General features: G+C 52.5%; 103 protein-coding genes, 1 tRNA gene and 2 pseudogenes (2 of these 106 cut by a window edge). 54 read left to right on the top strand and 52 right to left on the bottom strand.

Annotation, left to right across the window (positions count from 1 at the left end):
* Together rplI and HVZ39_RS22250 are read left to right on the top strand one after the other, a co-directional pair.
* Positions 1-258, top strand: partial view of a 50S ribosomal protein L9 gene (rplI, locus tag HVZ39_RS22255; protein ID WP_003025676.1) — the 3' portion only. The gene continues 192 nt to the left of window position 1, outside the view; only the last 258 of its 450 coding nucleotides appear in the window; its start codon lies off the left edge, out of view; the stop codon is at positions 256-258.
* Positions 259-401: 143 nt separating this feature from the next.
* The gene (locus HVZ39_RS22250) at positions 402-1,325 is read left to right on the top strand and encodes a DMT family transporter (RefSeq protein ID WP_016151434.1); all 924 of its coding nucleotides are present in this window, start codon (positions 402-404) and stop codon (positions 1,323-1,325) included.
* Positions 1,326-1,379: 54 nt separating this feature from the next.
* Here HVZ39_RS22250 and HVZ39_RS22245 read toward each other — a convergent pair whose 3' ends face one another.
* A complete protein-coding gene (locus tag HVZ39_RS22245) occupies positions 1,380-2,030 on the bottom strand; it encodes an OapA family protein (RefSeq protein WP_019078213.1) in 651 nt (216 codons plus the stop codon).
* A 219-nt stretch (positions 2,031-2,249) separates the two neighbouring features.
* On the opposite strand from HVZ39_RS22245, the gene fklB reads away from it, so the two are divergent.
* Positions 2,250-2,870, top strand: coding sequence for an FKBP-type peptidyl-prolyl cis-trans isomerase (gene fklB / locus HVZ39_RS22240; protein ID WP_029139741.1), 621 nt, complete (start codon positions 2,250-2,252; stop codon positions 2,868-2,870).
* 309 nt (positions 2,871-3,179) lie between these two features.
* Positions 3,180-4,589, top strand: a complete 1,410-nt coding sequence (gene cycA / locus HVZ39_RS22235) for a D-serine/D-alanine/glycine transporter (protein WP_016151437.1) — start codon at positions 3,180-3,182, stop codon at positions 4,587-4,589.
* Between the two features lie 80 nt (positions 4,590-4,669).
* Here the strand turns inward: cycA and ytfE are convergent, their stop codons facing one another.
* Positions 4,670-5,332 (bottom strand): iron-sulfur cluster repair protein YtfE, encoded by a 663-nt coding sequence (gene ytfE / locus HVZ39_RS22230; protein WP_181632988.1) that lies wholly within the window; start codon positions 5,330-5,332, stop codon positions 4,670-4,672.
* A 244-nt stretch (positions 5,333-5,576) separates the two neighbouring features.
* On the opposite strand from ytfE, the gene HVZ39_RS22225 reads away from it, so the two are divergent.
* Positions 5,577-7,130 carry a methyl-accepting chemotaxis protein gene (locus tag HVZ39_RS22225; protein ID WP_046275835.1) on the top strand — a complete coding sequence of 518 codons (1,554 nt, stop codon included), beginning with the start codon at positions 5,577-5,579 and terminating at the stop codon, positions 7,128-7,130.
* 63 nt (positions 7,131-7,193) lie between these two features.
* On the opposite strand, the gene HVZ39_RS22220 is transcribed toward HVZ39_RS22225, so the two are convergent.
* The 3 genes from HVZ39_RS22220 to HVZ39_RS22210 all read right to left on the bottom strand — a co-directional run bounded on the left by HVZ39_RS22220 (position 7,194) and on the right by HVZ39_RS22210 (position 9,990).
* Positions 7,194-8,159, bottom strand: a complete 966-nt coding sequence (locus HVZ39_RS22220; protein ID WP_016151440.1) for a DMT family transporter — start codon at positions 8,157-8,159, stop codon at positions 7,194-7,196.
* A 76-nt stretch (positions 8,160-8,235) separates the two neighbouring features.
* Entirely contained in the window at positions 8,236-9,060 is an 825-nt protein-coding gene (locus HVZ39_RS22215; RefSeq protein WP_181632987.1) for an AraC family transcriptional regulator, read from the bottom strand.
* A gap of 81 nt (positions 9,061-9,141) precedes the next feature.
* On the bottom strand, positions 9,142-9,990 hold the full coding sequence (locus HVZ39_RS22210; RefSeq protein ID WP_181632986.1) for an SDR family oxidoreductase: 849 nt from the start codon (positions 9,988-9,990) through the stop codon (positions 9,142-9,144).
* A gap of 85 nt (positions 9,991-10,075) precedes the next feature.
* On the opposite strand from HVZ39_RS22210, the gene HVZ39_RS22205 reads away from it, so the two are divergent.
* Positions 10,076-10,480 (top strand): helix-turn-helix domain-containing protein, encoded by a 405-nt coding sequence (locus HVZ39_RS22205; RefSeq protein WP_016151443.1) that lies wholly within the window; start codon positions 10,076-10,078, stop codon positions 10,478-10,480.
* A 48-nt stretch (positions 10,481-10,528) separates the two neighbouring features.
* Here HVZ39_RS22205 and cpdB read toward each other — a convergent pair whose 3' ends face one another.
* Entirely contained in the window at positions 10,529-12,472 is a 1,944-nt protein-coding gene (cpdB, locus tag HVZ39_RS22200; protein ID WP_181632985.1) for a 2',3'-cyclic-nucleotide 2'-phosphodiesterase, read from the bottom strand.
* 187 nt (positions 12,473-12,659) lie between these two features.
* On the opposite strand from cpdB, the gene cysQ reads away from it, so the two are divergent.
* Positions 12,660-13,400: a 3'(2'),5'-bisphosphate nucleotidase CysQ gene (gene cysQ, locus HVZ39_RS22195; RefSeq protein WP_016151445.1), complete on the top strand. Its 741-nt coding sequence runs from the start codon at positions 12,660-12,662 to the stop codon at positions 13,398-13,400.
* Here cysQ and HVZ39_RS22190 read toward each other — a convergent pair.
* On the bottom strand, positions 13,390-13,947 hold the full coding sequence (locus HVZ39_RS22190) for a YtfJ family protein (protein WP_181632984.1): 558 nt from the start codon (positions 13,945-13,947) through the stop codon (positions 13,390-13,392). The genes cysQ and HVZ39_RS22190 overlap by 11 nt on opposite strands.
* Before the next feature lie 327 nt (positions 13,948-14,274).
* Here HVZ39_RS22190 and HVZ39_RS22185 point away from each other — a divergent pair, with 327 nt between their 5' ends.
* On the top strand, positions 14,275-14,481 hold the full coding sequence (locus HVZ39_RS22185) for a DUF1107 domain-containing protein (protein ID WP_003025710.1): 207 nt from the start codon (positions 14,275-14,277) through the stop codon (positions 14,479-14,481).
* Between the two features lie 67 nt (positions 14,482-14,548).
* On the opposite strand, the gene HVZ39_RS22180 is transcribed toward HVZ39_RS22185, so the two are convergent.
* Both HVZ39_RS22180 and msrA read right to left on the bottom strand, forming a co-directional pair.
* A complete protein-coding gene (locus HVZ39_RS22180; RefSeq protein WP_003830418.1) occupies positions 14,549-15,889 on the bottom strand; it encodes a hemolysin family protein in 1,341 nt (446 codons plus the stop codon).
* 152 nt (positions 15,890-16,041) lie between these two features.
* A complete protein-coding gene (gene msrA / locus HVZ39_RS22175) occupies positions 16,042-16,680 on the bottom strand; it encodes a peptide-methionine (S)-S-oxide reductase MsrA (protein ID WP_181632983.1) in 639 nt (212 codons plus the stop codon).
* A gap of 212 nt (positions 16,681-16,892) precedes the next feature.
* Between msrA and tamA the strand changes: the two genes are divergently transcribed.
* From tamA to HVZ39_RS22160, 3 genes are read left to right on the top strand one after another with little or no spacing between them, the layout of a single operon-like run.
* On the top strand, positions 16,893-18,626 hold the full coding sequence (gene tamA / locus HVZ39_RS22170; RefSeq protein ID WP_016155528.1) for an autotransporter assembly complex protein TamA: 1,734 nt from the start codon (positions 16,893-16,895) through the stop codon (positions 18,624-18,626).
* A complete protein-coding gene (gene tamB, locus HVZ39_RS22165) occupies positions 18,623-22,399 on the top strand; it encodes an autotransporter assembly complex protein TamB (RefSeq protein ID WP_181632982.1) in 3,777 nt (1,258 codons plus the stop codon). Before tamA ends, tamB begins: the two co-directional genes overlap by 4 nt.
* Before the next feature lie 2 nt (positions 22,400-22,401).
* Positions 22,402-22,746 carry a gamma-glutamylcyclotransferase gene (locus tag HVZ39_RS22160; protein WP_016151451.1) on the top strand — a complete coding sequence of 115 codons (345 nt, stop codon included), beginning with the start codon at positions 22,402-22,404 and terminating at the stop codon, positions 22,744-22,746.
* Between the two features lie 42 nt (positions 22,747-22,788).
* On the opposite strand, the gene HVZ39_RS22155 is transcribed toward HVZ39_RS22160, so the two are convergent.
* The 3 genes from HVZ39_RS22155 to ppa form a co-directional block, all read right to left on the bottom strand.
* Complete coding sequence (locus HVZ39_RS22155; RefSeq protein ID WP_016155530.1) at positions 22,789-24,798, bottom strand: TonB-dependent receptor; 2,010 nt, start codon at positions 24,796-24,798, stop codon at positions 22,789-22,791.
* Between the two features lie 83 nt (positions 24,799-24,881).
* Positions 24,882-25,952, bottom strand: coding sequence for a YncE family protein (locus tag HVZ39_RS22150; protein ID WP_181632981.1), 1,071 nt, complete (start codon positions 25,950-25,952; stop codon positions 24,882-24,884).
* 199 nt (positions 25,953-26,151) lie between these two features.
* Positions 26,152-26,679 carry an inorganic diphosphatase gene (ppa, locus tag HVZ39_RS22145; RefSeq protein ID WP_003025726.1) on the bottom strand — a complete coding sequence of 176 codons (528 nt, stop codon included), beginning with the start codon at positions 26,677-26,679 and terminating at the stop codon, positions 26,152-26,154.
* Between the two features lie 309 nt (positions 26,680-26,988).
* Here ppa and ytfQ point away from each other — a divergent pair, with 309 nt between their 5' ends.
* From ytfQ to HVZ39_RS22120, 5 genes are all read left to right on the top strand, one after another.
* Positions 26,989-27,945: a galactofuranose ABC transporter substrate-binding protein YtfQ gene (ytfQ, locus tag HVZ39_RS22140; protein ID WP_016151454.1), complete on the top strand. Its 957-nt coding sequence runs from the start codon at positions 26,989-26,991 to the stop codon at positions 27,943-27,945.
* An 85-nt stretch (positions 27,946-28,030) separates the two neighbouring features.
* Positions 28,031-29,533, top strand: coding sequence for a galactofuranose ABC transporter, ATP-binding protein YtfR (ytfR, locus tag HVZ39_RS22135; protein WP_046275826.1), 1,503 nt, complete (start codon positions 28,031-28,033; stop codon positions 29,531-29,533).
* 13 nt (positions 29,534-29,546) lie between these two features.
* Positions 29,547-30,569, top strand: a complete 1,023-nt coding sequence (gene ytfT, locus HVZ39_RS22130) for a galactofuranose ABC transporter, ATP-binding protein YtfT (protein WP_016155534.1) — start codon at positions 29,547-29,549, stop codon at positions 30,567-30,569.
* Positions 30,556-31,557, top strand: a complete 1,002-nt coding sequence (gene yjfF, locus HVZ39_RS22125) for a galactofuranose ABC transporter, permease protein YjfF (RefSeq protein WP_016151457.1) — start codon at positions 30,556-30,558, stop codon at positions 31,555-31,557. Before ytfT ends, yjfF begins: the two co-directional genes overlap by 14 nt.
* 103 nt (positions 31,558-31,660) lie before the next feature.
* Positions 31,661-32,773 (top strand): methyl-accepting chemotaxis protein, encoded by a 1,113-nt coding sequence (locus tag HVZ39_RS22120; RefSeq protein ID WP_016155535.1) that lies wholly within the window; start codon positions 31,661-31,663, stop codon positions 32,771-32,773.
* Between the two features lie 52 nt (positions 32,774-32,825).
* Here the strand turns inward: HVZ39_RS22120 and fbp are convergent, their stop codons facing one another.
* Positions 32,826-33,824, bottom strand: coding sequence for a class 1 fructose-bisphosphatase (gene fbp / locus HVZ39_RS22115; protein ID WP_016151459.1), 999 nt, complete (start codon positions 33,822-33,824; stop codon positions 32,826-32,828).
* 175 nt (positions 33,825-33,999) lie between these two features.
* Between fbp and mpl the strand changes: the two genes are divergently transcribed.
* From mpl to HVZ39_RS22090, 5 genes are all read left to right on the top strand, one after another.
* Positions 34,000-35,376 carry a UDP-N-acetylmuramate:L-alanyl-gamma-D-glutamyl-meso-diaminopimelate ligase gene (gene mpl / locus HVZ39_RS22110; RefSeq protein WP_169330418.1) on the top strand — a complete coding sequence of 459 codons (1,377 nt, stop codon included), beginning with the start codon at positions 34,000-34,002 and terminating at the stop codon, positions 35,374-35,376.
* 287 nt (positions 35,377-35,663) lie between these two features.
* On the top strand, positions 35,664-36,416 hold the full coding sequence (locus HVZ39_RS22105; protein ID WP_016151461.1) for a MurR/RpiR family transcriptional regulator: 753 nt from the start codon (positions 35,664-35,666) through the stop codon (positions 36,414-36,416).
* Positions 36,416-37,738: a 6-phospho-beta-glucosidase gene (locus HVZ39_RS22100; protein ID WP_181632980.1), complete on the top strand. Its 1,323-nt coding sequence runs from the start codon at positions 36,416-36,418 to the stop codon at positions 37,736-37,738. The genes HVZ39_RS22105 and HVZ39_RS22100 overlap by 1 nt, the downstream gene beginning before the upstream one ends.
* A 16-nt stretch (positions 37,739-37,754) precedes the next feature.
* On the top strand, positions 37,755-38,444 hold the full coding sequence (locus HVZ39_RS22095; RefSeq protein WP_181632979.1) for a 6-phosphogluconolactonase: 690 nt from the start codon (positions 37,755-37,757) through the stop codon (positions 38,442-38,444).
* Positions 38,445-38,450: 6 nt separating this feature from the next.
* Positions 38,451-39,767 (top strand): PTS transporter subunit EIIC, encoded by a 1,317-nt coding sequence (locus tag HVZ39_RS22090; protein WP_181632978.1) that lies wholly within the window; start codon positions 38,451-38,453, stop codon positions 39,765-39,767.
* A gap of 63 nt (positions 39,768-39,830) precedes the next feature.
* Here the strand turns inward: HVZ39_RS22090 and yjgA are convergent, their stop codons facing one another.
* On the bottom strand, positions 39,831-40,382 hold the full coding sequence (yjgA, locus tag HVZ39_RS22085) for a ribosome biogenesis factor YjgA (protein ID WP_181632977.1): 552 nt from the start codon (positions 40,380-40,382) through the stop codon (positions 39,831-39,833).
* Between the two features lie 95 nt (positions 40,383-40,477).
* Between yjgA and pmbA the strand changes: the two genes are divergently transcribed.
* The 14 genes from pmbA (at position 40,478) to HVZ39_RS22015 (ending at position 51,582) form a co-directional block, all read left to right on the top strand.
* Positions 40,478-41,830, top strand: a complete 1,353-nt coding sequence (gene pmbA, locus HVZ39_RS22080) for a metalloprotease PmbA (protein ID WP_003830385.1) — start codon at positions 40,478-40,480, stop codon at positions 41,828-41,830.
* Between the two features lie 47 nt (positions 41,831-41,877).
* On the top strand, positions 41,878-42,264 hold the full coding sequence (gene cybC, locus HVZ39_RS22075) for a cytochrome b562 (RefSeq protein WP_016155540.1): 387 nt from the start codon (positions 41,878-41,880) through the stop codon (positions 42,262-42,264).
* Between the two features lie 330 nt (positions 42,265-42,594).
* The gene (locus tag HVZ39_RS22070; protein WP_016151467.1) at positions 42,595-42,903 is read left to right on the top strand and encodes a PRD domain-containing protein; all 309 of its coding nucleotides are present in this window, start codon (positions 42,595-42,597) and stop codon (positions 42,901-42,903) included.
* Positions 42,904-42,913: 10 nt separating this feature from the next.
* Entirely contained in the window at positions 42,914-43,276 is a 363-nt protein-coding gene (locus tag HVZ39_RS22065; protein ID WP_003830384.1) for an SFCGS family glycine-rich protein, read from the top strand.
* A gap of 2 nt (positions 43,277-43,278) precedes the next feature.
* Positions 43,279-43,578: a DUF4312 family protein gene (locus HVZ39_RS22060; RefSeq protein WP_016151468.1), complete on the top strand. Its 300-nt coding sequence runs from the start codon at positions 43,279-43,281 to the stop codon at positions 43,576-43,578.
* A gap of 22 nt (positions 43,579-43,600) precedes the next feature.
* The gene (locus HVZ39_RS22055) at positions 43,601-44,377 is read left to right on the top strand and encodes a DUF4311 domain-containing protein (RefSeq protein ID WP_005134210.1); all 777 of its coding nucleotides are present in this window, start codon (positions 43,601-43,603) and stop codon (positions 44,375-44,377) included.
* 11 nt (positions 44,378-44,388) lie between these two features.
* On the top strand, positions 44,389-45,033 hold the full coding sequence (locus tag HVZ39_RS22050; RefSeq protein WP_003830379.1) for a DUF4310 family protein: 645 nt from the start codon (positions 44,389-44,391) through the stop codon (positions 45,031-45,033).
* 58 nt (positions 45,034-45,091) lie between these two features.
* Positions 45,092-46,225: an amidohydrolase/deacetylase family metallohydrolase gene (locus tag HVZ39_RS22045; protein WP_181632976.1), complete on the top strand. Its 1,134-nt coding sequence runs from the start codon at positions 45,092-45,094 to the stop codon at positions 46,223-46,225.
* Positions 46,209-47,327, top strand: a complete 1,119-nt coding sequence (locus tag HVZ39_RS22040; RefSeq protein ID WP_104651653.1) for a DgaE family pyridoxal phosphate-dependent ammonia lyase — start codon at positions 46,209-46,211, stop codon at positions 47,325-47,327. The genes HVZ39_RS22045 and HVZ39_RS22040 overlap by 17 nt, the downstream gene beginning before the upstream one ends.
* Positions 47,324-48,064 carry a KDGP aldolase family protein gene (locus tag HVZ39_RS22035; protein ID WP_016151471.1) on the top strand — a complete coding sequence of 247 codons (741 nt, stop codon included), beginning with the start codon at positions 47,324-47,326 and terminating at the stop codon, positions 48,062-48,064. The genes HVZ39_RS22040 and HVZ39_RS22035 overlap by 4 nt, the downstream gene beginning before the upstream one ends.
* Before the next feature lie 21 nt (positions 48,065-48,085).
* Positions 48,086-49,999 (top strand): PRD domain-containing protein, encoded by a 1,914-nt coding sequence (locus HVZ39_RS22030; protein ID WP_094761005.1) that lies wholly within the window; start codon positions 48,086-48,088, stop codon positions 49,997-49,999.
* A gap of 364 nt (positions 50,000-50,363) precedes the next feature.
* Positions 50,364-50,846 (top strand): Hcp family type VI secretion system effector, encoded by a 483-nt coding sequence (locus HVZ39_RS22025; protein WP_047499923.1) that lies wholly within the window; start codon positions 50,364-50,366, stop codon positions 50,844-50,846.
* Entirely contained in the window at positions 50,843-51,328 is a 486-nt protein-coding gene (locus HVZ39_RS22020) for a DUF2778 domain-containing protein (protein ID WP_016151474.1), read from the top strand. The genes HVZ39_RS22025 and HVZ39_RS22020 overlap by 4 nt, the downstream gene beginning before the upstream one ends.
* A complete protein-coding gene (locus tag HVZ39_RS22015) occupies positions 51,328-51,582 on the top strand; it encodes a hypothetical protein (RefSeq protein ID WP_181632975.1) in 255 nt (84 codons plus the stop codon). Before HVZ39_RS22020 ends, HVZ39_RS22015 begins: the two co-directional genes overlap by 1 nt.
* 18 nt (positions 51,583-51,600) lie before the next feature.
* Here the strand turns inward: HVZ39_RS22015 and nrdG are convergent, their stop codons facing one another.
* The 5 genes from nrdG to treR all read right to left on the bottom strand — a co-directional run bounded on the left by nrdG (position 51,601) and on the right by treR (position 58,967).
* A complete protein-coding gene (gene nrdG, locus HVZ39_RS22010; protein WP_065554560.1) occupies positions 51,601-52,065 on the bottom strand; it encodes an anaerobic ribonucleoside-triphosphate reductase-activating protein in 465 nt (154 codons plus the stop codon).
* Positions 52,066-52,240: 175 nt separating this feature from the next.
* Positions 52,241-54,379, bottom strand: coding sequence for an anaerobic ribonucleoside-triphosphate reductase (nrdD, locus tag HVZ39_RS22005; protein ID WP_016151477.1), 2,139 nt, complete (start codon positions 54,377-54,379; stop codon positions 52,241-52,243).
* 409 nt (positions 54,380-54,788) lie between these two features.
* On the bottom strand, positions 54,789-56,441 hold the full coding sequence (gene treC, locus HVZ39_RS22000; RefSeq protein ID WP_181632974.1) for an alpha,alpha-phosphotrehalase: 1,653 nt from the start codon (positions 56,439-56,441) through the stop codon (positions 54,789-54,791).
* Positions 56,442-56,490: 49 nt separating this feature from the next.
* Positions 56,491-57,909, bottom strand: coding sequence for a PTS trehalose transporter subunit IIBC (gene treB / locus HVZ39_RS21995; protein WP_049283018.1), 1,419 nt, complete (start codon positions 57,907-57,909; stop codon positions 56,491-56,493).
* Positions 57,910-58,019: 110 nt separating this feature from the next.
* Positions 58,020-58,967: a trehalose operon repressor TreR gene (gene treR, locus HVZ39_RS21990; RefSeq protein ID WP_016155565.1), complete on the bottom strand. Its 948-nt coding sequence runs from the start codon at positions 58,965-58,967 to the stop codon at positions 58,020-58,022.
* Positions 58,968-59,356: 389 nt separating this feature from the next.
* Here treR and mgtA point away from each other — a divergent pair, with 389 nt between their 5' ends.
* Both mgtA and HVZ39_RS21980 read left to right on the top strand, forming a co-directional pair.
* The gene (mgtA, locus tag HVZ39_RS21985; RefSeq protein ID WP_181632973.1) at positions 59,357-62,065 is read left to right on the top strand and encodes a magnesium-translocating P-type ATPase; all 2,709 of its coding nucleotides are present in this window, start codon (positions 59,357-59,359) and stop codon (positions 62,063-62,065) included.
* A 558-nt stretch (positions 62,066-62,623) separates the two neighbouring features.
* Positions 62,624-69,448: a hypothetical protein gene (locus HVZ39_RS21980; RefSeq protein WP_181632972.1), complete on the top strand. Its 6,825-nt coding sequence runs from the start codon at positions 62,624-62,626 to the stop codon at positions 69,446-69,448.
* Between the two features lie 61 nt (positions 69,449-69,509).
* On the opposite strand, the gene ridA is transcribed toward HVZ39_RS21980, so the two are convergent.
* The 4 genes from ridA to pyrL all read right to left on the bottom strand — a co-directional run bounded on the left by ridA (position 69,510) and on the right by pyrL (position 71,521).
* A complete protein-coding gene (gene ridA / locus HVZ39_RS21975; RefSeq protein WP_016151491.1) occupies positions 69,510-69,896 on the bottom strand; it encodes a 2-iminobutanoate/2-iminopropanoate deaminase in 387 nt (128 codons plus the stop codon).
* A gap of 76 nt (positions 69,897-69,972) precedes the next feature.
* On the bottom strand, positions 69,973-70,434 hold the full coding sequence (gene pyrI / locus HVZ39_RS21970) for an aspartate carbamoyltransferase regulatory subunit (protein WP_016151492.1): 462 nt from the start codon (positions 70,432-70,434) through the stop codon (positions 69,973-69,975).
* Positions 70,435-70,447: 13 nt separating this feature from the next.
* The gene (gene pyrB / locus HVZ39_RS21965) at positions 70,448-71,383 is read right to left on the bottom strand and encodes an aspartate carbamoyltransferase (protein ID WP_016151493.1); all 936 of its coding nucleotides are present in this window, start codon (positions 71,381-71,383) and stop codon (positions 70,448-70,450) included.
* Between the two features lie 36 nt (positions 71,384-71,419).
* Positions 71,420-71,521, bottom strand: a complete 102-nt coding sequence (pyrL, locus tag HVZ39_RS21955; protein WP_003025819.1) for a pyr operon leader peptide — start codon at positions 71,519-71,521, stop codon at positions 71,420-71,422.
* Between pyrL and HVZ39_RS21950 the strand changes: the two genes are divergently transcribed.
* Positions 71,501-71,623: a hypothetical protein gene (locus HVZ39_RS21950; RefSeq protein ID WP_085951096.1), complete on the top strand. Its 123-nt coding sequence runs from the start codon at positions 71,501-71,503 to the stop codon at positions 71,621-71,623. The genes pyrL and HVZ39_RS21950 overlap by 21 nt on opposite strands.
* Here HVZ39_RS21950 and HVZ39_RS21945 read toward each other — a convergent pair.
* The 5 genes from HVZ39_RS21945 to arcA all read right to left on the bottom strand — a co-directional run bounded on the left by HVZ39_RS21945 (position 71,620) and on the right by arcA (position 76,925).
* Entirely contained in the window at positions 71,620-72,099 is a 480-nt protein-coding gene (locus HVZ39_RS21945; protein WP_003839609.1) for an arginine repressor, read from the bottom strand. The two genes, HVZ39_RS21950 and HVZ39_RS21945, sit on opposite strands and share 4 nt — an antisense overlap.
* 144 nt (positions 72,100-72,243) lie before the next feature.
* Entirely contained in the window at positions 72,244-73,647 is a 1,404-nt protein-coding gene (locus HVZ39_RS21940; protein ID WP_047499900.1) for a YfcC family protein, read from the bottom strand.
* A gap of 55 nt (positions 73,648-73,702) precedes the next feature.
* Positions 73,703-74,707, bottom strand: a complete 1,005-nt coding sequence (gene argF / locus HVZ39_RS21935) for an ornithine carbamoyltransferase (protein ID WP_016155572.1) — start codon at positions 74,705-74,707, stop codon at positions 73,703-73,705.
* A gap of 55 nt (positions 74,708-74,762) precedes the next feature.
* Entirely contained in the window at positions 74,763-75,695 is a 933-nt protein-coding gene (gene arcC / locus HVZ39_RS21930) for a carbamate kinase (RefSeq protein WP_181632971.1), read from the bottom strand.
* A 9-nt stretch (positions 75,696-75,704) separates the two neighbouring features.
* The gene (arcA, locus tag HVZ39_RS21925; RefSeq protein WP_019078252.1) at positions 75,705-76,925 is read right to left on the bottom strand and encodes an arginine deiminase; all 1,221 of its coding nucleotides are present in this window, start codon (positions 76,923-76,925) and stop codon (positions 75,705-75,707) included.
* A gap of 673 nt (positions 76,926-77,598) precedes the next feature.
* Here arcA and HVZ39_RS21920 point away from each other — a divergent pair.
* Complete coding sequence (locus HVZ39_RS21920; RefSeq protein ID WP_016151499.1) at positions 77,599-78,051, top strand: YhcH/YjgK/YiaL family protein; 453 nt, start codon at positions 77,599-77,601, stop codon at positions 78,049-78,051.
* 99 nt (positions 78,052-78,150) lie between these two features.
* Here the strand turns inward: HVZ39_RS21920 and argF (HVZ39_RS21915) are convergent, their stop codons facing one another.
* Entirely contained in the window at positions 78,151-79,158 is a 1,008-nt protein-coding gene (argF, locus tag HVZ39_RS21915; protein WP_181632970.1) for an ornithine carbamoyltransferase, read from the bottom strand.
* A gap of 163 nt (positions 79,159-79,321) precedes the next feature.
* Here argF (HVZ39_RS21915) and rraB point away from each other — a divergent pair, with 163 nt between their 5' ends.
* The 3 genes from rraB to HVZ39_RS21900 all read left to right on the top strand — a co-directional run bounded on the left by rraB (position 79,322) and on the right by HVZ39_RS21900 (position 81,553).
* Positions 79,322-79,747: a ribonuclease E inhibitor RraB gene (rraB, locus tag HVZ39_RS21910; protein WP_016151501.1), complete on the top strand. Its 426-nt coding sequence runs from the start codon at positions 79,322-79,324 to the stop codon at positions 79,745-79,747.
* 51 nt (positions 79,748-79,798) lie between these two features.
* Positions 79,799-80,557, top strand: a complete 759-nt coding sequence (gene miaE, locus HVZ39_RS21905) for a tRNA isopentenyl-2-thiomethyl-A-37 hydroxylase MiaE (RefSeq protein WP_019078254.1) — start codon at positions 79,799-79,801, stop codon at positions 80,555-80,557.
* A gap of 165 nt (positions 80,558-80,722) precedes the next feature.
* Entirely contained in the window at positions 80,723-81,553 is an 831-nt protein-coding gene (locus HVZ39_RS21900) for a topoisomerase II (protein WP_109017739.1), read from the top strand.
* 26 nt (positions 81,554-81,579) lie between these two features.
* Here HVZ39_RS21900 and HVZ39_RS21895 read toward each other — a convergent pair whose 3' ends face one another.
* The 4 genes from HVZ39_RS21895 to pepA all read right to left on the bottom strand — a co-directional run bounded on the left by HVZ39_RS21895 (position 81,580) and on the right by pepA (position 87,164).
* Positions 81,580-82,083, bottom strand: a complete 504-nt coding sequence (locus HVZ39_RS21895) for a GNAT family N-acetyltransferase (protein ID WP_046275807.1) — start codon at positions 82,081-82,083, stop codon at positions 81,580-81,582.
* A gap of 160 nt (positions 82,084-82,243) precedes the next feature.
* A complete protein-coding gene (locus HVZ39_RS21890; RefSeq protein ID WP_181632969.1) occupies positions 82,244-85,099 on the bottom strand; it encodes a valine--tRNA ligase in 2,856 nt (951 codons plus the stop codon).
* Complete coding sequence (holC, locus tag HVZ39_RS21885; RefSeq protein ID WP_016151505.1) at positions 85,099-85,542, bottom strand: DNA polymerase III subunit chi; 444 nt, start codon at positions 85,540-85,542, stop codon at positions 85,099-85,101. The genes HVZ39_RS21890 and holC overlap by 1 nt, the downstream gene beginning before the upstream one ends.
* A gap of 110 nt (positions 85,543-85,652) precedes the next feature.
* Positions 85,653-87,164 (bottom strand): leucyl aminopeptidase, encoded by a 1,512-nt coding sequence (gene pepA / locus HVZ39_RS21880; protein ID WP_003025870.1) that lies wholly within the window; start codon positions 87,162-87,164, stop codon positions 85,653-85,655.
* Positions 87,165-87,317: 153 nt separating this feature from the next.
* On the opposite strand from pepA, the gene HVZ39_RS26475 reads away from it, so the two are divergent.
* The 3 genes from HVZ39_RS26475 (at position 87,318) to lptG (ending at position 89,613) form a co-directional block, all read left to right on the top strand.
* On the top strand, positions 87,318-87,368 hold the full coding sequence (locus tag HVZ39_RS26475) for a hypothetical protein (RefSeq protein ID WP_212723231.1): 51 nt from the start codon (positions 87,318-87,320) through the stop codon (positions 87,366-87,368).
* A gap of 62 nt (positions 87,369-87,430) precedes the next feature.
* Complete coding sequence (gene lptF / locus HVZ39_RS21875; RefSeq protein WP_016151506.1) at positions 87,431-88,531, top strand: LPS export ABC transporter permease LptF; 1,101 nt, start codon at positions 87,431-87,433, stop codon at positions 88,529-88,531.
* Positions 88,531-89,613 (top strand): LPS export ABC transporter permease LptG, encoded by a 1,083-nt coding sequence (gene lptG / locus HVZ39_RS21870; RefSeq protein WP_008786067.1) that lies wholly within the window; start codon positions 88,531-88,533, stop codon positions 89,611-89,613. Before lptF ends, lptG begins: the two co-directional genes overlap by 1 nt.
* A gap of 39 nt (positions 89,614-89,652) precedes the next feature.
* Here the strand turns inward: lptG and HVZ39_RS21865 are convergent, their stop codons facing one another.
* The 5 genes from HVZ39_RS21865 to idnD all read right to left on the bottom strand — a co-directional run bounded on the left by HVZ39_RS21865 (position 89,653) and on the right by idnD (position 95,612).
* Positions 89,653-91,155 carry a helicase HerA-like C-terminal domain-containing protein gene (locus HVZ39_RS21865; RefSeq protein WP_046275851.1) on the bottom strand — a complete coding sequence of 501 codons (1,503 nt, stop codon included), beginning with the start codon at positions 91,153-91,155 and terminating at the stop codon, positions 89,653-89,655.
* A 79-nt stretch (positions 91,156-91,234) separates the two neighbouring features.
* Positions 91,235-92,233, bottom strand: coding sequence for a LacI family DNA-binding transcriptional regulator (locus HVZ39_RS21860; protein ID WP_181632968.1), 999 nt, complete (start codon positions 92,231-92,233; stop codon positions 91,235-91,237).
* 52 nt (positions 92,234-92,285) lie between these two features.
* Positions 92,286-93,605, bottom strand: a complete 1,320-nt coding sequence (gene idnT / locus HVZ39_RS21855; protein WP_016155581.1) for a gnt-II system L-idonate transporter — start codon at positions 93,603-93,605, stop codon at positions 92,286-92,288.
* Positions 93,606-93,792: 187 nt separating this feature from the next.
* Positions 93,793-94,557, bottom strand: coding sequence for a gluconate 5-dehydrogenase (idnO, locus tag HVZ39_RS21850; protein ID WP_109017741.1), 765 nt, complete (start codon positions 94,555-94,557; stop codon positions 93,793-93,795).
* 11 nt (positions 94,558-94,568) lie between these two features.
* Complete coding sequence (gene idnD / locus HVZ39_RS21845) at positions 94,569-95,612, bottom strand: L-idonate 5-dehydrogenase (RefSeq protein ID WP_181632967.1); 1,044 nt, start codon at positions 95,610-95,612, stop codon at positions 94,569-94,571.
* A 217-nt stretch (positions 95,613-95,829) separates the two neighbouring features.
* Here idnD and idnK point away from each other — a divergent pair, with 217 nt between their 5' ends.
* Positions 95,830-96,351, top strand: coding sequence for a gluconokinase (gene idnK, locus HVZ39_RS21840; protein WP_047358547.1), 522 nt, complete (start codon positions 95,830-95,832; stop codon positions 96,349-96,351).
* A 30-nt stretch (positions 96,352-96,381) separates the two neighbouring features.
* On the opposite strand, the gene HVZ39_RS21835 is transcribed toward idnK, so the two are convergent.
* The gene (locus HVZ39_RS21835) at positions 96,382-97,401 is read right to left on the bottom strand and encodes an NAD(P)-dependent alcohol dehydrogenase (protein WP_181632966.1); all 1,020 of its coding nucleotides are present in this window, start codon (positions 97,399-97,401) and stop codon (positions 96,382-96,384) included.
* Between the two features lie 220 nt (positions 97,402-97,621).
* Here HVZ39_RS21835 and HVZ39_RS21830 point away from each other — a divergent pair.
* From HVZ39_RS21830 to HVZ39_RS21810, 5 genes are all read left to right on the top strand, one after another.
* Positions 97,622-97,706, top strand: a tRNA-Leu gene (locus HVZ39_RS21830).
* 163 nt (positions 97,707-97,869) lie between these two features.
* Entirely contained in the window at positions 97,870-99,129 is a 1,260-nt protein-coding gene (locus HVZ39_RS21825) for an integrase arm-type DNA-binding domain-containing protein (RefSeq protein WP_181632965.1), read from the top strand.
* Positions 99,130-99,274: 145 nt separating this feature from the next.
* Positions 99,275-99,958 carry an N-acetyltransferase gene (locus HVZ39_RS21820; protein WP_181632964.1) on the top strand — a complete coding sequence of 228 codons (684 nt, stop codon included), beginning with the start codon at positions 99,275-99,277 and terminating at the stop codon, positions 99,956-99,958.
* Positions 99,955-100,818, top strand: coding sequence for an ImmA/IrrE family metallo-endopeptidase (locus HVZ39_RS21815; RefSeq protein WP_181632963.1), 864 nt, complete (start codon positions 99,955-99,957; stop codon positions 100,816-100,818). Before HVZ39_RS21820 ends, HVZ39_RS21815 begins: the two co-directional genes overlap by 4 nt.
* Positions 100,815-101,918 carry a hypothetical protein gene (locus HVZ39_RS21810; RefSeq protein ID WP_181632962.1) on the top strand — a complete coding sequence of 368 codons (1,104 nt, stop codon included), beginning with the start codon at positions 100,815-100,817 and terminating at the stop codon, positions 101,916-101,918. The genes HVZ39_RS21815 and HVZ39_RS21810 overlap by 4 nt, the downstream gene beginning before the upstream one ends.
* On the opposite strand, the gene HVZ39_RS21805 is transcribed toward HVZ39_RS21810, so the two are convergent.
* The 8 genes and pseudogenes from HVZ39_RS21805 to HVZ39_RS21770 form a co-directional block, all read right to left on the bottom strand.
* Positions 101,889-102,470 carry a sce7726 family protein gene (locus HVZ39_RS21805; RefSeq protein ID WP_181632961.1) on the bottom strand — a complete coding sequence of 194 codons (582 nt, stop codon included), beginning with the start codon at positions 102,468-102,470 and terminating at the stop codon, positions 101,889-101,891. The two genes, HVZ39_RS21810 and HVZ39_RS21805, sit on opposite strands and share 30 nt — an antisense overlap.
* Positions 102,471-103,001: 531 nt before the next feature.
* Entirely contained in the window at positions 103,002-103,274 is a 273-nt protein-coding gene (locus tag HVZ39_RS21800; RefSeq protein ID WP_181632960.1) for an ogr/Delta-like zinc finger family protein, read from the bottom strand.
* Positions 103,274-103,810 (bottom strand): annotated as a pseudogene (locus HVZ39_RS21795) (septation initiation protein); the annotation flags it as partial. The gene HVZ39_RS21800 and the pseudogene HVZ39_RS21795, both read right to left, overlap by 1 nt.
* A gap of 16 nt (positions 103,811-103,826) precedes the next feature.
* A protein-coding gene (locus tag HVZ39_RS21790) for an IS3 family transposase (protein WP_181632868.1) occupies positions 103,827-104,938 on the bottom strand; the annotation gives its coding sequence in 2 pieces (ribosomal slippage) (positions 103,827-104,677 and positions 104,677-104,938; 1,113 coding nt in all).
* Positions 104,939-105,017: 79 nt separating this feature from the next.
* Positions 105,018-105,269 (bottom strand): annotated as a pseudogene (locus HVZ39_RS21785) (SAM-dependent methyltransferase); the annotation flags it as partial.
* Positions 105,270-105,319: 50 nt separating this feature from the next.
* A complete protein-coding gene (locus HVZ39_RS21780) occupies positions 105,320-105,706 on the bottom strand; it encodes a hypothetical protein (RefSeq protein WP_181632959.1) in 387 nt (128 codons plus the stop codon).
* Positions 105,703-107,046 carry an McrC family protein gene (locus HVZ39_RS21775; protein WP_181632958.1) on the bottom strand — a complete coding sequence of 448 codons (1,344 nt, stop codon included), beginning with the start codon at positions 107,044-107,046 and terminating at the stop codon, positions 105,703-105,705. Before HVZ39_RS21775 ends, HVZ39_RS21780 begins: the two co-directional genes overlap by 4 nt.
* Entirely contained in the window at positions 107,039-109,114 is a 2,076-nt protein-coding gene (locus HVZ39_RS21770; RefSeq protein ID WP_181632957.1) for an AAA family ATPase, read from the bottom strand. The genes HVZ39_RS21775 and HVZ39_RS21770 overlap by 8 nt, the downstream gene beginning before the upstream one ends.
* A 568-nt stretch (positions 109,115-109,682) precedes the next feature.
* Here HVZ39_RS21770 and HVZ39_RS21765 point away from each other — a divergent pair.
* Positions 109,683-110,380, top strand: a protein-coding gene (locus HVZ39_RS21765; RefSeq protein WP_223335778.1) for an IS1 family transposase whose coding sequence is annotated in 2 segments (ribosomal slippage) — positions 109,683-109,932 and positions 109,932-110,380 — 699 coding nt in all. Because the reading frame shifts where the segments join, the coding sequence is not laid out codon by codon here.
* Here HVZ39_RS21765 and HVZ39_RS21760 read toward each other — a convergent pair.
* The 5 genes from HVZ39_RS21760 to HVZ39_RS21740 form a co-directional block, all read right to left on the bottom strand.
* Complete coding sequence (locus tag HVZ39_RS21760) at positions 110,377-110,790, bottom strand: hypothetical protein (protein ID WP_249419264.1); 414 nt, start codon at positions 110,788-110,790, stop codon at positions 110,377-110,379. The two genes, HVZ39_RS21765 and HVZ39_RS21760, sit on opposite strands and share 4 nt — an antisense overlap.
* Positions 110,791-111,146: 356 nt before the next feature.
* Positions 111,147-112,403, bottom strand: coding sequence for an FAD/NAD(P)-binding oxidoreductase (locus tag HVZ39_RS21755; protein WP_181632956.1), 1,257 nt, complete (start codon positions 112,401-112,403; stop codon positions 111,147-111,149).
* Positions 112,390-112,644, bottom strand: coding sequence for a (2Fe-2S)-binding protein (locus HVZ39_RS21750; RefSeq protein WP_181632955.1), 255 nt, complete (start codon positions 112,642-112,644; stop codon positions 112,390-112,392). Before HVZ39_RS21750 ends, HVZ39_RS21755 begins: the two co-directional genes overlap by 14 nt.
* Positions 112,641-113,744, bottom strand: a complete 1,104-nt coding sequence (locus tag HVZ39_RS21745) for an FAD-dependent oxidoreductase (protein ID WP_181632954.1) — start codon at positions 113,742-113,744, stop codon at positions 112,641-112,643. The genes HVZ39_RS21750 and HVZ39_RS21745 overlap by 4 nt, the downstream gene beginning before the upstream one ends.
* The gene (locus tag HVZ39_RS21740; protein WP_181632953.1) at positions 113,741-114,682 is read right to left on the bottom strand and encodes a 4-hydroxyproline epimerase; all 942 of its coding nucleotides are present in this window, start codon (positions 114,680-114,682) and stop codon (positions 113,741-113,743) included. Before HVZ39_RS21740 ends, HVZ39_RS21745 begins: the two co-directional genes overlap by 4 nt.
* A 33-nt stretch (positions 114,683-114,715) precedes the next feature.
* Between HVZ39_RS21740 and HVZ39_RS26470 the strand changes: the two genes are divergently transcribed.
* Together HVZ39_RS26470 and HVZ39_RS21735 are read left to right on the top strand one after the other, a co-directional pair.
* On the top strand, positions 114,716-114,898 hold the full coding sequence (locus HVZ39_RS26470) for a hypothetical protein (protein WP_220137862.1): 183 nt from the start codon (positions 114,716-114,718) through the stop codon (positions 114,896-114,898).
* 92 nt (positions 114,899-114,990) lie between these two features.
* Positions 114,991-115,343, top strand: the start of a protein-coding gene (locus tag HVZ39_RS21735) for an AraC family transcriptional regulator (protein ID WP_181632952.1). It continues 463 nt past the right edge of the window; 353 of the gene's 816 nt are visible here — the first part of the coding sequence; its start codon is at positions 114,991-114,993; its stop codon lies off the right edge, out of view.

Here is a 115,343-nt window from a genome sequence, read left to right as displayed (position 1 = left end):
GCTGAAGCTCGTGCTGAGAAAATCAACGCACTGGAAACCGTAACCATCGCGTCTAAAGCTGGCGACGAAGGTAAACTGTTCGGTTCCATCGGTACTCGCGACATCGCTGACGCTGTAACTGCAGCTGGCGTTGAAGTAGCTAAGAGCGAAGTTCGTCTGCCGAACGGCGTTCTGCGTACCACTGGTGAGCACGAAGTGAGCTTCCAGGTTCACAGCGAAGTGTTTGCTAAGCTGACTGTAAACGTAGTTGCAGAATAAGTTTTTATTCTGATTACCGCGTAAAAGCGCCGGCCTTGTGTCGGCGTTTTGCTTTTCTGTTCCCTCCGCTTTTCGCTCTGGCTATTCTTTATCCTTTTCGGGATAATCATAAAAATAAAACATTATTTCAAAGTGGTGATGGAATGGAACCAACGCACCAACCTCTGTTTGCGCGTAAAAATGTTGTCTACCTGAGCGCAGCGTTCTGCTGTCTGCTGTGGGGGAGCGCCTATCCGGCGATCAAAAGCGGATATGAGATCTTCCAGATTGCCACGGATGACATTCCTTCAAAAATTGTCTTTGCCGGCTATCGCTTCCTGTTTGCTGGATTATTGCTGCTATTGCTGGCGGTGGCGCAGCGTAAACCGATTGGCCGGTTAAGCCCGCGTCAGTACGGTCAGCTCACGCTGTTGGGACTGACGCAAACCTCGCTGCAATACATCTTCTTCTATATTGGCCTGGCGTTCACTACGGGGGTGAAAGGGTCGATCATGAACGCGACCGGCACCTTCTTCAGCGTGCTGCTGGCCCATTTTATCTATCAGAACGACAAGCTGAGCTACAACAAAGTGCTGGGCTGTATCCTGGGTTTTACCGGCGTAATGGTGGTGAACTTTAGCAGCGGACTGGATTTTAACTTCAGCCTGTTAGGGGACGGTTCAGTGGTGATGGCGGCCTTTATTCTTTCTGCCGCCACGTTATACGGTAAACGCATTTCTCAGACGGTAGACCCGACGGTAATGACAGGATATCAGTTGGGTGTCGGCGGTCTGGCGCTGGTTATCGGCGGCTACGCTTTTGGCGGCACGCTGACCGTACATGGCGCGTCATCGGTGGCGATTCTGGGCTACCTGACGTTACTCTCTTCGGTCGCTTTTGCGTTGTGGAGTATTCTGCTCAAGCATAACCGCGTGGGGATGATTGCGCCGTTTAACTTCCTGATCCCGGTTTCGGGGGCGGTTCTGTCGGCGATATTCCTCGGCGAAAACATTCTCGAATGGAAATATGCGCTGGCGCTGGTGCTGGTCTGTTCCGGGATCTGGTGGGTGAACAAGGTGAAGCGCTGACGCTTCACCTTGATGTCTGATGCGCTGTGTTTATCAGGTCTACAGGTGTGCCGGTTAACGGGCGCGAATAAAACTGCCGTTAGGTTGTCGAGTAAACAGTACCTGCTGACCATTACCGGTATCAATGGTTAATCCCGTTACCACGCCGTTGGCATTCTGCCTGATTTGTATCATCTGGCCGTCTTTCAGGTTGCTCAACGGTTTTCCGGCACCTTCAACCTGCGCCATTGCGTATACATCGGTTGGCGGGAGGTTATGGTCACGGAATACCTGCGCCAGCGTTTTGCCCGAGTCTACGCGATAGGAGCGCCACTGCTGCTCAATTCCACTATCCTGTTGGAAAGGTTGCGTCTGCGGCTGAGATTGCTGAGCCTGCGGCTGCGCGTCTGGTTCTCCTTCCTGGATTGGCTCTGGGGCAAGCGGAGCGACCTGGCCCGGATCGTTTTGCGGGGCGACCAACTGTGCCTGCAGTTGAGCTTCGGTCGGTGGCTGCGACTGTGACTGTAAATCCAGCTGGGCAGTACGCGTAACCACAGGGGCATCGCTGGTGTCACTGGAGGGCAGCAGGAAGCCTATCACCAGCACGATAGCAGCAATTATAATGCCGCGTCGGTGCATAGGCGGTAGCGGATCCATAATGCGAAAATTGTCCGGTGCATGCCAGATTTTCGCCAGGGTTGGTTTTAATTCAAAGCGCCCGGGCATGGCTTTCCTCCTGCTCCGCGTCTCGTTCCTCGATCATAGAGTATAGATGGCTAATGCTATGATGTTCGTCATATTACCCGCTTTCGTGACGTCAACGCGGGGTATTCCTATTGTTTATGTTTCCTCGCGATTTGTCATCTGTTCCCGAGACAAAGTTTTACCGGATGCGGCATGGCTGATATGCTGCCCGCTACTTTACATCCGATGAAAGGAAATATGATGGCTAACCCGACTTTTGACACTATCGAAGCGCAAGCAAGCTACGGCATTGGTTTGCAGGTAGGACAACAGCTGAGTGAATCCGGACTGGAAGGACTGTTGCCTGAAGCGCTGGTAGCGGGTATCGCTGACGCGCTGGAAGGTAAGCACCCGGCAGTGCCGGTTGATGTTGTGCATCGCGCACTGCGTGAAATCCACGAACGCGCTGATGCAGTTCGTCGCGAGCGTTTCCAGGCTATGGCGGCTGATGGCGTCAAATATCTGGAAGAAAACCGTGAGAAAGACGGTGTGAACAGCACTGAATCCGGTTTGCAGTTCCGTGTTCTGACTCAGGGCGAAGGTGCTATTCCTGCGCGTACTGACCGCGTTCGCGTGCACTACACCGGTAAACTGATCGACGGTACCGTGTTTGACAGCTCTGTCGCACGCGGCGAACCGGCTGAATTCCCGGTTAACGGCGTGATCCCTGGCTGGATTGAAGCGCTGACTCTGATGCCGGTAGGTTCCAAATGGGAACTGACTATTCCTCAGGAACTGGCTTACGGCGAGCGTGGCGCTGGCGCGTCCATTCCTCCGTTCAGCACGCTGGTGTTTGACGTTGAGCTGCTTGAGATCCTGTAAGCAGTGACTTCTGTTCCCTCCGAGGCCGGGGGGAACAAAAAAATAGCGTGAAAAGCTATAGTTACGTGGTTGTCGATATTTTATTTTGCAAATGCCTCGTTAACGTGTATTTTTGTGAGCTGATTCGCGCTATCAGAGTGATATGACACTCACTTTAAACATTAAATTAACATTATATCTAAATCTTAGTATTCATCCCGCCAATTCTTACCTAATATCGATAAGTCCTGATAATCAGGAACGTCGTATCATAGACACACTAAAGGCCGTAGAGCCTGAACAACACAGACAGGTACAGGAAGAAAAAACATGGTAGATCAGGTAAAAGTCGACGCCGCTGAAGAGGCTTCGTCTGAACAGTCGCTACGGCGCAATCTCACAAACCGTCATATTCAACTTATTGCCATTGGTGGTGCTATTGGTACCGGCCTGTTTATGGGCTCTGGTAAAACCATCAGCCTCGCCGGACCGTCGATCATCTTTGTGTATATGATCATCGGTTTTATGCTGTTTTTCGTGATGCGTGCAATGGGTGAATTGCTGCTCTCGAATCTGGAGTACAAATCTTTTAGTGATTTCGCCTCTGATCTGCTCGGGCCATGGGCCGGGTATTTTACCGGCTGGACTTACTGGTTCTGCTGGGTTGTTACCGGGATGGCAGACGTTGTCGCCATTACGGCGTATGCGCAATTCTGGTTCCCCGAACTTTCAGACTGGGTCGCCTCGCTGGCGGTGATCGTGCTGCTGCTGAGCCTCAACCTTGCCACTGTAAAAATGTTCGGTGAGATGGAGTTCTGGTTTGCGATGATCAAAATCGTCGCCATCATCGGCCTGATTGTCGTTGGTCTGGTGATGGTGCTGACGCACTTCCAGTCGCCAACCGGCGTTCAGGCATCGTTCACGCATCTGTGGAATGACGGTGGCTGGTTCCCGAAAGGTCTGAGCGGCTTCTTTGCTGGCTTCCAGATAGCCGTGTTCGCGTTTGTGGGTATTGAGCTGGTGGGAACGACCGCTGCAGAAACCAAGGACCCGGAGAAATCTCTGCCGCGCGCCATTAACTCGATTCCGATCCGTATCATCATGTTCTACGTTTTTGCGCTGATCGTGATTATGTCCGTAACACCGTGGAGCTCGGTAGTGCCAACCAAGAGCCCATTCGTTGAACTGTTTGTGCTGGTCGGTCTGCCTGCCGCGGCGAGCCTGATCAACTTTGTGGTGCTGACTTCAGCAGCCTCTTCCGCAAACAGTGGCGTGTTCTCTACCAGCCGTATGCTGTTCGGCCTGGCACAGGAAGGCGTAGCGCCTAAAGCGTTTGCCAAACTGTCTAAACGCGCAGTTCCGGCGAAAGGTTTAACCTTCTCCTGTATCTGTCTGCTGGGCGGCGTGGTGATGCTTTACGTGAACCCGAGCGTGATTGGCGCGTTCACCATGATCACTACCGTGTCGGCGATTCTGTTCATGTTCGTCTGGACCATCATTCTTTGCTCGTACCTGGTGTACCGCAAGCAGCGTCCGCACCTGCATGAAAAATCAATCTACAAGATGCCGCTAGGCAAGCTGATGTGCTGGGTATGTATGGCGTTCTTCGTCTTCGTACTGGTACTGCTGACGCTGGAAGATGATACCCGCCAGGCGCTGATCGTGACGCCGCTGTGGTTCATCGCGCTGGGTCTGGGTTGGTTGTTTATCGGTAAGAAACGTATGGCAGGTATGCGTTAATTTTAGTGCCCGGTGGCGCGATGCTTACCGGGCCTGAATTCCTTAGGCCGGATACGCGTTAGCGCTATCCGGCGATATCTTTACTCCCCGGTGAGAGCTCGCGGGAACAACACATTATTTTCCAGACTGATGTGTTCCATCAAGTCGTCGATCATCTCGTTAATGCCGTTATACATGGCTTTCCAGGTGGTGCAGGCTTCTGGCGGCGGCGTCACGTTATGGGTGATGTGTTTGATCACTTCGACCAGTTCACCGGCATCGTCATGTTCGCTTTCCATCACGCTGATTGGTCCCATCGCCTGGCTACCCATGCCCTGTTTGATCATCGGGAACAGGATCTGCTCTTCTTTCATCATGTGGCTGGACAGCTCTTCATGCAGCATGGTCAGGTTTTTCGCCAGACCGCGTGGTACGTTCGGTTTATCTGCGTGAACGCGTTCAACTTTCGTGGCCTGCAGAATCAGTTCCGGCAGCTGTTCGCGGTGTCTGTCGTGATAACGCACGATGATATGATCGATGATTTCAGCCAGTGCCACGGTACGCCAGTCTTTCTCCAGCGGCTGTTCAGCCAACTGCGCGAGCTGTGCCTCAATAACGTCTAAATCCAGCTCTTTACGCGCAGCAGCGCGTGCCAGCGTTTGCTTACCGCCGCAGCAGTAATCCATATCGTATTTACGAAACAGGGCCGAAGCGCGAGGAATAGAGAGCGCCAGTTCACCTAAAGGTTGATCGCGATAAGACATTGCCGTTACCTCATTCTCAATAATATAAGATGCATTTTAAATGCAACTTATGGCGAAGGATATAACCCTTTCGGGGTGGGGTGTTTTGTGAGGAATGTCACGAAAATTTCTTGTTTCGTTAAGGTGCTGAATCTTATTAGAAAGGAGAGGGGCGGCGAAAAAAGCCGCGCGACAGGATTAAATAAGCGCACGCCGCTGCCGATAGTTAGACCTCAGACAATACCTGCATAATAAAAGGCTACAGATGTTTAAACGAATCAAAGTGATAACCCTACTTATCACCGTGTTACTCGCCCTTGGCGCGATGCAGCTCATCTCCGCGGGCGTCTTTATTGGCGCGCTCAATAACGATAAGCAAAACTTTAACGTCTCTCAGCTTTCCAGCCAGAACGTGGCCGAGTTTACCGATGCGTGGATTAGCCTGAACCAGGCTCGCGTCACGCTCAACCGGGGCATGTTGCGTTTACAGGGAACGATGGCCAGCGAGATTAACGGCGGTCAGTTGAAGGAACTGGTGAACACGGCAAATCGCCTGTTGGCCGAATCGAAAGAGCATTACGATAAATACTACGCCCTGCCGGAAACGCCGGGGCTTGATGAACATCTGGCCGATCGACTGGAAGAGCAGTACGGCATCTATTCTGCGACGCTGGCTAAAATGAACGCGCTGCTGGCTGAAGGTAAGCTGGAAGAGATGTTCAAGCAGAATGCCGAGCAAAAGCAAACGGCCATGCAGGAAGTCTATCGGGAATGGCGTAGCGCGCAAACGGCGCTGGCCACTGCCGGGGTGCAGGACAATGAGAGTGATTACCAGAAGATAATCTGGCTGCTGTCTGCCGTGATGCTGATTGTCGTCACCGTGATTATCGCCAGCTGGCTGGCGATGCAGCGAGTGCTGCTCAAGCCTCTCCACGAAGTGATGGGGCATATTCGCCACATTGCTGCGGGTGATTTGACGCACAGCATCAACGCAGATGGCAGCAATGAGATGGCGCTGCTGGCAGTCAACGTTCGCGACATGCAGCAGGCGCTGGCGAACACAGTCAGCGTGGTGCGTGACGGGGCTGACACCATCTATACCGGTGCAGGTGAAATTGCCGCCGGCAGTAACGATCTCTCTTCACGTACCGAGCAGCAGGCCGCCTCTCTGGAAGAGACTGCTGCCAGCATGGAACAACTCACCGCTACCGTGAAACAGAATGCGGATAACGCGCGTCAGGCGACCAGTCTGGCAAAAAATGCCTCACAGACGGCGCAGAAAGGCGGAACCGTGGTTGATGGCGTGGTGCGTACGATGGATGAAATCGCCACCAGTTCCAGCAAAATCGCGCAAATTACCAATGTTATCGACGGCATTGCCTTCCAGACTAATATTCTGGCGCTGAACGCGGCAGTAGAAGCGGCGCGTGCGGGCGAGCAGGGGCGCGGGTTTGCCGTGGTCGCTGGCGAGGTCCGTACACTAGCGCAGCGTAGCGCTCAGGCGGCGAAAGAGATTAAGGCGCTGATTGATGACTCGGGGAATCGGGTAAATGCTGGTACGGCGCTGGTGCATGAAGCGGGTGAAACGATGGCGGAAATTGTGAGCGCCGTGACCCGTGTGACCGACATCATGGGCGAGATAGCCTCGGCCTCTGATGAACAGAGCCGGGGTATCGATCAGGTAGGTCAGGCGGTTGCCGAGATGGATCGCGTGACGCAGCAAAACGCCTCGCTGGTGGAGGAGTCCGCTTCCGCCGCCGCTGCGCTCGAAGAGCAGGCAGCACGACTGAATCAGACCGTAGCGGTGTTTAAAGTTTAACGTCTACTCCGGCCTACAAAATAATATCTTGTAGGTCGGATTAGCGCAGCGCCGTCCGGGCCATTATGATTGTGGAACCACGACGACGCTTGGTTTCTGTGGTTTGGCTCTGACGGCTATCACCACCCCAACAATCAGCAGCGCAATGCCGCTTACCGTCAGCAGCGGCGGGAATTCCTGGCGCAGGATAAAGGTGTACACCAGGCCAGCCAGCGTTTCGAAGACAATCAGCGGGCCGAGGATCACCGTCGGCAATTTTTGGCTGGCGACGTTCCAGCACAGTGCGCCAACCCACGAACACAATACCGCAATCGCTATCATCAGGCCGATAAACACGCCCGGACGCGGGCCGAAGGGCAGGGCAAAGTCCGGCGTTTGCCCATTCAGCCACAGGCAGGCTGCAATATAACCGAGCAGAGAAACAGGCAACGTTACCAGTGCCTGGGCCGTCGCCCACATCATCGGGTGCTTATCTGGATTCTCGCGCAGCCAGCGGGCATTACGCAGCGCATACCACGCCCAACACACTACCGAGATCAGCGCCAGCGCGATTCCAGAACCATAACGCCAGCCGCTAAAGTCGGGTAAGCCTTGATTCAGCTCCGAGATATTCACGCACAGCAGACCGATACCAATCAGCACCAGCGCAGGCGACAGACGCCACCATGATAATTTGCCGTCGCGCTGGCTGTAGAGCAGGTTAGCGAAGACCGGGATCACAACCGGCAATGTACCAATAATCATCGTTGAAACCGGCGCGCCAGTGCGCTGGATGGCGCTTGCCAGGCAAACGTAATAAATCAGATTACCCATCATCGTTAGCGCCAGCGCAGTGACCCAGTCTTTGCGCGTCAACTGACGCAAGCGCACACGTCCCAGCCAGGCAATCGGCAACGCTATCAGCCCCAGCGCCAGATAGCGCCCCATCGACTGCAATACCGCCGGATATTCCGGTACGATCAGCGGCCCAACAAAAATTAATCCCCACATCAGCCCAGCCAGCAGGGCATACAACACGCCGCTAATCATTTTTGACATCCACATCGCTTAACAATAAGTCGAGTGTAGGCAGGAAAAATGCAGCCGTATTGTATGAGATTGCTGTTCAACGCCGGACGACTTGTTTCTGATAACGTACCGGCGTAATACCGTAGCGATGGGTAAACGCGCGGGTGAGATGCGACTGGTCGGTGAGGCCGGTTGCGGCAGCGACCTCCGCGGCGGGCATTCCGTGAGTGAGAAAACCTTTGGCTCGCCACAGGCGGATCGCCATCAGCATCTGGTGCGGCGTGACGTGGAAATGAGATTTAAACTGGCGCTGAAAATGCCAGGGGCTCAGCGCTGCAACCCGCGCCAGTTCGTCGAGCGTGACCGGGTGCATATAATTATCGTGCAAATACTCGCGTACCTGTTCAAAGCGATGCGCTCCCTCCGGTAATACCGGCGCATGGCGGGCCAGCGGCTGGAACGTGTCGATCAGATCGAGTAATAGCCCTTTTTGCGCCAGCGGATCCTCAGTGTTCCACAGGCCATGGATCAGCGAGCAGATCTGGCGCGAGCGTAGCGGATCGTGACGCGTTACGTCATGAAACCACCAGTGGCGGATCCCGGTGACTTCTTCCAGAAGCTCGGGCTCAAGATAGATCATCCGATAGCGCCAGCCGTCGGCGGTTTCCGCTTCGCCGGTATGTAGCTCATCGGGATTCATGGTGACGACGGAATGGGCGTGGGCCACGTACTGCGTGCCGCGATAGCGAAAACGTTCGGCTCCGGCTTCTATCGCGCCAATACCAAACGCTTCATGGGTGTGGGGTTCAAAGGCGTAACGCGAGATGTGCGCATGATACAGCTCAACGCCCGGCACCTGTGCCAGATGGCGAAAGCGGGCGCTGTCTTTCTCATCAATAAACTGCTCAGGTACACCTTGCACGTCTTCTCTCCCCACGCATCATCATGTCATTATCAGAGAGGATGCGCGGGGATGCCACCACAATTAACTAATTTTTAACACTTACACGATGCCTTTGACGCTGTCTGCCAGCGACGTTGTTGGGCGACCAATCAGTTTGCTCAGCGTATGGCTGTCGTCGAAGAGGCCACCTTTAAAGGCACCAACGTCTGAGTCAGCCAGCATGTCCGCCAGTCCGGCAGGCAGACCTACACTTTTCAGCGCGGCCGCAAAATCAGCTTCGCTCAGATTTTGATACACCACTTTTTTACCGCTCTGTTTTGCCAGTTCGGCCGCCAGCTGGCTCAGGGTCCAGCCTGCGTCGCCCGCCAGTTCATAGATTTTACCGGCATGACCGTCTTCACTGATGACGCGCGCGGCGGCAGCGGCATAGTCGGTACGGGTCGCCGAGGCAATTTTGCCTTCTCCCGCCGCCCCAATAAACACGCCGTGTTCCAGCGCGGCTGGTGCGCTGGCGAGATAGTTTTCGGTGTACCAACCGTTACGCAGCAGCGCGTACGCGATACCGGATTCAGCCAGCATCTTCTCGGTTGCGACATGCTCATCAGCCAGCCCCAGCGGGGAGCGATCGGCGTGCAGCAGGCTGGTGTAGGCGATAAATTTCACGTGGGCCGCTTTCGCCGCGTTAATCACGTTGCGATGCTGCGGGGCACGTTGTCCCACTTCGCTGGAGGAGATTAGCAGTAACTTGTCTGTCCCCTGTAAGGCCGTGGTAAAGGCAGCTTCATCGCTGTAATCCGCCTGACGAACGGTAATGCCCTGCTGGCTAAGCGCCGTCGCTTTAGCAGGATTACGCACAATAGCCACAATCTGGCTGGCAGGAACGGTTTTCAGTAGCGTTTCAATAACGTGTTGGCCCAGTTGGCCAGTGGCACCAGTAATCGCGATCATAGGATAACTCCTTTGGTATTGGTCTTGTGTTTAATCACATTAACACCTAAACTTACTTTTAGTAAGTACGTACAAAAAGGTTAGTATGAAAATGACAGCTTTGACGCTCTCCCAGCAATTACGTGATGGCAATTTGTTTGCCGAGCAGTGTCCCTCCCGCGAGGTGTTAAAACACGTCACCAGCCGCTGGGGTGTATTGATTCTGGTGGCGCTGCGCGACGGTACGCACCGCTTCAGCGATTTGCGCCGTAAGATGGGCGGCGTCAGTGAAAAAATGCTGGCGCAATCCCTGCAGGCGTTAGAACAGGACGGGTTTATCAATCGGGTGTCATATCCGGTGGTACCGCCGCATGTGGAGTATAGCCTGACACCGTTGGGTGAGCAGGTGAGCGAAAAAGTCGCAGCGCTGGCGGACTGGATAGAGGTGAATTTGCCGCAGGTTTTGGCAAATCATACCGTTAAGAACGAAGACGTCCCGGCATCAGCGTAAACGACCCGGTCGGGCTTGCCGGATGGCGCAGTGCCACCCGGCGTGGTCTTACTTACTCAAATCCAACTGATAAATGGCGAAGCCGATGTCATCGGTAGCGACTTTCTTCAGTGGATACTGGCCTTTCTCTTTGATAAACGCAGCGGCTTTATCAGACGGTGATGTTTCAAAGCGAATATCCAGTTGTGTCTCGCTGTGAATCGGCGCCAGACGCCAGTTGTTATCTGCCGCCGGATGAATTTCGCCTGCGCTCTTTGTCTGGGAACCTATCCATGCTGCCAGCACCGAGCGGTTTTCATCTGGTGATGCAAACGCGATGTGGCTGTCGCCGGTCCCGGCAAACTTACCGCCGTAGGCGCGGTAGTTGTTGGTCGCGACGAGGAAGGTTGCGTTCGGATCGATCGGTTTGCCGTTAAAGGTCAGATTTTTAATACGCTCCGCTTGCGGGTTAATCGTCTGGCATTCACCGTCATAGCGAGCAGGTTGTGAAACATCAATCTGATAATTCACGCCGTCAATCACGTCGAAGTTATAGGTACGGAAGCCATCCCAGTTAATTAACGACTGTGGTTTGCTGCTGTGGATATCAATCTGATTAAACTGCCCGGCGGAACATTCCAGCCACTCTTTCACCTCTTTACCGCTGGCTTTCACCACGACCAGGGTATTGGGATAGAGATACAAATCAGCGGCGTTACGGAAGGTAAGCTGACCTTTTTCGACTTCGACAAAGCTGGCCGGATCGTTCTTGCGTCCACCGACTTTAAACGGTGCAGCGGCGGAAAGTACCGGTAGTTTCGCCAGGTCCGGATCGCCCTGGATAAAATGTTCCACATAGGCTTTCTGCGCATTATTCACCACCTGCACGGTCGGGTCGTCCTGAACCAGCGCCAGATAGCTGTACATGTTGTCGGCAGATTTACCGATTGGCTTGCTGACAAATTCACGCGTGGCATCGTGATCGGCTTTTAGGATCTCAACGATTTTTTGGTCTTCGCCAGCCAGTGATTTTTTGGCCGCGGCGTCATAAATCGGGCGCGCCTGCGCTTTCCCCTGCGTAACCTGCCATTTACCGCTGTCGTTATTCAGCACTAAATCCACCACGCCCAGGTGATCGCCCCACATGCCCGGCATCACCGCAGGAACGCCATTGAGCGTACCTGTTGTGATATCTGCGCCTTTGATGTTGGCAAAGTCTTTCCCCGGGAAAACGGCGTGAGCGTGACCAAACATAATGGCATCCACGCCCGGAACTTCACTGAGGTAGTAAACGGAGTTTTCCGCCATCGCCTGGTATGGGTCGGCAGAAAGCCCGGAGTGAGCAACCACCACCACGACATCGGCACCTTTGGCTCGCATTTCCGGCACGTATTTACGTGCGGTTTCCGTAATGTCATTCACCGTCACTTTGCCGCTGAGGTTGGCTTTATCCCAGGTCATGATCTGCGGCGGCACAAAACCGATATAGCCAATTTTCAGCGTCTGCTTGTTTCCTTCCTGATCGACAACCTCAGTCTCTTTGATCAGATAAGGATTAAACAGCGGCTTTTTGGTCTTAACGTCGATGATATTGGCGTTAACGTAAGGGAACTTCGCCCCGGCTAGCGCGTTGTGCAGATACTCAAGACCGTAGTTAAATTCATGGTTGCCAAGGTTACCCACTGCGTAATCCAGCGTATTCAGTGCCTTATATACCGGATGCGTTTCGCCCGCTTGCAGCCCCTTGGCCGCCATATAATCCCCGAGCGGGCTGCCCTGAATCAGATCACCGTTATCAACCAGCACGCTGTTTTTGACTTCACCACGTGCTGTGTTGATCAGGCTTGCCGTACGAACCAGGCCAAATTTTTCAGTCGGCGTATCTTTGTAATAATCGAAATCCATCATATTGCTATGTAAATCAGTGGTTTCCATTATACGCAGATCGACGGTCGCGGCATTGACGCTGGCTGCAATCAGCGTGGCCAGAAACGTTGCACTAAACTTAATCATCAGGGGCATCCTTTTAAGATCTAAGCCACAAAAGAAAATGTATATAAATCTTCTTGCTTACAGAACTGTGAATCATGACATGAATATAGCGTTTAAAACCGCAGACGCTATCACAGTTGGCGGATCCTTTGGCGATCGGGTATAAGTAAAACAACGAGTTAACACCACGACAGAAACGAGGTGGAGAATGTTAGAACATGTATGCCAGCTTGCACGGAATGCGGGCGATGCCATTATGCAGGTCTACGATGGAATCAAACCGATGGAGATTACCAGCAAGCAGGACGATTCTCCGGTCACGGCGGCGGATATCGCCGCGCATACGGTGATCCTCGAAGGATTACTGGCGCTGACGCCGGATATTCCGGTCCTGTCTGAAGAAGCGCCGCCTGGCTGGGATGTTCGCCAGCACTGGCAGCGCTACTGGCTGGTAGACCCGCTGGACGGTACCAAAGAGTTCATTAAGCGTAACGGTGAATTCACCGTCAATATTGCGCTTATCGAGCAAGGAAAGCCGGTACTGGGCGTGGTTTACGCGCCGGTGATGAAAGTGATGTACAGCGCGGCAGAAGGTAAAGCGTGGAAAGAAGAGTGCGGCGTGCGCAAACAAATCCATGTTCGTGACGCGCGTCCGCCGTTGGTGGTGATTAGCCGCTCGCATGCTGACAATGAGTTAAAAGAGTATCTGCAACAGTTGGGTGAGCACCAGACCACGTCGATTGGCTCATCGCTGAAGTTCTGCCTGGTGGCGGAAGGGCAGGCACAGCTGTACCCACGTTTTGGGCCAACTAACGTATGGGACACTGCCGCTGGCCACGCCGTTGCTGCCGCAGCCGGGGCGCACGTTCACGACTGGCAGGGGAAATCTCTGGATTACACCCCACGTGAATCATTCCTCAACCCCGGCTTCCGCGTTGCTATTTACTGAGTAATTTGTGCAGCAGGGCAATAACCTGCTGCACCTCTTCCTGCGTCAACGCACCATCTTTTGCCCACTGAACGCGTCCGTCCTTATCAAGTACGGCGATAGCGGAGCTCTCTTCATCCAGTTGCCAGGCTTTACGCGCAATGCCATTGCTGTCGACAATAAATTGTGACCACGGGTAGAGCTTCTTATTGCTCTCCAGACTGCTGCGCACAAACATACCTGAGCCAGGAATGGCGTCATCGGTGTTGACGATCGTGGTGGTCTGGTATTTGTCGTGCGGCAGGTTGGCCGCTTTGATTGCCTCGATCAGCGTAGCATTTTTCTCTTTGGCGGAGGTGCGTCCGGCAATGTGTTGCACAATTCGCACTTTCCCTGGCAGCTGCGCGCTATTCCAGCTTTTGTAGCTAAACTTATCGTTATCGAGAATCAGTTCGCCACGATCGGCGATCCCCACCGGCGGTACGCGCTGGTTAGTCTCAAACGAATGCGCGGAGGCAATCATCGGCAGCAGCAGGCACGACAGCGCCAGCAGTTTTTGTAAGGTCATAGGTTTTCCTTCTTTCTTTATTTTGCAGGTGATCCGACCACTTGGGCCTGGAATTTAATCATATGTGCGATTGATGCTTTTTCCCGCAAGCGCGATGCCAGTTTGCGGACGGGCGCACAAATCCTGCGAAAAATGAAGGCTTATACTGAAGACAGCGAAGCGTTGAAAAGATAATTCTGAATATTTGTAACCTGAAGGTAAATAAACTTATACACGCTGGAAACATGAGCGAGATAGTCTATAGTCATAGGGCATTAAAATTTGCGCCTGAGGATTGTCGGACCGATTGTGGTACCGCAAAGGCGTAATGCTCAGCAGGAGACAACAATGAAAATTTTCCAACGATACAACCCGCTGCAGGTGGCGAAGTACGTGAAGATCCTGTTTCGTGGACGGTTATATATCAAGGATGTAGGCGCTTTTGAATTTGATAAGGGTAAGATTCTTATCCCAAAAGTGAAGGACAAACTGCATTTTTCCGTGATGTCCGAAGTTAACCGTCAGGTCTTGCGTCTGCAAACTGAGATGGCTTGATCAAAGTGCTATGCGGTAGTTAAAAAAACGGCTCCTGGATGGGAGCCGTTGATGTTTCTGCAGGACGTTAAGACGCCTTTGCCTCTTCTTTTGCATCCGGCAGTTTCGGTACCAGTACGGTAGGTTTACTGTCCAGACGCGTCACCAGCAGCTGATCGATCTTGTAGTTATCGATATCCACCACTTCAAATTTGTAGCCTGAATACTTCACCGAGTCGGTGCGTTTCGGGATTTTACGCAGCATGAACATCATAAAGCCGCCGATGGTTTCATAGTTGCCGGACTGCGGGAACTCATCGATATCCAGGACGCGCATAACGTCATCAATCGGCGTACCGCCATCGACTAACCATGAGTTTTCATCGCGCGCCACGATCTGCTCTTCCAGACCCTGACCGACTAAATCGCCCATCAGCGTAGTCATAACGTCGTTGAGCGTGATAATCCCCACCACCAGCGCGTACTCGTTCATGATGACGGCAAAGTCTTCGCCTGCGGTTTTGAAGCTTTCCAGCGCTTCAGAGAGCGTCAGCGTATCCGGCACAATCAGCGTATTGCGGATCTGTACGCCACTGTTCAACGCCATGCTTTGGTTCGCCAGTACGCGGTTGAGGAGATCCTTTGAATCGACATAGCCAATGATGTGGTCGATATCTTCGTTACACACCAGGAATTTGGAGTGTGGGTGTTCCGCCACCTTGTTCTTCAGGCTTTGCTCATCTTCGTGGAGATCGAACCAGATAATATTCTCGCGCGAGGTCATGGAAGACGGTACGGTACGGGATTCCAGTTCGAACACATTTTCTATCAGCTCATGTTCCTGCTTACGCAGAACCCCTGCTAACGCACCCGCTTCGACCACGGCGTAAATATCGTCCGAGGTGATGTCGTCTTTACGCACCATCGGGATCTTAAACAGACGGAAGATGTTATTTGCCAGACCGTTAAAGAACCACACCAGCGGGCGGAAGACGAGCAGGCAGAAGCGCATCGGGTTGATGATACGCAAAGCCACAGCTTCTGGCGCAATCATACCGATGCGTTTCGGAGTTAAATCCGCGAACAGGATGAACAGGCCAGTAACCAGCGAGAACGACAGAATAAAGCTTAACTGTTCGGACAGCTCTGGAGTGAAGTACTTCGAGAAAAGGCTGTAAAACGCCGGGGAGAATGCCGCATCACCGACAATACCACCGAGAATAGCGACCGCGTTAAGGCCAATTTGCACGACGGTAAAAAACATGCCGGGGTTTTCCTGCATCTTCAAAACACGTTGTGCGTTTACGTTGCCTTCATCGGCAAGCAGTTTAAGTTTTATTTTGCGTGATGCAGCAAGCGAGATCTCGGATATCGAGAAAAACGCACTCACGGCGATCAGGCAGAGAATGACTAAAATACTGTTTAACATATCTTATCCGACCGTTAAGGCCAGATCCTCGGAAGGGATAAATTGATAAATCCGTGTGAAATACACATTGAAAACCGGTCCGAAGGGAGTGGACCGGCAATTTCAGGAGCTAGTATAGCGTAAGGTACTGTAAAGCCGCCAGAGGGTGGCGATTATCCTTGTGGCGGCAGACAAACGCCAATCCCACCAATGCCACAGTACCCATAAGGATTTTTATGCAGATACTGCTGGTGATCGTCCTCGGCATAGTAAAACGGGGTTGCGGTAGTGATTTCCGTTGTAATGGTGCGCTCGTCGCCAGCGGCGGTCATTGCTGCCTGAAAACGCTCAAGGCTTGCCTGTGCCGCGACGGTTTGCTCCGGCGTTAACGGGTAAATGGCGGAGCGATACTGCGTCCCCTGGTCGTTCCCCTGACGCATGCCCTGCGCCGGGTCGTGATTTTCCCAGAACACCTGCAGCAGTTGCTCGTAGCTGATAACATGCGGGTCATAGACGACGCGCACCGCTTCGGCGTGTCCGGTACCGCCGGAACACACTTCCCGATAGGTTGGGTTAGGGGTGTAGCCGCCGGTATATCCGGCCGCTGTGCTGTATACCCCGGGTAATGACCAGAATAAACGTTCAACGCCCCAGAAACATCCCATGGCGAAAAAGGCTATCTCCATACCGTCGGGCACGTTGGTCATCGAATGTTGGTTAACCGCATGCAGCGTTGCCACTGGCATCGGGGTGTTGCGTCCAGGTAGGGCATCTGCTTGAGTAACAAGATGCTTTCTATCAAATAAACTCATGGCCGTTCTCCCGAAATCAGTCATTTGGGTTAAGGTTGTAACGAGACGCGTCTTTGCCCACAATAAACGGCGTGAATACGTCTAGAGTTAAACATAAGAAATATTTGGGTTGTCGTCTGTTTTTCAACTCTTATTGTTGATTTTTTGTTAAGCCGAGGAACGGCATAGTATTTTTTTCCAGGGGTGGGAAAAAAGGATATTCAGGAGAAAATGTGCCACATATCCGTCAGTTATGTTGGGTGGGATTACTGTGCTTAAGTGGCTCCGCCGCCGCAGCGAATGTTCGCTTACAGGTCGAAGGATTATCAGGACCGCTGGAGAAAAACGTCCGTGCGCAGCTATCCACGATTCAAAGTGATGAAGTCACTCCAGACCGACGCTTTCGTGCGCGCGTTGATGATGCCATCCGCGAAGGGCTAAAAGCGCTGGGCTACTTTGAGCCCACCATTGATTTTGAGCTGCGTCCGCCGCCGGCGAAAGGACGCCAGGTGTTGATTGCCAAAGTGACCCCTGGTGAGCCGGTGCTGATTGGCGGCACCGAAGTGATTCTGCGCGGTGGCGCACGTACGGATAAAGATTACCTGGATCTGCTGAAAACGCGACCGGCAATCGGCACCGTGCTGAATCAGGGGGACTATGATAACTTCAAAAAATCACTCACCAGCGTGGCGCTGCGCAAAGGCTATTTCGACAGTGAATTTAATAAAAGCCAGCTTGGGATAGCGCTCGAACGCCGCCAGGCATTCTGGGATATCGATTACAACAGCGGTGAACGCTATCGCTTTGGCCATGTCACTTTTGAAGGCTCGCAAATTCGCGATGAGTACCTGCAAAATCTGGTGCCCTTTAAAGAGGGTGAAGAGTACGAGTCGAAAGATCTGGGCGAACTGAACCGTCGTCTGTCGGCGACCGGATGGTTTAATTCCGTGGTCGTCGCACCGGAATTTGATAAAGCCCGTGAAACCAAAGTGCTGCCGCTGAAAGGCGTGGTGTCGCCGCGAACTGAAAATACCATCGAAACCGGGGTCGGTTACTCAACTGACGTCGGTCCACGGGTGAAGACCTCGTGGAAAAAGCCGTGGATGAACTCCTATGGCCACAGCCTGACCACCAGCGCCAGCATCTCTGCGCCAGAGCAGGTTCTTGATTTCAGTTATAAAATGCCGCTATTAAAGAACCCGCTGGAGCAGTATTACCTGGTGCAGGGGGGCTTTAAGCGTACCGATTTAAACGATACCGAGCAGGACTCCACTACGCTTGCGGTTTCCCGCTACTGGGATCTCTCCAGCGGCTGGCAGCGCGCGATTAACCTGCGCTGGAGCCTCGACCACTTTACCCAGGGTAACGTCACTAACACCACCATGCTGCTCTATCCGGGCGTGATGATCAGCCGGACGCGCTCGCGCGGCGGTCTGATGCCAGTCTGGGGCGACTCCCAACGTTATTCCATCGATTACTCCAACACGGCCTGGGGTTCAGACGTTGATTTCTCCGTCTTCCAGGCACAAAACGTCTGGATCCGCACGCTGTACGATCGTCATCGCTTTGTGATGCGCGGCAACCTCGGCTGGATCGAAACCGGGGACTTCGACAAAGTACCGCCGGATCTGCGTTTCTTCGCCGGGGGCGATCGCAGCATTCGCGGCTACAAATACAAATCTATTTCGCCTGAAGGCAGCGACGGCAAGTTGAAAGGGGCCTCGAAGCTGGCGACCGGCTCGCTGGAATATCAGTACAACGTGACCGGAAAATGGTGGGGCGCGATGTTTGTCGATAGCGGCGAAGCGGTCAGCGATATCCGCAGAAGCGATTTCAAAACCGGTGCCGGGGTAGGCGTACGCTGGCAATCGCCAGTGGGACCCATCAAGCTCGACTTTGCTGTCCCTGTGGGCGACAAAGATGAACATGGTTTACAGTTTTACATCGGTCTGGGGCCTGAATTATGAGTTTATGGAAGAAGATAAGCCTCGGCGTGCTGATTTTTATCCTGCTGTTGTTAGGCACGGTGGCGTTCCTCGTCGGCACCACTTCGGGCCTGCATCTGATCTTCAAAGCGGCGAATCGTTGGGTTCCGGGGCTGGAGATTGGTCAGGTTACCGGCGGCTGGCGGGATTTATCGCTCAAAAATATTCGTTATGACCAACCAGGCGTGGCGGTGAATGCTGGCGAAGTGCATCTGGCCGTGGGGCTTAACTGCCTGTGGGACAGCAGCCTGTGCGTCAACGATCTGTCGCTGAAAAATATCAACGTGGCGATCGACAGCAAAAAGATGCCGCCATCAGCGCCGGTTGAAGAGGAAGAGAGCGGTCCGCTTAACCTTTCCACACCTTACCCAATCACGCTTTCGCGCGTGGCGCTGAACAACATCAATATCAAAATCGATGACACCACGGTTTCGGTGCTGGAATTTACCTCCGGCCTGAACTGGCAAGAAAAAACGCTAACCCTGAAGCCAACGTCATTACAGGGGCTGCTGATTGCCCTGCCTAAAGTGGCGGAAGTGGCGCAGGAAGAGGTTGTCGAACCAAAGATTCAAAATCCGCAACCGGATGAAAAACCGCTCGGCGAAACGCTAAAAGAGCTGTTCTCAAAGCCGGTGCTGCCGGAAATGACCGATGTCCATCTGCCGCTCAATCTCAACATTGAAGCGTTTCGCGGCGAGCAGCTGCGCGTGATCGGGGATACGGATTTAACGGTGCATAACATGCTGCTGAAAGTGAGCAGCATTGACGGCAACATGAAACTCGATGCACTGGATATCGACTCGAATCAGGGGACGGTAAAAGCCAGCGGCACGGCGCAACTGACCGACACGTGGCCGGTCGATATTACGTTAAACAGCACGCTCAACGTCGACCCGTTAAAAGGCGAAAAGGTGAAGCTGAAGGTCGGCGGCGCGCTGCGTGAACAGCTGGAAGTCGGCGTAAATCTGTCTGGTCCGGTGGATATGGACCTGCGGGCGCAGGTGCGTCTGGCGGAAGCCGGATTGCCGCTCAACCTTGAGGTGGTGAGTAAGCAGGTTTACTGGCCGTTTACTGGCGACAAGCAGTTCCAGGCTGATGACATCAAGCTCAAACTGACCGGTAAGATGACCGACTATACGCTGTCGATGCGTACCGCTGTGAAAGGGCAGGATATTCCTCCGGCTACCATCACGCTGGACGCCAAAGGCAACGAACAGCAGATCAATCTCGACAAACTCAGCGTTGCGGCGCTGGAAGGGAAAACTGAGCTGAAAGCGCTGGTGGACTGGCAGCAGGCGATCAGCTGGCGCGGGGAGCTAACGCTGGATGGCATCAACACGGCGAAAGCGATCCCGGAGTGGCCATCAAAACTGAATGGCCTGGTGAAAACTCGCGGCAGTCTGTACGGCGGAAGCTGGCAGATGGAGGTGCCCGAGCTGAAGCTGACCGGCAACGTGAAGCAGAACAAGGTTAATGTGCACGGCTCGCTGAAGGGTAACAGCTACCTGCAGTGGACGATCCCGGGCCTGCATCTGGAACTGGGACGCAACAGCGCGGATGTGAAAGGGGAACTGGGGGTCAAAGACCTCAATCTCGACGCGACGATTGATGCCCCGAGCCTGGATAACGCGCTGCCGGGACTGGGCGGTACGGCGAAAGGGCTGGTAAAAGTTCGCGGTACGGTTGAAGCGCCACAGCTGCTGGCGGATATCACCGCCCGTGGTCTGCGCTGGCAGGAGCTGTCCGTCGCTCAGGTGCGTGTCGAAGGCGACGTGAAATCGGCAGAGCAAATCGCTGGTAATCTCAACGTTCGCGTAGAGCGGATTGTACAGCCTGACGTGAATATTGGCCTGGTGACGCTCAATGCCAAAGGTAGCGAAAAGCAGCATGAGCTGCAGTTGCGCATTCAGGGGGAACCGGTCTCCGGGCAGCTCTCCCTGGCAGGTAGCTTTGATCGCAAAGAGCAGCGCTGGAAAGGTGCGTTAAGCGATACCCGCTTCCAGACGCCGGTCGGTCCGTGGTCCCTTAACCGCCCTGTCGCGCTGGATTATCGCAATCAGGAACAGAAAATCAGCATTGGGCCGCACTGCTGGAACAACCCGAATGCGGAACTGTGCGTACCGCAAACCATTGATGCCGGTGCACAAGGACGCGCGGTGGTGAACCTTAACCGCTTTGACCTGGCGATGCTAAAACCGTTTATGCCGGATACAACCCAGGCCAGCGGTGTTTTCACTGGCAAAGCAGATGTGAGCTGGGACACCACCAAAGAGGGGCTGCCGCAGGGGCAGGTTACGCTGAGCGGACGTAACGTGAAGGTCACGCAAAGCTTAAACGATGCGCCGCTCCCTGTGGCGTTTGAAACGCTGAATCTGACCGCCGACCTGCACAATAACCGTGCCGAGCTGGGCTGGCTGATTCGCCTGACCAATAACGGGCAGTTTGACGGCCAGGTGCAGGTGACGGATCCGCAAGGACGCCGCAGTCTCGGCGGCAACGTCAACATCCGCAACTTTAATCTGGCGATGGTGAACCCCATTTTCTCGCGCGGTGAAAAAGCGGCAGGGGTGATCAACGCCAACCTACGTCTGGGCGGCGATGTGCAAAGCCCGCAGCTGCTCGGACAGCTGCAGCTGAGCGGTCTGGATATCGACGGCAACTTTATGCCGTTTGACATGCAGCCAAGCCAGTTAGCCGTTAACTTCACCGGAACACGCTCAACGCTGGCGGGCGTGGTGCGTACGCAGCAGGGCGAAATTAACCTGAGCGGCGATGCCGACTGGAGTCAGATAGACAACTGGCGGGCGCGCGTTGCGGCTAAAGGCAGCAGGGTTCGTATTACCGTGCCGCCGATGGTCCGTCTGGACGTATCGCCGGACGTGGTCTTTGAAGCCACGCCGAGCCTGTTTACCCTCGATGGCAACGTGGATGTGCCGTGGGCGCGTATCGTGGTACACGACCTGCCGGAGAGCGCGGTAGGGGTTTCCAGCGATATGGTCATGCTTAACAACAATCTGCAACCGGAGAAACCGCAGACAGCAGGTATTCCGATCAACAGCAACCTGAACATCCACGTCGGTAACAACGTGCGTATTGACGCCTTTGGTCTGAAAGCGCGTCTGACGGGCGATCTGAAAGTGGTGCAGGATAAGCAGGGGCTGGGGCTGAACGGACAAATTAATATTCCGAGCGGGCGTTTCCATGCCTATGGTCAGGATCTGATTGTGCGTAAGGGCGAGCTGTTGTTCTCCGGTCCGCCTGATCAGCCGTTACTCAACATCGAAGCAATTCGTAACCCGGAAGCCACCGAAGACGACGTGATCGCCGGGGTTCGCGTCACGGGCACTGCCGATGAACCGAAGGCGGAAATCTTCTCCGACCCGGCGATGTCGCAGCAAATGGCGCTGTCCTACCTGCTACGCGGACAAGGACTGGATAGCGAACAGAGCGACAGCGCGGCAATGACTTCAATGCTTATTGGTCTGGGGGTTGCACAAAGTGGTCAGGTTGTGGGTAAAATCGGGGAGACATTTGGCGTAAGCAATCTGGCACTGGACACACAAGGGGTGGGTGATTCATCTCAGGTGGTTGTCAGCGGATACGTACTGCCAGGTCTGCAGGTGAAATATGGTGTGGGTATATTTGACTCCTTAGCGACACTCACGCTACGTTATCGTCTGATGCCTAAGCTATATCTGGAAGCAGTGTCTGGCGTAGATCAGGCACTTGATTTGCTCTATCAGTTCGAGTTTTAGCAATGCGAATATTTGTCTACGGCAGTTTACGAACCAAACAAGGCAACAGCCACTGGATGACCAATGCCCTGTTGCTGGGAAATTTCAGTATCGACAACTACCAGTTGTATAGCCTGGGCCACTATCCAGGCGCCGTTCCAGGAGAGGGAACAGTACACGGGGAAGTTTATCGTATTGATAACGCCACGCTGGCAGAGCTTGACGCTCTGCGTACCCGTGGCGGTGAATACGCACGCCAGTTAATTCAAACGCCGTACGGAAGTGCATGGATGTACGTGTACCAACGTCCGGTTGATGGCTTAACGCTGATTGAAAGCGGTAACTGGTTAGACCGAGACCAGTACTGATATGAACACGCCACCCTCGGGTGGCGTTGTTTTATTCTGGATTCAAAACTCCACGCGCGCGCCGAGGTTATAGCGGCGTCCTTCCACCTGTGCGGATTCGTTCCACGCGGTTGTCAGTTTCGGATCCTCATCCAGCACGTTGTAGACCCCAGCCATCAGTTGCGTGTGCTTATTGAGCTGATAACGTACGCCTACGTCCACCATCGTGTAGTCATCGTATTTATAGTTATTGCCGCTGTTGCGGTTACTGCTGCGATAATTCACCGTACTCCATACGTCCAGGCTTTGCGTTGCCGCCCAGTTCAGCGACAGATTCGCCATATGGCGCGGATAATCGTTTAGTGCGTAGCCTTTGTTAACGCCGCTTTTTTGTTCGCTGTGGTTCCAGGTGTAGTTAGCGTTGGCTTTTACATCGGCGGTAATCTGCCAGTCGGCATTCAGTTCTATACCGTATACATCCGCCTCGCTGACGTTGAAGTATTTACTGACGGAATCCGCGTTGTAGCCGTTGACGGAGCACTGGTTCGTCGACGTGGTTTCACAAATAGTTTGTTCAGCAATTTTGTCTTTGAACTGCGTATAGAAGACGGTGCTGTCGAGCGATAGCGCATCTCCCGTCCAGTAGAGGCCCAGTTCAGAGTTAACGCTTTGTTCAGGTTTCAGGTCGTCGTTACCAACGGTGAGGAAGGGATAAGGTACGGTTGAGCCGTAAGGGGTTACGAAGTTGCTGGACGTCGCGCGCAGCTCCGGTTTTTTATAGCCTGCGGAAACGCCGCCTTTCAGCGCCCAGTCATTGCTAAAGGCCCAGTTACCGTACATTTTTGGCGTAATATGTGTGCCAAAATTGTCATCCTGGTCCATCCTCGCTGACGTGGTCAGGATGAAATCGCCAATGCTCCAGCCGTCTTCAGCAAACAATGCCCAACCGTTACGGCTGATTTTGGTCACCGGGTCAGATCCGGGCAGCGTTTTGTTGGCCACATCAAAGCGGTCATTCAGCTCTTCGCGCGTGAAATTCGCCCCAACAGTCAGTTTATGGGTGTCGAGCGTGAAAGTGGTTTGCGAATTGGCGACGTAGTTCTCCATCTGCACATACTGCGGGGACTGTCCGTCATAAACGTACTTCGAACGGCCTTTTTCATAGTTTATGTAGTTGGTCGTCGCGATGGTGTCGTCTGCATACCAGCCGGTATGCGTCAGGGTGGCGGCGTTACGATCGAACAGCCATGACCACGGCGCACCGCGTTTCTGGGTACGGTTTTTTTCCTGCTCACCGGTGACCACGTTGAGATCGAACAGGTTATTTTCGCTGGCGGCCAGGCCCAATGTCATATCAACGGATTTACGATTGTGTTTGCCAAAATAGTTATTGCGATCGTCATCGCGACGGTCAAGCCAGTCGGCCGCCACGCTAAGGCCGAGAACATCGGGCACAATCGGCCCCATGGTAAACAAATTCATCTGGCTGGTATTACCTAAATACTGGTGCTCCTGCAGCCAGGTATTGGCAGCAATTGCCGTGGTCCACTCTTTTGCGCCGTACGGTTTTTTGGTAATGACGTTAACCACACCGCCGATGGCGTCTGAGCCGTACAGCGAGGACATCGGCCCACGGATAACTTCGATACGCTCAATGGCCTCCATTGGCGGTAAGAAGTTGGCTTCAGTACCAATATCATGTCCGTAAGGGCGAGATTCACCGGTATTTTGTTTGACGCTGTTGACCATAAAAGCGGTATAGGACGGGTCCATGCCGCGGATCATAATGCTGCCGGCGTTCATACCGCTGCTGTTGGTGACCGAGACGCCGGGAAGGTTTTTAATGGCTTCACCGATGCTACGGTCCGGCTGAATATCCAGCGTGTTACGATCGATAACTGAAATAGTGGCCGGCGCTTCGCGTTTTTGCTGCGAGAATCCGGATGCGGTGATCACCATTTCATCTTCGCTAGTGCGTGAGGTCTCGGTGAGTTCTTCTGCCTGGGTGGGGAAAATAACACCGCCTGAGAATGCAACGATCCCTGTCAGCGTAATAAGTTGACGCGTTTTCATAATATAGACACCTGAAAAGTAAAAAATAAAAACATCACCTTGCAGCTCAAAAAAGCTGCAAGGTGCAGATGGTTTTTTAATTATTAATATTTAGAGAGATCGATTTTCAGCACGTAGTCGGGCTTCACACCTGTCATTTTTTCCGACTGTTTGACGCTGACGTACAGGGTGTTAGCATCTGCCGAGAGCGCCAGGCTGTTAGGTAATGCATTGGTTTCAATGCTTTGTTTTACCTGGTAGGTCTTGCTGTTCACAATGCTGATGCGTTTAGCATTACGGTGGGTGATATAAACTTCCTGGCGTTTTTCGTTATATATCACTGCCAGCGAGTTAATAACCTTAATTGGTGCAATAACCTTACCGGTATTAATATCAACAACCAGTACATCCACTAAATCCGGATCGGTCAGGAATGCGCGGTTATTTTTTGCATCCAGGGCAATATTCAGGAAAAAATGTTTTTTATCTGGCTCAATGGTAAAGCGATTAATAATTTGATGGTTGGTGGTATCCAGCGTAATAAGTTCGTTTCGGCCATTCACAACATACAGGCGGTTCTTATTTGCATCCACGGCCATGCCGGTCGGGTACTGGCCCATGTTCTCGAGGGTGGCGATTTTCTCGCGCTTTTGTGTGTCCACCACCCAGACTATGCCCTTTTCAGCCACGCCGGAAACGTACAGACGGTGGTGCTGTTTATCGAGCACCATTTCACGCGTATGAACAATATCTTTCGGGTTTTTGGCTTCGCTCAGTTGCAGTATCGCCAGCTCTTTACCGCTGCGGGTATCGACTAGCGTTACTGAACCTTCCAGCGTGTTGCCGACATACAGCACCTGGTTTTCTTCATCCAGCGCGGTGGCAAAGGCACGACGGCTGGTGTCGATGACTTCAGTCGTCGTGAGTTTCTCCAGATCGAGTTTATAGATAAGCCCGCTGGTTTTATCTTTATCAAACGACGGCGACGAGGCGACAAAAAGTGCATTCTGCTGGCTATCTACCGCCAGTTCATACACGCCGTTACCGACATCGCGGGTCAGAAAATCTTTCTCAGGTAGCGTCTGCGCCACGCTGGACAGGCTGGTAAATAACAGCGCTGTGGCGAGAGCCACGCAGGAATAGCGTTTCAGGGACTTCACATTGTGGAGGTTCATTGACTTTTATTCACATTTATTTACATGCTGAGAATGATAATGAGATCTAATATCATTCGCAATTAAGATAAATGAAATGTGACTACCCATTCTGGTAGGTCAAAAAGAAAACAGCGAAGGGGAGAGGTGGTAGAACGTAGAAATTTAAAAACCCTTACTAACCAGAGACTGGCGTTCAGGGTTTTAAGCAAACGCGAACTTACTTCTTCGCGCGCTCGAAAGAAGCAACGATTTCAGCTTTAGCGGCTTCAGCGTTGTCCCAACCGTCAACTTTCACCCATTTGCCCGCTTCGAGATCTTTGTAGTGTTCGAAGAAGTGGGTGATCTGTGCTTTCAGCAGCTCCGGCAGGTCGGTCACATCTTTGATGTGATCGTATTCTTTGCTCAGCTTAGTGTGCGGAACCGCAACCAGTTTCGCATCTTCACCGGATTCGTCAGTCATTTTCAGTACGCCAACCGGACGGCAGCGGATCACTGAACCTGGCTCCAGCGGGTACGGAGTCGGGACAAGAACGTCTACCGGGTCACCGTCCAGAGACAGGGTGTGGTTGATGTAACCGTAGTTGCACGGATAGAACATCGCGGTGGACATGAAGCGGTCAACGAACAGGGCGCCGCTCTCTTTGTCAACTTCGTATTTGATCGGATCTGCGTTGGCAGGGATCTCGATAACAACGTAGATATCTTCCGGCAGATCTTTACCGGCAGGGACGTTGAGTAAGCTCATGTCTGTTTCCTTTAAATAAGCTATGGCAAACAAGTGGCGGGTATTATAGCCAACTCGCGCTGAATGTCTCCGCTTGTTTTCGCTTTCTCTGCGCTCATTTTCTTCTTTTTACCCCTCTATCGTGACAGAAAAATCCATATCTTCAGCTGCATTTTTCATAGCGGGATGAAAGCGATTACAAAGTTGTGATTAACGTTTTATTTACTTTTTTGAAGTGTGATGTAACGCAATTCGTTACATGCTCAATTGTCTATAGTTTTTTCGCGACGGTTTATTAACCAACAATAATCACCCTACGAGGACGCACTTATGTGGAAGCGCTTACTTTTAGTCACAGCAGTTTCGGCAGCCATGTCGTCTATGGCAATGGCAGCCCCTTTAACCGTAGGATTTTCGCAAGTTGGCTCTGAATCCGGCTGGCGCGCCGCAGAAACCAACGTTGCGAAAAGCGAGGCTGAAAAGCGTGGTATTACGCTGAAAATCGCTGACGGCCAGCAAAAGCAGGAAAACCAGATTAAAGCAGTTCGCTCATTTGTTGCGCAGGGCGTTGACGCCATCTTTATTGCGCCGGTCGTGGCAACGGGTTGGGAACCGGTTTTAAAAGAAGCTAAAGATGCCGACATTCCGGTCTTTTTGCTCGATCGTTCCATCGATGTAAAAGACAAATCTCTCTATATGACCACGGTCACCGCCGACAACGTGCTGGAAGGTAAATTGATCGGCGACTGGTTGATTAAACAGGTGAACGGCAAGCCGTGTAACGTCGTTGAGCTGCAAGGGACCGTCGGGGCCAGCGTGGCCATCGATCGTAAAAAAGGGTTTGCTGAAGCCATCGCCAACGCGCCAAACATTAAGATTATCCGCTCACAGTCCGGCGACTTCACCCGCAGTAAAGGGAAAGAAGTGATGGAGAGCTTTATCAAAGCGGAAAACAATGGCAAGAACATCTGCATGGTTTACGCCCACAACGATGACATGGTGATCGGGGCAATCCAGGCGATTAAAGAAGCAGGCCTGAAACCCGGCAAAGATATTCTGACCGGTTCCATCGACGGTGTACCGGATATCTACAAAGCAATGATTGACGGTGAAGCCAACGCCAGCGTCGAGCTGACGCCGAATATGGCAGGTCCGGCATTCGACGCGCTGGAGAAATTCAAAAAAGACGGCACGATGCCTGAAAAGCTGACCATTACCAAGTCGATCCTCTATCTGCCGGATACGGCGAAAGAAGAGTTAGAGAAGAAGAAAAACATGGGCTACTAGTTTTGCTGCCGGTCTTCCGTAGGCCTGATGGCGTTGCGCTTATCAGGCCTACGAAAAGGCCGTGATTTCGTACCGGAGGAATGCCATGACCACCGACCCCCATCAGGAAATCCTCCGCACCGAAGGATTAAGCAAATTCTTTCCCGGCGTCAAAGCGCTGGATAACGTGGATTTCAGCTTGCGTCGCGGTGAGATTATGGCGCTGCTGGGAGAAAACGGAGCCGGTAAATCGACGCTAATCAAAGCGCTGACCGGCGTTTACCATGCAGATCGCGGCACGATCTGGCTCGAAGGCCAGCCTATCTCCCCCAAAAATACTGCCCATGCCCAGCAGTTGGGGATCGGTACCGTGTATCAGGAAGTGAATCTGCTGCCCAATATGTCGGTAGCGGATAACTTGTTTATTGGCCGTGAACCGCGGCGTTTTGGCCTGCTGCTGCGCAAGCAGATGGAAAAACGCGCGACGGAGTTGATGGCGTCATACGGTTTTTCCCTCGACGTGCGCGAGCCGCTGAACCGCTTTTCCGTGGCGATGCAGCAGATCGTCGCTATCTGTCGGGCGATCGATCTCTCCGCGAAAGTGCTGATCCTCGATGAGCCCACCGCCAGTCTTGATACCCAGGAGGTAGAAATGCTGTTCGGCCTGATGCGGCATCTGCGCGATCGGGGCGTCAGTCTGATCTTCGTTACCCATTTCCTCGATCAGGTCTATCAGGTCAGCGATCGCATTACCGTTCTGCGTAACGGCGGCTTCGTTGGCTGCCGTGAAACCCGCGAACTGCCACAGATCGAACTGGTCAAAATGATGCTGGGTCGCGAACTGGATACCCATGCGCTACAGCGTGCGGGCCGTACGTTGCTGAGTGATAAACCAGTGGCGGCCTTTAGCGACTTTGGCAAGAAAGGCACCATCGCGCCGTTTGATCTACAGGTGCGTCCTGGTGAGATCGTTGGTCTCGCTGGACTGCTGGGATCCGGGCGAACGGAAACGGCGGAGGTGATCTTCGGTATTAAACCCGCCGACAGCGGCAGTGCGCTGATCAAAGGCAAAGCGCAGACCTTGCGATCGCCGCATCAGGCTTCGTGTCTGGGGATCGGCTTCTGTCCGGAGGATCGCAAAACGGATGGCATTATCGCCGCCGCCTCGGTGCGTGAAAACATCATTCTGGCATTACAGGCGCAGCGTGGCTGGCTGCGGCCTATTCCGCGGAAAGAACAAAATGAGATTGCCGAGCGTTTTATCCGCCAGCTCGGAATTCGCACCCCCAACGCTGAACAGCCGATCGAATTCCTCTCCGGCGGCAATCAGCAAAAAGTATTGCTCTCGCGCTGGTTACTGACCAAACCGCAGTTCCTGATCCTCGATGAACCTACGCGTGGGATCGACGTCGGCGCGCATGCCGAGATCATCCGCCTGATCGAAACGCTGTGCGCGGATGGTCTGGCGCTGCTGGTGATTTCATCCGAACTGGAAGAGTTAGTGGGCTATGCCGATCGGGTCATTATTATGCGCGATCGCAAACAGGTGGCCGAGATCCCGCTGGCTGAACTGTCCGTGCCGGCGATCATGAACGCCATTGCGGCCTAAGGAGACTATGGTGATGCCTCAATCTCTCCCTCAATCCACTCCGCCGCAACGGCGATTCCGCTGGCCAAAGGGCATGCCACAACTGGTGGCGCTACTGCTGGTGCTGCTGGTGGATAGCCTGGTCGCGCCGCACTTTTATCAGGTGATTTTGCAAGATGGTCGGCTGTTCGGTAGCCCGATTGATATTCTCAACCGTGCCGCCCCCGTGGCGCTGTTAGCGATTGGCATGACGCTGGTGATTGCCACCGGCGGCATCGACCTTTCCGTGGGCGCTGTCATGGCCATTGCCGGTGCCACCACCGCGGCGATGACGGTGGCCGGGCACAGTTTGCCGGTGGTGCTGCTTGCCGCCTTAGGCTCCGGCATTCTGGCAGGGTTATGGAACGGGATTCTGGTGGCAATCCTCAAGATCCAACCGTTCGTTGCCACGCTAATCCTGATGGTGGCCGGGCGCGGAGTGGCGCAGCTTATCACCTCCGGGCAGATCGTCACCTTCAACTCGCCCGAACTGTCGTGGTTTGGCAGCGGCTCGCTCTTACTGTTCCCCACGCCAGTGATCATTGCACTGTTAACGCTGGTGGTGTTCTGGCTACTGACGCGTAAAACGGCGCTGGGGATGTTTATTGAAGCGGTAGGCATCAACATTCGTGCGGCAAAAAACGCCGGGGTGAACACGCGCATTATCGTGATGCTCACCTATGTGCTGAGCGGTCTGTGTGCGGCTATCGCCGGCATTATCGTCACGGCGGATATCCGCGGGGCAGATGCCAATAACGCCGGATTGTGGCTGGAACTGGATGCCATCCTGGCGGTAGTCATCGGCGGCGGCTCGCTGATGGGCGGGCGCTTTAATCTGCTGCTGTCGGTGGTCGGGGCATTGATTATTCAGGGCATGAACACCGGGATTTTACTGTCGGGCTTCCCGCCAGAACTAAATCAAGTGGTCAAAGCCGTGGTGGTGTTGTGTGTGCTGGTCGTGCAATCACAACGCTTTATCAGCCTGATAAAAGGAGTGCGTGGTCATGATAAAACGTAATTTACCGCTGATGATCACCCTCGGCGTGTTTGTGCTGGGTTACCTCTACTGCCTGACACAGTTTCCGGCTTTTGCTTCAACCAGAGTTATCTGCAATATCCTGACCGATAACGCTTTTCTGGGCATCATCGCCGTGGGCATGACCTTCGTGATTCTCTCTGGCGGGATCGACCTGTCCGTTGGCTCGGTGATCGCGTTTACCGGCGTATTTCTGGCGAAGGCCATTGGCTACTGGGGTATATCTCCGCTGTTGGCGTTTCCCCTGATTCTGCTGATGGGCTGCGCGTTTGGCGCGTTTATGGGGTTACTGATTGATGCGCTGAAGATCCCAGCATTCATTATTACCCTGGCGGGAATGTTCTTCCTGCGCGGCGTCAGCTATCTGGTGTCTGAAGAGTCGATCCCAATTAACCATCCGGTTTATGACATGCTCTCAAGCCTGGCATGGAAAATTCCCGGCGGCGGTCGCCTGAGTGCAATGGGATTGCTGATGCTGGCGGTAGTCGTCATTGGCATATTCCTGGCGCACCGTACGCGCTTTGGTAATCAGGTTTACGCGATTGGCGGCAACGCCACCTCTGCCAACCTGATGGGGATCTCAACCCGCAGCACGACCATCCGTATCTATATGCTGTCGACCGGGCTTGCGACGCTTGCCGGCATTGTCTTTTCAATTTACACCCAGGCGGGTTATGCGCTGGCGGGCGTCGGCGTTGAGCTGGATGCGATTGCCTCAGTCGTGATTGGCGGAACCCTGTTGAGCGGTGGGGTCGGTACGGTGTTAGGAACGTTGTTTGGTGTCGCCATTCAGGGGTTGATCCAGACCTACATTAATTTTGATGGCACATTAAGTTCCTGGTGGACGAAGATCGCGATTGGCATTTTATTGTTTATTTTTATTGCCTTACAGCGCGGCCTGACGGTACTTTGGGAAAATCGTCAAAGCTCGCCAGTAACCAGAGTGGGGACGGCTGCAACACCAAAGTAACATCCTGATTTTTCACTAAATATTTAAATACCTAAACTTTTTCCGGTTGTAGTCGATAGGTTCTGTACAGGTCTGTTTTAACCCTACAACCGGAAATATAACGATGCCAAAATCCCTTTCAATTCGATCAAGTTTGTTGGTGTTATTGTCTCTGCTGACGTTCCTTCTGTTGCTGACCGGCGGTATGGGGCTGTATGCCTCTACCCGTATCATTACTTCTTTGATTTACCACGGTATTATGAGCGCCTCGATGTTGGCTGCCCTCGCATTGCTGGCGGTGATTTGGTTCATGCTGCGAAATAAGTTTCTCAAGCCGCTGGATAATATGGTTGAGCAACTGGAACGCCTGGCGACGGGGGATTTGTCGCCGGTTACCGCGCTGTCGGCCAGCGCCGAATTCAACCGTCTGAACGCGGCAATGGATGAAATGCGCCATGCGCTGGGCGACTCGGTACAGCGTGTCCGTGATGCCAGTTTACAAATTGATATTGGTAGCCGTGAGCTGACGGCCGGGAACCAGCATCTGGCGCAACGTACTGAATCGACAGCCACTTCGCTGGAGCAGACCGCCGCCAGTATGGAAGAACTCACGGCGACCGTGAAACAGAATGCGCAGAACGCGGAACAGGCACACCAGTTGGCAAAATCGGTGTCGGATACCGCCGATCGCGGCAGTGAGATGGTGTGCTATGTGATTGAGAAAATGCGCGATATTTCCGGCAGTTCCAGCCGAATCGCCGACATCCTCAGCGTAATCGACGGTATTGCTTTCCAGACCAATATCCTGGCGCTCAATGCTTCTGTTGAAGCGGCACGTGCCGGTGAGCAAGGGCGGGGCTTTGCGGTCGTTGCAGGTGAAGTGCGTAATCTGGCCAGCCGCAGCGCCGAGGCGGCAAAAGAGATCCGCACGTTAATCAGCGATTCACACACCCACGTGGGAGAAGGCAGCGAGCTGGCGCAGCAGGCGGGCGAAACCATGGATGAGATTGCCAATGAAGTGATGCGCATGACCAAACTGATGCGTGAAATTGCCAGCGCGTCGCAGGAACAGAGTCGCGGCATCGAGCAGGTGAATATCGCTGTGATTCAGATGGATGAAACGGCGCAGCAAAATGCGGCGCTGGTACAGCAATCTTCAGCGGCTACCCGCTCACTGGAAGAGCAGTCACATGCGCTGCTCGAAGCAATGGCGGCGTTTAAAGTACAAACGGCGTAGGGGATAAATTTGCCGGATGATGGCGTTAACACGTCTCATCCGGCAAAGCGTATTACGCGTCCGGGAATTCGCGGATAAAGCGTTCTACATCTTCAACCATATGGTCGTTACCTACGAAGAAGGAGCGACGCTGGTGCAGGCTTTCCGGGGTGATATCCAGAATGCGATCCTTACCATCGCTCGCTTTGCCGCCCGCCTGCTCGGCCAGGAAGGCCATCGGATTGCATTCGTACAGCAGACGCAGCTTCCCTTGCGGGTGGCTGGCTGTGCTTGGGTACAGGTAGATCCCGCCTTTGAGCAGATTACGATGGAAATCCGCAACCAGAGAGCCAATGTAGCGCGAGGTGTACGGGCGCTGAGTTGACTTATCTTCTTCCTGGCAGAATTTAATGTACTTCTTCACGCCGTTCGGGAATTTAATATAGTTGCCTTCGTTAATGGAGTACGTGCTGCCTTTCGCTGGGAAGCGCATACGTTCCTGGCTGAGGCAGAATACGCCCAGAGAAGGATCGTAGGTGAAGGCGTGTACGCCACAGCCGGTGGTATACACCAGCATGGTGGAAGAACCATAAACAACGTAGCCCGCAGCAACCTGCTTGTTGCCTGGTTGCAGGAAATCCTCTTCCGTGACCGGCGTGCCGACTGGGGTTACGCGGCGATAAATAGAGAAAATCGTACCGACAGAGACGTTAACATCGATGTTGGATGAGCCATCCAGAGGATCCATCAGCACAACATATTTTGCGTGTTCACAGCCTTCAAAGACGACGATTTCATCTTCTTCTTCCGAGGCAATGCCCGCCACAATGTCGCGCGCCTTCAGTGCAGCTTTCAGTTTTTCGTTCGCGAACAGATCGAGTTTTTGCTGAACCTCTCCCTGCACGTTCTCAGCACCGCTGGCACCCAGGATATCGACCAGACCGGCCTTGTTGATATCGCGGTGGATGATCTTGGCGCCCAGCTTTATTGCCGACAACAAAGCAGTGAGTTCACCGGTAGCATGAGAAAACTCGTGCTGCTTTTCGACAATAAATTCACCTAACGTTTTCATAACACTTTCCCTGCAATTTATGTGGAGTAAAGCGACCGCAACAATATTAACAAATATTTCCATTGTCGCGCTTAGGTGAATCGCGCCAGCAAACTACGGAATATCCTGAAATGCGTTTCTCACTTGCCGGACATGTGCGTAAAATGGCCCCCAGATTAAAAAAGGATAGTGACGTATGCGCATTCATATTTTGGGAATTTGTGGCACTTTCATGGGCGGTCTGGCGATGCTGGCGCGCTCACTCGGTCATGAAGTAACCGGTTCGGACGCCAATGTGTATCCGCCGATGAGTACCTTACTTGAGAAGCAAGGCATTGATCTGATTCAGGGTTACGATGCCAGCCAGCTCGATCCGCAGCCGGACCTGGTGATCATTGGCAATGCCATGACCCGGGGTAATCCGTGTGTGGAAGCGGTGCTGGAAAAGAACATTCCGTACATGTCCGGCCCGCAGTGGCTGCATGACTTTGTGCTGCGCGATCGTTGGGTACTGGCGGTTGCGGGGACGCACGGCAAAACCACCACCGCCGGAATGGCGACCTGGATCCTCGAAGCCTGCGGCTATAAGCCTGGCTTTGTGATCGGCGGCGTACCGGGTAACTTTGAGGTTTCCGCGCGTCTGGGTGAGAGCGACTTCTTCGTGATTGAAGCGGATGAGTACGATTGCGCCTTCTTCGATAAGCGTTCTAAATTCGTACATTACTGCCCGCGTACGCTGATCCTCAACAACCTTGAGTTCGATCACGCGGATATTTTTGACGATCTGAAAGCGATCCAGAAACAGTTCCACCACCTGGTGCGTATCGTGCCGGGCCTGGGACGCATTATCTACCCGGAAAACGACATCAATCTGAAACAGACGATGGCGATGGGCTGCTGGAGCGAACAAGAGCTGGTTGGTGAACAAGGTCACTGGCAGGCGAAAAAGCTGACCACTGATGCATCCGAATGGGAAGTGTGGCTGGACGGTGAAAATGTTGGCGTGGTGAAGTGGGGCCTGGTAGGCGAGCACAACATGCACAACGGTCTGATGGCGATTGCTGCCGCGCGCCATGTTGGCGTCGTGCCTGCGGATGCAGCCAATGCGCTGGGCTCGTTTATCAACGCCCGTCGTCGTCTTGAGCTGCGCGGCGAAGCCAATGGCGTGACGGTGTATGACGATTTCGCCCATCACCCAACGGCCATTCTGGCAACGCTTGCGGCGCTGCGCGGTAAAGTGGGTGGCACGGCGCGCATCATCGCGGTGCTGGAACCACGCTCGAACACCATGAAAATGGGCCTGTGCAAAGATGACCTGGCGCCGTCGTTAGGGCGTGCGGACGAAGTGTTCCTGCTGCAACCCCCGCATATTCCGTGGCAGGTAGCAGAAGTCGCTGAAGCCTGCGTTCAGCCTGCGCACTGGAGCGGCGATGTGGATGCGCTGGCAGATATGGTGGTAAAAACTGCACAGCCTGGCGATCACATCCTGGTGATGAGTAACGGCGGGTTTGGTGGCATCCATCAAAAACTGCTGGATGGCCTGGCGAAGAAAGCCCAGGCAGAAGAAGAGTAAAAAAATGCCCGGTGGCGCTACGCTTACCGGGCTTACGATCCGTTGTGGGCCGGATAAGGTGTTTACACCGTTATCCGGCACTTTCTCAGGAGCACGATCTCCGTTGCCATCCGGCCTTCTGGTTACGCCATACTTCTCAACGGAATGGGAAGCCTCCATATGGAAATTTATAACTCAGATCGCAGAAATTAATTTCTAAATCATAAAATCTATTTCCGCTTTTCCCTTGCTAATATCCCCTCGAGAGCCAATGTGGCGTAAGTGCCACATAATAAAAGGTGCGCTCCATGCGAAAAAATTTAACCAATAATGAACTGCGAGTTTATAAATTCTGTCAGGAGAACCCTGCTGATGTTTATAAAATGAAAATTCATGAACTGGCAGATCGCGTTTATACTACCGCGCCATCTATTTCTAAGTTGGTAAAAAAATTAGGCTTTAATAATTTCCAGGAGTTTAAGGTCAACATTCGGGACGTATTCTCCAGATCGCAAAACTCGCAGCACCATAACGCGTTTGTTAGCGAATATATACAAGAAATGCAGGATGCTTTAACCAGAGTGTCTGAGAATAAAGTCAAAGTCTTTTGTGATTTTTTGTCCGACTGCAATACGATTATCACCTGGGGATACGGTACATCAGATAGCGTGGCGAACTATGTTAGCTATAATCTGATGGTGCTGGGCTTTAATATCCTCAATGAAACAGACTACACCAACTGTAATGTCCGCAGCCGCTTTCTGACCGCTAACGATTGTATGCTGATTGTTTCCAACAGCGGTGAGTCAGAAATGCTGGAAGAGATAATTTTTAATGCCAGAAAAAACGGCATCAAGGTGGCCGCGATTACCAGCCGGGAAAACTCTACGCTGGCGCTTAAGGCCGATGCGGTCTTGATCTACAAAAACGCCATTATTAAAGATACTGCTTTCGAAAATATAAGCTATCCGATCCAGATAGCCATCGTAGATATTATGCTTTTCCATTTATCCAATGTCAGAAAAGTGTCGTTGAAATTTAATTCAAAAGTAGAAGACTAATGAAAAAACTAAAACTCGTGGTGATTGGCGCGGGTAGCAGCTATACGCCAGAACTGATTGAAGGGGTAATTAAAAACTACCACCAGCTTCCCATCTCTCACATCGCTTTTGTCGACGTTGAAATGGGTAAAGAGAAAATGAACATCATTTTCGATCTCACCAAAAGAATGCTTGCCAAAGCAAATTTACCAATTGATGTCATCCAAACTTTTGACCGCAAAACAGAGCTGCTGGGTGCCGACTTCGTGGTGACTCAACTGCGCGTCGGTGGTATCGATGCCCGAATTGTTGATGAAAAACTGCCGAAGTCATACGGTTTTATTGGCCAGGAAACCAACGGCGCGGGCGGGATGTTCAAAGCTCTGCGCACCATTCCGGTCATCATTGAAATAGCGAATGAAATGAAGGCGATTTGTCCAAACGCCTGGCTGATTAACTTCACCAATCCAGCTTCCATGGTGACAGAAGCGGTACTCAAATACAGCCACAACAATCGGGTCATCGGCCTGTGCAATGGTCCTGTCAATATGACCCATCAGGTGGCCAGGCTGCTGAATGCCAACGTAGAGGATTTATACGTCGAGTTCAAAGGCTCCAACCATATGAACTTTATTACCAAAATTTTGCATAACGGCGTCGACCGTACCCGCGAAACCATCGAGATAATCAACGCCGCCGACGTCGATGCACTGAGCTTTAAAAACATCAGCAATGAGCAGTTTAATAAAGAGCTGCTGGTCGCCACCAATCTGATCCCCTCTTCCTATTTAAAATACTACCTCAAGACGACTGAAATGCTGGCCGAGCAGGAAGCAGCCGAGCAATCACGAGGTGAGATCGTCAAAAATATCGAAGCCGAACTGTTTAAAAAATACAGCGACGTTACGCTTCAGGATAAGCCTAAAGAGCTGGAAGCCCGCGGCGGTGCGCTTTATTCCACCGCCGCGCTGAACGTTATTCGCGCTATTTACCTCGACGATAAGAGCATTCAAACCGTCAACGTTCGTAACGGCGGTGCTATCACTAATTTACCGGAAGAGGCGGTAGTTGAAGTGAACTGTGTGCTTACCCGTAATGGTCCGATTCCAATTTGTACTGGCGAGATCCCATCTCCTGCGAAAGGGATTGTTTCCATGATGAAAGACTATGAAGCGCAGATCGTCAAAGCCGCCGCCACCGGCGATTATCAAGCGCTTATTTCAGGCTTTATTTTCAACCCATTATGCTCAAGCGATACTTCGGGGGTGTCGTTAGTCAAAGAGATGCTGCTGGCCAATAAAAAGTATCTTCCTTTATTCGCCAAAAAGATTGAATCACTTTAATAGCGAGAAGAAACGGATGAAATGTACAACGTTTGATACCAATGCCGCGCTGGCTGAACAGGTCGTTAGGGAGCTATCCGCGCTCAAACCACATTCTCGCGTGCTGATCCCCTCCGGTAGCACGCCTCACTGGATTTACGAAGCACTGGCAGCGACACCGTTTGCCGAACGCCTTACCTTCTTTGCGCTGGATGAGTGGGTCAACGTGCCCAGCGAATCAGATGGCAGCTGCCTGAACATGATTAATCAGGACTTTGTGCACAAATGTGCCTATCCGGTGCGGTTAGTCCATTTCAATCCGTTTGCCTCTACGGCACAAAATATTGCCCATTACCAAACCGCGCTCAACGGTGAAGAGTTTGACTATGTAATTCTGGGCGTGGGAATGAACGGGCATATCGGCTTAAACGAGCCGGGCGTGCCGTTTGATGAGGATTATCTACAAACTCAACTGGATGACGTAACAATTAACGTTGCCAGCCATAAATACTTCTCCGGAGATGTCACCCTCACCGAGGGTATTACCGTCGGGCTGAATAAAATCATCAAAGCTGGAAAGGTGATTGTCATCATCAACCACGATACGAAAAAAGATATTTATCAGGAGATTGTTAACGGCGATGCGCACCACACTCAGGTTCCTGCCATCTATATCAAGCAGTTCCCGCAGGTTAATTATTACGTGACAAAAAACCTTATAGGGTAAGCGGGCATGAGCATAACCTCTCTACTCGAACAAAAGATGTTGCCACTGGCCGAGAAAATCTCGTCAAACATCTACCTGACCGCACTAAAAAATGCGTTTATTGCCCTGATTCCCTTTTTGATTGTCGGTTCATTTTTCGTATTGTTAACCAACTTTCCTGTTAACGGCTATCACGAGTTTATGAGTTCGCTGTTAGGGGAAGGCGTGCTGGATAAGCTCAATTACGGGATTAACGCCAGCTACGGATTAATGACGCTGCTGGTGATTATCACCTTCTCAAAGGAGTTAGTTGAAAAGCTTAATCTCAGCCAAAGTTCCGCTATTTTACCGGTGGCGATCTTCTTCTTAATGTCGCCTGGTCATATTACGACAGGATCGGGAGAAATCGTCGCCGATGCTTACGCGCTGCTCGACTTTAGCTCTGAATCGATGTTCTTAGGGATTATCGTCACTGTGGTCACCATCAAGGTGGTTCAGTTTCTGGAAAACAGAGCTTTTACCATCAAGATGCCTGCGAGTGTCCCGCCAGAGATTGCCAGGTCGTTTAAATCGCTGGTACCTATCTTCTTAGTGCTACTGTTCTGGATTATCGTCAAGGTGCTGTTTGAGAACACGCCTTTTGGTACGCCGGGGAAATTTATCAGCGTCATGCTGCAACAGCCGTTGCTGTATCTGGGGAATTCCCTCTTATCGCAACTGATTGCTGAGATGATGATCAGTTTCTTCTGGTTCTTTGGGATCCATGGCGACTCTATCATGACATCCGTAATGGGGCCTATCTGGCAAACGCTCAGTGCGCAGAACCTGGCGCAAACTCAGGCCGGGCTGGTAGCGACCAACATCATTACTCAGCAGTTCAGGGATGTCTATTTGATTGCCGGCGGTACGGGTTTTACCGGGGCACTGTTGATTAGCATCTTTATGGTTGCCAAAAGTACGCGATTAAAGCAGCTCTCACGGCTGGCGGCACCGGCGGCAATTTTTAACATTAATGAGCCGGTTATTTTTGGTTTGCCAATCGTGCTTAATCCGCTGATGCTTATCCCGTTTATCATTACCCCAATGGTGCTGTGTACGGTTACTTATGTGGTTATCGCATTCGGCTGGGTTCCCCCCACCTCTGGTATCTCCATTCCCTGGACAACGCCGATCTTTATTTCTGGTTTCCTCACCACCGGGATTTCAGGCATTGTTTTACAGGCCGTGAATCTGGTTATCGCCACCGCGATTTATACACCGTTCGTGAAGATTTTAGATAAGCAGTATCTGCATGAAGAGAGCCTGTCAGAGAACGCTATGGGCGAAATGCAGCCCCAGCAGTAAGAGCACAGAATCCAGGCCGGATGAAGTATTTACATCATCCGGCACTTTCTGCAGACGAAGAGATTAGATTTCGTTTTCCGCCAGTTCACGCAGATACTGGAAAATCTGACGTGCTGATTTTGGCGGCTTGTTGCCTTCTTGCTCTTTCTTCGCATTGCGAACCAGAGAACGAAGCTGCTGGCGATCGGCGTTTGGCCACAGGTTCAGCACTTCCGCTACCGCATCATCACCTTCGGTGATCAGGCGATCGCGCAGTTGCTCAAGCTTGTGAAACAGTACAACCTGTTGGTTGTGACGGTTTTTCAGCTTGTCCAGCGCCTGACGGATAGGATCAACATCGCGCTGGCGCAACATTTTGCCAATCAGCTGCAGCTGGCGGCGGCGACCTTCCATCTTAATACGCTGGGCCAACTCAATCGCGGCACGTAAATCCGCGTCGAGCGGGATTTTATCCAGCGCGTTTTTCCCCAGTTTTACCAGTTCCACACCCAGGTGTTTTAACTCCTCGGCGTCACGTTTTATTTCACTTTTACTAACCCAGATAATTTCATCGTCTTCGTCTTCGATGTCATCACCGGGAACGTCGTCGAGCCAGTCTTCGGGCTGCTTAGTCATGTCAGGCTCCTTAAAAAAAGAGGCTAATGTTACCAGTTAAGATGCGCACTGAAAAACGGTTCTCTGTTAGACTTCAGAGAAACTCTCTCTACATTATGGCATTTGCGATGAAAGTAATCTCACAAGTTGAAGCGCAGCGTAAGATTCTGGAAGAAGCGGTCTCGACGGCACTGGAATTAGCGTCAGGTAAGTCGGATGGCGCGGAAGTCGCTGTGAGCAAGACCACGGGTATTAGCGTCAGCACCCGTTATGGTGAAGTGGAGAACGTAGAATTCAATAGCGATGGCGCGCTGGGGATTACGGTTTATCACCAAAACCGTAAGGGCAGCGCATCGTCCACCGATTTAAGCCCGCAGGCGATTGCACGTACCGTGCAGGCCGCGCTGGATATTGCACGTTACACCTCACCGGACCCGTGCGCGGGCGTGGCAGATAAAGAACTGCTGGCCTTTGATGCGCCCGATTTGGATCTGTTCCACCCGGCGGAAGTGTCCCCTGACGAAGCTATCGAACTGGCAGCCCGCGCGGAACAGGCGGCGCTGCAGGCCGATAAGCGTATCACCAATACCGAGGGTGGCAGTTTTAACAGCCACTATGGCATCAAAGTGTTTGGTAACAGTCACGGGATGCTGCAGGGCTACTGCTCCACGCGTCATTCTCTTTCCAGCTGCGTCATCGCGGAAGAAAATGGCGATATGGAGCGTGATTACGCCTACACCATTGGCCGGGCGATGGGCGATCTGCAAACGCCGGAATGGGTGGGGGCAGACTGTGCTCGCCGCACCTTATCTCGCCTCTCTCCGCGTAAACTTTCCACCATGAAAGCGCCGGTGATTTTTGCCAACGAAGTGGCGACTGGGCTGTTCGGACATCTGGTCGGCGCGATTGCCGGTGGTTCGGTGTACCGTAAATCCACCTTCCTGCTCGACTCGCTGGGCAAACAAATTCTGCCGGAATGGCTGACTATTGAAGAACATCCGCACCTGCTGAAAGGGCTGGCGTCGTCGCCGTTCGATAGCGAAGGCGTTCGGACCGAACGCCGTGACATTATTAAAGACGGTGTGCTGACCCAATGGCTGCTGACCAACTATTCCGCACGTAAGCTGGGACTGAAGAGCACCGGTCATGCGGGCGGGATCCACAACTGGCGAATTCCGGGACAGGGTCTAAGCTTCGAGCAGTTGCTCAAAGAGATGGGCACAGGTCTTGTGGTTACCGAGCTGATGGGGCAGGGCGTTAGCGGCATTACCGGCGATTACTCTCGCGGCGCGGCGGGTTTTTGGGTCGAAAACGGCGAAATTCAGTATCCGGTGAGTGAAATTACCATCGCCGGGAACTTAAAAGAGATGTGGCGCAATATTGTGACCGTAGGCAACGATATTGAAACGCGCAGTAATATTCAGTGTGGTTCGGTATTGTTACCGGAGATGAAAATCGCCGGGCAATGATACTCGTTAAGGCGTTAATTTTTTAATAATAAAAAAGGAAGTGAGCAATGCGTAAACACCTGTTAGCGATCGTCGCGGCTTCAACGCTGGTTCTTGGTTCTTCTGCGTTTGCAGCCGATCTCGAAGATGACATGGGGATCCTCAACGACAACCTGAAGATCGTCGAAAAAACGGACAATGCGACTGAACTGAAAGACGCGTTGACCAAAATGCGTGCAGCCGCGCTGGATGCTCAAAAGGGAACGCCGCCGAAGCTGGAGAGCAAATCCCCGGACAGTGCGGAGATGAAAGATTTCCGCCATGGCTTTGACACGCTGATCGGTCAGATTGACGGCGCGCTTAAACTGGCGAACGAAGGTAAAGTCAAAGAGGCGAAAGCCGTTGCGGAAGACCTGAAAAAAACGCGCAACGAAAACCACAAGAAGTTCCGCTAATCTACTCTGTCCGGCCTGCATAACCGTAGGCTGGATAAGACGTTGCGCCACTGCATCCCATAAGTAAACGCTATCCCCATCACATTTTTTCATTTTTATCGTCCATTCATTGTTCGCATTTCCTTCCATTTTGCTGCTCACTCTTGCGATCTCAATCACATTCTTCCAGTGATTAATCGTGGTCCCGGCCCTTTTTGCGGCACAGATCACTATCGCTGCGCCCCTTTCCACTTCGAAGTGGAAAACAACTCGCTACAAACTTTTAACCCCCACCGCTAAGTTAACCTCAGAGCCACTAGTGGGGTAAGACGAGTGAATAACGGAGCTGTAATGAATGACATGGGGGAATCGGTGGAACTGGCCGACCGCATGCTGGCGCAGGTGTATGCCTTGCTGCGTGAACGCCACATTATTCCCAACGCTGTACAGGAACAGATGCTGACGTCGCATGTTCGCGCCATGGCGCACCGCTCGGTAACGGGTGAACCCTTACCAGAAGTCGATGCCAGCTTGTTTGATGAAATTTCTGCCGAATCAATGGCGCTTGCCCGCGACGTGGTCGCTGAGTTTGGCAATCTTCCTGAGGAAGAGGCCTGGCTGCTGTCGGTGCACTTCGAAGTCGCGAAAGACAACCTTTAAGGAGCAAAAGATGGAACAGATTACCGTAGTGATTGGCGATCGTCTGGGTAAAGGCCAGAAAGTGGCGGCAGGCGTTGAGAAAGCGGGCGGCCGTGCGGTTGTGGTGCCGGGCGTTGCGGCAGATATGAAGCTGGGTGACGTGATGAAAGCGGAAAACGCCACCTTTGGTATCTCGTTTTGCGGCAGTGGCGGCGCGGGTGCGATTACCGCGCAGACCAAATACGGCTACAAGGCGAAATACGGCATGCGCTCGGTTGATGAAGGGGTCACGGCCATCAACGAAGGTTGCAACGTGCTGGGGTTCGGTTTTATGGACAAAGAAGAACTCGGTGAGCGCCTGGTACAGGCGTGGCAAAAGAAACACGGCGCTTAAGCATGAAAGAACAATTCACCACCACGGTGAGAGTCACTGGCAAGGGCGAGGCCAAAGCGCGCGCCTTTGCCGATGCCCTGAACCACGTTCAGGCAGCGGTGATGAAAGCGTCGCCGCATATCTTACTGCGTATTGAGCCACAGGATGTGCAGGTTGTTCAAGCGCGTGAATCGGTGCGCAAAGAGGCATTTTTATTCCTCTTTTTGCGCCGGGAAAGACGCACCTTCAGCGTGGAGCTGGACGTGACCGTCAACGTGACTGCCATCAATCTCGACAAGGTGGATTTCGTTACGCAACGCTGATTCTTTATTAAAAGGCATAATTATGTTCCTGATAATATTAATAAAATCGCTCATCATCGGCGGCCTGGTTGGCGTCGGTGTCGGCGCTGGGGCTGCACGCATGTTTCATGCGCCTACCACTCAAGGGATGGGCGCGTTTCGTACTCTGGGAGAACTGAATTCCTGCGAAGGGGATCCGGCTTCTCACTTCTCGTTCGGCCTGGGCTTCTTCTTTAACGCCTGGGCTTCCTCTGTTGCGGCGGGGGCGTTCACTCAGGACGTCGACCATCGCATCATCCCCAACTGGGGCGCTGCTGCGCTGATGGTTAAAAACCGCAACGTCGGTGAAACGCTGCACGATCCCAAGCGCATGGCGATTGCCTGCGGCGTTATCGGGATGATCGTCGTGACCTTCCTGAACCTCACGGCGTCATCCGTACCGGAAGCGTTGCAGGTGACAGCCGTCAAGGTGCTGGTGCCTGCGGCTAACCTGCTGGTTAACACCGTGATGCCGGTGATCTTCTGGCTGGCGGCGATCGATGCCGGTAAAAAATCAGGCTTCTGGGCCACCGTCTTTGGCGGCGCGGCGCAGTTGATTATGGGCAACGCCGTTCCGGGTCTGGTCCTTGGCATTCTGATCGGTAAAGGCGTGGAAGAGAGCGGCTGGAACCACGTCACTAAAGTGATGATGGTGGCTATCGTCGCGCTGTTTGTCCTGAGCGGCTTCTTCCGCGGCTTCGACATGAAGATGATCGAATCCTTCCATCTGACCGTGCCTAACTGGCTCGAACTGATCCACAACTCGCTCAGCGGCAAATAACGGAGGCCATCATGGAACAGAATAAAGGTTTTTGGTTCGCTGACTGGTCGTTCCCGATCTTCGTTGGCCTGCTCTCCTCTGGCGTATTTGCCGGAACGCACATGTACTACCTGTACGGTATTGGCGCATTTAACGAAGTCGCTTTTGTGGCGATGCTGAAGGCGGGAATGGACACCGGCTCCTACGGGGCGGTGGCGGCATTTGGTGCAAGCTTCCTGTTTGCCCGCATCATTGAAGGTTCGCTGGTGGGGATTCTGGATATTGGCGGGGCGATTCAGACCGGGGTCGGGTTAGGTGTTCCGGCGCTGCTGTTGGGCGCAGGTATTATCTTCCCGGTTGCCAACTTCGCAGCGTCGCTGGTCACCGGTCTGGTGATTGGTCTGGCGATTGGCTACATCATTATTCTGGCGCGTAAGTTCACCATCAATCAGAGCGACTCGACCTACGGTGCGGATGTCATGATGGGGGCCGGTAACGCCTCCGGCCGCTTCCTCGGACCATTGATTATCCTCAGCGCGATGACGGCGTCTATCCCTATCGGCATCGGTTCACTGGCGGGCGCGCTGCTGTTTTACCTGTGGCAGAAACCGATCACCGGCGGGGCGATCCTTGGGGCGATGATCCTCGGGTCCATCTTCCCGATTGCCATTAGCTAACTGTTGATTTGTAGGCCGGATGAGGCAGTTGCGCCGCCATCCGGCAAAGGAGAGAGCGATGTTTGATTTACTCCTGCGCCGTGCGCGCCTCGTTGACGATACGGTGAGCGATATTGCGCTCAAAGACGGCAAAATTGCGGCGTTGGGCGACGTTGATGGCCCGGCGCTGAAAACCATCGAACTGGGCGGCGAGTACTACGTCAGCGCAGGTTGGATTGATTCCCACGTTCACTGCTATCCGAAATCCCCGATTTATCACGACCAGCCGGACAGCGTCGGTATAGCTACCGGCGTTACCACGGTGGTGGATGCGGGTAGTACCGGGGCGGATGATATCGATGATTTTTATACCCTGACCCGGGAAGCGACCACCGAAGTGTATGCGCTGCTGAATATTTCCCGCGTTGGGCTTATCGCCCAGAACGAGCTGGCTAATATGGCCAACATTGACGCCGATGCGGTGCGACAGGCGGTGAAGCGCCATCCTGATTTTATCGTCGGCCTGAAGGCGCGCATGAGCAGCAGCGTGGTCGGTGAAAACGGCATTACGCCGCTGGAGCGCGCCAAAACGATGCAAGCGCAGAACGGTGACCTGCCGCTGATGGTGCACATCGGCAACAATCCGCCGGATCTGGATGAGATCGCCGAACGCCTGACCGCGGGCGACATCATTACCCACTGCTACAACGGTAAGCCGAATCGCATTCTGACGCCGCAAGGCGAGCTGCGAGCGTCAGTGACGCGGGCGATTTCACGCGGTGTGCGTCTGGACGTTGGGCATGGCACCGCCAGCCTGAGCTTTGCGGTGGCAAAACGCGCTATTGGTCTGGGCATTTTGCCGCACACCATCAGCTCCGATATTTATTGTCGCAACCGTATCAGCGGCCCGGTGTATTCCCTGGCGAATGTGATGTCGAAATTTCTCGCTATTGGGATGTCGCTACCGCAGGTCGTTGAGTGCGTTACTGCCAATGCCGCCGATGGTCTGCGCCTGAAACAGAAAGGGCGACTGCAGGTTGGTCTGGATGCCGATTTAACCCTCTTTACGCTTAAGCGCCAGCCAACCGTGCTGGTAGATGCAGAAAACGACAGCCTGCAGGCTGAACAACTGCTGGTGCCGCTTGCCGCAATACGTGCGGGCAAGGGCTATATGACCGAACAAGGGAGCGCGGAACATGCCTTCGATTTTTGAGAAATACAATTTAAAACAGGTGATTAACACCTCAGGCCGCATGACGGCGCTCGGCGTTTCTACGCCACGACCAGAAGTGGTTCAGGCCGCAATGGCGGGGATGAATCAATATTTTGAGATGAAAGACCTGGTCAATAAGACCGGTGACTACATTGCGAAATTGCTGGAGGTGGAAGGGGCTACCGTCGTCTCCTGCGCTTCGGCCGGAATCGCCCTGTCAGTGGCTGGAGTGCTGGTTAAGGACAGCGACTGGCTGCTGGAGAACCTGCACGTCGCGCCGATCGAGAACAACGAAATCGTGCTGCCCAGAGGCCACAACGTCAACTTTGGCGCTCCGGTTGGCACCATGGTGGCGCTCGGCGGCGGCAAGCTCGTGGAAGCGGGTTATGCCAACGAATGTTCCGCCGCTCAGCTGGCGGCGGCCATTACGCCACGCACGGCGGCCATTCTGTATATCAAATCTCACCACTGCGTCCAGAAAAGCATGCTCAGCGTGGAACAGGCTGCGGTGGTGGCGCGTACGCATAATCTGCCGCTAATCGTGGATGCGGCGGCGGAAGAGGATTTGCAGTGCTACTACCGGGTTGGTGCGGATCTGGTGATTTATAGCGGTGCGAAAGCGATTGAAGGGCCAACCAGTGGCCTGGTGATTGGCAAAACCCAATACGTTGAGTGGGTGAAGCGCCAGACCGCGGGGATTGGTCGGGCGATGAAGGTGGGCAAAGAGGGGATTCTTGGCCTGACCTGCGCCATCGAACTGTATCTGAACGCGCAGAAAGAGAGCGGCGCGGAGATGGTCGAGAAAATGACGCCGTTCATTAATGCGTTAAACCAGCTTCACGGCGTAAGCGCCCGCGTGGTGTGGGACAGCGCAGGGCGCGACATCGCGCGCACGGAAATTAAGTTTGACGAAGCGGTAACCGGGATCGCCACAGGTGAACTGGTCGACGCGCTCAAGCAGGGAGAGTACGCGATTTACTTCCGTGGTTACAAAGCTAACGAAGGCATTATCGAAGCCGATGTGCGCAGCGTGGATCGCGCGCAACTGGAGATTGTGGCCCGTCGAATTGGTGAAGTGATTTCGCAGGAGAAAAAAGCATGAAACTGACCCCTAACTTTTATCGCGACCGCGTCTGCCTGAACGTGCTGGCGGGCTCCAAAGAAAATGCCCGGGATATTTACGCGGCGGCGGAAGGACACGTGCTGGTCGGTGTGTTGTCAAAAAATTACCCGGATGTCGCAAGCGCGGTCGCGGATATGCGTGAATACGCAGCGCTTATCGACAATGCCCTCTCCGTGGGGCTGGGGGCGGGCGATCCAAACCAGTCGGCGATGGTCAGTGAAATCTCCCGTCAGGTGCAGCCACAGCATGTTAATCAGGTCTTTACCGGCGTGGCGACCAGCCGCGCGCTGCTGGGTCAGCAGGAGACGGTGGTCAACGGTCTGGTCTCGCCAACTGGCACACCGGGCAGGGTGAAAATCTCCACCGGTCCGCTGAGCAGCCAGACGCCGGACGGCATTGTGCCGGTAGAAACCGCGATTGCGTTGCTCAAAGACATGGGGGGGAGCTCGATTAAATACTTCCCAATGGGTGGCCTGAAGTGCCGTGAGGAATACATTGCAGTTGCCCAGGCCTGCGCCCGCCATGACTTCTGGCTGGAGCCAACTGGCGGTATCGATCTGGATAATTTCACTGAAATTTTGCAGATCGCCCTGGATGCCGGAGTGAGCAAAATCATTCCTCACATCTATAGTTCGATTATTGATAAGGTGAGTGGTAACACCCGCCCGGACGACGTGCGCCAGCTGATGGCGATGACCCGGGCCTGCGTAGGCTAACTGACTGATGAGGAAACTGACGTGCGATTCCCCAACCAACGTTTAGCGCAGCTGTTTGGCATGCTGCAAAACGAAGCGCTTCCACAGGACGAGCTGGCGCAGCGGTTGTCGGTTTCCACACGCACCGTACGGGCGGATATCACTGCGCTAAACGCGCTGCTCACCCAGTACGGCGCGCAGTTTGTCCTCAGCCGGGGTAACGGTTATCAACTCAAAATTGACGACCCGGCACGTTATCATGCCCTGCAAACGCAGCGGCCCGACGCGTTGCTGCGCATCCCTCGCACCAGCCAGGAGCGGGTGCACTGGCTGGTGGTTCGTTTTCTGACGTCGGCCTTTTCGCTGAAGCTGGAGGATTTGGCTGATGAATGGTTTATCAGCCGCGCGACGCTGCAAAACGATATGGCTGAGGTGCGCGAGCATCTGCAACGTTATCATCTGACGTTGGAAACGCGCCCCCGTCACGGTATGAAACTGTTTGGCAGCGAGATGGCGATCCGCGCCTGTTTGACCGATCTGCTATGGACGCTGGCACAGCAGGATCCACAGCACCCGCTAGTGACGCAAGAGGCACTAAATGCCGGGATCCCTGAACAGCTACAACCTGTTTTGCAGGATATTTTTGCCCGTTTTCACATTCGCCTGACCGATGAGGGTGAGCTGTTTTTGCGGTTGTACTGCGCGGTGGCGGTACGGCGGATTAGCGAAGGGTATCCCCTCCCGGAGTTTGCCGCAGAAGAAGCCGAGCAATCGGTGTGCCTGGCCACGCGGGAAATCGCAGCGGTACTGCACCGACTGGCGGATAAACCGCTTACCGTTTCCGAAGAGAACTGGCTGCAGGTGCATATCGCCGCCCGCCAGGTACAAGAGATCGCCCCCAGCGCCATCAATGCGGATGATGACGAAGCGCTGGTCAATTACATCCTGCGTTTTATCAACAGCCAGTACAACTACAACCTGTTGAATGACAAACAGTTACATGCTGATCTGCTGACGCATATTAAGACGATGATCACCCGGGTGCGTTACCAGATAATGATCCCCAATCCGCTACTGGAAAATATTAAACAGCACTACCCGATGGCGTGGGACATGACGCTGGCCGCCGTCTCGGGATGGGGAAAATATACGCCGTACACCATCAGTGAAAATGAGATTGGCTTCCTTGTGCTGCATATTGGCGTCGGGCTGGAGCGTAGTTACAACATCGGTTATCAGAGGCAGCCGAAAGTTCTGCTGGTATGCGATGCTGGAAATGCGATGGTGCGGATGATTGAGGCGGTGCTGGCGCGTAAGTATCCGCAGATAGAAATCGTCGATACTGTGACGCTACGCGACTACGAACAGCGGGAAAGCATCAGCGAAGATTTCGTCATCTCTACCGCGCGGGTTGGTGAAAAAGATAAGCCTGTGGTGATGATTGCACCGTTCCCTACCGATTATCAACTGGAGCAAATTGGCAAACTGGTGCTGGTCGACAGAACCCGTCCGTGGATGTTGAACAAATTCTTCGATGCCGCCCATTTTCGTGTGATCGACGAGCCAATGGATCAACAAACGTTGTTCAACGTTTTATGTCGCCAGTTGCAGGATGAAGGCTTTGTCGATGCGGAGTTTCTTGATTCGGTGGTTGAACGTGAGGCCATCGTCAGCACCATGCTGGGTGACAGCATTGCCCTGCCGCACGCCCTCGGTCTGCTGGCAAAGAAAACGGTGGTCTACACCATCCTTGCCCCGCAGGGTATCGCCTGGGGGGATGAAACGGCGCATGTGATCTTCCTGCTCGCCATCAGCAAAAGCGAATACGAAGAAGCGATGGCGATCTACGATATTTTCGTCACCTTCCTGCGCGAGCGCGCGATGACGCGACTCTGCGCATGCCGGAATTTCAGCGAGTTTAAAACGGTTGCAATGGAGTGTGTGAGCCGTTTTTGAGAGGCGTTTTTCAGAAATGAAAGTAATGCCACTGTAATGCATTACACGTCTTTTTTCTCTGGAGGCATAATGGCCACGCTTAACGTCCGTCTGGTTGAACTATGAGCTGGTTTTTGATCCTCGAGCGTTAAAAGAGTTCAGTTTGGATATGGAAAAATATTGTATGGAAAGCCTGTTTTCGAACTGATTCCACTTTCGCCGTTGGGTGAGCCTTCGCACTATAAGGGGTTTGGCGGGATAAGATAGCCTGAATGCGATACCAGAAGAGTAATAACCCTCCAATAATAAAAAATAATCTGATAACATCACTATATTATTAACAGAGTTATTTATATGGATTATATAAAATGGAGATTTATTAGTTATGGCTATTCCTGCTTACCTTTGGCTAAAAGATGATGGTGGTGCTGATTTAAAAGGTAGTGTTGATGTTCATAATCGTGAGGGGAGTATCGAAGTTATAGGTTTTGGTCATGGTCTTTTCCTTCCAACAGACAACAACACGGGAAAGATAACCGGAACAAGAATTCATTCTGCTATAACCTTTGAAAAAGAGTTCGATTATTCAAGTCCATACCTTTATAAAGCAGTAGCAACAGGCCAGACGCTGAAATCAGCAGAATTTAAATGGTATAAAATTAATGATGCAGGCCAGGAGGTTGAATATTTTAATATGTTTCTTCAGAGTGTGAAAGTTGTTTCTGTTTGCCCTGTGATGCATGACTGTAAAAATCCAGCTATGGAAAAACACAATCATATTGAAGCTGTCTCTTTACGTTATGAGAAAATAACGTGGAAGCATTGTGACGGGAATATTATTTTTTCTGATTCATGGAATGATAGATGATCAGATGTACGTTCTATTTAAACGGTGGTAGCCTTTCAACGCTAAGTTGTCCGGGCGTGGGTTTTTTCCCCGCTTATTCAGGAAACTCGGGGCTACATCGTAATAACCCAGATTCGACAAATGTAAAAAATATCGGGCCATTACCGCCTGGGAAATATTATATCGTAAGCCGTCCTCTTGGTGGAATAAGAACAATGGTTTATGACTATTTTTCTTCACAAATAAGCGGTTCAGATCGTGATGTCTGGTTTGCTCTTTTTCGTGAAGATGGGCAGGTCGATGACATCACATTTTTCGAATCAGTTTCACGTGGACAATTCAGGTTACATCCTGCAGGATATGAGGGAGTAAGTAATGGATGTATTACTCTTCCTGGTAAATCACACTACATGCTCTTAAGAGATGCTCTCTTAAGCGAACATAATGCAGTAATGAAGGTGACATCATCATTAACTGCATATGGAACTATACAGGTATATTAATGAAAGCATATCATTTTGTTATTTTCTGGATTGCTCCAATGTTGAGTTGGGCTGCATTTATGTTTTTGTTGTATTTTTGTCTTCCATTCGGTGATTTACTTAAAAAATACAATGAATACCTCGGTGACATAGGTGGTGAGAGTTGGGATAATCGCATCAGTGAAATAGTTATTTTTGGCTCGGCGTTTATAAATTGTATTTTTATCTGGTGTGTGGCTAAATTTATAATATATCATCGGAATAAAAATAGTTAACATCTCTGATGAACCGCGTTAACGCAAATGATGCACAACCTGATTACTGCTGCCGCGCCAGATTAGCGCCGGGTCTTTGAGATCCTGCACGTATTTGCCATCGACCAGCACGTTGATGAGATCGACAACCTGCATTTGCGCGGCATCGAGTTCATCGAGCTTGTAGCCGGTCCACACCCAGATGTCTTTTCCCGGACACTCAGCGCGAATGCGCTGCACCAGTTGCAGAATATCCGGCACGTTTTGTGGATGCAGCGGATCGCCGCCGGAGAGCGAGATCCCCTGACGGTGAATACGCGAGTCGTTCAGATCGGCAATGATCTTGTCTTCCATCTCTTTGCTAAACGGCTGGCCGGAATTGAGCCGCCAGGTGCTTTTGTTATAGCAACCTGGGCATTCATGCACGCATCCTGAAACAAACAGGGTACAGCGAGTGCCGGGACCGTTAACGATGTCGACAGGGTAATACTGATGGTAATTCATTTTCGCTTCTCATCCGTTTATCAATTCGCGCCATAGCTGCGTTCGTGCGCCCGAGTCACTTACTTATGTAAGCTCCCCGGGACTTACTCATTTGCTGCCTTGCTATGACGTGAATTGCGTTGCGGAAATAATGGCCCGAAAAGCGTCGCATCGCCGGGCAATAAAATCGTCTAAATTAACCGATCTGCCCGTTCCCTAAATGCTTAACGCGGCGCTTCACTTCTTCCTGCTTACCGGCGTTAAACGGACGTGCGTCCGGACTGCCTAAATAACCGCAGACGCGGCGGGTGACCGATACGCGGGCGGCGTCGTGGTTACCACATTTCGGGCAGGTAAAACCTTTGCTGGTGCACTCAAATTCACCGGTAAAGCCGCACTCGTAGCATTCATCGATTGGCGTGTTGGTCCCGTAATAGGGCACGTGCTGATAGCTGTAATCCCAGACGTCTTCCAGCGCTTTCAGGTTGTGCTGAATATTCGGGTATTCGCCGTAGCAAATGAAGCCCCCGCTTGCCAGCGGCGGGTACGGCGCTTCGAAATCGATCTTGTCGTACGGGTTAACCTTCTTCTCCACATCGAGATGGAAGCTGTTGGTGTAGTAGCCTTTGTCGGTCACGCCCGGGACCACGCCAAATTCGGCGGTATCCAGACGGCAGAAACGGTCGCACAGGTTTTCACTTGGCGTGCTGTACAGGCTAAAGCCGTAGCCAGTTTCGTCTTTCCACTGATCGACCGCCTGACGCAGGCGTTCCACAATGGCGATACCTTTGGCGCGCAGCTGCTCGCTGTCATACACATGCTTGTCGCCAAACAGCGCATTGATGGTTTCGTGAATACCGATGTAGCCCAGAGAGATGGATGCACGACCATTTTTAAAGATTTCTGACACGTCATCGTCCGCTTTCAGACGCACGCCACAGGCCCCTTCCATATACAGAATTGGCGCCACGCGGGCCTTCACGCCTTCCAGGCGCGCAATGCGGGTCATCAGCGCTTTACGCGCCAGCACCAGACGATCGTCAAGCAGTTTCCAGAAGGTGGCTTCATCGCCATGCGCTTCCAGCGCGATACGCGGCAGGTTGAGGCTGATAACGCCGAGGTTGTTACGCCCGTCGTGAATCTGCTCGCCGTTCTCGTTTTCCCACACGCCGAGGAAGCTGCGACAGCCCATTGGCGTTTTGAACGAGCCGGTCACTTTGACGACCTGATCGTAGTTCAGGATGTCCGGATACATACGCTTGCTCGCGCACTCCAGTGCCAGCTGCTTGATGTCGTAGTTCGGATCGCCAAACTTGTGGTTCAGACCGTCACGAATCGCGAACACCAGTTTCGGGAACACTGCGGTTTTACGATTTTTACCCAGGCCGGCAATACGGTTACGCAGAATGGACTGCTGGATCAAACGCGATTCCCAGCTGGTTCCCAGACCAAAACCAAAGGTCACGAACGGCGTCTGACCGTTGGCGGTATGCAGGGTGTTCACTTCATACTCGAGAGACTGGAATGCGTCGTAGCACTCTTTCTCGGTACGGGAATGGGCATAACCGTCGGCGTCCGGGATCTGCCACTCTTCAGCGGTTTTACGATGTTTATTAAAGCTCTCGGTAACGAACGGCGCGAGAACTTCATCAATACGGTTAATGGTGGTGCCGCCATAAATATGGCTGGCGACCTGCGCGATAATTTGCGCGGTGACGGCGGTCGCGGTAGAGATGGATTTTGGCGGTTCAATCTCCGCGTTACCCATCTTAAAGCCCTGCGTCAGCATGCCTTTCAGGTCGATCAGCATGCAGTTAAACATTGGGAAGAACGGAGAGTAGTCGAGATCGTGATAGTGAATATCACCACGCTCGTGCGCCTGGACGACATCACGCGGCAGTAGGTGCTGACGCGCATAGTGTTTGGCAACGATACCGGCCAGCAGGTCGCGCTGGGTCGGGATCACTTTGCTGTCTTTGTTGGCATTTTCATTCAGCAGAGCAGAGTTGGTTTGCTCAACCAGACCACGAATTTCCTGGTTCAGACGGCCACGTTTTTCACGCTGGATATCACGGTCGTGGCGATATTCGATGTACGCACGGGCGAGTTGTTTGTACGGGCCAGACATTAACTGGTTTTCTACCGCTGTCTGGATCTCGTTGATATCGACCTTGCTGCGCTCATTCATCTGGCTACTAACGACTTCTGCGACGGTGGCACAGTAATCTGCGTCATCGACTCCCGCTGCTTTAGCTGCACGCAGAATGGCTTCTTTGATGCGCTCTGATTTAAACGGCACTTTACAGCCATCTCGTTTCATCACATGCGGTGTCATGATCACTCCATATTTATAAGAACAGGTTATCCACAGAGGTTGGGGAGGCCATCAGGGCTTTATTCATCTCTATTGCCAATGACTTCCCGCAATCCTGACCCACTTTATCCACAATTCCACCGTGAAGCGGTGCACTGTAGTTGTAGCAATTGTAGTCGATTAATACAACATATTGGGTCGGCGTGCATTTTAAGTTCTATATGTAGTGATTTGCATCAAGGATGTTTACGATTTATTTGATGTAGCGCAAAGTAAAAATCGGAGCGTACAGATGACGGGCACTACAGCCGATTGTAAATTGTGGGCAGAAAATTCTGATTAATTATTCAACAAAAACAGAAAGGTAAGCTGAGCGTATGCATCAAAGCCCGGCAGCGTTATGCGTACCGGGCCTGAACATAATTGCAAGCTATTTTTGCAACCACCAGACGGCTTCAAAAGGACGCAGCGTCATGTCTGCGGGTTGGCTGGCGACCTCGGCATAGTTGTGCATCAGCACCTGCCAGTTGCCGTCGGTCTGGGTCGGCTGCCAGCTCTGATAGGTATCGCTCAGATTAGCAATGACCAGCAACCGCTGTCCTTGCCATTCACGTTGATAGCACCACAGATGCGGGCTGTCCGGTAGCAGATCCTGATAGTCGCCCCAGGTAATAACCGGCTCTGCTTTACGCAATGCGATCAGCTTCTGATAGGTATAGAACACCGAGTCGGTATCGCGCAGCGCTGCCGCCACGTTGATATCCGCTGCGTTGTCGCACAGATTGATCCACGGCTCACCCTGGGTGAAGCCCGCGTGTTTGCTGGCATCCCACTGCATCGGCGTGCGGCTGTTATCGCGCGATTTACTGGCGAGGATCGCCAGCAGCTCTTGCGCATCGCGCCCCTGGCCGTTCAGGGTGGCAAACATGTTATGGCTTTCCACATCGCGGTAATCGGTAATCTGGCGGAAGTGCGGATTGGTCATGCCGATCTCTTCACCCTGGTAGATGTAGGGCGTGCCCTGCATACCGTGCAGCACCATCGCCAGCATTTTTGCGGCCGGAACGCGGTATTTACCTTCATCGCCAAAACGCGACACGATGCGTGGCTGGTCGTGGTTACACCAGAACAGCGCGTTCCAGGCCTGATTGTGCATGCCTTGTTGCCAGTGGCGGAATAGGGTTTTGAGCGCCACATAGTCGGGTTTGGCTAACGTCCACTTCTCACCGTTGGGGTAATCCACTTTCAGGTGGTGGAAGTTGAAGGTCATCGACAGTTCGCTGCCATCGAGTGCGGCGTACTGCTGGCAGTTTTCCAGCGTGGTGGAGGACATTTCTCCGACCGTCATCAGGCCGCGGGGCGTGAAGACGTCGCGATTCATTTCACGTAAAAACGCATGCGCACGCGGGCCGTCGGTATAAAAACGCCGCCCATCGCCGTCGGGATCGCTCGGGAAGTCCTGATCTTTAGAGATAAGATTCACCACGTCGAGACGCAGCCCGTCCACGCCGCGATCGGCCCAGAACTCGCACACTTTTTTTAGCTCGGCGCGGACCGCCGGATTCTCCCAGTTCAGGTCTGCCTGCTCCGGAGCAAAGAGGTGCAGATAGTACTGCTCGCTTTCGGCGTGCCAGCCCCAGGCGCTGCCGCCAAATTTGGAGCGCCAGTTATTCGGGAGACTGTCTGGCGTGCCGTCGCGCCAGAGGTAAAACTGACGATACGGGCTGTCTTTATCCAGCGCCTCGCGAAACCAGGGGTGCTGGGTTGAAGTGTGGTTAAACACCATATCGAGAATAATACGGATGCCGCGCGCTTTCGCCTGCGCCACCAGTTCGTCAAAGTCTGCAAGCGTTCCGTAGGCCGGATCGACAGACATGTAATCCGCGACGTCGTAGCCGTTATCAACCTGCGGCGAAATATAGAACGGCGTTAGCCAGATGGCATCAACCCCCAGCGTTTGCAGATAGCCGAGGCGCTGCGTCACGCCGCGTAAATCGCCGGTGCCGCTGCCGGTGGTGTCCTGAAAACTCTTGGGGTAAACCTGATAGATGACGCCGTTTTGCCACCAGTGGGGAATATTCATGGTTGTTTCCTGGAAATACGATGGGGCGCAACTGCGCCCCGAAGAAAAGTTAGACAATTTGTAGTGTGCCCATACGGTGTTTACGCTGATAAACGAATGAGGTCAGTACCATGGGGATAACAATCGCAATGACCATTGCCATGCCAAATACCTGCCAGTAAGTCGGCTGGATGGAGAGGATGCCCGGCAAACCGCCGACGCCAATTCCGTTCGCCAGCACACCGTTCAGGCCGCACAGCAGTCCGGCGAGACCGGAACCGATCATCGCGCACAGCATTGGGAAGCGGTATTTCAGGTTGATCCCGTACATGGCCGGTTCAGTGACCCCGAGATAGGCGGAAATCGCGGCAGGAACGGAGATTTCACGTTCATTGTGTTTGCGACTGGAGATGATGATCCCGACTACCGCAGAGGCCTGAGCTATATTCGACAGTGCGATCAGCGGCCATACCGGCGTACCGCCCATGCTCTGAATCATCTGCATGTCGATAGCCAGCGTGGTCTGATGCACGCCGGTTATCACCAGCGGGGCATACAGGAAGCCGAACAGCGCTGCGCCAATCGGGGCAAAGCTACCGGTCAGCAGGTGACGGACCGCAAACGCGACACCGTCGCCGATCATGCGGCCAAACGGACCAATAAAGGCGTGCGCGAGGAATACCGCGAGGATCAACGAGCACACCGGGACGATCACCAGATACAGATAATCCGGGACGATGCGTTTCATGCGTGTTTCAATAAACCCGAGCGCCAGACCGGCCAGCAGTGCCGGAATAACCTGCGCCTGATAGCCCACTTTCTCAATGCTGAACAGGCCGAAGTTCCACACTTCCGGTACCTGTTGACCGAGTAGATAGGCGTTCATTAGCTGCGGTGAAACCAGGGTCACGCCCAGCACAATACCGAGGATCGGCGTACCGCCCATTTTCTTCACTGCTGACCAGCAGATCCCGACCGGCAGATAGAAGAAGATCGCTTCGCCAATTAGCCACAGGAAGTCGTAAAGGGTTTTCAGCGAAGGGTACATCTGCGCCAGCGTCTGCCCGTTGCTCATGGGCAGATCGCCAATCACATTACGGAACCCCAAGATCAAGCCGCCGCTAATCAGCGCTGGCAGCAGCGGGAAGAAGATCTCCGCAAAATGAGAAATCAGCTGTTCGTGCCATTTCATATTCTGCCGCGCGGCTTTTTTCGCCTGCTCTTTGTCGGCGCTGGCCTGACCGGTTGTCGCCAGCAGCGCTTTGTAGTAATCGCCCACTTCGGTGCCAATCACTACCTGAAACTGCCCGGCGTTGGTGAAGCAGCCTTTGACCATCGGCAACTGTTCGATCTCTTTTGGCCTGGCATTCGCAGGCTGATTCAGCACAAAACGCAGGCGAGTAATGCAGTGACTAACCGTGGCGATATTGTCGCGCCCGCCTACCAGCTCAATCAGCCGGTCGATGTCTGCTTGTTTAATTTTGCTCATTATTAAGCCCTATTGTTGACCTGCCGCCAGAGTATATCGTCGATGATTTTTTAAAAATGGGAACGTTCCCGAAACGCAGCGAAGATCACAAATTAACGCTCAGAAAGCGATCAGGAGAGGGTGGAAGGAATAACGATTTGTCGTAGTTCGCTACGGCCGTTGATCTGCTCGATCAGCTGCGAGGCCGCTTGTCGTCCGGCTTCGGCATATCCTGGATCGACGGTGATAATTTCCGGATGGAGGAATTTCATCAGCGGCGTACTGCCCACGCTCGCCAGCTGTAGATTCTCAATTCGCTGCTCTTGCAGATATTTGCTGACACCAAGGGCGAGGGTGTCCGTCGCGCAGACTAAGGCAGTGGTTTCCGGGGTGATGACGTTGGCGGCCTGCTCATAACCCTGCTTCATGGCAAGACCCGGTAGCGCGGCTACAGGATGCAGTTTGTGTTTCTTACAGAACGCCAGGTAGGCTTCATGGCGGCGCTTACCGGTGGTCACGTCGCTATGGGGAACGCCAAGAAAGCTGATATGGCGATGCTCGCGATCGTATAAACGCTGCATCAGGGTGCGAATGGCGCCTTCATCGTCATAGCAGACGGAGGCAAAGCCTTTGGCATCTCTTGCCAGCAGCACCAGCGAATCCTGCCAGGAGGCGAGCATGGATTCACTTATGCCGGTAAAACCAAACAGCACCACGCCGTCAATATTGCGGCGTCTGAGCATGCCGAGATGCTCTTCAACCAGCTCGGGCGAGAACTGGCTTTCCATCATGATCGGGTCGTAACCCTGCTCATAAAAGGCGGGCAGCATGGTTTGTACGGCGAGATTTTCCGAAAGCGAGTCCAGACGCGTGACGATGATCGCCACCACCTTGTCACTTTGTCCACGCATGGCGCGAGCGGAGCGGGAAGGGGAAAAACCGTGCTGATTCATCACCGCTTCAACGCGTTCGCGGGTGCGTTCGCTCACGCCGCTTTCATTGTTAAGCACACGGGAAACGGTTGATTTTCCCACACCGCTTAAGCGGGCGATGTCTTTAATTGTCAGCCGGTTTTGCATCCTGTTTTCCCGTGTTGCGTGTGAAGTTATGCCAAATAGAGAATAACTTTACTCAAGCGCAGCGCAATGGGCAAAGTCTGGTATACGTTTGGTTTAGTTTCCATGGTTTATCATACTGCCATAATTGCCACAAACCTTATGGTTTTCTGCGTATAATCCGCAGCGCAAATCATTCACTTACCGGAGGCTATATGGATCCCGATCCCACCCCTCTCCCGAGATGGAGAAACACCCCTTTCCGGTAAGCCTGTCTTTCACTGTCTTACCGGAGCAGTAAGACAGTGACGTTCTGACGTCCCTGTTGTGATTTTAATATTGTCATCAGGTAAGGCTTTGCCACGCCTGAAGGATTTACTGCGCCTGTTGAGACTGGCGCAGAGGGACTGCCTATGTTCAAAAATATTACTCGCCAGCTATTTGCCCGGCTAAACCGCCATTTACCACACCGTCTGGTGCATCGCGATCCGTTGCCTAATGCCCAGACCGTTGCCAGCACGCCGATCCCGCCATCGCTGAGCGAACATTGTCTGAAAATGGCGCTGATGGACGAAGCCGCGCTGTGGAAAACGTTTGGCGCGCACCCGGAAGGATTAAACGCCGCAGAAGTGGAAAACGCTCGCGAATTACATGGCGAGAACCAACTGCCGGCGCAGAAGCCGTCGCCGTGGTGGGTGCATCTGTGGGTCTGCTACCGCAACCCGTTTAATATTTTGTTGACCATCCTCGGTGCGATTTCCTATGCCACCGAAGATCTGTTTGCCGCTGGCGTCATTGCTCTGATGGTCGTCATCTCTACGTTACTGAATTTTGTGCAGGAGGCGCGTTCCACCAAAGCGGCAGATGCGCTGAAAGCGATGGTCAGTAACACTGCTACGGTGCTGCGCGTTATCAACGAGAAAGGAGAGAATAGCTGGGTTGAACTGCCGATCGACCAGTTAGTTCCCGGCGATATTATTAAGCTGGCGGCAGGGGATATGATCCCGGCCGATCTGCGTGTGGTGCAGGCTCGTGACCTGTTCGTGGCCCAGGCTTCGCTGACCGGTGAATCGCTGCCGGTGGAGAAAGTCGCAACCAGCCGCGACCCGCAGCAAAGCAACCCGCTCGAATGCGATACCCTGTGCTTTATGGGCACCAACGTGGTGAGCGGCACGGCGCAGGCCATCGTGATTGCGACCGGAGCCAATACCTGGTTCGGGCAACTGGCGGGCCGCGTCAGCGAGCAGGAAAGCGAGCAGAATGCTTTCCAGAAAGGGATCAGTCGCGTCAGCATGCTGCTGATCCGTTTTATGCTGGTGATGGCGCCGATTGTGCTCATCATCAACGGCTATACCAAAGGCGACTGGTGGGAAGCGGCGCTGTTTGCCCTGTCTGTCGCGGTGGGGCTGACCCCGGAAATGCTGCCGATGATCGTCACCTCGACGCTGGCGCGCGGGGCGGTGAAGCTGTCAAAACAAAAGGTCATCGTCAAACACCTCGACGCCATTCAGAACTTTGGCGCGATGGATATCCTGTGTACCGATAAAACGGGCACCCTGACACAAGATAAAATTGTACTTGAGAATCATACAGATATATCTGGTAAGCCCAGCGAGCACGTCCTGCATTCTGCGTGGTTGAACAGCCATTACCAGACCGGATTGAAGAATCTGCTGGATACGGCGGTACTGGAAGGCGTGGACGAAGAATCAGCTCGCCAGCTTTCTACCCGCTGGCGGAAAATCGATGAGATCCCGTTTGACTTCGAACGCCGCCGCATGTCGGTGGTGGTCGCTGAAGAAACCGATGTGCATCAGCTGGTGTGCAAAGGCGCGCTGCAGGAGATCCTCAGCGTCTGCACCCAGGTGCGCTACAGCGGTGAGGTTGTCCCGTTAGATGACAACATGCTGCGTCGGGTGAAGCGCGTTACGGACACGCTGAACCGCCAGGGGCTGCGCGTGGTGGCGGTGGCGACGAAATACCTGCCTGCGCGTGAGGGCGATTACCAGCGTATTGATGAATCAGATCTGATCCTCGAAGGCTATATCGCGTTCCTCGATCCGCCAAAAGAGACCACCGCGCCAGCGCTCAAAGCGCTGAAAGCCAGCGGTATTACGGTGAAAATCCTGACTGGCGATAGCGAGCTGGTGGCGGCGAAAGTGTGTCATGAAGTGGGGCTGGATGCGGGCGATGTGGTTATCGGCAGCAGCATTGAAGGGTTAAGCGACGATGAGCTGGCAACGCTGGCCCAGCGCACCACGCTGTTTGCTCGTCTGACGCCGATGCACAAAGAGCGCATTGTCACGCTGCTCAAGCGCGAAGGTCATGTGGTTGGCTTTATGGGGGATGGCATTAACGATGCCCCGGCGCTGCGCGCGGCGGACATTGGTATCTCCGTTGACGGCGCGGTTGATATTGCGCGTGAAGCGGCTGATATCATCCTGCTGGAAAAGAGCCTGATGGTGCTGGAAGAAGGGGTGATCGAAGGACGCCGTACTTTTTCTAACATGCTGAAGTATATCAAAATGACGGCCAGTTCTAACTTCGGTAACGTGTTTAGCGTGCTGGTGGCGAGCGCCTTCTTACCGTTCCTGCCGATGTTGCCGCTGCACTTACTGATTCAGAACCTGCTGTACGATGTATCCCAGGTGGCGATTCCGTTTGATAACGTCGACGAAGAGCAGATCAAAAAGCCGCAGCGCTGGAATCCCAGCGAGTTGGGGCGCTTTATGATCTTCTTTGGACCGATCAGCTCGATCTTCGACATTCTGACATTTTGCCTGATGTGGTTCGTCTTCCATGCGAATACGCCAGAACATCAGACGTTGTTCCAGTCTGGCTGGTTCGTGGTAGGCCTGCTGTCGCAAACGCTGATTGTGCATATGATCCGTACCCGCCGCGTGCCGTTCATCCAAAGCCGCGCCGCATGGCCGCTGATGCTGATGACGCTGGTGGTCATGGTGGTAGGCATTGCATTACCGTTCTCCCCGCTGGCCAACTATCTGCAATTGCAGGCGCTGCCGCTGAGCTACTTCCCGTGGCTGATTGCGATTCTGGCGGGCTACATGACATTAACCCAGCTCGTGAAAGGTTTTTATAGCCGCCGCTACGGCTGGCAGTAAGCACAAGATATCGGCTGCGTTGGCCCCTTAAAAAGCCAACGCAGCTATAACCTGGCGCAGGAAGAATATCGGTATCGCCCGATGATTCGCGCCGCAGAAAATTCATGCGTATTATTATTTCTGTTAAAAGATAATTAATTCGATAAATGTGAATGATAAGTGAATAAATTCACGTAGAATATTGTTTTTTAATATTCATACATTAAAAATTATAATTTATAAGATATGCCTTAGCACCCCCCCTCCATTCATTCCGTAAAATATCGAGAATTAAAAAATTTACATAAAAATCTATGATTGCAACATGTTGTATTTTATGTTTTTTTTAATGATTCCTTTATTCTTATTTTTATCAATCCCAATAAAAACAATGTGTTGAGGTATATATTCATGACGGTGATTCGTTGTTATGAAATATGTCTTTGGATATACTCGCTTCTATATAAATTTATTTATATGGTGCCGCTGTATTACAGATTCGGAGAATCTGCGGCGGCGTGTTTCGTCGCTATGTCGTTTTATCTATATCATTTCGCTCACATCAGAGAGAGTAACATTATGCAAAGGAAAGCTATTTCATTTTGTATTGCCCTGGCATTAAGCGGTAATACATTTGCCGCCGATCTTAACAACAACGAAGACAAAAAAAAGCAGTGTCCCGAAAATATCAGCAGCCTTTCTCAGGCTGAGCTGGCTAAACTGTCGCCGGAGTGCCAGAAAGCCACGGAAAGCGTTTTAGAGCAGGGCTGGGCGTGGGCGGTGGGCGGTATCGCTGCTGTGGCCGCCACGGTGGGTATCGCGGCGAGTGGCGGCGGCGGCAGCCATTCGTCCTCCGGGTTGCCTGTTGATCCAATAACGCCTGTGGACCCGGTAACACCTGTCGATCCGGTGGACCCCGTTACACCTGATACCCCCCCCTCTGTTTATGACAATGGCGTTACCCTTGACCGGGGCGCGAAAACCCTGACCTTTGCCTCGCTGGTGGTGAACGGCGTCACTTATACCAATGCCACCTTCGCCATTACCAAGCAGGGCGACGGCTACCTGCTGACCGCGCCGGACGGCAAAACTCTGACCGTGACCAGCCTGAACGTGATGGGCAATGCGCTGGTGATGCAGGGAACGTACGGCAGTAACAACCTGTTCTGGTCGTACAACCGCGCAGGAGAGCTTACCCTGGCGAGCGCAGACACCACGGTTATCAACGGCGACGGGCAGCAGAAAACGGTTGATGGCGGCTCCACCGCAGGCGGCCCGGGCGATACCGGGACGATTATCAACGGTGATGATAACGATGTTAATGTGAATGGCGATACCGGCGCTACTGGCGGCGGCACCGGCACCGACGTGAACGGCAACGACAACACTATCAACAACGGCGGCAAAAATACCGCAGACGGTGAAGGCTCCACCGGTACAGACGTGACCGGTGACGGCAACGACATCAACAACACCGGTGATAACAGCGGCACCAACGGCGGCACTGGCACCGGCGTGGACGGTAACGACAACACCATCAACAACGGCGGCAAAAATACCGCAGACGGTGAAGGCTCCACCGGTACAGACGTGACCGGCGACGGCAACGACATCAACAACACCGGCGACAACGGCGCCACCAACGGCGGCACCGGCACAGACGTGGACGGCAACGGCAACACGGTTGATAACGGTGGCAACAACACCGCCGACGGTGCAGGCTCCACCGGTACAGACGTGACTGGCGACGGCAACGACATCAACAACACCGGTGATAACAGCGGCACCAACGGCGGTACCGGCACCGGCGTGGACGGCAACGACAACACCATCAACAACGGCGGCAAAAACACCGCAGACGGTGAAGGCTCCACCGGTACTGACGTGACCGGCAACGGCAACGACATCAACAACACCGGTGATAACAGCGCCACTGGCGGCGGCACCGGCACTGACGTGGACGGCAACGACAACACCATCAACAACGGCGGCAAAAACACCGCAGACGGTGAAGGCTCCACCGGTACTGACGTGACCGGCGACGGTAACGACATCAACAACACCGGCGACAACGGCGCCACCAACGGCGGCACCGGCACCAGCGTGGACGGAGACGGCAACACGGTTGATAACGGCGGTAAAAACACTGCCGACGGTGCAGGCTCCACCGGTACTGACGTGACCGGCGACGGCAACGACATTAACAACACCGGTGATAACAGCGCCACTGGCGGCGGCACCGGCACTGACGTGGACGGCAACGACAACACCATCAACAACGGCGGCAAAAACACCGCAGACGGTGAAGGCTCCACCGGTACTGACGTGACCGGCGACGGTAACGACATCAACAACACCGGTGATAACAGTGGCACCAACGGCGGCACCGGCACCAGCGTGGACGGAGACGGCAACACGGTTGATAACGGCGGCAAAAACACCGCTGACGGTGCAGGCTCCACCGGTACTGACGTGACCGGCGACGGTAACGACATCAACAACACCGGTGATAACGGCGCCACCAACGGCGGCACCGGCACTGACGTGGACGGCAACGACAACACCATCAACAACGGTGGCAAAAACACTGCCGACGGTGCTGGCTCCACCGGTACAGACGTGACCGGCGACGGCAACGACATTAACAACACCGGTGACAACAGCGCCACTGGCGGTGGTACCGGCACTAAAGCTGACGGTAACGGCAACACCATCGACAACAAGGGTAACAACACTGCCGATGGCGCAGGCTCTACCGGTACGGATGTAGACGGTAACGGCAACAAAATCATCAACGAAGGCGACACCAGCGCAGCCAATGGCGGCACCGGCACTAGCGTGGACGGCAACGACAACACCATCGACAACAAAGGTCAAACTACGGCTGATGGGACTGGCTCCACCGGTACTGACGTAACCGGCGACGGTAACAAAATCAACAATGAAGGTGGCACCAGCGCAGCCAATGGCGGCACCGGCACCAGCGTGGACGGCAACGACAACACCATCGACAACAAAGGTCAAACTACGGCTGATGGGACTGGCTCCACCGGTACTGACGTAACCGGCGACGGTAACAAAATCAACAACGAAGGTGATACCAGCGCAACTGCTGGCGGCACCGGCACCAGCGTGGACGGTGGCGGCAACACCATTGACAACAAAGGCACCACCACCGCAGAAGGGGAAGGCTCGACCGGTACTGATGTCGCGGGTAATAACAACACCATTAATAACGATGGCGCCAGCAAAGTCATTGACGGTGCGACGGGGGCAAAAGTCAGCGGTGACGGCAACACCCTGAACAACGCAGGGGAAATGACCGCAGGCAGTACCGACAGTACCAAACCGAGCATCGGGGTGGATGTTGCCGGTAATAACAACACCATTAACCAGAACGGTAAAATGGTGGTGGGTGATTTCTCCACCGGTCTGAACGTGACGGGTAAATCAAACACCATTAACCTGGCGTCTGAAGAGATGAGCATCACCGGTAATAAGGCTACCGGGGTCAACGTTTCCGGCGAAGCCAATACGGTGACGCTGACCGGCAATATGGTGGTGGATAAAGACCAGAAATCCCCGCAGGCGAAGGACTATTACGCTACCCCTTCGACGGGTATTAATGTCAGTGGTAAGGGCAATACCGTAGCGCTAGACGGGCATCTGCAGGTGATCATGGATAATGAGTCGGCTGGACGTACGATGGAGTCTATCCGTGGAGTAACAGTTACTGGTAACGATAACAGTGTTTATCTGAAAGGGGGAGTTGAACTTACTGGCGAAATTGATCAACTTGGCGCTAATGTTAGTTCTTCCGCCGCTCCAGTAGTGTCTGTTAATGGTAAATCATCGATTTATCTGGATGGCGACTCATCCATTAATGGTAATTACGTAGATGCTTTCAACAACGGCGTATTTCAGGTAACAAATGGCGGTACTCTTGAAATTGGTGAAAAGGCCACGGTCAGTTCCAACATAGAGAGTATGAATACCTCCTGGGAAATGCGTGGTAGTAGTTTGGTTATGCTTGATAGTGGGAGTCAAATGCTCAATAAGGGGACGCTCACTTTACGTGACATCAACTTAGTTGATCTAAGAGGTTCATCGTCCTTTATTAATGAAGGTTCAATGAATCTCGAAAGAACAACAGCTTTGAACCCGCCTAACAATGCTGACGGCGTAGGATTGTTTGGTGTATTAAACCGAGGATCGTCAAGTAGTGTAAACAATGGAACGATCACCGCACATGTACTCAATCAGGGTGCTGTGCAGCATATGCCTAACATGTGGGTTTCTTATGTATTAAACAACGATAGCCATGCCGTGAACCTTATGACTGGGGTTGATGGGGGGCAATCTATTAATAATGGTACGCTGGCTTTATATGGTCGTGGCGAAGCGATGCACGCATCTAATGCAAATGCAAAAGCAGATAACTACGGAACCATTACTACAGATGCGCTCTGGAAAGATGCCAATGACACAACCACTATCCCTGCCGGGGTATTCTCCAGGGCAGCTATCGATTTTGCCATTGGCATGGGGGTAGGAAATACCTATTCAGCAGGAAGTAACGGTTCGGCAGTTAACCACGAAGGGGGAACCATCACCATTTATAATGCTGGTGCTGCTATGGCAGTTGTTGGGAGTAGTAACACAATTACTAACCAGGGCGTTATTAATCTTGAGAAAAACGAGAACTACGATGCCACTAAACCGCTTGTTGGCATGGCGGTGTATAAAGGTGGTACGGCCATCAACGATGTCACCGGTGTGATTAACATCAACGCTGAGAACGGGCAGGCGTTTTATTCCGACGGTAATGCCAGTAACCGTATTATCAACTACGGTGCCATTAATCTTGGCACCAATGTACCGGCAACAGCAGATAACAGTGGAACGCTTGCTGCACCTGCGTTTGCTGATGGTACTGACTTGGGTGGCACCACGCTGGCCAAGGATTCGGTTGTTGCGGTGGGAACAACGGTTAAAAACACCGGTACGGTTGATGGCACCTCAGCACTGCTTGTTGCTGGCATCTATAACAACCAGACTGGTGCGGCGACCAATGCGCCGGTGACCGTCAACGCCAGCGGCGTGGTGAATAACGCGGGCACCCTCAGCGGTGCGACAACGGTTGACGGCACGCTCAGTAATGCCGGCACGGTAAACGGCGTCACCACCGTCTCCGCCTCCGGGAAAGTCGTCAACACCGGCAGCATGACCAGAGGCGTGAAGCTGAACACCAGTGCTAAAGTCACCAACAACGGCACCGTCGCGCTGGGCAGCAGCAGCGATGCCAACAACGCCAGCATCCTGGAGCTGAAAAACGACAGCGTGTTTGAAAACGCTGCCGGTGGCATCGTGACGCTCGATAACACTAAAAATGCCATCCACCTGAACAACAACAGCACCCTGAAGAACGACAAGGGGGCGACCATGAACTTTACCGCCGCCAGCAACAATTCAACGGCGGTGAATATCTGGAACAATACGGCGGACTTTATCAACGACGGTACGGTAAACGCCACCGGTGTGACGGTGGTAGGATCTGCCGGTAACGCGGCCGCCGATAAGGCCTTCTTCTGGAACCAGGATGACGGGGAAGTGAACTTTGCCGCTTCCAAATCCGGTCAGAGCGCGGTCAGCCTGACCCACAGCAACTATGCGGGTATTAACGACGGCACCATGAATATCAGCGGCAACGGCGCCATTGGTATGAAAGGCAGCCAGAATGCCCAATTGGTCAACAACGGCACTATCAATCTGGGGACAACCGGTACGGATGAAACCGGCATGATTGCCATGCAGCTGGATGCAAACGCCACGGCGGACGCGGTGATTGAGAACAACGGCGCAATCAATATCTACGCCAAAGACTCTTACGCTTTCAGCCGCCTGGGTGCAAACGGTCGCATCATCAACAACGGCACGGTCCTGCTGGAAGGCACCGGCAGCGGGCTGGTGAAAGAGTCCGGCGTGACAGTGGAAGGTAACGGCACCGGTGGCAACGGCACGGAAACCCATGCGGCGTCCTACACCCTGCCGGTCGACCCGACCGCCCCGGTGCAGAGTAAAGGCCTGCGCTCCAGCGTCAGTCAGTACACCATCGGCACCAGCGCGAACGGCACCGCCGGTACGCTGACCGCCGATTATGTTGACCTGGGCGACGTGGACGTGGATACCGGCTTCACCGCAGGTACGGCTGCCACGACTCAGACCTTCAACGACGTGTTTGTTGGCGAAGATATCCAGGGTGAGCAGAACATCAAATCCACCAGTGTGGTGTGGAGCGCTCAGGGCCAGAAGGATGCCAGCGGCAACGTTGACGTCACCATGACCAAAAACGCCTACACCGACGTGGTGACCGACAGCAGCGTCAGCGGTGTTGCCGGCGCGCTGGATGCCGCGTACACCAACAACGAGCTGTTCAGCAGTCTGAACCTGAAAACCTCTGCCGACGTGACGAAAGCGATGAAGCAAATCAGCGGCAACAAGGCTGTGAACGTCTCCCGCGACGCCCGCAGACTCAGCAACCGCTTCGATATGCTGGCGGATGCCGCGCCGGAACTGGGTAACGGTCTGTCGTTTAACCTGGTGGCGAAAGGTGACCAGCGTGCCGAACTGGGTAAAGACACTCAGTACGACATGATGGCCCTGCGTCAGAAACTGGGCTTTGGCGATAATCAGTCGCTGACCATGGAGTACGGTATTGCCCGTCTGGACGGTAAAGGCAATGTCTCTTCCGGCAGCGACGGTATCACCGGCGGTTACAGCCAGTTCCTGGGTCTGGAGCACGCCATGCCGCTCGGTGAGGAAGGTCTCTCCTGGAACAACGCCCTGCGTTACGACGTACATCAGCTCGACAGCAAACGCGGCATTAACTACGGTGATGTCAACAAACAGGCGCTGGCGGACAGCCGTCAGCAGTACCTGGAGCTGCGTACCGAGGGTCGTAAAACCTTCACCGTCAGCGAAGGGCTGGATGTTGTGCCATATGCTGGTCTGAAACTGCGTCACACCATGGAAGACGGTTATCAGGAGCGCGGTGCTGGCGACTTTAACCTGAACATGAACAGCAGCACGGAAACGGCGGTTGATTCAGTGGTGGGTATGAAGCTGAGCTATGCCGGTAAGGATGGTTGGGCAGCAACGGCGACGCTGGAAGGCGGCCCGAACCTGAGCTACGTCAGTACTGGCAAAAAAGCGTCCCTGCAGGGGGCGGCAGGTCAGAGCTTCAACGTTGACGACGGTCAGAAAGGTGGCAGCATCAACAGCATGGCACAGGTGGGTGTGAAGTATAACGCCGGTAACACCAGCGCCGGGCTGGACGCTTTCCACTGGAAAGAGGACAGTATCAGCGACAAGGGCTTTATGCTGAATATTAAACACAATTTCTGATAACAGCCTGAGTGAGTAAAAACAGAACCGCCGGAGTGATTTCCGGCGGTTTTTTTTACGCTTAGCGACGAACGGCGATCGCTTCAATCTCGATTTTCACGTCTTTCGGCAGACGGGCAACTTCCACGCAAGAACGCGCCGGGAAGGTGGCGTTGTGCTCGGTGAAGAACGCTTCGTAGGTCGCGTTTACGGTTGCGAAATCGTTCAGGTCTTTAACGAAGACGGTAGTTTTTACGATGTCGCCCACTTTCAGGCCTGCTGCTTCAACGATAGCTTGTACGTTTTCCAGCGACTGACGCGCCTGAGCGGACACGTCTTCCGATACGGCACCGGTTTTCGGATCGACCGGGATCTGACCGGAAGTGATTACCATGCTACCCAGGTCAACGCCCTGAACGTATGGGCCGATTGCTGCTGGTGCATTTTCCGTCGCGATAGTCTTGCTCATGATTTCTCCTGAATTACAGCGGTAATAGAATGTTCCCGGCCATTATAGGGAGCCGGGAAATCATTACCAACACCAATTAGTTGGCCAGCACCACATAATGCGAAAACTCTTTTTCACAGTATTTGCATTTGAGTGCGATGTCGTCAGCGCGCTTTTTCACTGAAAAACTGGACGATACTGGTTCAGCATGGCTGATGCAGTTGCTGTTCGGGCAAACCAGCACGTTATCGATACGTTCAGGCAGGCTCGGACGTGATTTACCCACCACGTCATAATCGTCAATGCGGTTTACCGTTGCCTGCGGAGCGTACAGGGAGAGCTGGTTTACCTGCTCGTCGGTCAGGAACGTATTTTCGATTTTAATCAGGTCTTTACGGCCCATCTCGCCAGACGGCAGGTTCAGGCCGATGGTGATACGCTGGTCGGTTTCAGTCAGTTTGAACAACGTCAGCAGCTTAAAACCAACCTGTGCGGGAATGTGGTCAATTACGGTGCCACGTTTGATGGCTTCAACCTGCAGTTTGTTATCGTGTGTCATCTCTTTTTCTCCCTTACAGTGCCAGTTCGCTATTCAGTACCAGTGCCAGTAACGCCTGGCGGGCGAAGATGCCGTTGCCAGCCTGCTGGAAATACCAGGCGTGCGGCGTCTTGTCGACGTCGGTGGTGATTTCATCGATGCGCGGCAGCGGATGCAGCACCTTCATGTTCGCTCTGGCACCGTTCAGATCGCTGGCACGCAGAACAAACTGTGCTTTCACATTGGCGTATTCGGACGGGTCCAGACGCTCTTTTTGTACGCGGGTCATGTAGAGGATATCGACCTCCGCCATTACCTCTTCGATAGTGCCATGCAGGCTCCAGGCGATACCTTTTTCATTCAGCATATCCAGAATGTATTGCGGCATGGCCAGCGCGTCCGGGGCGATGAAGTAGAAGCGGTTACCTTCGAACTTTGCCAGCGCCTGGGTCAGGGAGTGGACGGTGCGGCCATATTTCAGGTCACCCACCATGGCGATTTGCAGATTGTCCAGGCGGCCCTGCGTTTCCTGAATGGTAAACAGATCCAGCAGCGTTTGGGTGGGATGCTGGTTGGAACCGTCGCCGGCGTTAAGTACCGGCACGTTACCGGAGAACTCGGTTGCCAGACGCGCGGCACCTTCCTGCGGATGACGCATCACGATGGCGTCGACATAGGTGCTGATGACGGAAATGGTGTCGGCCAGAGTTTCGCCTTTTTTGCCAAGCGACGTGTTGCTGCTGTCAGAGAAACCCACCACGCTGGCGCCCAGACGGTGCATGGAGGTTTCAAAAGATAAACGGGTGCGGGTTGACGCTTCAAAGAAGCAACTGGCGATGACCTTATGTTTTAACAGCTCTGGCTGCGGGTTAGCTTTTAATTTCGCCGCCGTCGCGAGGACCAGATTAAGGTCATCGCGGCTGAGGTCGTTTATGGAAATGATGTGTTTTTGATAGAGCGGGTTAGCCATGTTTATCTCCTGACGCCTGGGCAAAAAAAAAGCCCCTCAATTGAGGGGCTCGGAATGGGTGATCAACGGAAAGAAAAACGGCAGGCCAGCGTCCTTTTTCAGACGCGGTAAGACAAAATGTCGTACACACTGAACCATACATCCTCCCGGCAAATTGTCCGCGATTATACTCAGCTCCGTTATGGGATCAAGCGAAAAATGCACTATTTATTCATCGCAAACGGTTCTTATGAATTTTAATTCATTTTGAATAGATAATTAATCTGTTTATGGACCAGGCCCGTTCGCTGTACCACCCGCGGCGCGACCCAGACAATACTGCTACCGGCAATGACGCCGAGAATTTCTGGCAACGCGTGATAATCGAGGATTCTGGCTACGGCGCGACCATAGCCAGCCGCCGTGTGGATGAGGATAAACTCGCTATTGTGTTCCACGCTGACCACCATTTCAGCAATCGATCGGGCAGCATCAGGCGCGGGTCGTGATTGCGGATTTACAGAATAAATTTTTTGCCCTTTTGTATTTCTTATTTTTATAGCACCGAGCAGTTTCAGCAGACGAGATACCGTTGACTGGCTAATCCCGGTGAAACCATGGTGTTGTAGATCGCGGCGAAGCGCTTCCTGAGACAGGTAGCTTTTTTCGCTAATCAGGCGCTGACAAATCGCCAACTGTTTCTGCTCTTTGGTCGAGTAATCATCGAATTCCTTCATAAAAACACCCTAAATTTATCATTTGTATCAATGCGATGGCGAAATTCACCACATTTGCAGTATCAATAACGGCTCAAACGGGCGGTTGTGCAGAAAAACGAGAGCGCGCTCAAAAAAGCCGTCGGGATCCGACGGCCAACAGGACTACAGCATCGCGCCGATACTCAGAACAACCATGTTCAGCACCGTCAGAATTAGCAGCAGTGGTGCGACCCATTTCAGGTAGCGCACATAAGGAACACGAGCGATGGCCAACCCACCCATCACAACCGCTGAGGTGGGGGTAATCAGATTCACAATGCCGGAAGCGGATTGATACGCGGTGACGACCAGATCCCTTTGCACATGGGCGAAGTCAGCCAGCGGGGCCATAATGGGCATCGTGAGCACCGCCAGGCCAGACGAGGAAGGGACCAGGAAGGAGAGCAAGACTTCCAGCCAGTAAGTCACATTGATGAAAATGGTGGTGGACAGACCGGAGACTAAATTTTCGGCGCTGTGCAAAATGGTGTGGGTGATCATGCCGTTGTCCATCACCACGACGATACCGCGCGCAATGCCGATAATCAGCGCCACACCGAGCAGATCCCGTGCCCCGTCAATGAAGGTACTGGTGAATGCTTCTTCACTCATGCGGGCAATCACGCCGACGATAATCGCAGATGCCAGAAAAACCCCAGATATTTCAGCCATCCACCAGCCGAGCACCGCGACGCCATAAATCATCACTGCAAAGGCGGCGGCGAATATCAGCAGGATCCACTTACGCGTAGCCGTGAATTCAAGATTGGTATTGGCGCGACTACCGAGAAAATGGGCACGGTTTTCCTCCATTTTATCGGCCACGATGGAAAGCTCAGGATGGCTGCGAACTTTCCGTGCATAGCGCATGACCCATACCACACAGATAACATAGCCGACGACCAGCAGCAGAATGCGCATCAGCATTCCCTGGGTGAAGGGGATCCCGGCGGCGTTAGCGGCGATAACCGTTGCGAAAGGGTTGATTGTTGAACCGAGGGTGCCGATGCCTGCGCCAAGCAAAACGGTTGCAGCAGCAACCAGTGGATCAAAGCGCGCAGCCATCATGACCGGAACCAATAAGGTGTAGAAAGGAAGTGATTCTTCCGCCATGCCGTAAATCGTGCCTCCGGCGGCGAAAAGTCCCATCAGGATGGGGATCATCCACTCTTCTTTGCCGTTCAGCCTGACCGTCACGCGTTCGATGCCGGCGTCGATGGCGCCCGTTTTGTTTACCACGCCGAGAAACCCGCCAATAATCAGGACAAACAACGCCACATCAATCGCGCCTGCGGTGTAGGTTTCGTGGTTATAAAGCCCGTCAATCGGAGCCAGCAGTACAGCCGTTAAACCTTGTGGATGCGCCTCTGTTGGGGCATAGGTACCGGCAACCGGCACTTCTTTGCCCAGGGTGGCATTCATCGCCATCTGGTATTTCCCGGCTGGGACAATCCAGGTCATAACGGCGACGAGCGCAATAAGAATAAACAGGATGGTATACGCGCTGGGAAATTTGAATTTGCCCATGATGTTCTCCGGATAGCTTGGGCATATGCCGCCAGGCGACACATGCCCGCTGGGGTTAGTCGCCGAGTGTCGCTACCATGACCGCTTTGATGGTATGCATCCGGTTTTCTGCTTCGTCGAAGACGATGGAATGCGCTGACTCAAATACCTCCTCCGTGACTTCAAGCCCTTTCAGGCCGTAAGCCGCTTCGATTTCACGGCCCACTTTGGTGTGCTCGTTATGGAAGGCGGGCAGGCAGTGCATGAATTTCACATTGGGATTGCCGGTTGCATCGATGACCTGCTGGTTAATTTGATAAGGCGTCATCAGGCTGACGCGTTCTGCCCACGCCTCTTTGGGTTCCCCCATCGAAACCCAGACATCGGTGTAGAGAAAGTCCACGTCGTAAACGCCTTCCTCAACATCCTCTGTGAGCGTAATGCGCGCGCCCGTCACGCTGGCGATTTCACGGCATTCGGCAACCAGCGCCTCGTCCGGCCAGAAGGATTTCGGTGCGACCAGACGAATATCCATCCCCATTTTCGCCGCGCCGACCATCAGCGAATTGCCCATGTTATTGCGGGCGTCACCGAGGTAAGCGAAGCTCAGTTCGGGTAAGGTTTTACCCGGGGCGTGTTCCAGCATGGTCATCAGATCCGCGAGGATCTGCGTAGGGTGGAATTCATTCGTCAGCCCGTTCCAGACCGGCACACCAGCGAACTGACCCAGTTCTTCCACGATCTCCTGGCCGTAGCCGCGGTATTCAATACCGTCATACATGCGGCCTAACACGCGGGCGGTATCTTTCATCGACTCTTTATGACCAATCTGAGAGCCGCTTGGGCCAAGGTAGGTCACCTGTGCGCCCTGATCGAAAGCGCCGACTTCAAAGGCGCAGCGGGTGCGAGTTGACGTTTTTTCGAAGATTAGCGCGATATTTTTACCAACCAGCGTTTGCCTTTCGCGTCCGGCTTTTTTTGCCGTTTTTAACTCGATAGCCAGATCGATCAGGTACTGGATTTCCGTTGGGGTGTAGTCCAGCAATTTGAGAAAATTGCGATTTTTCAGGTTAACAGTCATGAAAATATCCTTATGTAGGCTGGATAAGGCTTCGCTTTACCCAGCAAAAAAAGCCTTAAGCGTTAATATCAGTGGCTTCGCGCCGAATTAGCGTGCCTTTGTCACCGGCGAGAATGGCCGAACCGTCAGCCAACGAGCCGATGCCAGCAATCCCGTGACAGTGAGAGACAAATTCCGCGCAGGCGGTGACTTTGGGGCCCATTGAACCGGCGTCGAATTGCATTTCGCTGAGCCGTTCCGGCGTAACCTGGGCCAGCGGGCGCTGGGTAGGTTTGCCCCAGTCGAGATACACCGCATCGGCATCGGTCAGGATCAGCAGCGCATCGGCGTGGATTTGTTTGGCGAGCAGGGCGGCGGAGAGATCTTTGTCGATCACCGCTTCAATACCGTGGTAGCCATCGGCTTTTTCCACCACCGGTACGCCGCCACCGCCGTTGCAGATAACCAGATGATCGCGGGCGATCAGTGTGCGAATGGCGTCACTTTCCACGATACGTTTGGGTTGTGGAGAGGGCACAACACGGCGGAATGCTTTACCATCGGCTTTGAAAACCCAGCCTTTTTCCGCCTGCAATGCATGGGCCTGGGGTTCGTCATAAATCGGCCCGATATATTTGGTGGGATTGCTGAAGGCCGGATCGTGGGCATCGACTTCAACCTGAGTCAGCAGGACACTAATTTCACGCTGTGGGAGCTGGTTTTTCAGGGCCTGTTGCAGCATATAGCCAATCATTCCCTGACTTTCTGCGCCGAGAATATCGAGCGGATAGGGGGTGACGTTGGCATAAGCACTGTTTTGTAACGCCAAAAGTCCAACCTGCGGGCCATTGCCGTGTACCAGAATTACGCGCCACTGCTGCGTGAGTTGAGCGAGAGTTCTTGCCGCCAGCTCAATATTCTTGCGTTGGATGTCGGCTTCCAGCGGTTCGCCGCGTTTGAGTAGCGCATTGCCGCCCAGCGCCACAACCAGGGTAGGTTTGTTTTCCATAACGTCTCCTTAAATACCGTCGCGTTCTAGTGGGCAACTCATGCAGCGCGCACCGCCGCGCCCACGTCCCAGTTCGTCGCCAGGAATGGGTAAAACAGTGATGCCAGCTTTGTCGTATTTCTCGTTGGTCCAAATGTTGCGTTCGTAGCCCACCACAACCCCGGGGCGCAGCGTCAGAACATTGTTCGCGTCATTCCACTGTTCGCGTTCAGCTTCGAAGGCGTCGCCACCGGTGGTGATCAGATTGATCTGGTCGAGGCCAAGTGCTTTTTCGAGGGCATGTACCAGCGTACTTTCCTGGGTGCGTTTCAGGCCGCCACGCCCGTCTGGTGTCAGGGTCCAGCACTGGACATCCGGGCGCACCACTTCCGGGTAGACGGAGAAGGTATCGATATCGATGTGGGTCATGACGGTATCGAGGTGCATACAGGAGCGATGTTTCGGCAGTTCGACTGCGATGACGCGTTCTGCCTGGCGATGCTTAAAGAGCGACTGGGCAAGGAACTCAATGCCCTGCGGCGTGGTACGTTCCGACATACCGATGAGAACTGCGCCGCGACCAATGACCAGTACATCTCCACCTTCTAATGTGGCGTGGTCGTAATTAATATTTTCATCGCCGAAATATTTAATAAACTCACCATCGGCAAATTGTGGATGCCAACGGTAAATCGCCCGCAAGTTATTAGTTTCTCGTTGACGTGCAGTTTTTGCCATTGGATTAATGGATACGCCGTTATATATCCAGCATGAGGTGTCGCGGGTAAATAAGTGGTTTGGTAATGGCTTCATAATAAAGTCATTAATATCGTGAGTATCGACTACCATATTTTTGATTGAGGCAGGAATTTCTCCGTATGTCAGCCCACCGCTTAAATGTCGGGCGAGCTCCCGGTGCTGCATATCTGCAAGCCAGGCGCGAATATCCGTGGCGAAAGCGGGGCCAAGGCGATAATCAGAAATTTGTGTATCCAGTAGCCAGCTTTTGGCATCGGGGATATCCAGAGTTTGTGTCAATAAATCAGTGAGTAACAGAACCTCAATTCCCTGTTGACGTAACGTGTTGGCGAAAATGTCATGCTCTTCTCCTGCACGTTCTACCGAAAGAACATCATCAAAAAGCAGTTCCTGGCAATTTGACGGCGTCAGCCTTTTTAGGCTGAGGTTAGGGCGATGTAGCATTACGCTACGTAATTGACCGATTTCAGACCCGACATAATGCTTTTCCATCATTATTCCTTTAATACGATTTTAAAAAATAAAGAGGAGGTGCCTGCAAATAATGTTTATTGCAGTCATGGTTTTTCAGCTGATTTCAGAATCTATATTTAGATCTTATCTGATATAGAAACGTGATTCATTTCACAGTCAGGTCGATGTTTGGCATTTGTTGTTTAATTTATGAGATGGCTCTGAGAATTTAAAAAATAAAAACATGAATAATTGAATTACTACGCAGGAATATGTCTTGTTATTTAACTGTGTTAATTTTATGTACATATTTAAATATTTAATAAATTAAATAGTGCGTTGATTTTTATATATTTTTCTATATTTAATGAATTTTTATGCGAATCTATTATTTTATTATTTGTGCTGTAAGGTTTATTTCAAAATAAATATGACGATGAAGAAAGATAACGAAGGAGACGTAAACTGTGATCGATTGCTGGTTTTTATAACAAAGCTTTCTATAACAGTGAGTTAGTGACTGACTTGAAAAGTATGAGACGAAAGTTATGCAGAGTTTATGCATAACCTGTTGCTGGCTATTAGCAATTATTTAACATCATCAGCGATAAACATGCGTTGACGCAAAATATCGGCAAATAGCAGTGGTATGGCAGACCGTTTTTTCGTATAACAACTAAAATGAAACGATGTTTTAATTAAGGGGTTTGAAATGATTGTCGGCAATATTCACAACCTGGATGCCTGGCTGCCGGAAGAGCTGCGTCAGGCGATTGAGCACATTAAAGCGCACGTGACGGATGCGACGGAAAAGGGTAAACACGACATCGACGGCGAACGTCTGTTCTATCTGATTGCTGAAGATATGACGGAGCCGTTTGCGCAGCGCCGCGCCGAATATCACGCTCGCTATCTGGATATTCAGATCCTGCTCAAAGGTCAGGAAGGCATGACTTTCAGCACGCAGCCTGCGGGCGCACCGGAAACTGACTGGCTGGCGGATAAAGATATCGCCTTCCTGCCGGAAGGCGAACAGGAGAAAACGGTGGTGCTGAATGAAGGTGACTTCGTCGTCTTTTATCCGGGTGAAGTGCATAAACCGCTGTGCGCAGTCGGCGCTCCGGCGCTGGTACGCAAAGCCGTGGTGAAAATGCGGGTAGCATAAACCGGTTTGCCGGGGGCGACTTACCCGGCCTACGGAAGCATGATGGTAGGCCGGATAGGGTGCGTCAGCATCGCCATCCGGCAATTCAATCACGCAATGCTATGATTTGGAAAGCGTCGCGACCATCACCGCTTTGATGGTGTGCATCCGGTTTTCCGCCTGATCAAATACGATACTGGCGGGTGACTCAAACACCTCGTCGGTCACTTCCATGCCGCCGTGCAGACCATATTCCAGCGCCATTTGTTTGCCAAGCGTGGTTTGATCGTCATGGAACGCGGGCAGGCAGTGCAGGAATTTCACCTGCGGATTGCCGGTCAACGCCATCATCGCGCTATTAACCTGGTACTTACGCAGTTGCGCAATACGTTCGGCCCATTTCTCTTTCGCTTCGCCCATCGATACCCAGACGTCGGTATAGATGAAGTCCGCGCCTTTCACGCCCGTGGCGACATCTTCGGTTAGCGTTATATTGCCGCCGTTTTTCTGTGCCAGCGCTTTGCACTCTGCAACGAGGCTTTCCTCTGGCCAGCAGGCCTGGGGCGCGACCAGGCGCAGATCCAGTCCGGTTAACGCAGCGGCTTCCAGCATGGAATTGCCCATATTGTTGCGGGCATCGCCGGTGTAGACCAGCACCATCTCATTAAACGCTTTACCCGGCAGGTGTTCCTGCATCGTGAGTAAATCCGCCAGCAACTGGGTGGGGTGAAATTCGTTGGTTAATCCGTTCCAAACCGGAACTCCGGCATATTCCGCCAGCGTCTCGACAATTTCCTGACCGTGGCCCCGATACTGAATACCGTCGTACATACGACCGAGTACGCGGGCGGTGTCTTTGATCGACTCTTTATGACCAATCTGGCTGCCGCTCGGCCCGAGATACGTCACGCGCGCGCCCTGATCGTATGCGGCAACTTCGAAAGAGCAACGGGTGCGGGTTGAGTCTTTTTCGAAGATGAGCGCGATGTTTTTACCGGTGAGTTTAGCGACCTCGGTACCGTTTTTCTTATCCGTCTTGAGCTGCGCGGCGAGCTGGAGCAGTGACGTGAGTTCAGCAGAGGTGAAATCAAGCAGTTTCAAAAAATGTTTCTGATAAAACGCAGACATAGTTCCCTCACATGGCTTAGGCCATTTATTGAATTAAAATTCAATTTATATGGATGTTTATTCATTTGCAACCTTGTTTAACAAATCTTTCCTGGAAAGGTGGAGGCAATGACAGCGGTATGTGACAATAAGAGTATCGGCAGGACATTATGAGGAATGAGCCATGGCAAACCCGGAACTACTGGAAGAACAGCGTGAAGAAACGCGCTTGATTATTGAAGAGTTACTCGAAGATGGCAGCGATCCAGACGCGCTGTACACCATCGAGCATCACCTTTCCGCGGACGACTTTGAAACCCTGGAAAAAGCGGCAGTAGAAGCCTTCAAGCTGGGTTATGAAGTGACCGAGCCGGAAGAGCTGGAAGTGGAAGAGGGCGACACGGTTATTTGCTGTGACATCCTGAGCGAATGTGCTCTGAATGCCGAGTTGATCGACGCTCAGGTTGAGCAACTGATGAACCTGGCTGAAAAATTTGATGTGGAATACGACGGTTGGGGCACCTATTTTGAAGACCCGAACGGCGAAGAAGGTGAAGACGGCGACGATGAAGACCTCGTCGACGAAGATGATGACGGCGTGCGTCACTAAGTCATCTGCTGACCTACGGTAGCGTCTGCTGCCGTAGGCCAAGGATAACGTATGGATTACCTGCAAATACTCTCCCCGATCCACAACTTCCTGCACTGTAAAACGCCCCAGGCCTGGCTTGATAAAGCGCGAGCCCCGGCGAATCTCCCTCTGTTACTGACGGATCATCTCGTCTGCGAGCTGAAAGCGGCGCAAACGGCCATGCTGCTGGTGCGTAAGTATGTTGCAGATAAACAGGGATCGCAGGCGCTACTGGACTGGCTGAAACCCTATGAAGCGTATGCTTTCAGAGAAGGGGATGAACCGGATTTTATCGCGCTGAATAAACAGATAAGTAAAAGCGTAATGCCGCAAACTGACGACCCGTGGGGGCGCAAGCTAATCGACAGCATGGTTTTGCTGATCAAAGAAGAGCTGCACCACTTCTGGCAGGTGCGTGAAGCGATGATGAGCCGCAACATTCCCTACGTCAAAATTACCGCCAGCCGTTATGCCAAAGGCATGCTCAAAGAGGTGCGAACCCACGAGCCATTAACGCTAATCGACAAACTGATTTGCGGGGCCTACATTGAGGCGCGTTCTTGTGAACGGTTTGCCGCGCTGGCGCCGTATTTGGATGACGATTTACAGGCATTTTATCTTTCGCTGCTGCGATCCGAGGCGCGGCACTATCAGGACTATCTGGCGCTGGCACAGCAGGTTTCTGCCGACGATATCAGTAGTCGGGTGCGGTTCTTTGGCGAAGTAGAAGCTGCATTGATTACTTCTCCCGACGATGAATTCCGCTTCCACAGCGGTGTGCCAGCCTGACTCCCTTCTCTGACGCGCGGCGTTAATCGTCGCGCGGTTTAACCTTTCCTGTTTCCATTAGCAAAATCTGGTGGCTGGAAATCGCTCGCTGCTGCCGTAATAATCAAAACACACGAAGGGGAAATATATCCCCGCAACAGAGACTGTTTTGCATAAGGATGGTTAATGAACTGGGCACACGTATTGTTGGCGGGATATATCGGGGCGGTGATTGCTATCGTCGTTGGCATGTTTCGCAAAAAAGGCTGGCTGGGAAAGATCTCCGGCGCGGTGGTTTTTGTGGTGGCGATTGTCGCGTGGAATCTGTTTGATGTGCACTACCTGATCCCGCGCGAAAGCCCTGATTATGGGTTGACGGACGCGCAGAAATTTGAAAATGCGATGCTGGCAATGCCTGTTTATCAGGTACTTAAAGAGCAGGAACCCGCGTTATGGCAGAATATCCTCAACCAGGCAACGCAACTGAAAGAAGCTGGGAAAAGCGAGCAACAGATTATCGACGCTATTCAGCCGCAAATCCTGCAGGTACAGATGGCGCGTTTGCAGCAGGCACCCGATGCCAATGTGATTGAGTATATGAAAATTAACCTCGAGCAGATTGCTGCGGTGGCAAAAGTGGGCGATGACGAGTGTTTTCGCTTTCTGTTCCCGGCGGTGAAAGGCGGGATTAACCCGGTGCGTATTATTCCGCGGGAGCTGATGAATCGTCGTATGGCCAGCGACATGAGTATGATGCACGCGGCTTATGGCCCGAACAAACATACGGTTACGGCGCAAGAGAAACAGCTGGCGCTTCAGGATCTGCAATCCATCAGCCCGGGATTGGTACAGCGCTTTGGACCGGATATCCAGATTATGGCTGATCCGAGTAAAGGTGTGGGCAAAGAGAAAGTCGCCTGTGAAATGGTGCAGGATTTATGGTCACAGGTGCTGACGCTGCCAACCGCTCGCGCGGCTGGCGTCATTCGGCTGATGCTCTCCGCCGAAATGCAGTAACGCAACCATTGCCCCTCCGGCTGAAGTCAGAGGGGCTTTAACATCCGCACTTCGCAATCCACGTGCCCGGTACAGCCCAGCGCTTCGTTGATATGCTCAAACCCTAAATGTTCATACAGGCGGATTGCCTCGGTCAGAAACGCCGTGGTCTCCAGATAGCACTGTTTGAAACCCTGCTCACGGGCATGTTCGAGGGCCATCAGCGCCAGCTTTTTCGCCAGCCCCTGACCGCGTGCGCTCGACAGGAAGTACATCTTTTGCAGTTCGCAAATGTCCGGTTCGCTACATCCTAACGGCGCAACGCCGCCGCCGCCCACGACTTCACCGTTTTGCTCAACCACCCAGTAGGCCGCGCCCGGCTGGCTGTAAACCTGGAATAGTTCATCCAGATTAGGGTCGGCAACGGTATAGCCCTTATCGGCAGTAAGCCCGTATTCAGCGGAAACTTTGCGGATCACGCGGGCAATTGCGGCGTTATCATCGGCAGAAATTCGACGCAGCGTCGCCGCGACGGAGGTAATGGCACTCATAGCGAACTCATGACATAAAAGTGAGACATATGCAGTTAATACCACTGCGGTAAGGGGAAGCGCAAGCGAGGATAATTCAACAAAAAGCCTCTGAGCATATGCGTCAGAGGCTTTTATCGTCTGCGGTGTTGGATGCGATACGCTTATCCGACAAACAGCTTTACAGCGCGGCGATGACCGCCTGCTGCTCAATCAGCTTCGCTTTCGCTTCCGCATAACCGTCCAGCTTCTCACGCTCTTTGGCGATAACTGCTTCTGGTGCGCGAGCAACGAAACCTTCGTTGGAAAGTTTGCCTTCGATACGGGCAATCTCACCTTCGATTTTCGCCACTTCTTTCGCCAGACGCGCCAGCTCATCTTCTTTATTGATGAGGCCAGCCATCGGGATCAGCAACTCGGCGCCGTCGATGATTTTGGTCACGGAGACCGGACCTTTGTCATCGGCTGGCAGCACGGTGATGCTTTCCAGACGCGCCAGGTTCAGCAGGAAGCTGCGGTTATCGTTCACACGGCGCATCGCATCAGCGCTGCAACCGCGCAGCAGCAGTTCGAGCGGTTTACCTGGGGCGATGTTCATTTCCGCACGGATGTTACGTACGGCAACGATCGCCTGCTTCAGCCATTCGGTATCAGCCAGTGCGGCTTCATCAACCTGTGCGGCGTTATATTCCGGGAACGGCTGCAGCATGATGGTGTCGGCGGTAATACCGGAAATCACCTTCACGCGCTGCCAGATGGTCTCGGTGATGAACGGGATGATCGGATGCGCCAGGCGCAGCAGACCTTCCAGAACGGTGACCAGCGTATTGCGGGTGCCGCGCAGTTCAGACTCGGAACCGCCGTTCATTACCGGCTTGGTCAGCTCCAGATACCAGTCGCAGAACTGGTTCCAGGTGAATTCGTACAGAATGCCCGCGGCGATGTCGAAGCGGAAGTTGTCCAGCGCTTCGCGGTACGCTTTGATGGTCTGGTTGAATTCAGCAAGGATCCAGCGATCCGCCAGCGACAGGGTCATTTCGCCGCCGTTGAAGCCGCAATCCTGGTCTTCGGTGTTCATCAGCACGAAGCGGCTGGCGTTCCACAGCTTGTTACAGAAGTTACGGTAACCTTCCAGACGCTTCATATCCCAGTTGATGTCGCGACCGGTAGAGGCCAGCGCCGCCAGGGTAAAGCGCAGTGCGTCGGTGCCGTGCGGCTCGATGCCGTCCGGGAACTGCTTCTCGGTACGCTTGGCAATCTTCTCGGCCAGCTGCGGCTGCATCATGTTGCCGGTACGTTTCTCCAGCAGTTCTGCCAGGGAGATACCGTCGACCATATCCAGCGGGTCAATGACGTTGCCCTTGGATTTGGACATCTTCTGGCCTTCGTCGTCGCGGATCAGACCGGTCATGTAGACGGTCTTAAACGGCACCTGCGGCTTGCCGTTTTCATCTTTGATGAAGTGCATGGTCATCATGATCATGCGGGCAATCCAGAAGAAGATGATGTCGAAACCGGAAACCATCACGCTGGTTGGGTGGAACTGACGCAGCGCGTCGGTGTTTTCCGGCCAGCCCAGGGTAGAGAAGGTCCACAGTGCGGAGGAGAACCAGGTATCGAGAACGTCTTCGTCCTGGCGAAGCTGAATGTCGGCACCGAGGTTGTTTTCCTGACGCACTTCGTCTTCAGTACGGCCAACGTAGACGTTGCCGTCGTTGTCATACCATGCCGGGATACGGTGACCCCACCACAGCTGACGGGAAATACACCAGTCCTGAATATCGCGCATCCAGGAGAAGTACATGTTTTCGTACTGCTTCGGTACGAACTGAATGTCGCCGTTTTCAACCGCTTCAACCGCCGGTTTCGCCAGCACGTCGGCACGGACGTACCACTGGTCGGTCAGCATCGGTTCAATAACCACGCCGCCACGGTCGCCGTAAGGTACGGTCAGGTCGTGCGGTTTAATTTCTTCCAGCAGGCCCAGCGCATCAACAGCGGCAACCACCGCTTTACGCGCGGCAAAGCGCTCCAGCTTCTGGAACTCAGCCGGGATTTCATTGGAATAAACGTCGGACTCTTCGCCTTTGGTGTCGTACACTTCCGCGGTTTCACGGATGTCGCCGTCAAAGGTCAGAATATTGATCATCGGCAGGCCGTGACGTTTCCCGACTTCGTAGTCGTTAAAGTCGTGCGCCGGGGTGATCTTCACGCAGCCGGTGCCTTTTTCCATATCAGCGTGTTCATCGCCGACGATGGGAATGCGGCGGTTAACCAGCGGCAGAACAACAAACTTGCCAATCAGATCTTTATAACGCGGATCTTCCGGGTTGACGGCCACGCCGGTATCGCCCAGTACGGTTTCCGGACGGGTGGTGGCGACGACCAGGTATTCTTTACCATCAGCGGTTTTCGCGCCGTCGGCCAGCGGATAGCGGATGTGCCACATTGAGCCTTTCGACTCGCGGTTTTCCACTTCCAGGTCGGAAATCGCGGTGCGCAGTTTCGGGTCCCAGTTCACCAGGCGCTTGCCACGGTAAATCAGGTCTTCTTTGTACAGGCGAACGAAGACTTCTTTCACGGCATTGGAAAGACCTTCGTCCATGGTGAAGCGCTCGCGCTCCCAGTCAACGGAATTGCCGAGACGGCGCATCTGGCGGGTGATGGTGCCGCCGGATTCCGCTTTCCACTGCCAGATTTTGTCGATAAACGCTTCGCGACCGTAGTCGTGGCGGGTTTTACCTTCTTCAGCGGCAATCTTACGCTCAACCACCATCTGGGTTGCGATACCCGCGTGATCGGTACCGGCCTGCCACAGGGTGTTTTTACCCTGCATACGCTGGTAGCGGATCATGGTATCCATGATGGTTTGCTGGAAAGCATGACCCATATGCAAACTGCCGGTGACGTTCGGCGGCGGGATCATGATGCAGAAGGACTCTTTGCTTTCATCGCCGTTAGGTTTGAAATAGCCCTGCTTTTCCCAGTGCTCGTAAAGCGGCTGTTCGATATCTTGTGGGTTGTATGTCTTTTCCATTATTTCCAGGTTGCCGTATTCAGGTTAAAACCAGCCACGCGGTAAGCTTTGTAGCGATCGCGTGCCGATTGTTTCAAAGAATCTTCGTAAGGAACGAAGTCTATCACTTCTGTGAAAGCGGTGGCAAAATCTGCAAAGCCAACGCGCAAACTGATAAGCAGGTCGCGCGGGCTGCTGTTGCGTTTCTCCGGCCAGGCAATCTCTACCGGTGCGCCGCCTCTGGGGCCTTCACCTGCCAGATTATGCGGAACAAAGCTTTCTGCCGGTCTTGCCCACAGGGCTTCATCCAGTCGAAGAGCCTGCTTTTCGTTTTCGCAGGCGATCAGCACGCGCTTGCCAGCACGCCAACGTTCTGCGGCAATTTCACACACCAACTGCTCGACGGCGCTTAAGCCATCGTGTTGCGTGTCATTGTCCAGAAGATAGAAAGTTGCGTTTCTCATATATGGGGCTTCTTCTGGTGAATTTAAATGCGTTGCCATGATGCACAACCGTAGGCCGGATGGCGTTGCGCTTATCCGGCCTACGGGTCTTATTGCTTGTGCTTACCGCCTTACTCTTCGCCGTTAAAACCGGCACGATTGAGCAGGAACTGCGACAGCAGCGCCACCGGACGACCGGTTGCGCCTTTGGCTTTCCCTGAACGCCATGCGGTACCGGCGATATCGAGGTGAGCCCAGTTGTACTTACGGGTAAAGCGTGACAGGAAGCAGCCCGCGGTAATGGCGCCGCCAGGACGTCCGCCGATGTTCGCCATATCCGCAAAGTTGGACTCTAGCTGCTCCTGGTATTCATCACCCAGCGGTAAACGCCACGCGCGGTCGCCAGCCTGTTCGGACGCACCGATCAGCTCATGCGCCAGCGGGTTGTGGTTCGACATCAGTCCGGTGATGTGATGGCCCAGCGCAATCACGCACGCGCCGGTCAGGGTTGCGACGTCAATCACCGCTTCTGGCTCAAAGCGCTCGACGTAGGTTAATACGTCGCACAGGACCAGACGGCCTTCGGCATCGGTATTGAGTACTTCAACGGTCTGACCAGACATGGTGGTCAGCACGTCGCCTGGACGATACGCACGGCCACCCGGCATGTTTTCGCAGCCTGCCAGCACGCCGACGACGTTGATTGGCAGCTGAAGCTCGGCCACCATGCGCATCACGCCATATACCGCTGCCGCGCCGCACATGTCGTATTTCATCTCATCCATGCCTTCGGCAGGTTTGATGGAGATACCGCCGGAGTCAAAGGTTAACCCTTTACCGACCAGCACGATCGGACGCGCGTCTTCGGATGGATTGCCTTTGTACTCGATGACCGACATCAGCGACTCATTCTGCGAGCCGTGACCGACGGCCAGATAAGAGTGCATGCCCAGCTCTTTCATCTGCTGCTCGCCGATCACGCGGGTTACAACATTTTTGCTGTAGCTGTCTGCCAGCTGGCGCGCCTGAGAGGCAAGGTAGGCGGCGTTACAGATGTTCGGCGGCATGTTGCCGAGATCTTTTGCTGCTTTAATGCCGGCGGCGATCGCCAGACCGTGCTGGATCGCACGTTCACCGCTGGTCAGTTCCCGGCGGGTCGGTACGTTGAAGACCATTTTACGCAGCGGACGACGCGGCTCGCTTTTGTTGGTCTTCAGTTGATCAAAGCTGTACAGCGTTTCCTGTGCTGTCTCAACGGCCTGACGCACTTTCCAGTAGTTATTGCGCCCTTTGACGTGCAGCTCAGTCAGGAAGCAGACGGCTTCCATTGAGCCAGTATCATTCAGCGTATTGATGGTTTTCTGAATGACCTGCTTGTACTGGCGCTCATCAAGCTCGCGCTCTTTGCCACAACCAATGAGGAGAATTCGCTCAGACAGAACGTTAGGAACATGGTGCAGCAACAGGGTTTGACCTGGTTTGCCTTCCAGTTCGCCACGACGCAGCAGTGCGCTGATGTACCCGTCGCTGATCTTGTCGAGCTGCTCTGCAATCGGAGAGAGACGGCGTGGTTCAAAGACACCCACGACGATGCACGCACTCCGCTGTTTCTCCGGGCTACCGCTTTTTACACTGAACTCCATGCACTACGCTCCTGAATCTTAAAGACAACGGCGGTGGCTACGGATAGAATTGCAAGCTTTCGTAACTCATACCCGCTGTTGCGGTGACTTCGTGTTAATCTTAACGTTATTACGGCATTGGCACGTCAGAACAATTTCTGAGAGGTGGATCCGTTGAGTATAATGATCTTAGCGACGATTTCGACGACTCAAGAGAATAAATGACGTTTAAGCCATGAAACAAGCTAAATTCCGGCAAAAGACGGGTTTTTACGGGCGTATTTAAAGTGATAATCATAAGATATCTGGTTCGGGAAACGCTCAAAAGCCAACTTGCGATCCTATTCATCCTGCTTTTGATCTTCTTTTGTCAAAAGTTAGTCAGGATCCTTGGTGCGGCGGTTGACGGTGATATCCCGGCGAATCTGGTGCTCTCGCTGCTGGGGCTGGGCGTGCCAGAAATGGCGCAACTTATCTTGCCATTAAGCCTGTTCCTCGGGCTGCTGATGACGCTGGGCAAACTGTATACCGAAAGTGAAATTACGGTCATGCACGCCTGCGGGCTGAGCAAGGCTGTCTTAGTGAAAGCGGCGATGGTGCTGGCGCTGTTTACCAGTATTATTGCGGCGGTCAACGTGATGTGGGCCGGACCGTGGTCCTCCAGACATCAGGACGAAGTCCTGGCGGAAGCGAAAGCGAACCCCGGTATGGCGGCGCTTGCTCAGGGGCAATTCCAGCAGGCGACTAACGGCGGCTCGGTGCTGTTTATCGAAAGCGTTGACGGCAGTAACTTCAACGATGTGTTCCTCGCGCAAATCCGCCCGAAAGGTAACGCCCGTCCTTCGGTGGTGGTAGCGGACTCCGGTCATCTTACCCAATTGCGCGATGGCTCCCAGGTCGTGACGCTGAACCAGGGGACGCGTTTTGAAGGGACCGCGCTGCTGCGCGATTTCCGCATTACCGACTTCCAGAATTATCAGGCGATTATCGGTCATCAGGCCGTGGCGCTGGATCCAAACGATACCGACCAGATGACCATGCGTACGCTATGGACGACCGACACCGATCGCGCCCGTGCGGAGCTGACCTGGCGTATCACGTTAGTATTCACCGTATTTATGATGGCGCTGATGGTTGTACCGCTGAGCGTGGTGAACCCGCGTCAGGGTCGCGTACTGTCCATGCTGCCAGCAATGCTGCTTTATTTGCTGTTCTTCCTGGTTCAGACATCGCTGAAGTCGAACGGCGGCAAAGGTAAGCTGGATCCGGTGTTCTGGATGTGGACGGTTAACCTGGCGTATCTGGCGCTGGCGATTGTGCTTAACCTCTGGGATACGGTGCCGATGCGCCGCTTACGTGCCCGTTTTATGCGTAAAGGAGCGGTATAATGCAGCCTTTTGGTGTACTTGACCGCTATATCGGTAAAACCATTTTCACCACCATCATGATGACGTTGTTCATGCTGGTGTCGCTCTCCGGGATCATCAAGTTTGTCGACCAGCTGAAAAAAGCCGGGCAGGGGAGCTACGATGCGATGGGCGCCGGGCTGTATACCCTGCTCAGCGCGCCGAAAGATATCCAGATCTTCTTCCCGATGGCGGCGCTGCTGGGTGCTTTGCTGGGGCTGGGCATGCTGGCGCAGCGCAGTGAACTGGTGGTCATGCAGGCTTCTGGCTTTACCCGTATGCAGGTGGCGTTGTCGGTGATGAAAACCGCGATTCCGCTGGTGTTGCTGACGATGGCCATCGGCGAATGGGTGGCGCCGCAGGGCGAACAGATGGCGCGTAACTACCGTGCGCAGCAGATGTATGGCGGCTCGCTGCTCTCTACCCAGCAAGGTTTGTGGGCGAAAGATGGCGACAGCTTTGTCTACATTGAGCGGGTGAAAGGTGACGCCGAGTTAGGCGGAATTAGCATCTACTCCTTTAACGACAAGCGCCGTCTGCAGTCCGTTCGCTATGCCGCAAGCGCGACGTTTGACCCGGAGCAGAAGGTCTGGCGTTTGTCGCAGGTGGATGAATCCAACCTGACCGATCCGAAGCAAATCACCGGCTCGCAGACGGTGAGCGGCACATGGAAAACCAACCTTACACCCGACAAGCTCGGCGTCGTGGCGTTGGATCCTGATGCGCTCTCGATTAGTGGTCTGCATAACTACGTGAAGTACCTGAAGTCGAGCGGCCAGGACGCCGGACGCTACCAGCTCAATATGTGGAGCAAAGTCTTCCAGCCGCTGTCTGTGGCGGTAATGATGCTGATGGCGCTGTCGTTTATCTTTGGTCCGCTGCGTAGCGTCCCGATGGGCGTGCGCGTGGTGACAGGGATTAGCTTCGGCTTTGTGTTCTATGTGCTGGACCAAATCTTTGGCCCGCTGACGCTGGTGTACGGCATTCCGCCGATTATCGGCGCGTTGCTGCCAAGCGCCAGCTTCTTCCTGATAAGCCTGTGGCTGATGCTGCGTAAGTCCTGATATTCGCCCCTCCCGCTGTGCGGGAGGGGCGCCTTCCTGCTAGCGTTTTCGCCCGCCCATCAAACTCCCCAACATGCCGCGGATTATCTGATTGGTGACCTGCCGCGCTGCGCTTTTCGCCACGCTCTGTACCACGCCATCGCGCTTGCCGCCGCGCGGTCCGGTGCTGCCAAACAGAATATCCTTCAATCCACCGAGAATACCGCCGTCCACATCGATCGCTTTACCGTTGGCGGGAGGTGTATTTTGCTGCTCGGTGCTGGCCTGCACGCCTTGCTGTAAACGCTCATAGGCGGACTCGCGGTCGATCTGTTCTTCATATTTACCGTACAGCGAGGAGTGATTAATCAGCCCGTTACGCTCGTCATCCGTCACCGGTCCCATCCGCGAGCACGGCGCAATCACCATCGCCCGTTCAACCACCGACGGGCTGCCTTTAGCGTCCAGAAACGACACCAGCGCCTCACCGGTTCCCAGTTCCTGAATGGCTTTTTCGGTATCAAATGCCGGGTTGGCGCGCATGGTTTGTGCCGCGGTTTTCACCGCTTTCTGATCCTTCGGTGTGAACGCGCGCAGGGCGTGCTGCACGCGGTTCCCCAACTGACCGAGCACGTTGTCTGGAATATCTGACGGGTTTTGCGAGACGAACCACACGCCGACCCCTTTCGAGCGGATCAGGCGGATCACCTGTTCGATTTTATCCAGCAGCACCTGCGGAGCGTCGTTGAACAGCAGGTGAGCTTCATCGAAGAAGAACACCAGTTTTGGCTTCTCCAGATCGCCTGCTTCCGGCAGCTGTTCGTACAGTTCGGAGAGCATCCACAGCAGGCTGGCGGCGTACAGTTTGGGCATCTGGTAGAGCTTCTCTGCGCTGAGGATGTTGATCATCCCTTTGCCGCTGGCGTCAGTTCGCATCCAGTCTTTGATGTCCAGCATCGGTTCGCCAAAGAAGTGCGCCGCCCCCTGTTGCTCCAGCGACAGCAGTCCACGCTGGATTGCCCCGACCGAGGCGCTGCTGATATTGCCATACTGATTCTGGAAGGATTTGGCGTTATCGCCGATGTACTGGGTAATAGCTCGCAGGTCTTTGAAATCGAGCAGCAGCAGGCCCTGGTCATCAGCAATGCGGAAGATAATATCCAGCACGCCGGACTGTACGTCGTTGAGGTTCAGCAAACGGGCCAGCAGCAGCGGGCCGAGGTCAGATACCGTGGCCCGCACGGGGTGACCTTTTTCGCCGAAGATATCCCACACCGTGACCGGATTAGCATGCGGTTGCCAGTCGGTAATGCCGATATTTTTCAGGCGGGCGAGCAGCTTTTCAGAGGCCTGCCCTTCCTCGGCCACGCCGGTTAAGTCGCCTTTCACATCGGCCATAAATACCGGTACGCCAATTTCAGACAGCGATTCGGCCAGCTTCTGTAGCGTGACGGTTTTACCGGTCCCGGTCGCGCCGGTAATCAGTCCGTGACGGTTGGCCATGCCTGGCAGTAAAAACAGTTCGGTGTCCGGCGTGCGGGCAATTAGCAGGGGTGTGCTCATTGAGATTTCCTCCATTTATCTTGCCTGGAGTATAGGCAATGTCCATCAAAGAGAGTATGCGATGGCCAGAGAAAATGACTTAAAGCGTATTGCCGTGATAAATCTGGTACCCCAAATCCACGGTGTTGTGGTTATGGTCGTTGTTCTTGATTTTGCTCAGCAACATCTGCGCTGCCATGCGGCCAATGTCAAAACGCGGGGTGATCACGCTGGCGAGGCTTGGGATCATCTGCCTGCCCATTTCCAGCCCGTGGAAACCGGCAATCGAGATCTGTTCCGGAACGTCCAGATCGCGCTCGCGGCACAGCAGCAGCGCGCCCATTGCAATATCGTCGTTGGTGCAAAAAACGCCGTCTAAATCCGGATGCGCGGCGAGCGCGTCCCGCATCATCTGGGTGCCGAGATGGATGGACGAAATAGAACGCGGATTGACGCGCAGCGGCGCCAGGCCCCGGCGCGTCATGGCATCGCAATAGCCGCGATAGCGCTGTTCATCGCGGACGTCGTCTTTCGAACCGAGATAGAGGATTTTGCGCCGCTGGCGTTTATCCAGCATGGTGCTGACCATATCAAATGCCGCCTGACGGTTATCGAAGCCCACTTCCATGTCCAGACGATCGCCCTGAATATCCATCAGCTCCACCACCGGAATGTTGGCTGAACGCAGAAACTTCACCGTGCGCAGGGTGTGATATTTCTCGGACAGGATAATGCCGTCGATATTGTATGACAGCAGATTGATCACCGACTCTTCCTCGGATTCCCGGTCGTAATTGTAGTTGGCGATCAGCGTCTGATAGTTATGGTCCGAGGTGACCGACTCAATGCCGGCCAGAATGTCAGCGAACAGCTGGTTTTGAAACGAGGGGATCAGCACGCCAAGCGTATAGCTTTGCGCATTCAGCAGCATCGCGGGCGCGCGGTTGGGGATGTAATTAATCTCCTCCATAATCTGCGCGATGCGTTCACCGGTTTCCTTTGCGACCTTTTTTGGCGAGCGAATGTAGCGGCTCACCGTCATTTTGGTCACGCCCGCCAGCGTGGCGATGTCTTGCAAAGAAATTCTGTGGTTCCTCATTTTCTCTCCAGTGCCGGGGAGCGCGGATCTGTGCTCCCCGGTGATGACCGTCTTAATGCAGAATGGCGTTCAGCGCCAGAACCCCCAGCAGCCCCATAATGGAAATCAGCGTCTCCATTACCGTCCAGGTACGCAACGTTTCCCCGACGCTGAGATTAAAATAGCCTTTAAACAGCCAGAATCCCGGATCGTTAACGTGGGAGGCAATCACGCTGCCCGCGCCGGTAGCCAGCACCATCAGCGCCGGGTCGGCATGAGTGACGTTGATAATCGGCAGCACCACGCCTGCGGTGGTGATCGCCGCCACGGTGGCTGAACCGAGCGCGATACGCAGCAAGGCGGCGACCGTCCAGCACATCAGCAGCGGAGAAAGCGACGTGCCGGTCATCAGGTGCGAGATATATTGCCCCACGCCGCTGTCGACCAGAACCTGCTTAAACGCGCCGCCCCCGGCGATGATAAACACAATCATCGCAATCGCACCGATAGAGTCGCCAATGATATCCATAATTTGCTCGATCGTACGTCCGTTACGTCGACCAAGGGTAAAAATGGCGAGCACGATAGCGATAAACAACGCGACCGCAGGGTTACCGATAAATTCAAAGAACACCCGTACGCTGTTGGTCTTCGGCAGCGTGATTTCGCACACTGCGGCGACCGCCATCAGTATGACCGGGATTACTGCGGCAAAGATACTGTTCCAGAACGACGGCATCTCTTCTTCGGTGAACAGATGCGGGTTGAATAACCCTTCCGGCGGCGCTTTCTCAAAGCGGGTCAGCAGCTTAGAAAACAGCGGCCCGGCAACAATCACCGTCGGGATAGTAATAATAAAGCCGTACAGCAGGGTGGTGCCGAGATTAGCCTCGAAAATGGTGGCAATCGCGGTCGGCCCCGGATGCGGCGGCAGAAAACAGTGGGTCACGGACAGCGCAGCTACCATCGGGACACCAACATACAGCAGCGGCAGGCCGGAAGAGGCCACCACCGTAAACACCAGCGGCAGCAGCAGAACAAAGCCGACTTCGAAAAACATCGCCAAACCCACCACCAGACCGGTGATCACCAGCGCCCACTGCACGCGTTTCTTACCAAACGTGCCAATCAGCGTGGTGGCGATGCGCTGAGCCGCGCCGGTATCGGAAATCAGCTTACCGAGCATTGCACCGAAGCCAAGGATCATCGCCAGACCGCCGAGCGTCCCGCCGATCCCATTTTGTATTGAGTGCAAAACGGCCTGGGCATCCATCCCTTCGGCAAAACCGACGACCGCCGCCACCAGGACCAGAGCAATAAAGCCGTTAACTTTAAAACCAATCATCAGGACCAGGAGCAGCGCGACGCCTGCCGCAATTATTATTAATGGCATAATCGTTTCTCTTATATCCCCGTCATACTGCAAGTTGCAGGTGTGTTGGCTACGCTCACTCACCCGAATCACTTACTCAAGTAAGCTCATCGGGTTCATTCACTTGCCGCCGTCCTGCAACTCGAATTATTTAGGAGTGGCCAAAAATGCAGCGCCTGGGCGCTGCGTGATGTTGCGTTGTGTTGTATCAGACGGCGACCAGCATGCCGCCATCGACAAACAACAGGTGCCCGTTAACAAAATCGGATGCTTTGGAAGAGAGGAATACCGCCGCGCCAATCAGCTCCTGCGGATCGCCCCAGCGCGCGGCTGGCGTACGTTTGCACAGCCAGGTGGTGAAGGCTTCATCCTCGACCAGCGCTTTGGTCATCTCGGTTTTGAAGTAGCCCGGTGCGATACCGTTGACCTGGATATTGTGGCGCGCCAGCTCAACGCACATACCGCGGGTGAGCATTTTCACCGCGCCTTTCGAGGCGGCGTACGGCGTGATGGTGTCGCGGCCCAGCTCGCTTTGCATGGAGCAGATGTTGATGACCTTTCCGGCCTGACGTTCCACCATGCGACGCGTTACTGCCTGCGAGACCAGGAACACCGCCGTCTGGTTAACGGCAATCACATCGTTCCAGTCCTGCTCCGGGAACTCGGTAAACGGATGGCGGCGCTGAATACCGGCGTTATTCACCAGCACATCGATTGGGCCAATGTCTTTTTCGATATGGTCGATGGCGGCATCAATGTCCTGTTTCTGCGTAACATTGAAGGGCGCGGCAACGGCGCGGATCCCTTCCTGTTGCAGTTTGGCGACGGCAGCCTCCGCGCGCTCCGGCGTAATATCATTGACGATAATCTGCGCGCCATATTTACCCAGCCCGGTCGCCAGTAAATAACCAATACCCTGGGCCGAACCGGTGATCAGAATATTTTTGCCATCCAGCGAAAAAAGATCGTTCATTATGTTCTTCCTTATTTTGTTTCAGCAAAAACGAGCTGGACTTTCGCTGCCTGGGTTTTATCCCCGGCAAAGATCAGCGCCTGTTCAAGCTCGGTAAACGGATATTCGGCGCTGAGTAACGGCAGTGGATCGATAACGTTATTCGCCAGCCACGACACCGCAGTGTTGAACTCGGTGGTAAAGCGGAACGAGCCTTTGAGCGCGATCTCTTTGCCGATCAGCATCATCATCGGGAAGCCCGGCACCGCGCCGCCCATGCCGACCTGCACCATCACGCCTTTCGCGCGGGTGACTTCCAGGCAGGTGGTGATTGAGGACGGATGACCGGAGACTTCGAAGCTGACGTCGAAGTAGCCTTTTTCTTTTTTCCACTCATCGAGCGAGTCCTGCTGCGGGTTGATCAGCGTGTCAGCACCCATCTGCTGGGCCAGCGACAGCGAGCGCGGGCTGATATCAGCACAGACAATTTCTGCTGCGCCGAGCGTTTTCACTGCGCTGACGATCAGGCAGCCGATAGGCCCCACGCCGGAGATAAACACGCGTTTGCCCTGCAGGTCTCCTGCTTCATGCGCGGCGTGGATTGCGACTGCCAGCGGTTCGGAAAAGGCCATGACTTTTTCATCGGCGTGCTGGGGGTAGGGGATGCACTGCGCGGTATCGACGGTTTTAAATCGGCTAAAGCCGCCGTCAACGTGGGGAAAATACATGGCGCTGCCAAAAAAGCGCATTTCCGTGCACTGGTTTTCTTCGTGCTGCAGACAGTATTTACAGTGGCCACAGGGCTTCGACGGATTAATAGCCACCGATTGACCTTCATGTAATTCTTTTGAGTCGCTGCGCACCACTTTACCAATAACTTCATGGCCTAAAATCATCGGTGCTTTAACGGTAAAATTACCGACTTTTCCTTCCTGATAATAATGTAAGTCGGAACCACAAATTCCGCCGCGGGTAATTTGTACCAGCGTTCCTTTATTATTCCATTCAATATTTTGGTCGGTAATGGCAACAGTTTTCTTACCCGCGACAACGCAGGATTGGGTTTTAACTTGCATAAATGCCTCACTGGTCAGGTAGTAACCTCGGCAGCATTTAAACGGTTTTGATTGTTATTATTTGTGATAAAGATCACGCTGGAAAATTGTTACACTACAATGTTACGCATAACGTGATGCGCCTTGTAAATCTGCTCAGCCACGCCGAAAAAAGGTGAATTCTGCAATGTGGAAGGCGTAGTATCGCGCCATGGAATATGAATCTGGAGTTTTTTCAATGGCCGGGGAAAGTTATATTTTGATGGGCGTTTCGGGTAGCGGTAAATCTTTAATTGGCAGCAAAATTGCTGCAGTATTATCGGCTAAATTCATTGATGGTGACGATCTCCATCCGGCCAAAAATATTGATAAAATGTCTGAAGGTATTCCATTAACCGATGAAGACCGACTACCGTGGTTAGCACGATTAAATGACGCTTCATACAGTTTATATAAAAAGAATGAGACCGGGTTTATTGTCTGCTCGTCATTAAAAAAACAGTATCGCGATATATTGCGCCAGGGTAGCCCGAATGTGCATTTTTTGTGGTTGGACGGCGATTACGAGACCATTCTGGCGCGCATGCAGCGTCGGGCAGGGCATTTTATGCCGGTGGGATTACTCAAAAGCCAGTTCGATGCGCTGGAGTGCCCGCAGGAGGACGAACGTGATATTGCCCGCATCGACGTGAACCATGACATTGAGCATGTGACGGAACAGTGCCGCCAGGCGGTGCTCGCGTTTCGTAACGGGCAATAAGCCCAGCCCCTTGCGGGACTGAGCCTTGCATCAGAAGTCGGCTTTCAGCACCACGCGGTAGCGGGCTTTGCCGTCACGCACGTGCTGGATAGCGTCGTTAATTTGCGACATCGGGTACAGTTCGGTGGTGGGCGACACCTTGCTGCGCCCGGCAAACTTCATCAGCTTGCGCAGTTCGAACGGCGTACCGGTTGCCGAACCGGAGATGCTGCGATCGCCGGCAATTAAGGTGAACGCTGGCACCGGCAGCGGCTTCAGCACCGCGCCGACGGTATGGAAGTTACCGCCGTAGGCCAGTGCTTCAAAATAAGGCTGCCAGTCGAGATCGACGTTAACCGTGTTAATAATGAGATCGAACTGGCCCGCCAGCGCTTTTAGCGCATCCGGATCGCGGCTGTTAACCACCTTATCCGCCCCCATCGCCAGCACTTCCTGCTCTTTCGCCGGATTGGAGCTGAACGCGGTCACTTCGCAACCCATCGCATGTAACAGCTTAATGGCGATATGCCCCAGGCCGCCGATGCCGATCACCCCAACGCGGCTGGTGGCGGTGATATGGTGCATCAGCAGCGGTTTGAACACCGTGATACCGCCGCACAGCAAGGGACCCGCCGCCGCATGATCGATGCTCTCCGGCAGCGGGATCACCCACTGCCAGTCGGCCCGCAGCTTCTCGGCAAAGCCACCGCGATTGAGAATAGTGGGAACGGAACCTTCCAGGCAGTTAATCTGATTGCCGCTGATACAGGCGTCGCAATGCCCGCAGCTGCGCGCCGTCCAGCCAATGCCGACGCGCTGACCAACCTTCAGACCTTTATCTTGCGCTGCGCTGCCGAGCGCCGCCACGCGACCAATCACCTCATGCCCGGCAACAAGTGGATACTGAGAGAACCCCCATTCGTTGTCGATCATCGACAAATCGGAATGGCAGATACCGCAGTAATCGACCTGGACTTCGACATCTTCCGGCTTAAGCTCGCCCGCATCATATTCATAGAGTTCGAGTTCGCTGCCCGCCGCTTTTGCGGCGTAGCTTTTTATCATCGACATCGTGTTTCCCTCAGTGTGGTGTTGAACTGGAAGTGTAGAGCATGGGGAAACGGGACGCTTCGCAGAAGGGGGGATTAATAAGGGGGCAAACTGTGACGATGGTTGCAGGTGAGAAAGGGAATGCTGAAATTTTCAACACTTAGCGAGTCAGGCACACGCTGGTGCTTGCATGGTGGCGCATGACAGGTATAATCCACAACGTTTTCCGCATCCCTTCCGTGCCGGAGTGGCGAAATCGGTAGACGCAGTTGATTCAAAATCAACCGTAGAAATACGTGCCGGTTCGAGTCCGGCCTTCGGCACCATTAGTACTTCCAAGACCATCCGAGAAAGTCCAATTATCCCTTTAAAATCAATGCTTGCAGAGATTTTTATGTCCTGAGTCGTCCGAGGTTGTCCGTTGAAATCCGAATGTCATTGGGGGCATAATTGGGGGCATCTTAACTTCGATTAGAAATGTGCCCCCAAATGAAGCTCAACGCCAGACAGGTCGAGACCGCAAAGCCAAAAGACAAAACCTACAAAATGGCCGATGGCGGCGGTTTGTATCTCGAGGTTTCGGCCAAGGGTTCTAAATACTGGCGCATGAAATACCGACGCCCCTCTGACAAAAAAGAGGATCGCCTCGCGTTTGGTGTTTGGCCTACGGTGACGCTTGCTCAGGCAAGAGCAAAGCGCGATGAAGCTAAAAAGCTGTTAGTGCAGGGCATCGACCCAAAAGCTGAACAGAAAGAAGCTCAAGCCGAGAATTCAGGGGCATATTCTTTCGAAACCATTGCTCGCGAATGGCATGCCAGTAACAAACGCTGGAGTAAAGACCATCGATCGCGCGTTCTACGCTATCTTGAGCTTTATATCTTCCCTCATATCGGTTCGTCCGACATTCGGCAGCTTAAAACCAGCCACCTGTTAGCCCCGATTAAAAAAGTTGATGCCAGTGGCAAACACGATGTCGCTCAGCGCCTGCAACAGCGCGTCACGGCCATTATGCGTTATGCCGTACAGAACGATTACATCGACTCAAATCCAGCCAGCGATATGGCCGGTGCGCTATCGACGACCAAAGCGCGACACTATCCAGCGTTACCATCTAGCCGCTTCCCTGAATTTCTTGCTCGTCTTGCTGCATATCGTGGCCGCGTAATGACACGGATCGCGGTCGAGCTTTCCTTACTAACTTTCGTGCGTTCCAGTGAGTTACGTTTCGCGCGTTGGGATGAGTTTGACTTCGATAAATCTCTCTGGCGAGTACCTGCAAAACGAGAAGAAATTAAAGGTGTACGTTACTCGTACCGGGGCATGAAGATGAAAGAGGAGCATATCGTTCCGCTTAGTCGGCAGGCGATGATTTTGTTAGAGCAGCTTAAGCAGATTAGTGGTGATAAAGAGCTGCTGTTTCCGGGAGATCACGACGCAACTAAAGTTATGAGTGAAAACACGGTGAATAGTGCTTTGCGGGCTATGGGGTATGACACTAAAACTGAAGTATGTGGGCATGGTTTTAGAACTATGGCACGTGGAGCTTTGGGTGAGTCGGGGCTATGGAGTGATGATGCGATCGAGCGGCAGTTAAGCCACTCAGAACGTAATAATGTGCGTGCGGCATATATTCATACCTCCGAGCATTTAGATGAGCGGCGTTTAATGGTGCAATGGTGGGCTGATTATCTAGATGCTATTCAGATAAATTTCATCACTCCGTACGATTATGGAAGGTCTAAATTTTAGTTAATATTTTATATATCATATATTAATTAGTTCATTGCTAACTATTTGCAATTTGAATGATAATATAGAGTAACCAAAATGTTCTTGAAAAACCTTATAAATCAAGGTAAAAACTCCTAAATGTGAATAGCTTTTAGGTGTTCTTATGGATAGTAATGAACTTAGTCAACTTATAAAGTTACAAATTGCTAATAAACCTCCTGAAGAAGAAATTGCACGGGGTTTTTTCACTAATAATTATACCAGCCAAAATGAACACTACAGAATAACATTTGGCTGGGATATTTTTACTGCTTATTCTTGTGATATAAAATGGAAAGCTTTCAGATTACAGTTAGCAGCATACTTGGATACTCTTTCTGAAAATGAAAGAGCGGAAGAGGAAAAAAAGATTCAAGGTGAAGATGATCATTGGGAATGGTTTAATAAATCACTGTTACTAAAAAGTGATGAATACAAATGGTTTTTTTTAAGAGTTGATGATGAGATACAGGCTGCCTGCTTAATATATCATCCTAAGCAATCTGTGCTTTCAACTCAAAAACTTTTTTATGTTGAATTTATAGCTGTTGCCCCTTGGAATCGATATCATCCATTGGGTGATAAAAAATATTTAGGAGTAGGCACTGTTTTTTTAAAAGAAATAATGAGGCATTGTAAGGATGTTTTAAAATTTCAACCGGGAATGTGCTTACACTCTTTGCCACAAGCGCAAAGTTTTTATGAACATAAACTTAAAATGATCCACTACGATCAGGCAGATAAAGATGGCTTATGGTACTATGAAATGCATGAGGATAAATATCTTGACTTTGTGAGGGCTATATGATGGTTAATGATGATGAGCTTTTTTTAGGCCGTTATAGTTCAAGCAATTTCAGTGGTTTTTATTTAGAATATAAAGAGTTTATTAATAGACTGAATGCGGCCCCAGCAAATGTCAGAAAGCAGTTTATGCATGATGATAATACTTATGATTATAATAAGCTAGCGGTGCTTTTCAATAGTTACAAGGATAAAAATAGTCAGATTTTATTTAGGAAGTCAGATAAAGCTAAAGACTTTATCATTGATCTTTGGCTATGCAAAGTAAGGAATAAAGTTCGTGTTCTTGAGATGCTTTCGCTACCGTCTTATAAAAAAGTAGATGAAGCACTGGTTTCTGAAATATTGAAGATTAGTTCAGAGAAAAATGGTCATATTAAGATTTCAGCTGCATTAATTGAATTAGGGATAGTTGTCGTTTTTGAAGAGTCCTTTCCTGGGCTCAATCTTGATGGAGCAGTATACACAAATGCGCAAGGTAATCCTATTATTGCTTTAAGTCTGCGCTATAATAGAATTGACAACTTTTGGTTTACTTTAGCGCATGAGTTAGCCCATATCATTCTTCATTATGACAACTTAAATGAAGTAATAATTGACGATGTAGATGAATCTATTGCACATACACAAGGAAAGGAATTCGAAGCGAATAAATTAGCTGGGGATCTGTTAATACCTAGGAGAGTTTGGCGAAGCTGTCCGGTAAAACATTCAAATTCAACATTTGAGGTTGAGCAATTTGCGAATGAAGTAAATATCCACCCAGCAATAATAGCAGGAAGGATTAGAAGAGAAAGGGCTAACTATAAACTATTTACGGATATAATCTACAAAGAAGATTTAAGAAAGGATTTGTTTTTATGAATAATTATATTCCATTTTTGAAACTTAAAGGTAGTGAGATCAGTGCATTAAAGCATTTGCATTCTACACATCCACTAATTAACCCTTATCCATTTTTTGATTTTCCCAGAAAAAAGCTAAAGAAATCAAGGCGTGAACCTGATGCCGCTATTAAAAATAAAGAAGAGTTGTTTGCTGGTGATTTGATTCGGTTGCACAGGAAGTTCGAGATTAATTTAAGGTTCTTAAATCATTTTTATATGGATAATTATGATGTTGAGGATACCATAAAGTACAATGGAAAATATAATTATGTTGGTATAATTGATACTTTTGGTCCTCTTGGAATGGTCTCGGTAATAGGTTTAGATAGACATCCTGAGCATCTGAGATCTATCAAAAATGGCCTGGCTAATGGTTCCCTTATTGTAAGTAGGGTTGCCGTAAGATTAACTCAAGAAGATTTTGAGTCTTATGCATTATGTCGAATTTCATTAATAAATTTATTGAGAGAATTGCATTCTCTATTTGATGATGTTGATGTTGTTTTCGATTGTAGGGTATGCAAAGAGAATTCAGCAAGCAACTTACATTCGCAAATATTGTCTTTTTTAATTTCTCTGAGAAATGATGGGTTCGTCTTTTCAAAAACTATCATAACTGGTTCGACTATTCCCGCATCAATATCTGAAATAATTCAAACAAGGGATGAAAAAGAGGTAGTCAGAGAAGAAATTATAATTTATGAAAATGTTTTATTAAAGTCTGCGGAGGTAGACGCCACTGTCTATTTAGGGGATTATACTTGCGTTAGTCCTGAGTATTCAGATGTCGAATTATTTGATGAAGACATGGATAATGTCACAACAGCAAAATTAATTTATCCGTTCGATAATAAAATTCTTTTAATTCGCGGTGGAAAGTTCAAAACCGATAGAGGGCAATTAGGTAAGTTGGCGAAAAAACTCATCGCCAAAACGACGATTTATAGAGGTAAGCTTTATTCTACTGGTGACGGTTACTTACATGACAAGGCTAATAATGTAGGGAAACCAGCAACCGCATCAACTATAGTCCCTCATTTAGTAAATCTACATCTGGTTTATATGTTTAATAAATGAGCTCTTTCTTTTTTCTAATAAGGAACTGATCTTTTCATTCAGTTCCTTTTTGTTAATTTTTAGGGATATTTCTCTAGATATGTTAGTTCTATTCATTTCCGATTTTTTTAAATGTAGTCCATAATCACTCATAAGAGACACCATTTCTTCTTTCCATAACGTTTGTAAGGCAGATTTTTTTGAAATGTTAATGTTCTCAGTCGCTTTTCTAATATATCTCATTTTAACTCGGCCATTATGATAGAAAGCAACAATTATACCCCAGAATGAAGGTGTAATATTCAAGGCTCGTATTAAATGTTTTTCTGTAGTAACTAAAGTTATTTTAGGGAATGTTTGATTGTAAAAAAAACCTTGTGACTGAAGTCGTTCGACTTTATCGCCATCGCCTTTAATCTCATAACAATGAAGTTGTTTATATACAGCTACAACATCTGCAATAGCATTTCCATTATCTATAGGCAATTCATGAATGATTCGTGCGGGTTTTTGTTTTCTAGATAATAACATTTCCACTAAACCATATCTTATTTCTTTATCATTCAAAGTCATAGAAACACCGTGCTTAATTTTCAACGCAAGTATATTTGTTAAACATAATTGACCTTATAAATGAATAATCTAGTCTGTCAATCAGTTGAACATGGCTCTTGTTAAAAGTATAACAGGGACTTCAAAACTAATAAATCTTTTGGTAATGAAAGTAAATCACAGCCCAGACAATCATAATAGAAATAAGCTTTCGTATGTATCTTTATGATAAATAATGTTTTTGTATGCTCATTTGACGATATACATCAATACGGAACATCATATGTTGCAGTAGCTCTTGATCTCAAATTTTGGCTTCTCCGCGCGCAGCCCCGCCCGCCTGCCCGCTTCGCTTAACAGAATGGTTTTCATTCACCCCGTAAATCGTCTCAGGAGCCGCCACACAAGGGCTTTCGCGTCAAAAACGGCGCATGAGACTCATGCGTTTTCATGCACCATAGACATGCACTCATGCGCTCTCAGGCCAGCCAGGAAAAAGGCGTAAAAAATCCCGGTACAGGACCGGGATTATGGCTGGGCGTTTTATGTTGATCAGACAGGGATTTGCTGACGGCTTGACAGTTTTGATGCAGAGCCATAGCGATTGAGCGTTTTCTTTTGCTTTTCAGGCTCTTCCGGTTCATCTGATTGCTGTTCATTGCGCCGGGGTTTCATAATTATCGTATCCACACTTTCCAGTGCGGTAAATGTGCAGGAACATTCAAGATTCTGGCACTGATACCATGAGCGTTTAACCGATGGTGCTTCATAGGCGGAGGTTCTGGCGTGTGCCGTAGTGCCGCATTCGGGACATTTAAGTGCCATCAGATACCCTCCGCGGCTCGGTTACGTTTTTGCAGTTCTTCACGTTCCTGCCGGATCTTCATTTTATGAAGGGCCGCCGGAGAGGGAAGTTTGCGGAAATCAGCAAGGGCAGCATAATCCGGCGCAACACCTGCCAGTTTAAACACCGGGTCCTGTTTCGGCATCGCAGCGTTAGTAAGAGCCGGTTTGGTGATATGTTTGTGAATAAAGTCTTTCAGTACTGTGTCCGGGTCATTAACTGAATTCACCACACCCACAACGGCACTGGCTTCCCGCCCCATTGTGGTTTTGAGCAGGCTCAGTGTCTGAATTAACGCCTTACCATGCGACTGCATGAAGTCTTCCCAGATTTGCTTTGCGCGAATTTCCACAAGGGTGTTATGTGCGCAGATATACTGCCCGGCTAATTTCCCGGCCTCCTGCGGTAATAAGGCATTTTCGCTTTCCTGAGCTGCCAGCAGTTCATCAAAATCCTCAAGCGTTTCTCGTCCCAGCGCAATTTCCGTGCGCAGTTTTTTCATTTCCTTTGAGACTACTGTAAATAGACCCGTTTTAGTTCCATGCATTTTTTGAGATCCCGGCCAAATAATGGTGCTGTCGGTATTCCTCCGGTGTCATATTGTTCAGTGATTCATGCGGGCGTTCACAGTTATATTCTGACAACCATTTCTCCGTAATTTCCCGCACTTCACTCAGCGTTCTGAACAGATAAAAATCGAGTATTTCTGTACGGTATGTCCGGTTAAAGCGCTCAATAAAAGCGTTCTGCGTCGGCTTACCCGGCTGAATAAATTCCAGTTTTACTGCATGTTGCTCTGCCCATTCAGCCAGTGCCAGAGAGATAAATTCCGGACCATTATCCATGCGTAGCATGACCGGATAGCCGCGATTTGCCGCAATCCTGTCGAGTACACGGACCACGCGCAAAGCTGGCAGATTCAGATCGATTTCAATCGACAATGCCTCACGGTTAAAGTCATCAACGACATTGAACGTGCGAAAACGACGGCCACAGACCAGAGCATCATGCATAAAATCGACAGACCAGCTCTGGTTCAGCGCTTCCGGTGTGGCCAGTGGCGAGGGATTACGCACCGGCAACCGTTGTTTGCCTTTACGGCGAAAATTCAGCTTCAGCAGACAATAAATACGATGGATCCTTTTGTGATTCCACGGGTATCCCTGCCGCCGCAGAACCTGGAAAAGTTTTGGAAAACCGTATCGTGGGTATCGCTCTGCCACTGCCTGCAACGCGACAATAACAGGTTCGTCACGCGTGGTATCCGGACGGTAATGGTAAACCGTTCTGCTCAGGTTCAGACTCCGGCAGGCCTGACGGATACTGAGTCCAAATGTCGTTATCAGATGAGTGACCAGCTCACGCTTAAAGGCTGGTTTTAAAGCTTTTTTTCGATAACGTCTTTCAGCGCCCGGTTCTCAAGGCTCAGGTCGGCAAACATCTGTTTGAGACGTCGGTTCTCGTCCTCAAGATCCTTGATCTTTTTAATATCAGAAGCCTCCATGCCGCCGTATCTGGACTTCCAGTTGTAGTAGGTGGCTTCAGAGATACCGGTCTCCCGGCAGACATCTTTAACAGTTCGTCCGGCTTCAACCGACTTAATCACAGCGATGATCTGATGCTCAGTAAAACGGGCTTTACGCATAGCGATCTCCTTCGTTGGCAGATTGATTATGCCGGATGATCTCTAAATGTGAATGGCACGATTATGCGGGATGTTTACAGTAGGCTAAATCATCAAACTTTGCAGTGTCAGCGGCGTATTCCCAATGGCCTTCTGTCAGCGCAATCAACATGACTGGTGGTGTTAAGTTGCCTTCAACCAGGCCTTGAATGAGACCAGCCTTGGCGAATTCATGCTCGGGCAATTCGACCAATGGCTGAGTAAACTCGGAGTGCTGTTTGACCAGTTTATTGAACAGTGCTTCTAGCTGCTGTTGCGGGTCTTGTTTTTTTGCTTTTGCTTCTTTTGCCATGATGTTTTCTAAAATCCTTTAATACCGCCAATAGTTACTACAAGTGCCGGTTAATTGATCAATACCAGCAAGGGGCCTTTAATCTCTAACTGCGCATGCTTCCGAGCCAGTTTGTGTATCTGCTGTTCACTGGTCGTAATACCTGCTGGGAGCTTTTTCAGTACTTGTGCCAGGGGCATGCGCCCACCAGCTTGTTGTAACAATGATACCAAATGTGCCGCAACATCAGGTGTAACCTGGTACGTTGCTGTTGTGGACTCTTTTAGATGATTACTTTGAGGCAATGAGGCAAGCCATAGCGAAACTTGAGACTGGCTAAAGCCAAGGGTTTGCCAGAGAGTTTGGTTCTCATTAAATACAACGTCAGCGCTTCTGGGCGCTGCTGTTTGCTGAGTAATTAGTTGTTCCAGGCTTTGTCGCTGGTATTCATGGGTCATCTCATGCCTCCACTATAGGATACTGAAGCAGCCATCCGATCTGGGTTGGGTCTCATTGTACAGGACTCGTCACTCGGCCACATCATCCTCTCACCGCGTTTTGCCATTATCCGGTATGGCACAACCCATAATTTTAAAGTCTCTGAAAAAGCAAAGTGCTGGCGTATCGGTTGGCTAAAGTCATCATGCGCAGGGTAAATCAGATACATTTCGCCGCGGCCATCAAGATATTTTTGGCCGTAGGCAAACATTTGATAAAAGTCGGATTGCGCAAGTCCATATAGTGATTTTTTTTGCTCGTTGCTGTTCACCAGCTTCCATTTTGTATCTATCACCATTTTGGTTTGAACCGGTTGACGTGATTGAATCAGCAGGTCTGGGCGAAGTTTAAAGCAGTCATAAGCCCCATGTTTTACTAAGGAATAAGTGGCGGCTTGCGATTTAACTTTGAAGTGAGGAGGGAGTTCGTCGGAAAAGGTTTGTGCAACGAAGGATTCAAACACTGCTTCCATAGGGAACAAGAGGGATATCGCTTTGGTATTTCCCTGCAAGGCACTCGGGCTCATTCCTCTCAAGATCAATTGCGCCCACGCCATTGGCTCGTTGTAATGAGCCATACCGCGCTCAAGGCGTAAGCTGTTTATATCACTTTCTATATCCCGGCTAAGTGGAATCCCGTCAAACGCAAAGCGCAGTTCGTAAAGCCAGCGTTGATTCTCTGATGACAGCTGCAGACTAAGTAACTTATCCAGTGCGGAGTGTAAGATCCGATTGGCAGCACAATCAGGCATATACTCATCATAATCGACACAAAACTTATGGCGATTTACCGCGTTATATCGCAGCTGTGCAGAAAGCATCAGCTTGCCCTTCATAAAAGCCAGATTACCGTGCTCGCTCACATAGTCGGAGCGTAAACCTTGTCTAAGCAATTGGCTGACGCTAAGCAAAAACTGACTGATAAAAATCTCAAGCAAAGGCATGCGCTGAGCCTGCAGAGTTGCCTGTTGGGTTTGAATATGTCGAAACCCAGGCAGATGGCTTAGCATCGTCAGCAATGTTTCACGAGCATTAGCTGCTGTGAGGTTTTTACCAACCTTGGGCAGTATCTCAAGCTGGAAACCGTGAGGTGTTGAAAGCATCCCCGCGTAGTTTTGCACTTGAAGCAATTTGAAGCCTGAGCGAGAGGTGAGTTTGAGAAACTGGCTCCCTTGAATACTTGTTAGGCTAAGTGCTTCTAAATAATTGAAGACCTGTTGAGGTACCAGCTTTGCGCCAACTGAAGCCGCTTTTCCACTCCCTAGCAGGTCATATTCAAAAACAGATAGCACTTCACCCATGGTTTACAGCCTGCTCATCAAGGACGGCTTGCTGCGGCTGATAAATAGCGCGGTAAGCCTGTGGCATATTCCAGATCTCTTGCTCAAATGCTTCTAGCTCGTAAGCTGTAGATTGTTGATCGTGACGTCGTAAAGCATGATTGTTACCAAAAAGCGTATCCAAATCATCGGTTTTCTCAATTACGAATTGCAGGTTGTCGTCTTGCTTTTGATTGTCTGCCAGCACCAACCGGATCTTGTTCCAGTCATCGAAAAAGTATTCCTGTAAAAGCGGAATGATCTTTTTCTGGAATGCGATCTTCAATTGTTTAAACGCAGCTTCTTCATCACCGGCATCGAGTGCATTTTTTACCGGCATAAAGAACGCATGCCCCAGTGTATGTTCGCGATCGTAAAGTGCTTCGATGCGGCTGTTGAGTTTCTCTAACAACGACTCGAGCTCTATGCCTTTCACCTTAGCTCCACTCAGTAAAGAGAGATCTGGCATCATTTCGACAAAGTCAAAGCGACGGCGCAAAGCCGTGTCCATCAGAGCTAAAGAACGGTCCGCTGTATTCATGGCTCCGATGATGTCGACATTGGCGGGTACGCTGAAGTGATCACCGCTATAAGACAGCTGCAGGCTCATTGCATTGGACATACCGGCACGCTTGTCTACTTCAATGAGTGAGATCAATTCGCCAAAAATCTTGGAGATATTGCCGCGATTGATTTCGTCGATGAAAATGGCGTAGCGATGGGCTGGATCGGCATTGGCACGCTGACACAGCCGCATAAAGATACCCGGCTCAATAGGGTAAGAGATGTTGCCACTTTCGTCAGAGCGAGCGCGGATACCCTCAATAAATTCTTCGTAGCCGTATGATTGGTGGAACGTAACCACCGAAAATCGTTGAATGGCTTCGGCAGATGTTGGACCACGTTTAAGTTCGGCGTAGAGCTCTACCAAATCCTCCACTTGCTCAAGCTGTGAATCAACTAGAAACCATTCGCTGTTATCTGTTTTGTTAAATACGGCAGGCTCACGCCGATTCTTATAATCAACAGTTAACGATTCGGGAATTGTATACGATTGCAAAGCCGCCCAGGCAGTATTCGATAGGTTGCCATTACGACCGTTTAATAATGCTTTACGTTGAAACCACATATGTTCAATAAGTTGGCGAACTTTGGCTCGTTTCCCAAGATCGAGCAGCACCAGCGTTATAACCTGCATCCAGTTCAACGATTCAAGGCGAGAATCCAGCCAGGCATCACGATCAGCAGGAACTGCATGAGAAGTGTACTCTTTCATTTTTTGCTGCAACGTGAAGGTCTTGCCAGTGCCTGGGGGGCCAAAGAAGATCACGTTAGTTGGTGAATGTGGAATGGTCTTGTTCTCGATGGGCTCACTGCTGGTTATGGATGCCGTGCTAGCTACTTTCTCCTGCTTTTGTTCATTATCGCGTTCACGGAGCAATTCATAGAGATGCCAGATGGCCATATTCACGTAATAAGGATCTTTGTTAGGAGATTGGGCGTGTATGGCTTGTTTCAATTCATAGTTTTTCTGTAACCAATTTCCGGTCAGTACCAAACCGAGATGGAAGTGTTGATTTAGGAATTCTGCTGCTTTATTGAAAGCATTCTCATCCACAGTACTGGTGTAGTTTTCTGGCGAGAACGCGGCAAAGACACGATTTCTTAAACTCCAATACATGCGCTTAAGCTCTCCGGTCTCTTTGGCCTGCTGCAGCGCACTGCCTACATATTGGTAGGTAGCTTCATTCGGTTGCTGACGAACACGTTCAGTGAGTTCTCTAAGCAATGGGAGGCTTTGCTGATATTCTGCTAATGATGGAACGCCCTGACGAATACTGGCAATACCGTTATCGCGTTCATACCAGAGCCTCTTAACTAAATCATCCGTTTCAGGCTCAGCAAAAGTTGAGGTTTGTTGTAGCAAAGTCGTAAATTCACGGTATCGCTGATCCCACTTAGAAGCTGCGTAATTTTTATCTTTCGCCAAGGTTTCAATCAATTCACTGATCGTCAGCTTGCCTGCTTCAATACTATCAACAAGATCCATCGTAATTTTTCCTTTGATGCCACATTTCTTACAAGGTAGCCAATGAGCTGTTTTATGATCTATCTTACCAAGCATGAGTTTGCAGCCAAGTGCCATGAGTAAGATTTTCAATGGAAAGTACAGTTTTGACATGTCATTGAATTGATTGCTCTCAAACGAGTTTTTGGCATCTTCACTTTAAGTCGCGATTATCAAGTTACTTTGTTGTGCTGAAGCGCTGTTGTTATCAATAGAGTATGAGCTGTGCGGATACTAATGCAGGGCATGCTCCCTTCTTGGGTCAGCAAGGTGCGATGATTTTGAGTTGGAAGAGGAAAGTATGGGGAGTTGTGTTCGCACCTAAGAAAAGGCCTGAACAATTTAGTCAGAAAGCGTGAAATTACGCTGTGCGCAGGTGTCGTGTAGCAACGCACAACTTATCAGAATAGCTTGCCCAGCAGCTTAATAAAGAAAAACACATCGCTAAAACTACTGATACCTCTAACTAAACTGGCGAACGAGATGTGCACTTTGGGTGATGCTGCCAACTTACTGATTTAGTGTATGATGGTGTTTTTGAGGTGCTCCAGTGGCTTCTGTTTCTATCAGCTGTCCCTCCTGTTCAGCTACTGACGGGGTGGTGCGTAACGGCAAAAGCACCGCCGGACATCAGCGCTATCTCTGCTCTCACTGCCGTAAAACATGGCAACTGCAGTTCACTTACACCGCTTCTCAACCCGGTACGCACCAGAAAATCATTGATATGGCCATGAATGGCGTTGGATGCCGGGCAACCGCCCGCATTATGGGCGTTGGCCTCAACACGATTTTCCGCCATTTAAAAAACTCAGGCCGCAGTCGGTAACCTCGCGCATACAGCCGGGCAGTGACGTCATCGTCTGCGCGGAAATGGACGAACAGTGGGGATACGTCGGGGCTAAATCGCGCCAGCGCTGGCTGTTTTACGCGTATGACAGGCTCCGGAAGACGGTTGTGGCGCACGTATTCGGTGAACGCACTCTGGCCACACTGGAGCGTCTTCTGAGCCTGCTGTCGGCCTTTGAGGTCGTGGTATGGATGACGGATGGCTGGCCGCTGTATGAATCCCGCCTGAAGGGAAAGCTGCACGTTATCAGCAAGCGTTACACTCAGCGCATTGAGCGACATAACCTGAATCTGAGACAACATCTGGCAAGGCTGGGACGGAAGTCACTGTCGTTCTCAAAATCGGTGGAGCTGCATGACAAGGTCATCGGGCATTATCTGAACATAAAACACTATCATTAAGTTGGAGTCATTACCTGCACTTTGAAGCAAGTTTTTACTCCAGATTTATCTCCGACGCGATTGCGATATAATCCCAAAAAGTGACGAGCCTCTACCAGAGCATGTCTGTACAAAAAGAACTTTATTTTTTTGTTTTGCTTATCATCCGCTAACTGGATGATATCCGCGATCACTTCAACATAGCTCATTGCCCGAACATCGTAGTAATCCGGCCGATGCGTGATAGAGGCCTTATTGTTGATATAGATATAGTCCTTAACATCCAACGCGCAGAACCGGCCATTGCTCGCAGCAAGATGAACCGTCCAAAGAATGTCTTTATGGCTCCTGCCGGGCTGGAAGTGCAGTGAATGTTGTCTGATATAGGCTGACTTAACCATCTGCAACCAGAGGTAATGTGTCGCAGCCATAGTGCGAATGTGCACAGGCAAAAATTCTGTTTCGGAATGCAGTGCGCAAAATAATACCTGCTACGAAGACTATCGCAAACGATACAGGACAAAGAAATGCTCAGTCTCAGGAGGTCAATGCAATATTATCAACGGCTCAGAAGTGTTTAGATTATCTGTGGTGATTCACACTTTTACTGTTGGTGAATAAGCTAACCGAGATGGGCGATGAAGGGTTATGGAGCGTAGGTGCGTTTAACGGGTTCTGCGCTACGAGAGAAGATTAATTCTACCCAGCATTAATGCACAGGCAGTACTGCACAAAGTCTTTACCGCGCTCGGCATCACCATAGTGCAAAGCGCGGAAAAGAAATAAATCAGCCCTCTGGTTTTGCGAGATAGATAAGCGTGTCGACTCGCGCGGGAGAGAGCGGTTCGCGAGGCTGCGGCAGCGGCCAGCCGTACAGCCAGCGGGCGCTGGTGGCGCAGACTTTTCCCTGACAGGCCCCCATTCCACAGCGTGAGGCAAGCTTTGCCGCCTGCCAGCTTTCGGCGTTTTGCACCTCGCCACAACGAATATCCTCACAACGGCAAAGCAGCGTATCCGCAGTGGTCGCGGCTTTTAGCGACTCCGGTAGCGCAAACGTCGTATGCAACGCATGGGCAAAACGCTGCCAGCGGGCGCGCGCGGAGATGGCGCTTTGGGCCTTTTGCGGACAATTTGCTGCGGCATAGCCGGCAATCTCTCCCTCGGCTAACGCCAGCTCGCTGCCGCCAAAGCCAGTGCATTCTCCTGCCGCATAGATATCCTGCACACTGGTGCGTTGCTCCGCATCGACCCAAATAGCCTGATTTTCTGTTTTGCAGCCAAAGATTGCGCCAGGTTCTATATTCGGTACCAGCCCATAGCCAATGGCCAGCCTGTCGCAAGCGATCTCCCGGGTTTGTCCCTGGTGGCGCACGGCCACTGACTGAAGACAGGGATCACCCTGCGCATGGATGACCTGGCTTGCCGGATGATAATGGGCTGGAAAGAGCTCGCCGAACTGACGCAATTTTTCAGGCCAGCGCCAGAGCCCGGTTGCGAAACGGGCCAGTGCGCTCATCGGTGCCTGTTCGATGATGGAGACGATATTCCCGCCAGCGCGTTTCACCGTACTGGCGACCGCCAGCAGAAGAGGACCGCTGCCTGCAATGACCACGCGTTCTCCCTTGAGCTGCAGGCCGTGTTTTATTTGCGCCTGCAGGCCTCCGGCCCCCGTCACATTGGGTAGTATCCAGCCGGGAAAAGGCAGCGAGAGTTCTCTGGCGCCGCAGCATAAAATCAGCCGCTGCCAGCGGATTTCGCCGCAATCGACTGCGGTTTCGAAGACTACGGAATGTGGGGTGGGGCGGGCAATTAGCCGGGCACCGTTCAGTAGCGTAATGTGGGGATGCTCCGCCACCGCCTGACGAAGCCGTCTGGCGTGTCGGGGGAGTGAGACCAGCGGCCCATCGCGCCAGATTTGCCCGCCGGGGCGCGGGTTGTCATCAAGGATTATCACCGATTTTCCACAGCGTGCGGCAGCCAGTGCCGCCGACAATCCGGCTGGCCCTGCGCCAAGGATCAGGATCTCACAGTCAACGCTTTGCATGATGGCTCCTTTCAATCACCATTTCGGTCTGGCATTCCGTCTGGCAGGCCAGCACCCGGTGTCCGTTCACCGTGACGCGGCACTCCTGGCAAACACCCATCCCGCAGAAGGGCGCGCGCAGTTGACCACTCACCGAACGGCGAGTCACGCCATTACCCACCAGGGCCAGTGCTGCGGCAATACTCATTCCGACGGGAACCTCACAGCTCTGGCCGTCTATAATTACGTTCAGGGTCGTCATGCGATGGCCTCCTGCTTATGCAGGCGTACGGGGAGCCAGGCGTCCGGGGACACCGCCGGGCGCTCGCCAAGGATCTGGGCGCAAAGTAACTCGGCGGTTGCTGGCGCGGTTGTGACGCCCAGCCCTTCATGCCCCAGCGCCAGCCAGATACCCGGACGCGCAGGATGTGGGCCAATCAGCGGGTTGCCGTCAGCCGATGCCGCCCGAAAACCGCTCCAGCAGCGGATGATATTAAGTGTCTCCAGAGAGGGTAAAAAATGGCGCGCCCGCGCCAGCATCTGTGCCAGCAGGGGGAGGTCAACCTCGCGGTCGGTGTTATCAAACTGGCGGGAGGAGCCAATCAGCAACTGTCCGGTGGGGCGTGGCTGAATGTTAAATGCCACTGAGGTGCCGCCTGCATGGGCGCTGGCACCGTATCCCAACTCTACCAGCTGGTGGCTGAGCAAGGGGCCGTAGCGGTCGGTGATCGCCAACTGACCTTTTTTGGGTCTGAGCCAGTTTTCGTCCAGCAGCGTGTTGGCACTCAGACCGCTGGCGATGACGATGGCGCGCGCACGCAGTCGTTTGCCGCTGTGTAGGGTGACGTAAGGGGCATCAACAGAGAGGGCGCTATCCCGAAGATGCGTTAAATCGGCATCGTTAATAAACCAGCGGGCGACGTTTGGGGCGTAAACTATCCCGTCGCCGGGGACCCACAGCCCGCCAGCGAGTCCGGCGGTGAGCAGCGGTTCGCGCGCGGCAAGCTGATTGCGGGTCTGCATTTCACTGACAACCTGGTATTGTGCCATCCGTTGTTTCTTTTCTTCTGCCAGCGCAAGCTCTTGCGGCGTTTCCGCCAGCCACAGCGTACCGCATCCGCGCCAGGCACAGCTTTCTGGCATCCGGGGCATCAGTTTGCGCCAGCACGCCAGAGACCAGGCGGAGAGTGCGAGCTCCGCTGGATCGTCATCCATGCACACCAGGTGACCCATACCCGCCGCCGTCGCGCCCGCATTGCCGTCATCGACCAGCGTGACTCGCTGCCCGCGAGCGGCCAGTTGCCAGGCGCAGGCGGCCCCGATAATCCCGGCACCGATGACGATGACGTCACTTTCGATCACAGTGAGATCCCCCAGCAGAATGCATCTTCAGGGGTGAGGATCAGTTTGTTATCACCACAGACCCATGCCTCCCCGCGGATCGTCGGGACGATCTTGTCGCCATGCGGCACAAAATGCGCCGTAAATTCGCTGCCGATGATGCTCGCCTGCCGCCAGGATTCTCCGGATTTGAGTTTTCCGTCCTCTGCCAGACAGGCCAGTTTGGCGCTGGTGCCGGTGCCGCAGGGCGATCGATCCCAGGCTTTACCTGGGCAGAGTACAAAGCTGCGGCTGTCCGCGCGATCATCTTCTGCAAACAGTTCGATATGATCGATAATGCCGTCATGCTCGCCACGGATGCCTGCACGATCTAATCCTTCACGGATTGCCCATGCGTACTCCGTCAATTCAGGGATATTTTCCGGCGAGACCGCGAACGGATGATCGTTGACGAGGAAAAACCAGTTGCCGCCCCAGGCGATATCACCCGTTACCGTACCGTGGACGGTTTCAACCTGTACCTGCTTACGCCAGCGGTAGGCTGGCACATTTTCGACCGAGACGCTGCCGTCTTCGTGCAGCGTGGCCGTCACATCGCCCACCGGCGTTTCAATCAGATGTTTACCGGGTTGAATGCGCCCAAGCCATGCCAGCGAGGCAATCAGCCCGATGGTGCCGTGACCGCACATGTTCAGAAAGCCGCAGTTGTTAAAGAAAATGACTCCCGCCGTGGCCTGTGGCGAAACCGGTTCACAGAGCAATGCACCGACCAGAACGTCGTTACCGCGTGGCTCAAGAATAATAGCTTTACGCCAGTCGTCGTAGTCGCGGGAAAAGCGCTCCCGACGCTCGTTCATGTTCCCCGTCCCCAGATCCGGAAAGCCGTCGATGACCAGGCGAGTGGGTTCACCGCCGGTGTGAGAATCAATCACTCTCAGTTCACTGTACTGCGCTGTCATAGGATCTCCGGGAAGTTAATATTTTGTTGCTAAATGCTGACGCAAGCCTTGCGTCCCGGCTTGATCGCTTTCGTCACCGCAAATGACGAAATCAGCATAATGGCCGCTGTCATCTTTAAGGCATTATCATATTTATTTGTTATTAATCATTTTGTTAGTGGTGTGGTAAACCAAAAAAGGCAACTGCGCCAGTGGCTGGAAAAGGGGAAATTATAAATCTACGGCAGGATCGCAAAACGCAGTAAGGATGCTTGCTGAGTTAACAAAAAGTTAATAAATATTCAGATCACTAATCGGGAGGAAGCGTGATGTCCTGTGTGATTAATGATGTGCGGGCCCCGTCGCCGGTGCCGGAAGTGGCTGAACTTAGCCAGATATGTGAGGGGTTGGCGCGTCAGCGTCCGGACAATATCCAGACATTGCTCCATGCGATGGCATTGATTGCGCCGCTGCTCAATGCCATTCCGAATGTGGTTTTTTTTATCAAAGATGTGCAGGCCCGCTATTTGATGGTCAATATGACCCTGGCACGTCGCTGCGGGTTTAAGACGGTGGTTTCTCTGCTGGGTAAAACCTCTGCCGATGTTTTCCCTTCAGCGCTTGGGCTGGGCTATACCGAGCAGGATATGCGGGTGCTGCGCGAAGGGGTAATGCTGCGCGA

Origin of the sequence: Citrobacter sp. RHB35-C21, from assembly GCF_013816515.1 — a bacterium.
In the GTDB taxonomy this organism is placed as follows: Bacteria; Pseudomonadota; Gammaproteobacteria; order Enterobacterales; family Enterobacteriaceae; genus Citrobacter; species Citrobacter braakii.
Note: the sequence above shows the minus strand (reverse complement) of the source record. Positions and strands in the feature narration are given on the sequence as shown.

Excerpts from the sequence above, each read along its gene's own strand:
- HVZ39_RS22250 (WP_016151434.1), top strand. The coding sequence starts at position 402 with ATGGAACCAACGCACCAACCTCTGTTTGCGCGTAAAAATGTTGTCTAC.
- HVZ39_RS22245 (WP_019078213.1), bottom strand. The coding sequence starts at position 2,030 with ATGCCCGGGCGCTTTGAATTAAAACCAACCCTGGCGAAAATCTGGCAT.
- fklB (WP_029139741.1), top strand. The coding sequence starts at position 2,250 with ATGGCTAACCCGACTTTTGACACTATCGAAGCGCAAGCAAGCTACGGC.
- cycA (WP_016151437.1), top strand. The coding sequence starts at position 3,180 with ATGGTAGATCAGGTAAAAGTCGACGCCGCTGAAGAGGCTTCGTCTGAA.
- ytfE (WP_181632988.1), bottom strand. The coding sequence starts at position 5,332 with ATGTCTTATCGCGATCAACCTTTAGGTGAACTGGCGCTCTCTATTCCT.
- HVZ39_RS22225 (WP_046275835.1), top strand. The coding sequence starts at position 5,577 with ATGTTTAAACGAATCAAAGTGATAACCCTACTTATCACCGTGTTACTC.
- HVZ39_RS22220 (WP_016151440.1), bottom strand. The coding sequence starts at position 8,159 with ATGATTAGCGGCGTGTTGTATGCCCTGCTGGCTGGGCTGATGTGGGGA.
- HVZ39_RS22210 (WP_181632986.1), bottom strand. The coding sequence starts at position 9,990 with ATGATCGCGATTACTGGTGCCACTGGCCAACTGGGCCAACACGTTATT.
- HVZ39_RS22205 (WP_016151443.1), top strand. The coding sequence starts at position 10,076 with ATGAAAATGACAGCTTTGACGCTCTCCCAGCAATTACGTGATGGCAAT.
- cpdB (WP_181632985.1), bottom strand. The coding sequence starts at position 12,472 with ATGATTAAGTTTAGTGCAACGTTTCTGGCCACGCTGATTGCAGCCAGC.
- cysQ (WP_016151445.1), top strand. The coding sequence starts at position 12,660 with ATGTTAGAACATGTATGCCAGCTTGCACGGAATGCGGGCGATGCCATT.
- HVZ39_RS22190 (WP_181632984.1), bottom strand. The coding sequence starts at position 13,947 with ATGACCTTACAAAAACTGCTGGCGCTGTCGTGCCTGCTGCTGCCGATG.
- HVZ39_RS22185 (WP_003025710.1), top strand. The coding sequence starts at position 14,275 with ATGAAAATTTTCCAACGATACAACCCGCTGCAGGTGGCGAAGTACGTG.
- HVZ39_RS22180 (WP_003830418.1), bottom strand. The coding sequence starts at position 15,889 with ATGTTAAACAGTATTTTAGTCATTCTCTGCCTGATCGCCGTGAGTGCG.
- msrA (WP_181632983.1), bottom strand. The coding sequence starts at position 16,680 with ATGAGTTTATTTGATAGAAAGCATCTTGTTACTCAAGCAGATGCCCTA.
- tamB (WP_181632982.1), top strand. The coding sequence starts at position 18,623 with ATGAGTTTATGGAAGAAGATAAGCCTCGGCGTGCTGATTTTTATCCTG.
- HVZ39_RS22160 (WP_016151451.1), top strand. The coding sequence starts at position 22,402 with ATGCGAATATTTGTCTACGGCAGTTTACGAACCAAACAAGGCAACAGC.
- HVZ39_RS22155 (WP_016155530.1), bottom strand. The coding sequence starts at position 24,798 with ATGAAAACGCGTCAACTTATTACGCTGACAGGGATCGTTGCATTCTCA.
- HVZ39_RS22150 (WP_181632981.1), bottom strand. The coding sequence starts at position 25,952 with ATGAACCTCCACAATGTGAAGTCCCTGAAACGCTATTCCTGCGTGGCT.
- ppa (WP_003025726.1), bottom strand. The coding sequence starts at position 26,679 with ATGAGCTTACTCAACGTCCCTGCCGGTAAAGATCTGCCGGAAGATATC.
- ytfQ (WP_016151454.1), top strand. The coding sequence starts at position 26,989 with ATGTGGAAGCGCTTACTTTTAGTCACAGCAGTTTCGGCAGCCATGTCG.
- ytfR (WP_046275826.1), top strand. The coding sequence starts at position 28,031 with ATGACCACCGACCCCCATCAGGAAATCCTCCGCACCGAAGGATTAAGC.
- ytfT (WP_016155534.1), top strand. The coding sequence starts at position 29,547 with ATGCCTCAATCTCTCCCTCAATCCACTCCGCCGCAACGGCGATTCCGC.
- yjfF (WP_016151457.1), top strand. The coding sequence starts at position 30,556 with ATGATAAAACGTAATTTACCGCTGATGATCACCCTCGGCGTGTTTGTG.
- HVZ39_RS22120 (WP_016155535.1), top strand. The coding sequence starts at position 31,661 with ATGCCAAAATCCCTTTCAATTCGATCAAGTTTGTTGGTGTTATTGTCT.
- fbp (WP_016151459.1), bottom strand. The coding sequence starts at position 33,824 with ATGAAAACGTTAGGTGAATTTATTGTCGAAAAGCAGCACGAGTTTTCT.
- mpl (WP_169330418.1), top strand. The coding sequence starts at position 34,000 with ATGCGCATTCATATTTTGGGAATTTGTGGCACTTTCATGGGCGGTCTG.
- HVZ39_RS22105 (WP_016151461.1), top strand. The coding sequence starts at position 35,664 with ATGCGAAAAAATTTAACCAATAATGAACTGCGAGTTTATAAATTCTGT.
- HVZ39_RS22100 (WP_181632980.1), top strand. The coding sequence starts at position 36,416 with ATGAAAAAACTAAAACTCGTGGTGATTGGCGCGGGTAGCAGCTATACG.
- HVZ39_RS22095 (WP_181632979.1), top strand. The coding sequence starts at position 37,755 with ATGAAATGTACAACGTTTGATACCAATGCCGCGCTGGCTGAACAGGTC.
- HVZ39_RS22090 (WP_181632978.1), top strand. The coding sequence starts at position 38,451 with ATGAGCATAACCTCTCTACTCGAACAAAAGATGTTGCCACTGGCCGAG.
- yjgA (WP_181632977.1), bottom strand. The coding sequence starts at position 40,382 with ATGACTAAGCAGCCCGAAGACTGGCTCGACGACGTTCCCGGTGATGAC.
- pmbA (WP_003830385.1), top strand. The coding sequence starts at position 40,478 with ATGGCATTTGCGATGAAAGTAATCTCACAAGTTGAAGCGCAGCGTAAG.
- cybC (WP_016155540.1), top strand. The coding sequence starts at position 41,878 with ATGCGTAAACACCTGTTAGCGATCGTCGCGGCTTCAACGCTGGTTCTT.
- HVZ39_RS22070 (WP_016151467.1), top strand. The coding sequence starts at position 42,595 with ATGAATGACATGGGGGAATCGGTGGAACTGGCCGACCGCATGCTGGCG.
- HVZ39_RS22065 (WP_003830384.1), top strand. The coding sequence starts at position 42,914 with ATGGAACAGATTACCGTAGTGATTGGCGATCGTCTGGGTAAAGGCCAG.
- HVZ39_RS22060 (WP_016151468.1), top strand. The coding sequence starts at position 43,279 with ATGAAAGAACAATTCACCACCACGGTGAGAGTCACTGGCAAGGGCGAG.
- HVZ39_RS22055 (WP_005134210.1), top strand. The coding sequence starts at position 43,601 with ATGTTCCTGATAATATTAATAAAATCGCTCATCATCGGCGGCCTGGTT.
- HVZ39_RS22050 (WP_003830379.1), top strand. The coding sequence starts at position 44,389 with ATGGAACAGAATAAAGGTTTTTGGTTCGCTGACTGGTCGTTCCCGATC.
- HVZ39_RS22045 (WP_181632976.1), top strand. The coding sequence starts at position 45,092 with ATGTTTGATTTACTCCTGCGCCGTGCGCGCCTCGTTGACGATACGGTG.
- HVZ39_RS22040 (WP_104651653.1), top strand. The coding sequence starts at position 46,209 with ATGCCTTCGATTTTTGAGAAATACAATTTAAAACAGGTGATTAACACC.
- HVZ39_RS22035 (WP_016151471.1), top strand. The coding sequence starts at position 47,324 with ATGAAACTGACCCCTAACTTTTATCGCGACCGCGTCTGCCTGAACGTG.
- HVZ39_RS22025 (WP_047499923.1), top strand. The coding sequence starts at position 50,364 with ATGGCTATTCCTGCTTACCTTTGGCTAAAAGATGATGGTGGTGCTGAT.
- HVZ39_RS22020 (WP_016151474.1), top strand. The coding sequence starts at position 50,843 with ATGATCAGATGTACGTTCTATTTAAACGGTGGTAGCCTTTCAACGCTA.
- HVZ39_RS22015 (WP_181632975.1), top strand. The coding sequence starts at position 51,328 with ATGAAAGCATATCATTTTGTTATTTTCTGGATTGCTCCAATGTTGAGT.
- nrdG (WP_065554560.1), bottom strand. The coding sequence starts at position 52,065 with ATGAATTACCATCAGTATTACCCTGTCGACATCGTTAACGGTCCCGGC.
- nrdD (WP_016151477.1), bottom strand. The coding sequence starts at position 54,379 with ATGACACCGCATGTGATGAAACGAGATGGCTGTAAAGTGCCGTTTAAA.
- treC (WP_181632974.1), bottom strand. The coding sequence starts at position 56,441 with ATGAATATTCCCCACTGGTGGCAAAACGGCGTCATCTATCAGGTTTAC.
- treB (WP_049283018.1), bottom strand. The coding sequence starts at position 57,909 with ATGAGCAAAATTAAACAAGCAGACATCGACCGGCTGATTGAGCTGGTA.
- treR (WP_016155565.1), bottom strand. The coding sequence starts at position 58,967 with ATGCAAAACCGGCTGACAATTAAAGACATCGCCCGCTTAAGCGGTGTG.
- mgtA (WP_181632973.1), top strand. The coding sequence starts at position 59,357 with ATGTTCAAAAATATTACTCGCCAGCTATTTGCCCGGCTAAACCGCCAT.
- HVZ39_RS21980 (WP_181632972.1), top strand. The coding sequence starts at position 62,624 with ATGCAAAGGAAAGCTATTTCATTTTGTATTGCCCTGGCATTAAGCGGT.
- ridA (WP_016151491.1), bottom strand. The coding sequence starts at position 69,896 with ATGAGCAAGACTATCGCGACGGAAAATGCACCAGCAGCAATCGGCCCA.
- pyrI (WP_016151492.1), bottom strand. The coding sequence starts at position 70,434 with ATGACACACGATAACAAACTGCAGGTTGAAGCCATCAAACGTGGCACC.
- pyrB (WP_016151493.1), bottom strand. The coding sequence starts at position 71,383 with ATGGCTAACCCGCTCTATCAAAAACACATCATTTCCATAAACGACCTC.
- HVZ39_RS21950 (WP_085951096.1), top strand. The coding sequence starts at position 71,501 with ATGTCGTACACACTGAACCATACATCCTCCCGGCAAATTGTCCGCGAT.
- pyrL (WP_003025819.1), bottom strand. The coding sequence starts at position 71,521 with ATGGTTCAGTGTGTACGACATTTTGTCTTACCGCGTCTGAAAAAGGAC.
- HVZ39_RS21945 (WP_003839609.1), bottom strand. The coding sequence starts at position 72,099 with ATGAAGGAATTCGATGATTACTCGACCAAAGAGCAGAAACAGTTGGCG.
- HVZ39_RS21940 (WP_047499900.1), bottom strand. The coding sequence starts at position 73,647 with ATGGGCAAATTCAAATTTCCCAGCGCGTATACCATCCTGTTTATTCTT.
- argF (WP_016155572.1), bottom strand. The coding sequence starts at position 74,707 with ATGACTGTTAACCTGAAAAATCGCAATTTTCTCAAATTGCTGGACTAC.
- arcC (WP_181632971.1), bottom strand. The coding sequence starts at position 75,695 with ATGGAAAACAAACCTACCCTGGTTGTGGCGCTGGGCGGCAATGCGCTA.
- arcA (WP_019078252.1), bottom strand. The coding sequence starts at position 76,925 with ATGGAAAAGCATTATGTCGGGTCTGAAATCGGTCAATTACGTAGCGTA.
- HVZ39_RS21920 (WP_016151499.1), top strand. The coding sequence starts at position 77,599 with ATGATTGTCGGCAATATTCACAACCTGGATGCCTGGCTGCCGGAAGAG.
- argF (WP_181632970.1), bottom strand. The coding sequence starts at position 79,158 with ATGTCTGCGTTTTATCAGAAACATTTTTTGAAACTGCTTGATTTCACC.
- rraB (WP_016151501.1), top strand. The coding sequence starts at position 79,322 with ATGGCAAACCCGGAACTACTGGAAGAACAGCGTGAAGAAACGCGCTTG.
- miaE (WP_019078254.1), top strand. The coding sequence starts at position 79,799 with ATGGATTACCTGCAAATACTCTCCCCGATCCACAACTTCCTGCACTGT.
- HVZ39_RS21900 (WP_109017739.1), top strand. The coding sequence starts at position 80,723 with ATGAACTGGGCACACGTATTGTTGGCGGGATATATCGGGGCGGTGATT.
- HVZ39_RS21895 (WP_046275807.1), bottom strand. The coding sequence starts at position 82,083 with ATGAGTGCCATTACCTCCGTCGCGGCGACGCTGCGTCGAATTTCTGCC.
- HVZ39_RS21890 (WP_181632969.1), bottom strand. The coding sequence starts at position 85,099 with ATGGAAAAGACATACAACCCACAAGATATCGAACAGCCGCTTTACGAG.
- holC (WP_016151505.1), bottom strand. The coding sequence starts at position 85,542 with ATGAGAAACGCAACTTTCTATCTTCTGGACAATGACACGCAACACGAT.
- pepA (WP_003025870.1), bottom strand. The coding sequence starts at position 87,164 with ATGGAGTTCAGTGTAAAAAGCGGTAGCCCGGAGAAACAGCGGAGTGCG.
- lptG (WP_008786067.1), top strand. The coding sequence starts at position 88,531 with ATGCAGCCTTTTGGTGTACTTGACCGCTATATCGGTAAAACCATTTTC.
- HVZ39_RS21865 (WP_046275851.1), bottom strand. The coding sequence starts at position 91,155 with ATGAGCACACCCCTGCTAATTGCCCGCACGCCGGACACCGAACTGTTT.
- HVZ39_RS21860 (WP_181632968.1), bottom strand. The coding sequence starts at position 92,233 with ATGAGGAACCACAGAATTTCTTTGCAAGACATCGCCACGCTGGCGGGC.
- idnT (WP_016155581.1), bottom strand. The coding sequence starts at position 93,605 with ATGCCATTAATAATAATTGCGGCAGGCGTCGCGCTGCTCCTGGTCCTG.
- idnO (WP_109017741.1), bottom strand. The coding sequence starts at position 94,557 with ATGAACGATCTTTTTTCGCTGGATGGCAAAAATATTCTGATCACCGGT.
- idnD (WP_181632967.1), bottom strand. The coding sequence starts at position 95,612 with ATGCAAGTTAAAACCCAATCCTGCGTTGTCGCGGGTAAGAAAACTGTT.
- idnK (WP_047358547.1), top strand. The coding sequence starts at position 95,830 with ATGGCCGGGGAAAGTTATATTTTGATGGGCGTTTCGGGTAGCGGTAAA.
- HVZ39_RS21835 (WP_181632966.1), bottom strand. The coding sequence starts at position 97,401 with ATGTCGATGATAAAAAGCTACGCCGCAAAAGCGGCGGGCAGCGAACTC.
- HVZ39_RS21825 (WP_181632965.1), top strand. The coding sequence starts at position 97,870 with ATGAAGCTCAACGCCAGACAGGTCGAGACCGCAAAGCCAAAAGACAAA.
- HVZ39_RS21820 (WP_181632964.1), top strand. The coding sequence starts at position 99,275 with ATGGATAGTAATGAACTTAGTCAACTTATAAAGTTACAAATTGCTAAT.
- HVZ39_RS21815 (WP_181632963.1), top strand. The coding sequence starts at position 99,955 with ATGATGGTTAATGATGATGAGCTTTTTTTAGGCCGTTATAGTTCAAGC.
- HVZ39_RS21810 (WP_181632962.1), top strand. The coding sequence starts at position 100,815 with ATGAATAATTATATTCCATTTTTGAAACTTAAAGGTAGTGAGATCAGT.
- HVZ39_RS21805 (WP_181632961.1), bottom strand. The coding sequence starts at position 102,470 with ATGACTTTGAATGATAAAGAAATAAGATATGGTTTAGTGGAAATGTTA.
- HVZ39_RS21800 (WP_181632960.1), bottom strand. The coding sequence starts at position 103,274 with ATGGCACTTAAATGTCCCGAATGCGGCACTACGGCACACGCCAGAACC.
- HVZ39_RS21780 (WP_181632959.1), bottom strand. The coding sequence starts at position 105,706 with ATGACCCATGAATACCAGCGACAAAGCCTGGAACAACTAATTACTCAG.
- HVZ39_RS21775 (WP_181632958.1), bottom strand. The coding sequence starts at position 107,046 with ATGGGTGAAGTGCTATCTGTTTTTGAATATGACCTGCTAGGGAGTGGA.
- HVZ39_RS21770 (WP_181632957.1), bottom strand. The coding sequence starts at position 109,114 with ATGGATCTTGTTGATAGTATTGAAGCAGGCAAGCTGACGATCAGTGAA.
- HVZ39_RS21760 (WP_249419264.1), bottom strand. The coding sequence starts at position 110,790 with ATGGCTGCGACACATTACCTCTGGTTGCAGATGGTTAAGTCAGCCTAT.
- HVZ39_RS21755 (WP_181632956.1), bottom strand. The coding sequence starts at position 112,403 with ATGCAAAGCGTTGACTGTGAGATCCTGATCCTTGGCGCAGGGCCAGCC.
- HVZ39_RS21750 (WP_181632955.1), bottom strand. The coding sequence starts at position 112,644 with ATGACGACCCTGAACGTAATTATAGACGGCCAGAGCTGTGAGGTTCCC.
- HVZ39_RS21740 (WP_181632953.1), bottom strand. The coding sequence starts at position 114,682 with ATGACAGCGCAGTACAGTGAACTGAGAGTGATTGATTCTCACACCGGC.
- HVZ39_RS26470 (WP_220137862.1), top strand. The coding sequence starts at position 114,716 with ATGCTGACGCAAGCCTTGCGTCCCGGCTTGATCGCTTTCGTCACCGCA.